Here is a 107,366-nt window from a genome sequence, read left to right on the forward strand (position 1 = left end):
GGCCCGCCACCCCCGGCCAGGGCGCGGTAACCCCCCGCCCCCACCCGCGCCCGGGGTGGTACCGCCCCCGACGCACCCCCCGGCCCCGCGGGGCGCGCGGCCGCTCAGCCGCGCACGGGCCCCGTCGTCCCGCGGACGACCAGCTCGGGCTCGTACAGCAGCTCGTCGGAGGCCACCTGCTTGCCCGCGATCTTCAGCGCGAGCAGCTCGACGGCGGTGCGGCCCATCGCCTCGATGGGCTGCCGCACCGTGGTCAGCGGCGGGTCGGTGCAGGTCATGAACGCCGAGTCGTCGTAACCGACCACGGAGACGTCCCCGGGCACGGACAGCCCCAGCCGGCGCGCCGCCCGCACCGCGCCGAGCGCCATCGGGTCGTTGGCGCAGATGATCCCGGTGACCCCGCGCTCCCAGAGCTTGGCGGCCGCGGCCTGGCCGCCCTCCAGCGTGAACATCGCCCGCCCGACGTGCTCGTCGGGCAGCGACCCGCCGCCCGCGGCGGCCGCGGCCCGCGCCGCGGTCAGCTTGCGCCGCGACGGCATGTGGTCGGTGGGCCCGAGCAGCAGGCCGATCCGCTCGTGGCCCAGCGAGGACAGGTGCCGCCAGGCCTGCTCCACGGCGACCGCGTCGTCGCACGACACCCTCGGGAAACCGAGGTCCTCTATCGCGGCGTTGATCAGCACCACCGGCAGGTTCCGCTCGGCCAGCAGGCGGTAGTGGTCGTGCGGCGCGTCCGCCTGCGCGTACAGGCCGCCGGCGAAGACCACGCCGGAGACGTGCTGCTGCAGCAGGAGCGAGACGTAGTCCGCCTCCGACACCCCGCCCGCGGTCTGCGTGCACAGCACCGGCGTCAGGCCCTGCTGGGCCAGGGCCGCCCCCACGATGTCTGCGAAGGCCGGGAAGATCGGGTTCTGCAGCTCCGGCAGCACCAGCCCGACCAGCCGGGCCCGGTTCCCCCGCAACTGCGTCGGCCGCTCGTACCCCAGCACGTCCAGCGCCGTGAGCACCGCCTGCCGGGTGCCCTCCGACACCCCCGGCTTCCCGTTCAGCACACGGCTGACGGTGGCCTCACTGACCCCGACCTTCTTCGCTACTTCGGCAAGCCGTCGCGTCATGAGCGCAAGCATACGACATGACATGCAAGTGGTTTGCGCTCTTGCGCAAGACCGTTGGGGCGCCCGGCACCCGGCGGTGCCGCCGTGGCGTCAGGGACCGAAGCGTCGCCTCACCCTCAACCTGGGCCAATACAGCGCCCACCTGTCCTGAATAGCGCGCTTCACGACCGTTCCCTGCGGGTAACACTCATTCGACGGCGGGTGCCGGACCCGTGCGTCCCTGCGTGCTTCTCACCTCTCCGAGGCAGTCGACCAGAGCCGCTCGCACCTGCCCGGAGCTTCGTTTCTTCGGGCTGCGGCCGCCATGACGGGCGGGCGTGCGCCGATCGGGGGGTCACATGGCGCGTTCCAGAGAGGTGGGCGGAATCGCCGCCCTGCTGGTCATCGGGGTCACCGCCGTCCTGCTGCTCACGGCCGCCGTCGCCGTGGCCCTGGGCAAGCTCATGGTGGCCCTCGCCTCCCCCTCGGGCCCCGGCCAGGACTCCGCCGCGTCCACCTTCATGGCCGCCAACGCCGCCTTCTCGGGGCTGGCACTGGCGGCGGTGCTCGTGACGTTCGGCGTGCAGCAGCGGAAGGCCCGCCATCACCGGCGGGAGTTATCGCTGCAGCGCCGCGAACTCGCGCGTACGCACGCCCAGTTGTACCGCAGCGCCGAGGCGCACGTCCGGGCGGTGCACGTCGAACTGCTCAAGATCGCCATCGAGAACCCGGAACTCATGGCCGTCTGGCCCGGTTTCGAATCCGTCCCGGTCGAGCGCGGCCGGGAGTTGCTCTACACGAACCTCGTCTTCGCCCAGCACCTGCTCGCCTTCCGGCTGGACAACGCGTCGCCTTCGGAGATGCGGGGGCACCTGCGGGTGCTCGTGCGGAGTGCCAAGTTCCGGGACTACTGGGAGTTCAGCCGCCCCCACCGGGCCCTCCTCGACCCCGACGGCGACGAAGTGCAGTTCGGGAGGCTCGTCGACGTGGCGATCACGGAGTACGAACAACGCAATTCCATACAACCGTAGCGACAGCATCGGCCGGGCAGGCCGACAACGGCGGCCATCTCCGGACAGCTCTGCGATTTGTTGCGCAGCAGTCACTCGAATGCCGTAACTTCACAGCTCCCCGGGCGCGTTCCCAGCGACCGGGCCAAAATGTGTGCCATTTTGACTGCTACAACTTTTGCCCCATTCATACATAAATCGCATCGCTGAACCGCGGGCGGTCCACGTGCGATCACTTCCTCCGGTGACCAGCCTCGGGGAGGCTGTAAGGAGTGTTCGCGTGATCGTACGGCGTCTCGGCGTGTCCCCTCGCTTGCGCGGAAGCATGAGCGGGTCGACATGCCCCGACATCTTCGAACTGAGCGACGGACGATTCGCCGTCATCGGGACTGACATGACAAGCGAGCTCGACGGCGCACTCCCTTCGGATGCCGGGCGCGCGGACGACGAGCGGATCGTCGTGATCACCCGCGAAACCCTGGTGCGGGCAAAGGCCGACATCCCGGACCTCTGACCTGCGCAGACGCCACTCGACGGCCTCCCCCGCAGCGCTGCTGCCGGGGAGGCCTCGTCGTATCACGGTGACCCCCGCACAGAGGACCGCTCCGAACGGGAGGGGCGGGAGAGCCGGGGGTGGTGCCGAAGGTTAGGCTTACCTTCATGAGCACCTGCACCTCCGCGTCCAGCTCACTGGCGGAGCCCGTCGCCGCGACGGCGGCCACCGCGCGGACCTGGCTGCTGCTGGAGCAGCCGGGGCCGTGGGGTCCCAAGGCGCTGACCGGGAGCCATCTGGATCCGCGGGTGGGCAGGGCGCTGGAGCGGGCCGCGGCCGGGACCGGGGTGCGGGTCGGGCTGATCCGGCGGCCCGGGCGGCACGCGGACCGGCATGACGTGCGGCGGCGCGCGGCGTACGTGGCGCACACCGTGCCGGGTGGCTCCTGGGTGCGGGACGCGGTCGTGGAGGACCCGGCCGCGCTGCTGGGCCTGGACTTCGAGGCGCTGGGCCGCGGCGACCACCGCGGCTTCGGGATGCCGTACGAGGGCGACCCGCTCGCCCTCGTCTGCACCAACGGCAAGCGCGACCGCTGCTGCGCCCTCAACGGCCGTCCGCTCGCCGCGGAGCTGGCCGCCTCGGGGCTCGGTGAGGTGTGGGAGGTGACCCACCTGGGCGGGCACCGGTTCTCCCCGACGATGCTGGTGCTGCCGTACGGCTACGCCTACGCCCGGGTCGACGCCGCGCTGGCCCGGCAGGTGCTGGCGGCCGCCCGCGAGGGCGGCATGGTGCTGGAGGGCTGCCGCGGACGTTCCGCGTGGGAGCGTCCGGGCCAGGCCGCCGAACTGGCCGTGCGGCGGCTGACCGGCGAGCTGACCGCCGAGGCACTGACCGTGGACGGTGAGCACGGCACCCGCGTGCGTCACCGCGACGGCCGGGCCTGGGACGTCGAGGTGACGCCGGTCGCGGCGGAGCCGCCCCGGCCCGAGAGCTGCGGGGCGGCCCTGGGGGCGCCGCTGCGGATGGAGATCAGCGGGATTCAGCCGGCGTTCTTGACGAACTGCGTGGTGTAGGTCTTGCCCAGGTCCACCTGGGCGTTCTGCAGGTTGGGGTTGAAGGCCTTCAGGACCCGCTCCACCGTCTCGGGTCCGCCCTCGGGCATCACGCCGTCCTTGGTGAACATCGGCAGCGTGCTCTCGATCGCCTTGACGTAGAGCTCCTGCCCGCCGCCCTGCGCGTAGTCGGCGGGCATCTTCGCGGCGATCTCCGCGGCGCTGTGCGCGGACATCCAGCGGAGCGTCTTCACGAAGGCGTTGGCGAGCTTCTGCACCGTCTCCTTGTGGCTGTCCACCCACTCCGTCTGCATGTAGAGGCTGGAGGACGGGTAGAGCCCGCCGAGCGCCTGCCGCGAGCCCTCCGGCGTGCGCATGTCGATGAGCACCTTGCCGAGCCCCTTGTCCAAGATCGTGGCCACGGTCGGGTCCGTGGTCATGCCGCCCTGGATCGAGCCCTGCTCCATCGCGGAGATGAAGGTCTGGCCGGCGCCGACCGCGACCGGGGTGAACTCGCTGGTCTTCACGCCGTTGCTGACGGCCAGGTACTTGGTGAGGAAGTCCGTGGACGAGCCGATGCCGGTCACGCCCAGCTTCCTGCCCTTGAAGTCCTCGGCGCCGGTGAGGTCGCCGGCCGCCGCGTTGGAGACGATCTCCACCTCGCCGGGCGCCTGCGAGAACTGCACCACGGACTCCACCTGCTTGCCCTTCACCTGCAGGTCGAGCGTGTGGTCGTAGAAGCCGACGGTGCCCTGCACGTCGCCGGAGACGAGCGCGGTCTCGGCCTGTACGCCGGCCGGCTCGGTGAGCAGTTCGACGTCCAGTCCCTCGGCCTTGAAGTAGCCGAGCCGCTCGGTGAGCATCGCGGGCAGGTAGATGACCTTGTCCAGGCCACCGACCATGATCTTGACCTTGTCGACCTTGCCGCCGGAGGCGGAGGCGGAGTCGCCGCCGCACGCGGTGAGCGTGGTGAGGGCGACGGCGGAGGCGGCGACGGCGGCCGCGGCCCTGAGGGTTGCGCGCATCTGGTTCACGTCCTTGTGAAGGGGGGTGGCGGGAGGCGGTGGAGGGGTCAGCGGGCGGAGCCTGCCTCGCCCGGCTTCCAGCGGAAGAGCCGCTTCTCCAGGAAGGTCAGCAGGCCCTCGGCGAGCAGCGCGACGACCGCCAGGATCGCCATCGCGGCGTACACGCCGGCCGAGTTGAAGGTGCCCTGGGAGGCGGCGACCAGCAGGCCCAGGCCCTTGGTGGCGCCGATGTACTCGCCGACGATGGCGCCGATGAGGGCGAAGCCGAAGCTCACGTGGAGGCTGGTGAAGATCCACGAGGTGGCCGAGGGGATGACGACCTGGAAGGTGACCTGACGGTCGCGGGCGCCCAGGATGCGGGAGTTGGCGACCAGGTTGCGGTCGACCTCGCGGGCGCCCTGGAAGGCGTTGAAGAAGACCGGGAAGAAGACCAGGACGACGGCGGAGGCCACCTTGGAGGCCGGGCCGAGTCCGAACCAGATCAGGAAGATCGGCGCGAGCACGATCCGCGGCAGCGCGTTGAGCACCTTGATGTACGGGCCGAGCACGTCGGCGAGGAAACGGATCCGCCCGAGGGCGATGCCGAGCACCACGCCCGCGACGACGCCGATGACCCAGCCGAGCAGGGCCTCGTAGAGCGTGTACCAGATCTGCTCCCACAGGGTGCCCTGCGCGGTGCCGTCCACGGCCCAGGTGCGGATCTGCTCCCAGATCCTGGAGGGCATCGAGAAGTGGAAGGGGTCGACGGCCCCGGCCCTGGCCAGCCACTCCCACAGCCCGAGGACGGCGACCAGGAGCAGCACGCGGCTGCCGTGGACGAGGTAACTCCGGTTGCGGGCGGCACGGGCGCGCGAGCGCGCGCGGTCGGTGCCCACGGGGTCCTTCGTGACGGCGGCCGAGGGGGCCGCCACGGTCTCAGGCGACATCGGCCGCACCCCTCTCGCGGGTGATGCGGACCTCTTCGCCGAGCGAGGCCCAGATCTCCCGGTAGATCTCGATGAACCGCGGCTCCAGCCGCACGGACTCGACCTGGCGCGGGCGCGGCAGGTCGATCTCGAAGACCTCCTTGACCGTGGCCGGTCCGGCGGTCATGACGACGACCTTGTCGGCGAGCGCGATGGACTCCTCCAGGTCGTGGGTGACGAAGACGACCGAGGCGCCCGTGCCGGACCACAGCTCCAGCAGCTCGTCGGACATCAGCGCGCGGGTCTGCACGTCGAGCGCGGAGAAGGGCTCGTCCATGAGCAGGATCTCGGGGTCGTTGACGAAGGTGGCGGCGAGCGCGACGCGCTTGCGCTGGCCGCCCGACAGCTGGTGCGGGTAGCGGTCCTCGAAGGCGGACAGGCCGACGCGGGCGAGCCACTCGCGGGCCCGCTCCCTGGCCTCGGCCTTGGACACGCCGCGGAAGCGGGGGCCGGCCATGACGTTGGACAGCACGGTCCGCCAGGGGAAGACGGCGTCCTGCTGGAAGACGTAGCCGACCTTGTCGCCGATGCCGCGCACGGGCTCGCCGGCGACCAGCACCTCGCCCTCGGTGGGCTCCTCCAGCCCGCTGACCAGGGTCAGGGTCGTGGACTTGCCGCAGCCGGTCGGGCCCACGACGGCCACGAACTCCCCGCGGCCGATGGTCAGGTCCAGGTCGCGGACGGCGGTGTGGAGGGCCCCGGACGGGGTCCGGAACGCCTTGCTCGCTCCCCGCAGTTCGATGGCGGGGCCGGTCTGTGTGCTCATGCGCCGGGACGCTAGGCGTGGCCCGGGCCACGGCGGCACCCTTGCGGTCACAACTCCGCCTTGTGCCCACAACCCCCTGTTCTGCTCGTTTTGCTCGCGCTACAACAACGAAAGGGCCACGAGGGCTGGGCAGCGGACCCCGGCCGCGTTTACGTTGCGTTCACAGCCGGGCAAACGGACGAGCGAATTCCGCAAGGGCGCGGAACACCGGGAAGGACAGGGGTGACGTAGATGCGCATCCGCTGGCCCCGCCGCGTCTTCGCCCAGGTGCTGCTCGTCCAGGTGGTCCTCACCACCGGCGTCATCACCCTGGCCACCGGGCTGTTCCTCGCCCCGCTCAGCTCCCAGCTGGACCAGCAGGCGATGCGGCAGGCGCTGTCGATCGCCCAGACCACCGCCGCGACCCCGGGTCTCGCCCACGACCTGGTCACCACGCGCCCGAGCGTCACCGGGCCGGTGCAGGAGGAGGCCGAGCGGATCCGCCGTGCCACCGGCGCCCTGTACATCGTCGTCATGGACACCCGCGGTGTGCGCTGGTCGCACACGGACGTCGCCCAGATCGGCCGGCACGTCTCCACCGACCCCAGCGTGGCCCTGTCGGGGCGCGAGATCATGCAGATCGACCGGGGCACCCTCGGGCGTTCCGCGCGCGCCAAGGTGCCGCTGCACGGGGCCGACGGGAGGATCGTGGGCGCCGTGTCGGTGGGCATCGCCTACGACAGCGTGCGGGAGCGGCTGCTCGCCACGGTGCCGGTGCTGCTGCTGTACGCGGGAGCGGCGCTCGCGGTCGGCGTCCTCGCGGCGCTGCTGGTGTCGCGGCGGCTGCAGCGCAGGACGCACGGGCTCGCCTTCGCCGACATCTCCGCGCTGCTCGACGAGCGCGAGGCGATGCTGCACGGCATCCGCGAGGGCGTCATCGCCCTGGACGCCCAGGGACGGGTGCGGCTGCTCAACGACGAGGCGCAACGGCTGCTCGGCCTCGGCCCGGACGCCGCGGGCCGCGCCCTGGACGAGGTGCTGCCCCCCGGGCGGACGACCGACGTGCTGACCGGCCGGGTCGCGGGCACCGACCTGCTCACCGTCAGCGGGGCACGGGTGCTGGTCGCCAACCGGATGCCGACCGGGGACGGCGGGGCGGTGGCCACCCTGCGGGACCGCACCGAACTGGAGCGGCTGGGGCGGGAGCTGGACAGCACGCACGGCCTGCTGGACGCGTTGCGCGCCCAGGACCACGAGCACGCCAACCGCCTGCACACCCTGCTCGGGCTGCTCGAACTCGGCCTGTACGACGAGGCGGTGGACTTCGTCGGCGAGGTCGCCGACGCCCAGCGGGCCTCCGCGGAGCAGGTCGCGGAACGGGTCAGGGACCCGCTGGTGTCCGCCCTGCTGGTCGGCAAGTCGGCGATCGCGGCGGAGCGGGGGGTGGCCCTGTCGGTCTCCCCCGTCACCCTGCTCCCGGACCGGGTCGTGGACCCGCGGGACCTGGTCACCGTGCTCGGCAACCTCATCGACAACGCCCTGGACGCGGCGGGTTCGCTCGTCGAGGTGGAGCTGCGTGCCGAGGGCACGACGGTCGTGCTGCGGGTGTCCGACGACGGTCCCGGCGTACCGCCCGAGGCCCGTGAGCAGATCTTCGCCGAGGGCTGGACGACGAAGCGGTCCCCGGCCCACCGCGGCCGCGGGCTCGGCCTCGCGCTCGTGCGGCGGCTCGCCGAACGGTACGGCGGCATGGCCCGGGTGACCGCCCGCGCGGGCGGCGGCGCGGTCTTCACCGTCGTCCTGCCCGAGGCACTGGCCGGCGCGGAACTCACCTCGGCCGCGTCCGCGGTGTCCGGGGCATCCGCGGGGGGAGCACGATGATCGACGTCATGGTCGTGGACGACGACTTCCGCGTCGCGGAGATCAACGCGGCGTACGTCGCCAGGGTCCCCGGGTTCCGGGTGACCGCCCGCGCCCACACCGCGGCCCAGGCGCTGGCGACGCTGGAGCGCATGCACGTCGACCTCGTCCTGCTCGACCACTACCTGCCGGACGAGACCGGCCTCACCCTGGTGCGGCGCATGCGGCAGCTCGGCCACAGCGCGGACGTGATCATGGTGACGGCCGCGCGCGACGTGGCGACCGTGCAGGCGGCGATGCGCTTCGGCGCGCTGCAGTACCTGGTCAAGCCGTTCAGCTTCGCCGGGTTGCGCGCCAAGCTGGACGCCTACGCGGCGCTGCGCCGCACGCTCGACGGCGTCGGCGGGCGCGGCGAGGCAGGCCAGGAGCAGGTGGACCGCATCTTCGGCGCGCTGCGCACGGCCGGCGCGGCGCCGGCGGACCTGCCCAAGGGGCACTCGGCACCCACCGCCGACCTGGTGCGCAAGGTCCTCACCGAGGCCGCGGAGCCGCTCTCCGCCCACGAGGTCGCCGCACGCGCGGGCATCAGCCGCTCCACCGCGCAGCGCTACCTGAAGTTCCTGGAGCGCGAGGGCCGGATCAGCCTCACCCTCAAGTACGGCGACACCGGCCGCCCCGAGCACCGGTACGCGTGGGCGCGGACCGGCTGACCCGGTTCACCGGCGGGCGAGTTCATGGCTCAGCGCCCGCGCCGCCGCGCACACCACGGGCGCGACGCGGTCCGGCCGCAGCCCCCGCGTGGCGCCGGTGACGGAGACGGCGGCGACGGGGAAGGCACGCGGGCCCAGCCGCGGCCCGTAGACGGGGGCGGCGACGGCGGAGACGCCGACCTCGGCCTCCTCCCAGTTCACGGCGTAGCCGCGGGCCCGGGTGCGGACGAGGTCCTGCTGGAGCAGCCGCGGCACGACGATGGTCCGCGGGGTGCGACGGCGCAGTCCGCCGCCGAGCACCGCGGCCAGCCCGGGCGGGGTCCCGTAGGCGAGCAGCGCCTTGCCGGTGGCGGTGCAGTAGGCGGGCAGGCGGCCGCCGACCCGGGAGATGATCTGCATGGAGCGGCGGCCGGTGAGCTTCTCCAGGAAGACGGTGTCGGCGCCGTCGACGACGGCGAGGTGCACGTTCTCGTGGGTGGCCTCGTACAGCTCCTCCATGAACGGCAGCGCCGCCTCGCGCAGCCGCCGGTGCGGCACCCGCTGGCCCAGTTCGAAGAGGGCGAGGCCGAGCCGGTAGCCGTCCGTCCCGCGCTCCACAAGGCCGACGGCGGTCAGTTCGGCGAGCAGCCGGTGCACGGTCGACTTGGGCAGGCCGGTGCGGGCGGCGAGTTCGCCGAGCGGGATCCCGTCCTCCCCCGCGGCGAAGGCGCCGAGCAGCGCGGCCCCGCGCGCCAGCATCGACCGGCTCTCCGTCACGGTCGCATCCTCGGCGCTCATGAGTGCCCCCGCAAGGGCACCTCGACCAGGAGCGGGCCGTCGAGCCCGCGCACCGCCGCGACGGTCCGCGCCAGTTCCTCCGTCCCGTCCGCACGGACCGCGGGGATGCCGAAGAAGCGTGCGGCCAGCCGCCAGTCGAGCTCGCCCAGGTCGAGGCCGGGGTGGGGGACGGAGGGGCTGCCGCCACGGGTGTCGAGGGTGTTCTTCAGGGTGCGGTACTCGCCGTTGGCCATCACCACGAACAGGACCGGCACCCGGTGGTGCGCCGCGCTCCACAGCCCCTGCAGCCCGAACATCGCGCAACCGTCCCCCAGCACGGCCACCACCGGGCGTCCGGGCGCGCCGAGACGGTGGCCGACGGCCGCGCCGATGCCCCAGCCCAGGCCCCCGCCGACCGTGTGGACGAAGCCGCCCGGCCGGTCCCGGCGCAGCACGCCACGCAGGTGCACCCCCACGGTGATCGACTCCTCGACGAGCACCGCCTCCTCCGGCAGCGCGGTGGCCAGGGCGTGCGCGGCGGCGAGCGGGTCGACCGGGGCACGGTGCCGCGCCGACCGGGCCCGCAGGTCGAGCCGGTCCCGCGCCTCGGCGTGGCGGGCGCCCGCCTCCCGTATCCGCTCGCGGGCGGTGTCCTGCGGGACCAGCCGGGCCAGGTGGCCGGCGAGCGCGGCCAGTGAGGAGTCCAGCGGCCCGGTGAGGCCCAGGGCGACGGGGAAGTTGCGGCCCGGTTCTGCCGGGTCGGCGTCGATCTGCACGACCGTCAGGTGCTCGGGGACGGGCGGGCCGGGACTGTAGTGGTGCGGGGTGAAGGCCCGGCAGCCGGCGATGAGCAGCGCGTCGTGGCCCTTCAACCGCTCGTGGATGCGGGCGTTGACGGGCGGCAGCGGTCCGGCGTACAGCGGGTGGGAGCCGGGGAAGTCCAGGTGGTCGTTCATCGGCTGGTGGTAGGTGACCGCGCCGAGCGCCTCGGCTACCCGTACCAACGCCGCGACCGCCCCGTCCCTGCCGACCCCGTCACCGGCGACGACCGCGGGCCGTCCGGCGGCGGCCAGCAGGGCCGCCGCCCGGTCGAGCCCGCCGGCCGGCCCGGGCGGCGCGAGGGGGGAGCGTGCGGGGACCTCCACGGAGGCGGCGTCCTCGAGGACGTCCATCGGCACGGAGACGAACACCGGGCCCTGCGGCGGCTGCCGGGCCAGCGCGAAGGCACGGCGCAGCACGAGCGGCAGGTCCTCGGGGCGGTGCACCTCCTCGGCCCTTTTGGCCGCTCCGGAGGCGAGGGCGACCAGGTCCCCGGCGAGCATGGGGTCCTGGAGCAGGTGGCGCCGGTCCTGCTGGCCCGCCATGACGACCAGCGGGGTGCGGGAGCGCCGGGCGTTGAGCATCCCGATCAGGCCGTTGGCGGTGCCGGCGGCGATGTGCAGGCTGGCGAAGGCCGGACGGCGGGTGGCCCGGGCGTAGCCGTCGGCCATGGCGACGACCGAGCCCTCCTGGACCCCGAGGACGTACTCGGGCGGGGCGCCGGGCCCGGACAGCGCCTCCAGGAAGGGGAGTTCGGTGGTGCCCGGGTTGCCGAAGACCCGGTCCACCCCTTCGTCGGCGAGGATCTCCAGCAGGGCCCGCAGGGCGGTCGTCATGGCGGGGACGCCTCTCATACGCTCATGCCGCCGTCGACCGCGACGGTGGCTCCGGTGGTGAAGCTCGCGTCGTCGCCCGCGAGGTGGAGCACGGTGCGGGCGATCTCCTCGGGTGCCGCGTGCCGGCCGAGGGGGATCATCGCGTCGAACGCCCTGGCCGCGTGCTCGGAAGGCTGCCCGGTGGCGGCGGTCTCGATGCGCCGCATGAACGGGGTGTCGGTGGGGCCCGGGTGGATGGTGTTGACGCGGATGCCGCGGGCGGCGCACTCGCGTGCCGCGACGCGCATCAGCCCGACCTGGGCGTGCTTGGCGGCCGCGTAGCCGCTGATGCCGGGGTCTGCGGTGAGTCCGGCGACGCTGGAGTTGATGATCACGGAGGCACCGGGCCCCAGGTGCGGGAGGGTGTGCTTGAGCAGGAGGAAGGCTCCGACGACGTGGACCTCGAGGACCCGCCGGAAGACCTCCTCCGGGTAGTCCTCGACGGCCGCGACCTCACCGGTGATCCCGGCGTTGCTGAAGACGACGTCGAGGCGGCCGAAGCGGGCGAGGCCCTCGGCGACGGCGGCGGCCACCGCCGTGGCGTCGGTGACGTCGACGACGCCGGTGGAGCAGCGGCCGGCGCCGAACTCGGCCGCGGCGGCGCGCAGTGCGGCGGCGTCGAGGCCGAGCAGGTGGACCTGCGCGCCCTCGGCGACGAAGAGCCGCGCGGTGGCCAGGCCGATGCCGCTCTCGCCGCCGCTGATCAGGGCGACCTTGCCGTCGAGGCGTCCTGGTGCCATGGGGTCCCCTTGTCAGTCGTCCGTGGTTCCGGGGCCGCCGCCCGGGGCGGGCTCCGGTCCGGTGGGGCCGGCGTTCATGGCGACGCCCAGTGCGTACTCGGTCAGGGCCGCGCCGGACAGCTCCCGCGCGATCCTGCCGCGGTGGAGGACCAGCACCCGGTCACAGATTTCGGCCAGTTCGGCGAGGTCGGTGGAGGCCACGAGGACGGTCGTGCCCGCGGCCCTGAGTTCGCCGACGATCGCGTGCATCTCGGCGCGGGCGCCGACGTCCACGCCCCGGGTCGGGTCGTCGAGGACGACGACGCGGGGCTCGATGTCGAGCCACTTGGCGAAGACGACCTTCTGCTGGTTGCCGCCCGAGAGCGCGCCGACCGGTGTGTGGGGCGTGCCCTGGAGCCGCAGGCGCCGTGCGTGGGCGAGGGCCCGTGCGAAGTGACGGGAGCGGCGCAGCCAGGGCGAGCCGTCGCCGCGGGCGAGCCAGGAGGCGGCGCAGGTGTTCTCCCAGACCGTGCGGTCGAGCATGAGCCCGTACCGTTTGCGGTCGCCGGGCACGAAGGCGACCCCGGCCGCGACGGCACGGCGCACGTCACGGGGCGGCGGTCCGCCGCCGGGGAGGGTGACCAGGCCCGCAGTGGGCCGGGCGCGGCCGCAGACGATGTCGAGGACGGTGAGGTGCCCCGCACCCTGCAGACCCGTGAAGCCCGTGACCTCGCCCGCGGCCGCCTCGAAGCTGACTTCGCGCAGGCTTCCCGCGGCACTGACCCGCGTGAAGCCGAGCCCGTCCGCCGACGGCGCGGCGGCCGACGGCCGGGGATCCGCCCTGGCCGGCGGTGGGGTGTCGCCGAGCATCGCGGCGACGAGGGAGTCCAGCGACACCTCGCCGACGGGGGCGCCGCGCATCACCGTACGGCCGTCGCGCAGGACGCTGATCCGGTCGGCCAGTCGCCGCACCTCCTCCAGGAAGTGCGAGATGTAGAGCACGGCGAGGCCCCCGCCGACGAGCCGGCGGATCACCGCGAAGAGCCGCTCGACGGCGTCGACGGGCAGGGCGGAGGTCGGCTCGTCGAGGACGAGGACGCGCGGGCACCCCAGCAGGGCCCGGCTGATCTCGACGAGCTGCCGGTCGGCGAGGTCGAGGCGGCCGAGCGGGGTGTCCCAGGGGACGTCGGCCAGCCCGAGGGCCGTGAGGACCTCGCGGGCCCCGTCCCGGGCGCGCGAGGGCGAGGTCAGTCCGGCCCGTCGCGGAGGCCCGTAGGGGTAGAGGTTCTCCAGCACGGTCAGGTCGGGGAAGAGGCTGAGCTCCTGCGCGACGACGGCGATCCCGGCGGCCGCGGCCTGCCGTGCGCCCGCGTACGGCGGCGGCGCGCCCTCCACCTCGACCGTGCCGGCGTCGGGGCGCTCGATCCCCAGCAGCAGTCGGACGAGGGTGGATTTCCCGGCGCCGTTCTCGCCGACGAGGGCGTGCACCTCGCCGGCGGACAGGGCGATGCCCGCCCCGTCGAGGGCGGTGACGCCCCCGTAGGACTTCACCAGGTCGGCGGCGGCGAGGACGGGGGTCACGGCGGCCATGTCAACGCTCGTCCCGCAGGGGCTTCATGTGCGCGTCCCGGTGGGCGAGCAGGTCGTCGATCTGCGGCTTGTACCAGCGGTAGGCGGCCTCGCTGCTCTTCTGGCGCGCGATGATCCCGTCGACGTTGGAGGAGTCGACGACGAGGCTGGGCATCCGGAACCAGCCCTCGGGCAGCTCGCCGCCCTTCCTGACCGTGTCGATGAGGACGGCGGTGGCGACGTAGCCCTTGAGGAAGTGCTCGGGGTCGACGGTGCAGAAGTTGGCCCCGCTCTTGACGTACTCGAGGGTCTTCACGTCCACGTCGGCGCCCGCGACCAGGTACGCGCCCTTCTCCTTGGTCTTGATCCGGCCGAGGTTGTAGCTGTCCGCGTCGCCGACGCCGAGGAAGGCCAGGGCCCCGGGGTTGGCGTGCACCTGGGCGAGCCAGGCACCGTGGTTCTGGGCCGGGTCGCTGTAGGTCTGGAAGGGGCCGAGCACCTTGATGCCGGGGGCCTTGGCGGCGAAGGTCTCCCGGATGCCCTCGGCCCGGCTGTCGAGGACGGGCGTGCCGGGGTTGGGGACACCGACGACGACCGTGCCGGCGGGGTCGGCGGGGAGGCGTTTGAGGGCCTCCTCGGCGAGTTTGGCGCCCATCTCGTAGTTGTCGTTGCCGACGTAGAACGTCACCTTGGAGCCGTCCAGCGGGGCGGTGTCGAGGGCGACGACCAGGACGCCCCGGTCGACGGCCTGAGCGGCGGGGCGGACGAAGATCGGCGGGTCCAGGTTCTCCAGGACGACGCCGTCCTTCGCGGTCGTGGTGAGGTTCTGGAACAGCTGGGCCTCGGCCGGGCCGTCGGTGTTGGGCGGGCCGACCGCCGTGAAGTCCACGCCCCCGGCCCGCGCGGCTGCCGCCTTGGCGCCGTTCACCATCTCCGCGGCGAAGTTGAGGCTGATGTTGGCGACGGCGATGCCCATGTGCAGGGTTCCGTCGCCCTTGCCGTCGCGGCCTCCCTCGTCGCCGCACCCGGGCAGGAGGGCCGCGGCGGGCACCACCGCCCCGGCCAGCAGGAGGGAACGCCGGGTGGGACGGTGGGCCTGCCGGGGGTGCGGGACGTACGCCATGGTGGCCTCCGGAGCGGTGACGGGGCATCAGGTGTGGCGGCCGCGGAAACGGCGCAGTGCGCTGTCGGCGGCGACGGCGGCGAGGATCACCGCTCCGGTCGCGAACGTCGTCCAGTTGATCGGTACGTCGAAGAACACCAGGGCGGACGCCACGACGGCCAGGATCAGCGCGCCGATCACCGCCCCCGGCACGGAGCCGCGGCCGCCCGCGAGCGGGGTGCCGCCGATGATCGCCGCGGCGATCGCGCTCAGCTCGTACCCCTGGCCGATGGTCGGGTCCCCGGAGATGAAGAAGGCCAGGGCCAGGACGGCCGCAAGACCGGCCGTCGACGCGGACAGCGCCATGGCCTTGATCCGCGTCCGTACGATCGGCAGCCCGGTGAACAGCGCCGCGTCCGGGTTGGAACCGACCGCCCTGACCTGTGCCCCGAAGCGGGTGCGGGTGAGCAGCACGGTGAGCGCCGCCGTCGTGGCGAGCAGCACCCACACCGCGGTCGGCAGGCCACCGACGTCACCGCCCACGACCTGGAAGAAGGCGTGGTCCTGCGGCATCCCGCTGATCTGCCTGCCGTCGGCCAGAGCGAGGCCGATGCCGCGGAAGAGCATGGCGGTGGCGAGGGTGACGATGAACGTCGGCAGCCCCACGTACGTCGCCACGATCGCGTTGCCCGCCCCGAGCAGCGCCGACAGCACCAGCACCGCAGCGGCCGCCGCCCAGGGGGACCAGCCGTCGCGGATGCAGACCGCGCCGACGGTCACGCCGAGCGCGTAGACCCCGCCGACTGACAGGTCGACCTCGCGCATGGCGAGGGCGAAGACCATGCCGGCCGCCATCAGCCCCACGTAGCAGGCGTTGTGGGCGGTCCCGGTCAGGTTGGACCGCGTCAGGAAGTCGGGCTCGGCGATGCCCACGACGAGCACCAGCAGGACCAGTACCGCTGCCACGCCCGTCTCGTCGCGCAGCAGCCAGCGCACACGGCTCGATGGCATGCCGCACAGCCTGGAGGCGCCGCGGGCCCGCGGCAATCGATGCGTTCCGCCAGGCGGAACGGGTGTCACACCGCTCCGGCCCCGGTGAGCGAACGGACCTCGACCTCGGCGAACTTGTCCTCGTCGGCGCGCTCGCGGGACAGGACCGTGCCCAGCCAGCCCGCCGCGAAGCCCAGCGGGATGGACACCAGGCCCGGGTTCTCCAGCGGGAAGTACTGGAAGTCCACGCCCGGGAACAGCGACTGCGGGCTGCCCGACACCACCGGGGACAGGACCACCAGCACGACCGCCGGGACGAGACCCCCGTAGATCGCCCAGACCGTGCCGCGGGTCGTGAACCTCCGCCAGAACAGCGTGTACAGCAGCGCGGGCAGGTTGGCGGACGCGGCCACCGCGAACGCGAGCCCCACCAGGAAGGCCACGTTCTGGCCCTGCGCGAACAGGCTCAGCGCGATGGCCACCCCGCCGATGCAGACGGCGGCCACCCGGGCCACCCGCACGTCCTGGTTCTCCCGGCGCCTGCCGCCCGGTGCGGTCCTTCGACGGCGCAGCGTGGCGTGGAGGTCGTGGGCGACCGAGGCGGACGAGGCGAGCGTGATACCGGCGACGACGGCCAGGATCGTGGCGAACGCGACCGCCCCGACGACCGCGAAGAGAACCGTTCCACCGGTGGAGCCCGCTCCCCCGCCCAGGTCGAGGGCGAGCAGCGGCACCGCCGTGTTCCCGGCGGCGTTGGACGCGCGCACGGTGTTCGAGCCGACCAGCGCCGCCGCGCCGAAGCCCAGCACGATCGTCATCAGGTAGAAGCCGCCGATGAGCCCGATCGCCCAGACCACGGAACGCCGCGCCGAGCGGGCCGTGGGCACGGTGTAGAAGCGCGACAGGATGTGCGGCAGCCCGGCGGTGCCCAGGACGAGGGCGAGGCCGAGGCTGATGAAGTCCAGCCGGTCGGTCCAGCTCTGCCCGTACAGCCTTCCGGGGGCGAGGAACTCCCGGCCCTGGCCGCTGCCGTCGGCGGCCGAGCGCAGCAGCGCTCCGAGGTCGCCGTGGAAGCGAAGGAGGACCAGGACGGTGAGGGTGATCGTGCCGCCCATGAGGAGCACGGTCTTGACGATCTGGATCCAGGTCGTGGCGCGCATGCCGCCGAAGGCGACGTAGAAGACCATGAGCGCGCCGACGCCGATGACGGTCCAGGTGCGGGCGGCCGACCCCTGACCGCCGAGCAGGAGGGAGACCAGGCTCCCGGCGCCGACCATCTGCGCGACCAGGTAGAGCACGGAGACGGTGACCGCGGAGGTGCCCGCGGCGATCCGGACCGGGCGCTGGCGCATACGGGCGGTGAGGACGTCGGCGAGGGTGTAGCGGCCGCAGTTGCGGACCAGCTCGGCGACGAGCAGCAGCACGAACAGCCAGGCGACGAGGAAGCCGACGGAATAGAGCATGCCGTCGTAGCCGAAGAGCGCGATGAGCCCCGAGATGCCGAGGAAGGAGGCGGCGGACATGTAGTCGCCGGCGATGGCGAATCCGTTCTCCAGCGGGGAGAAGAGACGGCCGCCGGCGAAGAACTCCACGGACGAGCTGCGCCGTCGGCCGGCCCAGGCCGTGATCGCCAGGGTGACGGAGACGAAGACGGTGAAGAGGACCAGCGCCAGGCCCTGGTGGTTGCCGGTCACCGCATCCGCTCCTGGGTGTCCCAGCGCAGGTCGAGGGCGGCCCGGTCCCGGCGCAGCCGGGCGTGCCGGGCGTAGGCCCAGGTCAGGAGGAAGGTCGTGGCGAACTGGGCGAGGCCCAGGACCATGGCCACGTTGAACTCGCCGGCCAGCGGCCGGGCCATCAGCCGCGGCGCGGCCGTCGCCAGGACGAGGTAGAGCAGGTACCAGGCGAGGAAGGCGGCGGCTGCCGGGAAGACGAACCGCCGGTACCGGGAACGCACCTCCTGGAAGGGGCCGCTGGCCTGCACCTCGCGGTACACCCGGGCGTGCGCGTCGGCCGGGCGGGCCTGCGACGGGAGGGAGACCGGCGGTGGCTCGGGGCCCTCCCACTCCCCCGCGGCCAGGACGTCGTACCAGGGGTCGTCCACCCACAGCCCTCCGGTTTCCGCCCGGTCGTGCTCTTTCACGAACTCTCCTCGCCTCACGGGCCGATCGGCCGTGCGCCCAAGCATGGACATTGCGGGAAGATCCGGGAGCCCCCAAGCAGAAACCTTCACCTCATCGGGTGATGGTGCCCCACCCCTGGGGGTGGGGAAGCTCCGGCGCCCTCCACGGGTGGGTGACCGTGGAGGGCGCCGGCACAAGGAACCGGTCCGTCAGGCGTCGATCCGCGAACGGTCGAGCGTGGCGGCGGAGTTGGCGATGAACTCGCGGCGCGGCGCGACCTCGTTGCCCATCAGCAGGTCGAAGGCGAGCTCCGCGCCTTCCAGGTCGCTGATGTTGATCCGGCGCAGGGTGCGGTGGCGCGGGTCCATCGTGGTCTCGGCCAGCTGGTCGGCGTCCATCTCGCCGAGACCCTTGTAGCGCTGGATGGAGTCCTTGTAGCGGATGCCCTTGCGCTCGAACTCCAGCAGCGTCTCGCGCAGCTCCCGGTCGGAGTACGTGTAGACGTACTTGTCCTGGCCCTTGCGGGGGTTGGTCAGCTCGACCCGGTGCAGGGGCGGCACGGCGGCGAAGACCCGGCCGGCCTCGACCATGGGCCGCATGTAGCGCTGGAAGAGCGTCAGCAGCAGACAGCGGATGTGGCTGCCGTCGACGTCGGCGTCCGTCATCATGATGATCTTGCCGTAGCGGGCCTGGTCGATGTCGAAGGTGCGGCCCGAGCCTGCTCCTATGACCTGGATGATGGCGCCGCACTCGGCGTTCTTCAGCATGTCCGTGACCGAGGACTTCTGGACGTTGAGGATCTTGCCCCGGATCGGGAGCAGCGCCTGGAACTCGGAGTTGCGCGCGAGCTTGGCCGTGCCCAGGGCCGAGTCACCCTCGACGATGAAGAGTTCGCTGCGGTCCACGTCGTCGCTGCGGCAGTCTGCCAGCTTGGCCGGCAGCGACGAGGACTCCAGCGCGGTCTTCCGGCGCTGCGCGTCCTTGTGCTGCCGGGCGGCGATCCGGGTGCGGGCCGCGGCGACGGCCTTCTCCAGGACGGCGCGGGCCTGCTGCTTGTCGTCCCGCTTGGTGGAGGTGAGGAACGCCTTGAGCTCGCGGGACACCACGTTGGCCACGATGCGGTTGGCCGCCGAGGTGCCCAGCACCTCCTTGGTCTGGCCCTCGAACTGCGGCTCGGCGAGCCGGACCGTGACGACCGCCGTCATGCCCTCCAGGGCGTCGTCCTTGACGATGTCGTCCTCGGCGACGCGCAGCAGCTTGGTGGCGCGCAGGACCTCGTTGAACGTCCTGGTGACGGCTCCCTCGAAGCCGCGCACATGGGTGCCGCCCTTGGGGGTGGCGATGATGTTCACGAAGGAGCGCAGCGTGCTGTCGTAGCCGGTGCCCCAGCGCAGGGCGACGTCGACGCCGAGCTCGCGGGTGACCTCGGTCGGGGTCATGTGGCCGAGGTCGTCGAGGACCGGGACGGTCTCCTTGAAGGTGCCGCTGCCGGTCAGCCGCAGCACGTCGCAGATCGGCTTGTCCGGGGTGAGGTACTCGGCGAACTCGCTGATGCCGCCGTCGAAGCGGAAGGTGTCCTCGACCGGCTTCCCGTCCTCCGAGCCGTTGTCGGGGCGCTCGTCGCGGACGACGATCGTGAGCCCGGGGACCAGGAACGCGGTCTGGCGGGCGCGCTGGTGGAGCGTGTCCAGGGAGAGCTTGGCGTCCTTGAGGAAGATCTGACGATCCGCCCAGTAGCGGACGCGGGTGCCGGTGCGGGCCCGCGGCACCTTCTTGACCTTGTCCAGCCCGTTGCCCGGCTCGAAGGCCGCCTCGGGGCCGACCTTGGCGAAACTGCCGGGGACGCCGCGGCGGAAGCTGATCGCGTGCGTGTGGCCGCCGCGGTCGACCTCGACGTCCAGCCGGGCGGAGAGCGCGTTGACGACGGAGGCGCCGACACCGTGCAGACCGCCGGAGGCGGCGTAGGAGCCGCCGCCGAACTTGCCGCCGGCGTGCAGCTTGGTCATGACGACCTCGACGCCGGACAGACCGGTCTTGGGCTCGACGTCGACGGGGATGCCGCGGCCGTTGTCCCGCACCTCGACGGAGGCGTCGCCGTGGAGGACGACCTCGATGTGGTCGCAGTGGCCGCCCAGGGCCTCGTCCACCGAGTTGTCGATGATCTCCCACAGGCAGTGCATGAGGCCGCGGCTGTCGGTGGAACCGATGTACATGCCGGGGCGCTTGCGGACCGCTTCGAGGCCCTCGAGCACGAGCAGGTGTCGCGCGGTGTAGTTGGAGCCGTCACGATCTGCACCGGTCAGCAACGCGGTGGACGGCACGGATGTTTCGGCGGTCACGCGAACGTCTCCTCATGAAGTTCTTCAGCCGTATCGGTGAGAGGGTACCGAGGTCACGCGCGGCCGTTTCGCCGCGACCCGGTACGGGCATCATGCTAGCCCTTTTTCGAAGGTACGTTCGATCCCTCGTTTGAGTGATACACATGTCACGTTCCCCTGGAGGCATGAACCATTTAGGCTCGGGGCACGTCCTCCTCAACAACCGGCTTCCGGGCCGGGGGGACACAACCGAACAATCTGACCAGATCTGCCAGAACGACCCGAAGCCGACAGATAAGACGCCAGAGGATCTTTCGCCGCCAATCGGTAGCATCCGGCCGCTACAACGACAGTTTCCAAGGAAAAGACCTGAGCGGGAACAGTTTGGGCCTGGTTGGATGTTGACCCTGGTACGACAGCTCGTCGAGCTAGAGAAGAGGCGACGTGACTACAGTTCTGACCCCCGCGAGCCCGCTGACGGCGGCGGACCGCTGCGACCGTTGCGGCGCCCAGGCCTACCTGCGCGTCGTACTCATCAGTGGCGGCGAGCTGCTCTTCTGCGCGCACCACGGGCGTAAGTTCGAGCCCGAATTGAAGAAGATCGCTACGGAGATACAGGACGAGACCGGTCGGCTCACCGCCACCCCGGCCGTCGCGGCCGAAGACGAACGCTGACGCGTAGCACTGCGACGAGCTCTCACGACGGGCGGCCCCCCTTGCGGGAGGCCGCCCGTCGGCTTGTCCGCCGCACGTCACAAAGAGTGCTGGCCGACCAGTCCCGCCACCGCCGAGACCCGGGTGTACACACCGGGATGCCCCGCCTGGGCGCATCCCGCGCCCCAGGACACCAGCCCTATCAGCCGGCCCTCCGCCACCAGCGGACCGCCGCTGTCCCCCTGGCACGAGTCGTGCCCGCCGGCCAGGTCGCCGGCGCAGACCATGCCGCTCTTCTGGTACTTGCCTTCGACACTGCCCGGATAGGCCTGCTCACAGACCGAGTCGGCGAGCACCGAGACGTTCGCCGCCATCAGGACGTTCGAGTACGTCCCCAGGCCCGCGGTGTCCCCCCAGCCGAAGACCTGCGCCGGCGTGCCCGCCTCGTAGGAGCTCACGTCCCCCGGTGCCGCCATGCGTATCGCGCTTCCCGCGGGGAACGGCTCCGTGGTCGTGACGACCGCCACGTCGCCGCTGTTGGTCGTGGGGTCGTACGCGGGGTTGACCCAGACATTACGGACCGCCACCTCCCGGCCGTCGGAACCGGCGAGGTCCGTCCGCCCCGCGATGATGCGCAGGTCGGGCACCTGGCCCCAGTCCCCGCCCAGTGCGGTAGGACTGAAGCAGTGCGCGGCGCTGACCACCGTGTTCGGCCCGACGAGCGCTCCGCCGCAGAACTGCCCCGAGCGACCCGTTCCGTAGCGGGACCGGCTCGACAGGACCACCGCCCACGGGTGCTGCTCCGTGGTGACCGGTGTGCCACCTATGACACCGTTGTCGGCGCCCGGGGCGCCGGGGGCGTACTCCACCGCCGCGGCGGTGGCGGAAGCCGGTAGCGACAGCGCGAGCGCGGACCCGGCTATGAGCCCGCCGATCAGCGTGCTGACCGAGGAACGCATGCATTCTCCTCACCCTCCGGAATGCCCAGAACACCCACAGTGACGTGACGGAACGGGAGCCGCATCCGGAGAACTGTCCGGAAAAGCCGACGGGCCCGCGGCCGCCGTGGCGGTCGCGGGCCCGTCCGGGCGTCCTGCCTGATCAGTCCAGGTAGTCGCGGACTATGACTGGCTGTCTTCTGTGCTTACCAGGGTTTTTGCAGGAGACCCATGGCCTCTGTGCTCTGCAATACCTTGGGGTGAGATTCACCCCCCGGGGTTGCACCGCCCCCGGGACCCACCGTAGTGGACCGGGGGCGGCTCAGAGCCCAGGCCCGTCATCTGGACGGAACGACGCCCCTCGCCAGAAGCGCCTACCCAGGCCCGCTCGATGCCGCCGACCGGGAAGGCCGGCGGTGCTGCGGCCGGAACTGCCGCATATTTGTGGCTGACAAGATGATCACTGTCCCACGATGTTCGTGGGGTGTCCCGTGAACCCGTACCCGAGTGGCTGCTCGCGCAGCGCCGCCGGGTGGGCGACAGGGTCAGGGAGTTGAGGAACGAGCGCGAGCTGTCACAGGAGCAGCTGGCGCACCTGGCGGACGTGGCCAGGCACTCGGTCTATCGGACCGAGCTGGGCACCCATGCGGCGTCGATCGACCTGCTGGGGCGGATCGCGCGGGCGCTGGGCGTCGAGGTCAGTTCATTCTTCAATTGATTCACTCGGCAAGTATTGCCCGTGTGCGTGTCACAGAAAACCGACAGGTCAGCTACAGGCCAGCTACGGCGTGTCAGCAGCTGACAGAACCGGGGGCCCCCACCGCCGACTTGGTGGGGGCCCCGGGCCTTACTCAGATCACAGCGCCGGCGCACCCCTGCCCGGACACATGGACCGATCGCCGTACGGCCTCTGATGCGGCGGGGTCGGCTGCCCCTTGGGGGCCCCGACGGTTGCGCCACAGGAGGGGCAGTTGCCTTCGAGGAGACCGGGATCGAACCTGTTCACGCGTACCTCCAGTACAGACGGGTGGTTCCCTCTGGTGGTGGTGCAGCCCGGCCTCCGGACTTAGACGGCGGCCGGGACGTTGAACTCTCCGCCATGCGGCCAGCTGTCGCGGCCTGCGGAGAGGGCATGGACCACGTACACGTGGATGCGGCTGGTGTCGTGGTAGGCGACGCGCAGGCCGTAGCGGACGGCGGTGTGGTCGTCGGGCTCGTCGGTGTACGGCGTGACGCTGGCGATCTCGCGGCTGCCACTGTTGATAAGGAGCGCCGCGAGGTGCTGGTCGACCTTGGCGAGCTGGAGCTTGCCGCCTTCGAAGACGTCCGGGACTGGCACCGGCTCGAGCGCGTTCTCGCCTTCGATGATCTGCTCGGGCCGGGCGTGCTTGTCGCCGTCGGCGAGGACTGAGATGACCTGCAGGAGGACCCGGGCGCCGCTGGCGTAGGTGACGGACAGGCCGTAGGGGTGCTTGTCGTATCCGGCCTCGCGTACGGTGACGACGTCCTTGACCTGGCCTCCTGCCTGCTTGAGCAGGCCCTGCAGGATCTCTTCGAAGCGCTGGGGTCGCATTTGTGATCATTCCTTCCGTCGCGGCCGGACCAGTCTAGGAGGGAGGGCTGACGGCAGACGCCGCACCCAGCGACTGCGGCGCTTCGTGGAGATGCCCGAACCTCACCGCCCGGTCACTCTCGCCCTGCGCCGTCTCCACCCAGCCGCCAGCCATCCGCACCCGACGCTGCAGCACCGGCCTCGACTCGGCCGACCCGAGTCGATCCCAGTCGTACACCAGGCAGACCACGGGCCTACTCGCGGAGTGAGCCCGCATGATGTGGAGCAGCGCGCCCAGTTGCGGCCGGTCGTCAGCAGTGAGGGCCTGGGGGCCGTGCTCGATCCACAGCCCCCTGAAGTCCCACTCGAATTCCGAGGCATACCGCTCGCATTCCCGCAGGCGCTCGGTGAGAAGGGTTGTGCCGGGCAGGGTGAGACGGTCGTAGATCAGGGCGATCGGCGTGCCTTGTCTTTGGGCCCTCGGCGCCTTGCTGTTGGTGGCCACGCTTTTCTCCCTGTTACTGCCCGTGATCTACCGTTGCTAGTAGCGTGAATGACAGGAGCAGGCGAACCTAGACATTCCGCGTCCGCTCCCGTCCGCTGCGCGGCGGACACGGCGGACACTCGGGGGCCTCCCATGAGCGAGACGTTCGGCCAGGCGTTACGGCGGATCCGCGGCAACCGGTCTCTGCGGGACGTTGCCAGCCTCGCGAGCTGCAGCAAGTCGTACGTCTGCGATCTGGAGCACGGCCGTAAGGCGCCCACACCCGAGATGGCTGCGGCCTTGGACCAGGCCCTCGGTGCGCGCGGACAGCTGACTGCTCTCGCTGCGCTGTCCGCCACGGTGCAGCCCCTCGAGCAAGCCGCGGCACTCCAGCGCCACCTGCGCGACGCCCTCGCCGCCGGGCCCGTCGGGGAGACCGGCCTCGAGGAGTGGGCCTACACCGTGGCCCGGCACGGCAGGGCGACCCGCTACCGACCGGAGAGGGAGTTACTCCCCGAGCTCCTGGCGGACTTCACCGACCTGCGCCTGCTGCTCACACACCGGCACCCCGACCGGACCCGCAAGCTCCTGCACGTCTACGTCGCGCAGATGTCTGGGCTGATGGCGCTCACCCTCCTCAAGCTCGGCGACCCCGCATCCCGAAGCTGGTGGCGCACCGGCCGGCAGGCAGCCGCAGCCGCCGACGACCGGGCCGTCCTGTCGTGGATGTACGCCCACGAGGCCTACCAGGCCTACTACTCCGGCGACGTCTACGGTGCCGTCGAACTCGCGGCCCGCGCACAGCAGCTGGCCGGCGGACTGCCCTGTGTCGGTCCCGCCTTGGCCGCACCTTTGGAGGCCCGTTCCCTCGCGATCCTCGGTCGGCGGGATGCGACGGGGGAAGCGCTGGCGCGGGCGGAGATCGCGCTGTCGCGGCTGCCTGAGCAGGAGCGGATCGGGTCGGCGTTCGGGTACAGCGAGAGCCAGCTGCGGTTCCACTCGGGGAACGCCTGGACTCACCTCGCCGAGACGGCCCGGGCGCGGGCCGAGCAGGAGCAGGCGCTGGCCCTGTACCCGGCGGAGGATCACACCGACCGGGCGCTGGTCCGCCTCGATCAGGCGATGTGCCTGGTGCATGAAGGTGACGTGGCCAGCGCTGCCGCGTTGACGACGGACACCATCGTTGGCCTGCCGCCTGAGCACCGCTCCACATTGATCATCTACCGGGCTGGTGACGTTGCAGCTAGGGTTCCCGAGGCAACGATCGGCGAGGTGCGGGTGTTGCGAGAGATCCTGGCGCTCCCGCCCAGCAAGGAGGCGGGGACCCATGGTTCAGGTGACGGCGGCGACGGAAGCTGACATAGAGGAGATCGCCCGGCTCATCGGTGAGATCGAGGTCTACTACGGCGGCGCCTACGCCCCCGGCGATGTCGACCAGATCAGGGCCGCGCTGTTCAGCGACTCCCCGGCCGCGACGGTCCTCCTGGCGCGTGATGGCGACGAGGTGCTCGGCATGGCCTCGGTGTCCCGTCTGTGGCCTGCGGCCGGCGCGGAGGCCTCTCTTTATATGAAGGAGCTGTTCGTCCGTGAGGCCGCGCGCGGGCAGGGCGTGGGCCGGGCCCTGATAGCCGCCGTGCAGGAGCACGCCCGTGGGCTCGGCTGTTCCCGGCTGGAGTGGACCGCGGACGCCGACAACCCCCAGGCGCTGGGCTTCTACGAGGCGCTGGGCGTGAAGGTCAACGACGGGAAGCGGTTCTACCGTCTCCCCGTACAGGGCGCTTGACGGTCACGTGGTTGTCACACCGACCGCATAGGCTTGATTCATGCACCCGGAGCCGACGCCGCCGGTGACGCCTGCGCGCAGTGCCGCCGCCGTGAACAGGGACATTCGCGCCCTGTCGGTGGGGCGGTCGGTGTGGACAGCTCGGGAGCTGGAGCAGCTGGCCGCGCTGCGGCAAGAGTGGCTGATTGCCCAGCGAACCGAGCTGGTGACAGCGGCGTAGCGCGTTCTGCCTACGCTGGGAGCATGCAAGACCCAGCACCACCAGCAGAGAAGGACGCCGAAGAGGTGCGGCCCTGGGATAAGGACCGCGACCCGCCAATCCGCACCAAGGCCTACACCGGAGCCGGCAGGCCGCGGATGCGCGTCCGCACCGGCGGCCAGTGGCGCGACGCACGAGTGCGCGCTCGGCACGACTGGCCGGACGGCGTGCGGCTGCTCTGCGACGTCTACCTGCCCGACGGGGACGGTAGCTGGGCTTGGTATGTGCGGTACTTCCGCTGGGACCCGACGGCCATGCGGACCAGGTAGCGGCCCCCGCCGCAGATGTCACAGCGGGGGCCCCAAGCCCTACCCGATCAGGCTGCCGCGCGCTTCTCCCACAGGTCCGCGATCAGGTCCAGCCCCTTCGCGGTGACATAGGCCGTAGGGTGCGACACCCCATTCGTCGTCTCCATGACGACCTTGAAGTAGCCCGCGTCCTGATACGCCGTACGCGGGAGATTACGAGCGCCGCCACGCTGCGAGACCTGCCGCCGGAAGATGTTGAGCTCGACCAGCCAGCCGGTAAGGCCCTTGACGTGGGTACCGAAGAGATCGGCGGTGTTCGTCATGCCGATCAGCCCCTCGGTGGAGAGGAACTTCTCCCACTTGCTGGCCTTGGGGGCGAGGACCTTGTTCGCCGCCTCCAGGGCCTCCTTCGCCTCCAGCGCGGACACGAGGTCCCGCGCCAGCTCCAGCTTGGTCGGCTCCCGTCGGAGGACCGCCCGGCGGGAGACGTACTCGGCCAGAGCCTCGGTCAGCTCGACCTGCGCCTCCTCGACCGAGGCGCGGACGATGTCGTCGTCGATGCGGCTGGCGGTGATGTTCGCCATCCACATCGGGACTATTCGCTCGTGGATGAGGACGTGCTGGCGGGCTTGGGTGTCGCCAGGGAGCTGGACCTGCACAACGCAGGTCCGGCCCCGCGACCAGGACTTCCGCGCGAGCGCCTGCCGCTGGCCCTCGGAATCGAGGGTCAGGATGCGGCAGAGCTGACCGAGCACGGCCCAGTTGCCGGTGTTGTTGGACAGGACCGTGACCGGCTTCGCGTGGAAGTCGAACGATCCGATCTCGAAGGGGCCCCCGTTGTTGCCATCAGGTGATGGCGACGTAGGGTTGAGGGGTGGCACGGACATGAAGCCTCCGGGTTACTAAGACGCCCTTGCGCGGGGATGCCGCCCCGCGTGAGGGCGCAACGGGTACCGGACGAATCGCGGTGCGAATCCGGCCCCTTGAGTTTACGGGTGGGTCCGACACAGGTCAGACCGCGACCGATGGGCCATCACTTCTTGCGCCTCATCCGCCCCTTGAGGTACACGGGAGCACTGCCAGCAGCGAGCCACTGCTGGCGCGCTAGAAGGCAAAGTCGTCTACATCGCCGTCCAACCTGCGGCTGCTCCAGGTGAACTTGGCGACCAGGGTGGGTGTTGAGGACAAAAAAGAACATCTCCCGCACGTAGCGCTCGGCGAAGAGAACGCGGATCTTGCCGCCCTCGTGCATGACGCGCATGACCTCGTCGACCTCCACGGAGCCGAACGCGGACAACAAGCCGCGCTTTATGTGACACGGCACGCCGTCGACGACTATGTGGTTGGACGCGTCAGGCCCAACGCCGCCCGTCCCACCGGTACGCCGCCCCCGTCAGCAACGCCCCCAACCCCAACAGCCCACCCGTCGGCGACGGATCCGGCGCAGCATCCCGCCGACACACCAGCGCATCCGGATCCCCCGCCGGCGCCTGCAGCGAATACCCGTCCGGGCAGGTCTGGCCATCGCGGCCGTCCTGCCCGTCCCTGCCGTCCGTCCCGGCCCTGCCCTCGGGGCCGGCCGGGCCCTGCGGACCGGGCGCACCCGTCGGGCCCGGTTCTCCAGCCGCGCCCGGGCTGCCGGCCGAACCGGCCGCCCCCGATTTCCCCACGGCGCCGGGCGACCCCGACGGACCTGCCGGCCCCGGGCTGCCCGCCGGGCCAGGGATCGGCACCGGCACTACCGTGCGACCCGGCAGGTCCTCGACCGCGCGCGACGGGTCCGGCGCCACCGGCGTCCGGCCGGCCGCCGTCACCTGCGCCCGCAGTGCGCGTACGTTCCCAGCAAGGGTCGTAACGGCGTCACCACGGCGGTCGGCCTCCGCCGCCAGCTGGGCTGCACGGCGGTCCGAGGCGTCGGCGCGATGCCACAGCACCAGACCACCTCCGAACAGCGCGACGATCGCGCACAACGTGGCGATGCCGCGCCAGTGCAGGACGATCGTGCGCCTTGTCCGGGTCACTGGTCTGGATCTCCTCCGAGATGGATGATTTTGATGCGGAGCCGGGTGATGGCTTCAAGGTCCTGGCGGCGTTGTTCTTCCAGGGTCTCGATCCGGGCTTCGCGGGTCGCGAGTCGCTCGCTGAGCTTCGCGTTCTCCTCTTGCACCTGGTCGGTCACCGAGTTGAAGCGCGTGGTGGCGTTCTCTCCGCGCTTCCCTATGAACGCCACCACCGCTGTGCCCAGCACGCCCACGCACGCGAGGACCGCGCCGATGGTGGTGGCGTCCAAGGCGGCCCCTTACGCGGTGAGGCGGAAGGCGTCCTGCGCCTTGCCGCTGATGCCGGTCGGCTTCCACAGGCCGAAGTGGGCCGCGACTCCCTGGATGAATGCGACGACGGTCAGCACGATGCCGGTGGTGACGCTGTACCCGGGGCCGGAGTTGGCCAGCTCGGTGACGAACCCGCTCACGGCGGAGAGCGCCAGGAGCAGGACGGCCTTGGTGCCGGCGCTTACGACTCTGGTGGTGACCAGGCCGACCAGGACGGGCAGGACGAAGTTGGCGATGAGGGCCAGGGCGTAGGCCGTGTCGAGGTGTACCTGCATGTCGGTGTCCGTTTCTCGGGGAAGGGGCCGCGGGGCGCGGGCGCGCCGGGCGGAGTCAGGCGGTGGCGTCGCCGACGGAGACGTCGACCTTGACGACGGCCCGGGCGATCGCGGCCTCGACGGCAGCGACGACCTGCGCGGTATCTACGTCGTCGCCGAGCTGCCCGGCGAGCGACGTCACCGCCGCGGACAGCCCCGTGACCTGCGTGCCGAGCGCCTTGATCTGAGCGGTGAGGGAGGTGTAATGGCCGTCCTCCGAAGTCTGGAGAGCCGACGCCGTGGTCTGGCCCGGCTTCCCGTCGACCGGGCGGTGCGGGTTGGTGAGCTTCTTCGCCCACACGGCCTGGGCAGTGGCCTGGGCAACCCTGCTGATCTCGTCGGCGGTCAGGGGCATGTCGTCCTCCTCGGGACTCCAGCTGGCGGGTTGGGTCAGCCGCTCCGCGACGTCGCCGCGGAGCTGGCTCATGGTGAGGTTGAAGCGGCCGCGCGAGCCGTAGCCCTCGACCGGGCCGAGGGGGTCGACCTTGCCTTCGACGGACGTCTCCCGGTGTCCGGCGACGGACTCGGCTGACCAGCCGAAGTGACGGCAGAGTGCCGCGTTCCAGCGGACCAGCGCGTCGTACTGGGTGCGGGTGTAGGTGTCGGCGCCGTTGCCGAGGTTCTCGACTTCGATGCCGTACGAAAGATCGTTTCCGTCGACCGTGCCGCTGCTCTTAGCCGGCGTCGGGTGGCTGGTCTTCTCGTCGGCGAAGGAGTTGTAGGCGTTGAGCGCCATCGTGCCCGCGTGGTTGGCGCGGCGTGCGCTGCACATGGTGGCCAGGCCAGACTTCGCCAGGTGGGTGTGCGCGAGGGGTGCGGGCAGGTCGGGGCGGCCGGTCTCGGCGACCAGCCTCAGCGAGTTGCTGCCGCCGGTGTGGTGGTTGAGGAGCAGGTGCACCGGGCCGAAGGCCTTGTTTGTCGCGGCGTCGCGGGAACGGGTGCGCCAGCCCGGGTACTCGGCGACCTTGACGCCCTCGGCGCGCAGGATCTCGATGAACTTGTCAGGGCTGAGCGGGGTTGCCATGAGCCCTCCCCGGGCTGGTGTGGTGGATTACTGGGGGGTGTCGGAGATCGGCCGCCACTGATCGGAGTACTGCTCCGGTGTCAGCACCCACGGATAGGCCGTGGTCGGCGCGTCCTGGACCAGCCACTGACCGGCGGTGACGGTCTTCTCGATCTCGTCGCCGTCGATGTACACCAGCGTCTGGCCGTCATCGGACACCAGACGGATCGTCGTGTTCCACGTGCCAGCGATGAACGCGCCGTTGGTGCCGGAGTACTGGATGGAGTCGTATCTACGGGTCACTGCGGCCATGGCGTGGGCTCTCCTGCGGGTCTTGGGGCGGCTTAGACGGAGCCGCCGAAGCTGATGGAGATGTAGGGGCGCGGGCTGCCCGTGGCGGTGAGGAGGGCGCTGCCGGTGTCCTGGCTGGGGGCGAGCTCGATGTAGTCGCCGACGGCCAGCGCCAGCGACAAGGTCCGTGCGTTGGCGGAGGACACGACGTTCGGCGGGGACGCGGCGAGCCGTGCCTGCCCGCCGTTGGGCATCGCGCCGTTCACGAACCAGCCGCAGCCGCGCACGTTGCCGGTGGTGGCGGTCCCGTTGAACGCGACCGCGCCGGCGAGCTTCCACCAGCCTGCGATGGGGCAAGTCCAACGGGTGGGGCTGCTGGCGGACCATCCGGCCAAGAGGTCCAGCTCGACGGTCTCCCAGGACAGGACGTTCGCGGCCTGGGGGGTGGCGTTGGAGCTGATGGATTGGTTGGTGTCGCGGGTGGCTTTGAACACGTCGCGCCCGATCAAGTCGCTGAGGTTGAGGCCGCCTGCGGTGATGGTCTGGCCTGCGGCCCACTGGGGGTACGCCATGAGGTTGCCTCCTTATAGGGCCGCGCGGGCGGGACGGGTCAGGCTGATGGGGGCGCCCACTCCGTGGGTTTTGACGACGCCGTTGACGGAGCGGGTGAGGGTCATGACCTGCGGGTTCAGGAGTTCGTAGCTGTCGTAGTCGACCAACACGGGCAGCGCGTTGGTGTTGGTGACGTCGAGGACGCTGCGCAGGCCGACGGATCCGGCGCTGCTGAGCGCGGAGTCGGTGGCGGTGAGGTGCCAGGAGCCAGGCTCGCCTGCCGAGGCCAACCAGACGCGGGCGCGGAGCGTGGACCCGACGACCTGGAAGCGGATGCCGTAGTCGGTGTTCGCGACGTGCGTGAGGCCGGGGATCGTCGCGGTGATGAGGTCGGTCTGGACGGCCGCGACACGCTTCTGCAGGACCAGCTGCACGGTGGCCGTCGCGGTGAACGCGACGCGGGCGTAGTAGTGGTTGTTGATGTCGATGTAGCGGGCGACGATGCCCGGGTACTGGGGTCCGCCGGTGGCCAGGGCTGAGGTGCGGACGAGGACGCGCTGGTCGACGTCGGTGAACGGTGCGGTCAGGACGCTGATGCGGCTTGCGTTGATGGTGCCGAGGGAGTGGCGGCCGCGGGTGCCGGTGGCGGAGAAGTCCGACGCGCTGCCGCCGGTGTTCGTCCAGGTGCCGCCGATGTCCGCCGAGCCCCAGGAGCTGGACGCGGACCGGGTGAAGGAGTCCAGTCGGCTCGAGGTGATGGCGGTGCAGGTCATGTCCTCGCCCTCGCTGGACACGCCGAACGGGAACTCGCCGGGCAGGAGCGCGGTGGTGACCCACAGCGGCCCGGCGCCGACGTATACCGTGGCCGCGGTCCCGGTCGTCGTGAGGGCGGCGGCGAGGGTGGTGCCGTCGGTGTCGGCCTTGGAGTAGGCGCTGGCGTCGGTGTAAGCAACGTTCCATGGCGAGCCCGGGCTGCAATTCGCCGTGACCGAGAATTCCTTGTTGCCGAGGGTCTCCGCGAAACCCTGGGCCAACTGCTCGATCTGCCCGGGCGGCAGCCACGGCGGCGGGTTGGAGATCGTCAGCCGGTCGCCGATGTCCATCTCCTGCACATCCGCCGACAGCGCCACGTTCGCCGCGATCCGCGGGTTGGACAGGTCCACCGTGACTTGCGGATACCGCTCCTCGTCGACGGTGCCCAGATGCACACCCCACGCGGCGATGTCCGCGAGGACGGTGTCGTCGTAGACGTTGACAGTGATGCTGTCCGGGTAGCGGCCCACCCCGTCCGGCGGGTCAGCCACCGACAGCCGACCAATGGTCTCCTCGTACCGCGCGAAAGACCCGTCCTTGCGGGCGACGGTGCGGTCGTTGCGGAGCAGTTGGTCGTCGTCTGTCGGGGACAGCTCGTTGAACAGCTGGTTCTGCGCGTAGTCCAGGGCCACGCACGCGTCCTGCGTGTACATGCTGGTGCGGGGCCGGTATGCCAAGCCCAGCACGTCAAGCGGCTCGTACAAACGGCCGCCGTCAGCGTCCTCGCATTCCTGCAGGAGCTGCACCAGCGTGGAGATCCCCTGCGGTCCCATCTGCTGCGAGTCGTCCAGATCGCCCCGCCACCGGAAGCTGATGCCCTCCTCGCGACACAAGCGCTGCACGCGCCGGCCAGCAGTCTCCTGCGTGTACGCCGACAGCTCCTCGGTCAGGTCGAGGATGTCCGTGATGATGTCGTGCACGCTGACGTGGCCGGCCACAGCGGCGGGGATCGTCGCATCCGGGGAGATCACCACCCGGGTCACACGGCCCGCGGTGCGGGACGTGGCGGTCTGGGACGGGCCGAGCCCATTGGGGGATCCGGCCTCGGTGGTGGCGAACTTGTAGTCGACGTCGGACCCGTTCTCCAGCAGCTCCATGCTGACCCGTAGACGCTGCCCGTTGTACGGGGCGGCGGCGCCGGTGCCGTTGATCAGCACGCCGTCGGAGTCGTAGACCTTCATCTCCAGGGATCCGCCTGATGCGGTGGTGTAGACGAGGTCCGAGCGGGCGAGTGTTCCGGTCGTGTACACCCGCGCGATCACGCTGTTGTTGGAGAGGCCGCCTGCGGGGATGACCAGCAGGAACCTCACCTGGGTCTCGCCGGTGGGGGTGTACACCGGGGGGCGGGCGGTCCAGATGCTGGAGCCGACGACGGGCAGCGGCTCGGACGACTTGAAGCTGGAGTCTGAGGCGAGGGTGGGTGCGCCCTTCCACGTCATGGGCTGGCCGCCCGTGAGCGCCGAGCCGAACGAGGTGGCGTTGGAGGCGTCCTCGCAGGGCCAGTAAGCGAGCGGCGGGGACGCCGAGGTGGGTGAGGTGATGCCGCGGTACATGGTGGAGTGCAGGGGGGATGCGCCTTGCTGGAGGCGGCGCAGGATCCCGGATGCCTCGATTGGCGTCCAGACGTCGTTGCCGCTCGTGTCCCAGCGCTGCGGCCATTCGGACACTTCGCCGTGGAAGCGGTATCGCCTGTCACAGACCTCAGCGGCGTTGTTGATCGACCAGGTCAGACCGTTGGAGTCCACGAACGAGCTGACTCCGGCGGTGGCCGCGCTGAAGTTCGGGTTCGCCACCACACTGCCCGCGATCCCGTTGCGGAGCTGGAAGGCGTGAACGCGCCCGATGATCGCGAAGCTTTCGAAGATGTCGTCGACGTTGTTGAACAGGCCGGGCAGGTCCCCCACGGTCAGGTCGTAGGAGCCGTTGAAGATGCTGGTGGTGCCTGCGGCGACGACCGGGTCGCCGAGCTGCGTCCAGGTCCCGTTGATGGTGTCGCTGGTGTAGAACACGACGGTGCAGCCGGACGCCCCGTTGTTCACGTCGATCGTGACCCGGAGAGCTTTCCGCTTGTCGCCCGGGTTGGGGACTGGGGCGGTGGAGGTGGCCCACCGGCGGGTCGCTGAGGTGCCGTCGGTGGACCAGCCGACGCTGAGCTTGCCTGCGGCGCTGATCTGCAGAGCCCAAGAGCGCTGGTCGGTGCCGCCCGCGTACTGCCCGGCAAGGTTCTGGTAGCTGCGCCAGGAGTCCAGCGACAGGTCGATGCGGGCGTCGAGGTCGCCGGTGACGCTGATCCCCGCAGAGTCCGGCGTTGAGGCCGTGGCGCCGTAGGAGCCGTCGACCCGAAGGTACGACGCCCCGTAGGGCACGCTGACCCGAAGCTGCGTGTTGCGGCCCAGCGCGCCGTAGTACGGGCCGACCGGGTTCCGGCTGGTGAACCTTCCATCCCTGTTGTTGAGGGACATGGAGCAGCGCGATGGGTTGATCGTGGACGCCTCGTCCGACCGGCCCCGCTGGATACCGATCAGGCCGTCCCGGCGCTGCACGTAGTTCGGGGACGTGATGTTCGTCCACACGTTGCTGAGCAGCAGCTCGACGCGGATCCCGAGTACGTCCTGCGGGAAGGCCATCAGACCCTCACCTTCCCCTGCCCGAGCGCGCCCTGGACGTCGCCCCCGTTGATGCTGCGGATGACATAGGCCATCGGGTCGATGAGCTGCCGGGCGACGACCTTCCCGTCGAGGACGAGGTTGACCTGGATGACCTGGCCGCCGCCCGCACCGCCGGCGCCGAGTATCTGCCGGGTCGCGCCGGCCGGGTACACCGTCGACCCATACGGGAGGCGGGCCAGCTCCGGGCCCTGCTCGCCCACCAGCGTCCATCCGGCGCGCGGGCCACCCGATGCGGCGCCGATGATGCCGCCGGCCGCCTTGCCCTTAACCCCAAGCGCCTTCTCCAGCGTGCGCTCCAGCGAGGCCGCCGCCTTCACCATGGCGGCCTCCAAGCGATCCTGCTGCTTCTGCAGGCCCTTCACCACGACGTCCGCCGCCTTGAGGCTCGCGCCGTAGAACGCGTCCGCTGTCGTCTTGCCCGCACTGGTCGCGGCGCTCTTGAGCTGCGCCTCGAGGCTGTTGATTTCCTTGATGTCCGCGGACGAGGCGCCGAGCAGGGTGCGGGCGGTAGCCAGTCCGCCGCCGCTGAGGCCCGCCTGGGCAATCTCCGAGATGCTCTGCCCATTCAGACCGCGGGACTTGAGGGTGTTGAGGGCGGCCGCGAACTCCCGGGCCTCGCTGACGTTGCCGGACAGCCCAGACTTGATGCCGCCGAGGGTGACCAGGCCGCCGCCACTGGCCATGCCGGTGATGTTGCCGGAGGCGAGGATCCCGGAGGCGACCTGCGAGTTGAGCTGGGCCGCGGCGTCCTTCAGGGACGACAGCTTGTCCTTGGCCTTGTCCAACTCGCTGTTGACCTTGGTCAGTGCCTTCTCGTTCTTGATCAGCCCGGCGGCCGCGGAGTTCAGCGCCTTCAGCAGACGGCTCTCCGTCGCCCCCGCAGTCGCCCCCTTGATCAAGCTCCGCCACTTGTTCAGCGACGACACCAGATCCCCAAGGGAGTCCGGGCTGCCAAGACTGTTCGCGATCTCAGAGTTCTTGTAGCCCGCGCGCTGCCCGAAGTAGGAGATCGTCAGCAGACCCGCGGCCTCCGACCGGGCCTGCTTCCCCGCGTCGCTCTTGACCAGGCCACCCGAGGCGTACTTCGGGACCCGGTCCTCGTTGATGGCCTCCAGCAGCGGCAGGTACTTCCGCGCCTGCTTCTTCTTGACCATGTACTCCCCGCCCATGGCCAAGATGGGCACGTCGTCCCGGGTGCCGGAGCCGCCGGTCACCTCGCCGCCGTCGGCGAACTTGGGCACGCCGCCGGGGCCTGCGTGACCGGCGTAGGAGTAGACGGTGTGGATTCCAACGTTCACGATCTTGCCGCGCAGACCGTTGATCTTGCGCTGCGCGGCCTCCAGCTTCCGCTGCAGGTCGGCGATGTCACCCCAGATCGCCGCCCGCTTCGACAGCGGAGCCCTCGCCAGGCGATCGCGGGCCTCGGCCAGCTTGGTCTTCAGATCGTTGATGTCCGCCTTCAGCAACGCGGTCTTGTTCGGCGTCGTCAGGATCTGGTCGGCGAGCTTCTTGGCTTCCCCGCGGCTGTAGCCCATGGCCCGCGCCGCCTCGATGATCTTCGCGCGGCCGCGGTCGTAGACCGCATTCACCGAAGACCAGGAGGCGCCCTCGTCGCGCTTCTTCGTCGCCAGTTCATCCGTCGCCGACGCCAGCTGGCTCAGGGCGTCGCGGTTCGCGCGGCCCTTCTCAGTTCCGACATCGAGGGTGCGGCCGTTGTCCTTCAGCGACTGGGTGACGTTGTCGATCGCGGCCTCGAACTTCGTCTGCGCGTCAAAGGCCCCACGGTTCGTCTCGTTCAACGCCACGATCGACTGGCGCAGGCCATCAGCGCTGCGCTTCTGTGCGTCGAGCTTGGCCTGCACGTCCAGGGCCTGCTGCCCGAAGACGCCCATACTCTGCGCCGCCAGCTCCTGCTCGAACGCCACGTCGGCGAGCGCCGACTTGTAGCCGTCGAGCTGCGACTTCACCTCATCCGCCGTGAAGCCCTGCTTCTTCAGCTTCGCGATCGCCATCTCCAGAGCGGACGCCGCCAGGTCGGCCTTGCCGCCCTTGACCAGGTTCAACAGGGCCTCGTCCAGGCCCTGGAACGCGGTCTTCGCGTCCGCGACCGGCGTGGAGTCCATGCCGATCAGCTGGGTGAGGAACTGCTGCGTCTTGTCCAAATTGGACGGGCGGGCCAGGGTGCGCAGCGCGTCGCCGAGCTTCCCGAAGTCCGTCCCGAACACGCGCGCGGCCTCGCCGGACACCTTGCCCGTCTGCGCCAGCTTGCCCAGCGAGGTGGTCAGCCGGTCGACGTTCGGCGGAGCTTCCTTCCCGATGTTCGACAGGCGCGTCAGGATCAGCGCCAGCGCCGCGATGCCGGCCACTACGACGGTCGCCCGGGCCACGGTGCCCAGCGAGAGGAACGCCGCCCGTAGACCGGCCAGGCCACCGCCGGCCGCAACCGATGCTGCGCGTAGCGCGGTGAGCCTGGTGCCGAGGGCGGTGACGCTGGTGGTGACGGCGCCGATCCCGAGGCCCGCGAGCTTGATCAGTCTGAAGGCGGTGTACACCTGGAGGAGGTTCGCCAGCAGCGAGGTCGGTACGGCGGAGACGAGCTTGGCGAGCGTGTTGACCAGGGTCAGCAGTCCGGGCCCGGCCTCGGCGGCCGCTTCAAGCAGGTGAGTGACCGCTTCGGAGATGCTGCTCAGCGTTTGGCGGACCTGGGGGCCGTTGGCGCGGGCGTAGTCCATGAACGCCGCGATGGGCCCGTCGGCGCGGCCCTCGGACAGGACCCGGGAGAAGTGGATGAGGTCGTCGGTCGCTTCCTTCAGCGTGCGCTGGGAGAAGCCCTCGAACCGCTTGACCAGGGCGTCGAAGCCGGGGCTGTTGACGCCGCCCGCGGCCGCTGTGACCAGCCGGTCCAGCTGCGTGCCGGTGTCGCGGACGAGGGGGTTGAGCTTGGGCAGCAGCGCCCCGAACGTCGCGAAGGTCTTGGTCAAGACGGGCATGGTGTCGCCCGCCAGGCCGTTCGACCACTGCTTGTAGGAGTCCTTCAGGACCAGGAACGCAGCTGCCGCGCGCTTGGTCGGCCCGGGCAGGGTGTTCAGCGACTCCGCGGCCACATTCTGCGCCTCCGCCGCCTGCTTGCTCGCCGCCCCGTACTTTCTCACCGCGTCGCCGGCCTTCTTCTGCGCGTCCGACGCGTCCTTGAAGGCCCCCAGCTGTGGGATGAGCGCTGCGGTGAACGCTGTCAGCGCGACCGCGCCGGCACCGAACCCGGCGGCGATGGGCCCTGCCTGCGCCGCAATCGGGATGAGTGCTGGCGCCAGGCTGATCGCGACCTTCTTCAGGTCCGACAGGGCACCCGACGATCGGCCGGCGGATGTGGAGACGCTGCCGAGGCTGCCGCGGAGCCCTCCGAGCGAGGACCCCGTACGGGTGGCGCTGGTGTGGAGATCATCGAGGTCGGTGCGCAGCGTGCGGGTGCGGGTTGCCAGGGTCTCCAGGCGGCCGTCGGCAGTCTGGGCGCGGGTGTTGAGGGAGCGCAGCCCGGTGTTGGCGCCATCCAGGCGGGAGCGGAGCTCCCCGAGGCTTCCGGCTGCCAGGTTGGTGCGGGAGTGCAGGCCGCGTAGTGAGTGTTCGGCGCGGTCTGCGGCGGCCTGCAGGACCAGCAGCGCGGCGGCGGCCGCTGAGGACTTGGTGGCCAAGGTGGTGAGTGCCTGGCCTGCGTCCTTCGCCGAGTCCTTGAGCCGGAGGAGGGAGGTGTTGACGGCGGCCAGGCCGCTGCCGGTGTCGTTGGAGACGCGGACGCTGATCTGGATGTCATTGCCCATAGCCGCCGTCGCCTCCCTCCAGGTCGGGTGTGCCGAGTCGTTCGATTTCGATCAGGTGGAGCAGCTCGGAGTCCTCTGCGAGCACCTCCGAGGGGAGCTTGTGGAAGCGGTCGCAGAGGCCGAGGATCAAGCGGGCACGCTGGAAGGCGGCAGGAGGCTGGACAGTGCTTCCATCGGGATGGACTCCACCTGGGACGGCTCGCCAGAGGGCGAGCTGCTCGGCAAAGGGCCGCTCTCGTCCACCTTTCCGCCGAGCACGTCGATCCACTGCGTGGCCAGCGCGAGCGCCAGGTCGTTGTCGATGGCGAACAGCGACTCCCGGGTCGCCGGCAGCGGGGTGCCGTCCTCGGCCTCGAGGTTCCAGGAGATGAGGGAGTCGCCGAACTCCTCCAGCTGGCGGACGATGGCGCTGCGGTCGTCGCCGTCGGCGTCGCTGTAGCCCATGAGCGTCAGGTACTCCTGGAGGGACTTCCCGCGCGCGTAGGCGACGGGGAACTCCTCGTCCTGGCCGAACTCCTTGTGCCCCTGGAGGCTGACCTCGAGGCGGCGGATGGTCTTGCGGTAGCCCACGATCAGGCTCCTTCCTGGTGAGGGCAGGTGCCCCCGTTGGACTGGCCTCCGAAGGTGATCATGTCCATGTGGGCACGGTGCCGTCCGCGAGGGACAGCGGCACGGAGAACGTGAGCTCGCCGGAGTCGGCACGGGTGAGCTGGTAGTCGGTGGGGAGCATCTCCATCGCCAGCGTCACGCCATTGACGGTCTGCGTGACGGTCCGCGCCACCGAGGTGGAGGACACCGTCTTGAACACGTCGTGGCTCTGGCCGGCGGAGGCGTTGAACACCCCGTTGAGGGTGACGGACCCGTCGGCCAGGAGCAGGACCCGCTCGTTCGCGCTGCGGTCGACGCCCGTGACGTCCTGCACCCCGCGGGGCGTGGACATCTGCCAGTTCGTGATGTCGTTCTTGATGGCGCGCGCGGTGCCGGCCGCGTCATCCACCGAGAGAGTTGTCTGCCCGAGGCCGCTGGCCTTTGCCATGGTCGGTCACCCCTTCTTGATCTCGTCAGCGAGGCGCTGCTGGTGCTCAGCGAAGTCGTCACGCCAGTTGTCCGGGTTGTGGTGCAGCCGGGCCGCGGTGCCGCGAGGGTTCCCGCGATGGTCGCCGTCCCGGACGATGTACAGCGGCGGCCGGCCGATCTGGATGCGGTGCGTCTTGGAGCGGAAGCACGGCTGCCCCGGTTCGAACAGCAGCCAGGTCTCGCCCTCGGCAACGCGCCATTCGCGGTAGCGGCGGCCGCTGTTCTTCGCTTCGTGCAGGAGGTCAGGGGTGAGGTTCTCGACGCGGACGCCCCAGCCCTCCTCGTAGTGCGGGCACTGGACCTCGGCACACGTCGCCGGCCGCCAGTGCGTGGAGAGGGGCTGCAGGACCTGGTAGCTCTTGTAGGCAGCCGCGTGCATGAGCGGTTCGGGCCGGGAGACCTGCATCAGAACGTCACCCCGGCAATCTGGTTCTTGATCACGTTGACGGCAAACTGGACGTTGGAGAAGCCGCCCGTGGTGACCGTGGACACTCGCAGGTAGCGGCGCAGTGTCGACACGTTGGAGATCGCGATGCGCTCCGCGGTCGGGGTGGTCGTCGTGATCTGGGTGAAGGCGAATCCGGCGACGTCGGCGAAGGTGGTGTTGTCCGCCGAGTCCTGGATCTTGATGGTGACGTCGGTGCCGGTGAACGCGAACAGTTGCAAGTAGGCCTGCCCGCCGAAGGAGGCCGAGGCGAGGGTGTCGATGCTCGTGCCGAGCGTTGCCGCGGTGTCGGTGCGGATCCCGGCGGTGAGCTGCTGCCCCCACTCGATGCCGAACCCGTTGGACTGCGCCTCGACGCCGAAGGTCAGCGAGCCGTCGTCGCCCCTGGTCGGGTCGTAGCCGATTTGCTTCGACACCATCGACGCGGCTGGGTCGCCGAGGGTGGTGCCGCGGCAGTACGTGATGTGGACGTCGGTGCGCGGCAGCGCGGACAGCTTCTCGTGCGTGGCAGGCGTGACCGAGTCGTGGTTGAAGAAGCTGGTGAACTCGATCCGCCCAGACAGCAGACCGCCCTTGCGTTCGTACGCGGCCTTGTCGATGCCGGTGAACGGCAGGACGGCCGGGCCGCCGCCGATGCCGCCGAGCGCCATGATGTCGCCCGACGCGTTGAAGCCGTGGACGTAGCCGTTGTCGCCGAGGCCTCCGGTCTTGGGCATTACTCCTCCTCGTCCCACAGGTCGTTGACGATCAGCGGCAGCGTGATCGTCATGACGCGGGACACGGCCCCGCTCAAGTTGAGGTAGCCCGCGCGCGCCTGCAGCCCGGGCCCGTAGATGCCACGCACGTCGACCTGGCGGACCAGGCCGTCGAGAGTGAAGTCGCCGACGTACGCCCGGATCAGGTCATCGGTCGCCGACACCATGTGCGGGTCGATCACGTCACGCGGCAGCTGGTCGTTGCTGGTGTAAATCCGCACGTACAGGGCCAGACGCACCGACGTGGAGTCCAGGCCCGAACCGCGGATCGGCGCGATGTCGTCGACCCACACCGCAGCGGTGAGGTCGTGACCGGGTGCGTTTTCCAGCTGCTCGTAGCTGTTGACCGTGTCGAACCAGCCGCCCGAGGCAGCGTGGCTGACGGCCTTGTCGAGGATTTCGGTGATGGCGAGCGTCATCGGTCACCCCCTCATCTCGGGGAGGTGGCGCTGCACGGCGCGCTCGGCGATCTCCGGGCCGCGCGTGGCGACCAGGTCCTTGGTCTTGCGCCAGTGGCCGTAGCCGGGGAATCCGGGGCGGGGCCGGTTGCGGGTGCCGACGCCCTCCAGCCATGGGCCGTAGACCACTCCGTCGTCGTGGACGAGGGCGGTGTCGGAGGAGACCAGTTCGGTCTTCACGTGCTCCTCGTAGTAGCCAGTCGGGTTCTTGAAGGTGGCGCCCATGAGGGACAGGGCGTAGTCCTCGGCGAACTCCGCGATGCTGTCGCGGGCGTCGTCGCAGGCGCGCTGCATCGCGCGCTCGGCCGAGCCGTCGAACAGCGGGCCGGTCATGCGGACCTCAATGTTGCTCATACGACCCTCACCCGCCCCTTGCGGCCGTGCGAGGTGTACACCTGCTCGCGCAGGTCGATCAGGGCGTCGAGCGTCGCGGCCTTCCCACCACCGGTGCCGCTGGTGATCGTGCGCGCCCATCCGGCGCGGGACTGCAGCAGGGCGCTCTCGGCCTCGGCGATGCACAGCTCGTTCACGGGGCCGGGGAAGTCGAAGCGCTGCACCGTGGCCCCGTTGGAGTGGACCGCCGCGGTGGTGCCGAGAACACCGCGTGCGATGGTCAGCAGCCGCGGGGCGTAGACCGTGGCGCCCGCAGTGTGGGCCGCCAGTGGCAGGCCGTCGTACTGCCGCTCCACGATCAGCCCGTTGCCGACGACGTCGGTGACGTGCATCTTCTCCGAGTCGATCAGAACGGTCTCACCTGCCGCGACCCCGGAGCCGCTGAGCGGGATCAGGACCGTCTTCATGCTGGCGTCGATGTTGGCGGCCAGCGTCAGACTGGTGTCGGCCTGCGCCCGCTCGGTGACGATGACCCGCTCGGCGTCGATACGGAGGAGGGAACCGACCCCGACCGCAGCCGAGGCCGGCCCGTCGACCGTGATCGTGGTCGCGATCGGGGTGCCGATCCCGGCCGCGAGAGTGCCGGCCGTGGTCTCGTCGTTCCGGTACCCGTACAGGCCGAGCACCGCAATGTCGCGCTGGGTGGACGGGCCGCCGCCGAACGCTGCGTTGCTGTCGAGGTTGAGCTCCAGCATCGTGTACGGCGGCTCTTCGCGGTTGTCGGCGCGGCGCAGGAAGTAGTTGCCGGGGTCGATGACCTGGCCGCCGGTGAGGAGCTGGTCGACGGAGATGAGCTCGTTGCTGTCGAGCCGCAGCCGCCAGGGCGCGCCGCCCTGCCCGTTGGGCCAGTCCCAGGAGCGGGTCGCCAGCTCGGGGTAGAACCGTCGGTGCAGCAGGCCCTCGATGGAGCGAGTGGAGGCGCCCAGCACACGGTCGATCGCGGCGTTCGCGCCGGCCGTCTCCTTCACTCCGAGGGAGCGCTTGAGGTCTTCTCGGGTTGCGTACCAGGGCTGCACGGGGCTACCTCCTTTCTCAGTTGCGGGTGCTGACGTGGCCGGTGCGGCGGCCGCCGGCTGCCCAGGTCGAGCCGTCGAACGGGCAGTACAGTTCGCCGTGCGGCCCGGAGCGGAGGGGTTCTCCGCAGTCGCCGCAGGCCACGGGGTCGCGTTGGAGTTCCTCGCGGTGCTGCTGCTCTGCCTCACGGAGGATGTCGAGCAGCCCGTACCACGACCCTTGTTCGGGGGCGCCTGGGACGCGGCCGTGTGCCGTTCCAGAAAGCGCGCCAAAGCTGGCGGTAGCGGACCCGATCACGACCGACGGTGAAGACACAGTTCCGACAAGCCCCCCAAGGTGGGCGGCCGCGGAGCCGATGACGGTGCGCCGTCCGGTGGCGCTACTGGTCAGCGAGCCGCCCGCAAGTGCGGCTGTTCCGGTGACCTTCCGCGTGCCGCTTGCTGTACCGCTCATGGCGCTGAACAGGCTGGTGGCCATGCCGGTCACCCGGCGGGTGCCGGCCGCGGTGCCAGTGAGGCCGCCGAAGGTGCCTGCGGCCGTGCCGCTGACAGACCCGGCCAGCGGCGGGTCCGCTTCGGTGGACACCGCGGTGGATCCGGCGGTGAGGTGGCGACCGTTGCCGGAGTGGTCGGTCAGGTCGGCCGCGTTGGTGAGCGGCCAGTCCGCCCACAGGTTCGAGGTGCGAACCGGCGCGGTGCTGGCCCACTCGGCCTCGATCTGCGTCTGGTTCAGCTCGGCCGTCCAGACGCGCACGTAGGCCAGGCGCCCGTTGAACCACTCGCCCGAGTCGACAGCGGATCGGCCGCCCAGCGTGATGCCGTCTGCAGTGCCAACCCCGACCGTGCCGGAGTCGACCTCGGTCGTGCCCCCGATGGTGTTGACGTAGCTCCGGCCCGTCGTGCCGGAGCACGTGAGGGCGATCTTGCGCCAGGCTCCAACGGCCATGCCCGTCGAATTGGTGACAGAACCGCCGCCCGTAAAATAGGCCGGGCCGGTAAGTCCGTCGCTGTCGGTCGACCAGGTGACGATAGTGCTGGCGCCCGACGAGGTGTGCAACCTGCCGAACGTGGCGTAGTTGTCGGTGTCGACCGACACGTACGCCCAGGCGGTGATGGTGAACCCGCTGCCGACAGCGAACATCGTTCCGCTGTAGGAGACGCGGTCGCTGGCGGCGTCGAACCTGGTGGACATTCGGGTTCACCTCCTCTCTGGGCTGGGCTGGCGGGTTAGGACGCGACCGGCAGGGTCAGGACGAGGCTTCCGGACGGGATCGTGAACGTGTCACCGCTGGTCACAGCGTTGGCGGTGATCGTGCCGGAGCCGCCGAACGTGCCACCCGACGACGCGGACCACTGGGACCAGTGGGTGTAGTCCTCGCTGCCCGCCACCGATGTCCACACGGCGTCCGCGTTCGTGGTCTTCGAGGCGCCGCTCGCTGCGGCGAACGTGGGGCTCTTGCGGGTCGTCTCGGTCGCCGCGTTCGCAGTGCCTGCTGCGCCGGGCGCGCCGACGTGCAACTTGAACCACGGGTACGCGACGACCTGGGCATCGAGGACGCTGTTCGCGGCGGCGGTGGAGAAGCCTTCAGCCACGACTTACTCCCCTTGTGTTGGTGCGGCGTCGTCCTCGCGGAGGCGCTGCACGAGGTCGTCCCGCTTCCCGCCCTTGGGCAAGCCGCGCTCAGCGAGCTGCTCCTTGAGCTGCTCCACGGTCCAGTCCTCGTAGGCCGGCTCCGCGGGCGGCTGCTCGCTCACCTCGTCCTGGACGTCCTCCGGGTCGTGGAAACCGTCCGGGGCGTCGCTGTCGGACCAGGCGCCGCCGACGACCAAGGCCCCGGCGATACTGGGCCCGCCATGGCGGGTGATTTTCGGCATGGGTTGTCCTTCCTCGACGTGATCCGTGGCGCTGCACTGGGGGCAGCACGGAGCGCCCACCGCGTAGGCGGCGGTGCACTCCGTGCAGACCCAGGTCGCCATGTCAGGCCGCCGTCACCGTGGCGCCGTTGTCGAGCGCCACGTAGGTCAGCTCCCACTGGATCGCGCCGGTGGCGTCCGCCGCGGAGCAGTTCACGCCGATCGTTCCGACCGCGACGATGACTGGCGCGGTCTGCCCGGTGACGCCACCGGAGCCGGAGCCGGAGATGTTCAGCGCGGACCCGATCGGGCCGGGCAGCGAGTACAGGGTGCCGACCTCGTCGCCGGTGATCGTGCCCGTGGTGCACAGGTCGTTGGCGGTGCCCACGGTCGGGGTGGCCACGACCTTCAGCGCGGGGGTAGTACCGCCGATGACGGTGGTCACCTTGCCCACGAGGCTGGTCACGAGGACCCTGCCACCGGTGACGGTGAAGATCGTGCTGGTGGCGTTCGCCGGGACGGTCTTGCCCGCCGCATTCGCGGCCTGCGTGCCGAGAGCCAGCGTCCGCAGCTGGTCGGCCTGGATGAGAACGCTCATGCCGTCACCGACCGCAGGTTCTCCGGGGCACGCATGGTGGTGAGGTCGCGCGGCAGGATCACGAAGCTGCCGGAAGCGTGCGACGCGGTGATGTGCGTGTAGCCGTCGGACAGCTGCGCCGCGTCGACCTCCACCACCAGCAGACCGCCGGTGCCTGCGGTAACGGTCGCGGCCGCAGCCTGCGTCACCTTGGTCCAGGTGCCGCTGTTCTGCCGGTAGTACCGCGTGAAGACGGCCAGATTCTGGGCGCCGGTGCCGGCGGAGTCCTGGGCCTCCTGGATGGTGGCGTTCCCGGACGTCGCGCCGATGAGGACGATCGTGGCGCCCCCCGCGTCCTTGAGACCGAACGGGGTCGCCGTGGTGGTGGCAGAGGTGGCTGCGTTGAACAGCCTGCCGAGGGCTTCCATGGGTTGCCTTCCTTACGGGGGTTGATTGCCGTTTCGGAGCAAGCCCGGCCAGGGGTGTCACTGCCCGGCCGGGCCGGCAGCGTCAGCGGGTCTGGACCTTCACGAACGGGGACAGGGTGTTGGCGCCCTTGCGGGGGGTGATCGCCGACTTGATCCACGGCTGGCCGTCGACGCGCTCGATGACACGCATGGCGGTCTTGTCGTTGCCGAACTTGAACTCGGTCGACGTGGCCGACTGCATGGCCTGCCGGTCACCGATGAGGTAGTAGCCGAAGTCGACGAAGTTGATGTCGCCCGCAGTACCGACGGAGGAGACCTTCTCGGTCCACACGACCGGACGGCCGAGGATCGTGACGGGCGGGGCGCCGGCGCCGTCGCCGTTGCCGATCCACACCGCGGACCCGCCGGTGCCCACAGACAGGGCCATGGTGGCCAGCTCGGGGAAGGTGTCGATGTGCGCCACCCACACCGCGCGCCCGATGGAGGCCGGCAGCATGCGGCTGTAGCACTTGACGATGTTCTCCCACAGCAGCGTGGACGCGGCCTGGCCAGACTCCTTGTTGACGGTGATCGCAGCCTCGGCGTTGAGGTAGCCCTTGGGCATGCCGACGCCGTTGCCGTCGGTGAACGCCACGTCCTCGAACCAGGCCAGCGCCTCGGGGTAGGACTCGGACATGAACTGCTCGAGCGAGATGATGCTGTCCTGGAACAGCTCGTTGGGGATCTCGCTGTAGAGGGTGAGCTTTTTCGCGATCAGCTCGATGCGGCCGAACTTCGGGGAGCTGTCGGTGAGCGCACCGCCCTCTTCGGTCCAGTAGCCGACGATGCCGCCATGCACGCTGGACGCGTTGCTGGTGGAGTCGATCATCGGGTAGGGGACGGTGAGGGACTCCATCGGCACCACGCGGGCGCGGGAGCGGACGACGGACTGCTCCAGCGAGACGCGCAGCAGCTCCGAGCGCAGGAACTCGGGGATCAAGAATCCGCCGTCGGACGGGACGGTCGACCCGAACGCGTTCTGCAGCTTCTTGATGTCCGAGCGCGCGGCGAGGGACTCCTGGGTGTTGTTGCCCTGCCAGGTCAGCGACAGGTAGTCACCCCAGTTGGCGTACGACTGGTCGAGGACCGCGCCCGGCGCCTTCGGGTTGTAGTGCTTCGTTCGCGCTACCGGCTGCGCGTTGGGGTCGAGGTTGAGCCGGTTGATGCGGTCCAGGGTCTTGTCGTTGCGGAGGATGTCCGCCCACTGGCGCTGGGTCTCCTCGCGGATCTGCGCCTCGATCGTCGGGTCGCTCTTGGCCTGCGCCTGGGCGTAGCCGGTGATGAAGTCCTTGAGCGTGTCCTTGTCCTTGACGATGTGCCGCAGCGTCGCGGTGTCGCCGAGCGCCTCAGCCAGCTCGTCGGCGTCGCGCGGGATGGTGGGTGTTGCCACAGGTGCCTCCTTCAGGCGTCCGTCGCCGCGCTGGACGACGCTGTGCTGTCGGTCAGATGGGCTACGAGCTCGGACCAGTGGCCGTGCTCGGGTTCGGTGAGGTGCGCGACCATGGCGTCCCAGGTGAGGTCGTCGTCGGCAACGCCCTGAAGGGCCGGGGGCTGAATGGCCTGTCCTTCAGGCAGGTCGACCAGCTCGGGGCCGTGCTCTCCACGCACCTCGACTTCGCCTTCGGCGGCAGCCTCGGCAGGCTTCTGGCGGATCAGGTTTCGCAGGGGGTCGATCAGCTGCTCGGCAACGGCCTTGCCGTCGATGTGCACCTGAACGTTGATGGCCGGCTGCTGCGCGTCGCCCTTCGGGTCCGGCTGCTGCGGGCCACCGGTGTAGCCGTACGCCTTGAGGTCGAAGGACTTCCGCATCTCCGGGGCGTCGGCGCCCTTGGTGGACTGTGCGACCTCGTCCGCGAGCCCCGCGTCGACGGCCTCCTGCGCCAGGTACCAGGACTCGGCGCGCATCGCGGCCCGCCACTCGTCCCGGGTGCCCCCAGCCTGCGAGGCGTAGACGTCGGCGATGTTGTCGCTGAGCTTGTCCAGGAGGTCGGCCATCTCCTGCATCTCGGCGGCGTTGCCCATGCACAGCCCGGACGCGTCGTGGATCATCAGCGTCGACTGGGGCATCATCACCAGCCGGTCACCGGCCATCGCAATGACGGAAGCGATCGACGCGGCGATGCCGTCGACCTGGACGGTGACGTTCGCCGGGTGGTTGCGGATCGCGTTAGCGATCGCGATGCCCTCAAAGACGCTGCCGCCAGGGCTGTTGATGCGGAGCTTCAGGTTCGGGGCGGTGATGCCGCGCAGGTCCGCGATGAAATCGTCCGCTGTCGACCCGTACCAGCCGCCGATCTCGTCGTAGATCAGCATCTCGGGTTCGTCGTCACCGGACGCCGCGTTCACGATGCGGTACCAGGACCGGTTGGGTCCATCGCCCCCGGACGCTTCGGTGGCAGGTGGGGGCCCGGCGGTGACGCCCGCGGCGAGGAGCCGGGACGCGGTCGAACTGGCGGCGGCCATGTGCTGGGCGGCGGCGAGGAAGTCCCGCCGCGTGTGACGGGCGCTCACTCGTCGTCCTCCTTCGTCTTGCGCCGCTTGACGACTTTGCAGCGGCAGTCGTTGCCGTACTCCGCGCCAACGCAGTGCACGTAGCCGGACCCGCCGGGGTAGTCCTTGTAGGCGTCCCGCCGGTTCCGGTAGACCTTGCCGTCGTTGTCGGCGCAGGGCTCGCAGGTGTTGTCGTCGATCTCAGCGACGGCTTCCCACCGCATGGCGTCCTCGACGTCGGGCAGTTCGGCATCGTCGCCGACCAGGCCGGAGATGACGTCACCCCACTCGACGTCCACGTCGGTAGACGTAGACGTGACGGGCAGAGAAAGTCGTGCCTGCGGCCGCTGAGCCTGCGCCAGGGAGGCCGCAGCACCGTCGGGCAGCTCGAACCCGAGCATCGGCAGGATCATTGGCGCTAGCAGCGGAGCACGGGTCACTAGTTTGATGAGGAGTTCCCGGTCAGGGTCGGCGTCCGGCTGGCCGAAGGGGATCTCGGGCAGGCCCACGGCTTCCAGTGCAGCCGGGCCGTAGGCGCCGGCCTCGACCAGGTCCCGCAGCGCGGCCGAGCGGGAGGCGAGGAGCTTGCCCTCCAGCTCAGCGTCCTCGGGCACGGGGTTGTCGAAGTCGAACTCCAGGCCCTCGCCGGCGCGCCCGTACATGGGCAGCAGCCGGGTGTTGAGGGCCTCGCGGGTGCGGATGAGGCGGGTCTTGACGAGCCAGCGCGCGAACACGGCGTCGGCCGCGTCGGCGTTCGCGCGGTTGACGTCGTCGACGGCGCCGAGCAGCGGCTTGGGGAACCCGAACGCTTCGCGCACCATCTCGCGGGAGGCGATGCGCAGCTCGGCGAACTGCATGTCGCGCATCGTGTACTTGCGGTCGACCCACTTCAGGCCGTTCTCCAGGACGCCGACACGGTGGGCGTTGTTCACGCCGCGGTGCTGCTCTGCCCAGCGGGTGCGGAACTCCTCGAACTCGCCGTCGTCCAGGCGGCGGTCGACCTCGACGATGCCGCCCGGCTCGGCGCTGTTGCGGAAGAACGCGGCGTTCCACTCGGCGGAGGCCCGGTTAGCGTCGAGGTCGATGAGGATCGTCTGCACCGCGCCCATGCCCCGGTACGGGTCCAGCGGGTTGGGGCGGCGCCGGAAGATGACCTGCTCTCGGCCCAAGGGCACGCGCTCCCCGGACGGCCCGCGGTAGACGTACCCGGACAGGAAGTCCTCAGGGTGCGGCACAGGCTCCATGCGGTCAGGGCGAGCGAACCACAGCTCAAGCGGGATATCGGCTCGCTCGTGCATGGCGACGACCCACCACTGCTCGCCGGTGAGCTCCTCATGCTGCTGCGTGGCCTCGCGGAACTCCGGGCCCGTCATGAAGGGGTTCGGTTTGTTCCACAGGTCCAGGGCTGCGTGGGAGGTTACCTCGACGCGGTCCTCGTCCTTGCCCGATTTGGCGCTGCGGTACAGGTGCCAGTCGACTTGGGAGTAGGCGGTGATGAGCCGGTCGACGATGGCGTACAGCGTGCTGTTACCGCCGAGGGCGCGCATCTGCGCTTCCTGCCCGGCGGGGTGGGCGAGGGGGAAGGCTCCGCCGGCGCGGGAGCTGGCGGCCGCGTAGGGGACGGGGGTGCGGTTGAGGACGGTGGCGATGCTCTGGCCGAGGGAGCCGAGGAGGGACCTGCCCACTTCCCCGCCTCCCTCCGGTCAGTCGCCCTTGGCGAGGTGCCAGTCGAGGACGACGGCGAGGACGCCGGCCACAACCAGACCGAGCCATAGGCCAACGCGCATGCCCAGCCCAATCGAGATCAGTGTAAATCCTGCTGTCAAGACGAGTCCCGACCGAAAAGTTTTCAGCCTGGGGAGGGTAATACGGCGCATCGTTGTAAATCCTTCCGTTCGGTCAGACCCAGCGCAGCCGCGGCCGGCCGCCCAGATCCCGCTCCGCCACCACATAGCGCATGCAGTCACAGCCGTGGTCGTTCTCCTTCAGCGGCTGCTCTTTCGGCGGCTTCTCGTCCGCCTGGGCCTTCGCCGTGCCCTTGTCCCACACATAGCCGACGATCTCCTCCACCGTGCACGTCGGCCGCTTCGAGGCCTCCAGCGCCTTGTCCTTCTCCACCAGCGAGTCCCGCAGGATGTACAGGCGGGGCTTGCCATCGTCGGCCAGCTTGAGGCGGGTCTGCCCGGCCTGCAGCCCATCGGACACGCTCTTCTTTGCGGGCACGGTCGACATGCCCAAGTGCTTCTGCAAGGTCGCCCGGTCCTCCGCGTCGTGGTCGCAGATGATCGCGCGAGGCTTCGGCTCGGTCCACTCCAGGCGGCAGGCCTCACACGTGTGGCAGTCGTGGCCGCGGGCCTTGGACTTGCAGCAGTCGGCGCAGCGCCTCACCTCGCGCAGGATGGCCTTGGCGTGGTCCTCGACCAGGCGCTTGGTGCAGTAGATCTCCCGGTACAGGTACAGGCGGCCGTCGGGGTCTTCGGCCCAGCACTGCAACACGAAGGGATTGGTGTAGCCGAAGTCGACGGACCACCAGCGGGTCCAGGAGTCGGGGATGTCGAACCGGTCGAGGAGGTGCTTGGCTTCGTCCCAGCCCTCGTAGATCAGGCCCTCCGCAGCGACCCACTGGCCGTGTCGCAGCCGCTGCTTGCGAACCCCGGTGAGCCGGTCGAGGGTGCCGATGTACGCCTGGCCCTCCAAGGTGAGGGCGCCGTCCGGGCGGAAGAGCCTTGGGTTGTCCTCGTGCCGGCAGTGCAGCATCCTCGTGGCGCCCTTGTCGCAGCGCTGCTTCAGCCAGTGGGTGGGGATGTCGGGGTTGCAGTCGGCCATGAGCTGCTGGAAGCTCACCTTGCCGTTTCGGAGGCGGGTGGTGATGTTCTCCCAGTCGGTGGTGGTGAGTTCGATGGCTTCCTGGACGTAGGCCACGTCGTACTCCGAGGACATGATCTTTGTGGGCTTGTCCATCCCGCCGATCATGATCCGGCTGCCGTTGGTGTACCGGTACTGCGGCGGCTCCTCAGCCGAACCCCCGTAGAACTGCACCAGTCCTGTCGCCAGCGCCTCCTTCGCGACGTGCTCCCGCCACGTCACCAGCGCCGTCGACCCCAGTGACTCGCGGGTCTTCCGCACGATCAGACCGCGCATCCCCCCGTTGACGAGCGCCATGGTGTGCAGCTTCTCCAGGCACGCCCGGGACTTGCCCGTGCCGGCCGGACCAGACAGCAGCACCTCAGGCTCACGGCAGTCGAACAACGCCCGCGCCGCACCGCGCGGCTCGTAGACGTGCTCGACCACCGCTGTCACTTCAGCTGCTCCACGTCCACGCCGACCACGTTGTACTTGACCTCGCCGCCAAGGTGGACCTGCTGCGGGGCGTTGAGGCCGTCGAGCGCGGCGAGGCGTTCGGTGATGCGGACCATGCGGTCGATGGCCTGGAGCTTCGGCGCGTCGTCCAGGAGCGGCTCGTCCTTGCCGGTGTCCGGGTCCTTGACCGTGATGACCTTGCCGTGGGAGACGGTGACGTGGTCTCGGTCGGCGACCTCGGCGGCCCGCTCGTAGAGGTACTCCAGGCGTGAGCGGAGCTTGTCGCGGGCCTCTTTGGCGGGTTCTTCGATGATCGCCCGCATGGCGTTCTGGACGTCGTCGTACGCGGTGCGCAGGTCGCACTTGAGCTCTTTGGCGATGCGGCGGTAGCTGTAGCCGCGATTGAAGAGGTCGCAGGCTTTGGCTTCGCGTTCGGCGGTCTCGGTGGTGCGCCGGAACTTGCCGCTGCCGTCGCGGACCTGGCCGCTGTCGCTGGCTTCGTTACCGGTAGTCATGGTGTGATGGTAATGGCGATGGCAAGGTGGAGGGCCCGTCCCGGGCGGTCGGGGCGGGCCCTTAGTCGTGCGGCGGCGCGGGTCAGACGGGGTCTTCCCAGCTCTTGGCGACGTCGCAGGCGCGACGCATCGCGGACGCCAAAGGCAAGCGCTGCTCCGGCGGTAGCACGATGGCCGTCCTCACCTCGCGGCGCGGCTCGTAGTGGACTTCGCTCACCTCGATGTACAGACCGCCGCCCTCGGTGGGCGTGATCACGATCTCGTCCCACAAGCCGTTGATGTACTCGTAGCCGGTGCTGGTGTCGATCGCGTGGAGCACGCTGGCCATGTAGGTGGTGGTGACGCCGACCTCGGCAGCGCGGGTCTTGTCGGCGGTGACGCGGACGTAGACCTCGCCGTAGCCGGGGGCTTCACGAAGGCCAGCGGGGATGACAGTGAGGGTGGCTCCGTCGGCGGCCGTGTACTGCCAGGGCTGGGGAGTGAGGTCGCCGATGACGGCGTTGATGGCGTCGCGGAAGTCCATGGTGCTCCTTGCTCGGGTCGGTCGGTCAGGCGGCGAGCAGTAGGCGCGCGGCCAGCTGGTGGTAGCAGCGGGAGCCCTTCAGGCCGGCGGGGCAGGTGCAGCCGGTGGGGGCGGTGCGGTAGGTCTCGGTGCCGTCGGTGGAGACGGCGATGAAGACCACCGAGCGGAGGGGGATGATCGCGCCGTCGGCGATGAGCTCTCGGGCGGAGGCGACCTGGTGGGGCTTGAAGTCGGCGGTGTCGGCTGCGGCGTGGCGGATCTTGGCGGCGCAGGTGGGGCCGTAGCCGGCGGCGCAGGACTTGGCGCTGGTGAGGGTGCGGCCGCAGCGGAGGCAGTTGGTGTGCTGTGTGGTGGCTGCGGCGTTCATCGGACCCCCTCTGCGGTGCCATCCGACCTGTTCGCGGGTGGCTTGCCACCTCCAATATGGCACACCCTTTGACGGGTGGCAAGCCACCTGGGAGCATTGCCTCATGGCCAGTCAGCACAAGCACAAGCAGCGCGTCATCCGCGGGGCAGACGACCAACTCTGGGAAGAGCTCGACGCCGTCACACAGGCCGCCGGCACCGACCGATCAGCCGTCACCCGCCAGTTCTGGGAGTGGTACGTCGGCCGCCCCGACGCCACGCTGCCCGAGCGCCCGACCAGCCCCTGGGACCAGCCCAACGCCGGCAGCCCAAGATGAGCGGCATCCCCGAGGAGCACACGTTCTTCTGGGTGATCGTCAGCGTTGGAGTGCCCGCCTACATGTTCTACGTCGGCGGCGCATGGGCCGACGCAGGCATCTGGGTCCTGGGTGCTGTCGTGGTCGGCTGGATCGCCTACTTCTCCCGGCCGACCTGATGCCGAACCTGGACCGCTCCGTCCCCTGCGACTGCGGCCACCCGCACCCCGAACAGGACGTCGGCCACCGGCTCGTCTGCGCCATGCTGGACGGCCGTCTCGCACACCTCAGCCACGAGGACCGCGCCCACATCGACGCCGTCATGGACGGGCTGGAGGGTCTTGCGCGCGACGACCACACCGGAGTAGTGAAGATCCCGCTACGCAGCACGTGGGAAGGACAGGACCAGTGACCGACGAAGAACGGCCGCGCCGCGCCACCTTCGAAGAGTGCCCCGACTGTCACGCCGGCCCGAGCGACGGCGACGCCCGCGTCATCATGGCCGGGCGCAGCGGCGTTACCGAGACCTGGCACACGGCCGAGTGCCCAGGACATCTCGTCCAGCGCATCCTCATAGAAGACGGCGTCCAGCGGATGAAGGAGCGTGAGGCGCGGGCGACGCTCGAGTTCCCGGCTGCACACGAGCGGCTGAAGACAGCGGCCCACCGCGCAAAGAACGCCCCCCCGACAGCGGCCGGGTTCGTCGCCGCGTTCAGCGAGCTCGTGCAGAACCACGCCAACGGCCGGGGCGGGTGCTACAGCGTGGCTGACTGGGTGGACCTGATCAACAAGCACATCGCGCCACCAGCCGAGGGACCGCCTCCCGGCTCCTGACTCCGGCAGCACTGCGGCCCCGGATCCGGAACGTCCGGACCGGGGCCGCGCCGTATCCGCTACTCCCCCAGCACCTGCCGGCGCGCCGCGTCGGCCTTCCGGTTCAAAGCCCGCGTCATCTTGATGGTGATGTAAGTGGAGGCGATGCCGAGCACCACCAGCAGGACCTGGGTGATGACACTGACCACAGCGACGTTGCGCGTCGCGTTGGTGATGATCAGCCAGATGACACCGCCGGACAGCCACGCCGCCCAGATCTGGCGCTTCTCGCGGCTGACGGCGCGCTGTATGTCGCTGTAGGTGGGCTCGGGCATCGCGGGTCCCCCGGTTCGTTGGTGCGGTGAGGGCCATAATGCGCCGCTGTGTGGGAGTTGTGCAGGGCCGTGACGCAACGGTGACCCGCCCGGGCAGCACGACGACGGCGAACGTCACCGGGAGATCCGTGCACAGGGGTGGCCAGGGCGACGGATAGCGATCTACGTGCTGGTGGGCGGGCCGGCGAGTCCCCTCCCCGTCGGTCGGCGTCCAGGCCCTCGGGGGCGAGGTGCCGGCGGCCGACCCAGGAGCGGATGGTGCGCTCTGTGACGGCTGCGACGCGGTCGGCTCGGGGGTGGCCCTCGGTGAGCATGCGGCGGACCTGGTTGGCTTAGGCGGCGGCCTGTTGGGCGGTGTACCAGGTGTCGATGGTGCACCTCCCTGGACATACGAAAGCCCCCGGCGGGCGGGGGCTCGATCTGGATTCGGGCACACGTGTAGCGACTTATGCGCTACCGCGCGCGATCTTGTCCAGTGGCCTGCTGTCAGCCGACGAGATGACCGATGTCCCCGCTACCGATGGGAAGCGGGGACATCGTGGTTCCCTGGCGCGTCTTGCGGCGTGGCCCGGTGTCGTTGCGGATCAGGGCCGTTGCTGCGTGCGCAGCTCCCTGAGCCGGTCGTACATCTGCTTACGCACGGTGCTGCGCTGCTGCGGGTCCGCTAGGAGCTCGCGCCGCCGACGGTCGCCGACCTTTTCGCCGAGCCAGGCGGCGCACTCGGCGACTGCTTCGTCCGCCTTGACGTCTTGGTCTTCGCGTTCCAGGCACCAGTCCTCAATGAGGTCGGCCTCTTCGTAGACGCCGAGGTTGGCTTCATGGAACTTGTGTGTCTCGACGGTGACGCGACTGAAGTGCTTGACCCGGCGCTGCAGCAGCAGGTTGATGCCGTAGGGGTGGAGGCAGGCTATGCGGGTGCCGGCGGACAGTTGTTCGGGCGAGACGTGGTAGCAGGCGTCGAAGAAGGCCGCACACGGGTTGGCCTTGCCGTCGGCGCCGGGGAAGGGGGCGGGCAGCCACATGCGGTTGTAGCAGCCGCTCCAGGTGTCCTTGGGCGTACGCCGTACCTCGGCGACCAGAAGCCGTGAGGTGAGGGTCACACCATCCGTGCGGAGCGAGCAGGGGTGGTCGAGGATCATGACGGTCCGGCGGGTGGCCGTGCCGTCGGTGTCGAGCACGGCCACATTCTCGAACACGTCGCCGGTCAGGTACAGCCGGTCCGGGTTCACTTCTTCGCCGAGGGCTCGGTAGAGCTCCTCCGGGTCCTCAGGCTTTTCCATGTTGTGCGGCACTTCACCTGTCCTTGGGGCGGATGGACATCTCGCCGTCGCTGTCGAGATACACCTCGAAGTCAGAACGGAAGCGCTCGCGCCAGTCCGGGTCGTAGTCGTTCAGGATCTGCTCGGTGTCGCTGTGACCGTTGGCATGCTCCAGGACCAGGTCACGGCGGCCGGCGGCCCACAGGTCAATCGGAGTGACCGGCACGTCGGTGTAGATCGGCATCTCGAACCAGGACGCGACTTCCTGGATGAGGTACTTCTCGGTGATCAGATCGCACATGGCCAGCAGACTGGCGAGCCCGCGGCGGTTGCCACCGGTCACGCCTCCAGCCCGGCGCCACTTCTGCACTGCGGGCACGCTCACTCCTATGAGGCGAGCGACGTCACGCCAGGCGAACCCAAGGCCTGCGATCTCCTCCAGCAAGGCCTTCGGGGCCAGCTTGCCACGCTCGTTCGTGCGGTGCTGCCAGTCGATGAACAGGGCCTGCTGGTGCAGCTCCGTGGTGGACTTCGCCACCTCTTTGCCGGAAGAACGCAGCGAACCGGTCGCGTTGGTCAGCTCACCGAGCTGATAGGCGACAGTCGTCTGGGGCTCGGCCAGCTGCTTCAGGACGGCGGTAGGCGCAGTCGAGGCGGCAGGGCGCTGTGGGTCATTGGTCATGACGAATGAGCTCCCGGTACTCGGCGGTGATGAGTTGCTCGAAAAGCTGCTGTGCGCTGAGGGCAGCGGCGTCGTACCGATCCGCAGTGTCGCTCCAGACTAGAGGCGGCGTCTCTCCGCTGGGAGTCCAGTAGCTGTCCAGGTCCAGCAGATAGAAGGGCCCAGGGTCCGGGGTGGTGCTGCGCCTGAGGTCACCGGTCGGATCGACTGCGTAACCTCCCTCAAGGTTGCCGTGCCGCAGGGCCACCCCGGTCTCAGGGCTCCCAAAGATGGCCAGTCCTTGCCAAGACAGGGCTTGTGCGTCGGCGCCGGCCTGCATCGATGCGACACTGGTCAGGGCCGGGGCGATCCACCTTGACCAGTCGGCGGGGCCGTCAATATCGCCGCGGATCTCGTTGATGTAGCGGACCCCGAGACGGGTGACGCCATCTACGGGCGCCACGGCCTGGCGTGCTTCGACTGCAAGGTGCAGGAGCTCGCGCAGGACGCTTCGCCTCTCATATCGGGTGGTCTCCACCACGATGGCGTCGCGGCGGTAGGTCACGGACGCGGTGTTGTCGCGCGTGACGAACCGGGGATCAACGCTCTGCTCCTGCGCTGCGCCGGCGGGCGTGATGGTGACGTTCATTCTCTGGTGGGGCCGGAACAGCGGAAAACGGCTGACCAGCTTGGCTTTCAACGACGCTTGATCGGACTCGCTGAGTGCGCTGGTGGCAGTGTGGCTTAGTTGGACGACGGTAAGGGCCAAAGGCGGGTTTGGGTAGATTTCACGGTTCCCCATACCGTCCAACCTACCCACTAGAAACCGAAACAACAACCTGGATGATAACCGGTGTGGTGTGCTGACTGCCGCCGCGCGCGGCGGCTGCCAGGGCACAACGAGACCCCGCCGCATGAGGTCGGCGGGGCCCTCGTCTGAGTGTGACACCTAGGTCTGTCAGCGCCTGGCGGCGACCTTGTAGCGGCGGGTATCGCCGGGGTGCCGGGTGATCACGCCCCCCTCTCCGACCTTCTCCCGCACCACGTTGTTGCCGTTGTTGTTGCCGCCCTCACCTGCGGCAACAACGCTCTCAGGGACACCCTCCCGCTCGGGGGGAGTGGCCGGTGGGACGTCGGCCCGGTGCACACCCTCACGGACACCCCCACCGGGCACCCTCACGCCATCCCTCACGCGGATGCCCACGCGGGTGACGAGGGCGCGCGCGTCACGGGTCTCCCAGCGGCGGCCGCCGGAGGCCTTTGTGAGGGCCCGGGCGAGGGTGGCGAGGTGGACTCCCCCCTCGGGGCCCAGGAGCTGCCGGAGGTACTCGGCCGTCTCGTCGCGCGTGAGGTCGGGGAGCGGCTCCGGCTCGGCCGGTGTCGCATCCTCCGCCTCCTCGTCGCCCTCCTCCTGGTCGCCGCTGTCGCTGTCCTCGTCGCCGTCCGTCTCGGTGTCGCGCGACGGCTTGGCCAACCCGAGTGCGACAGCTGCGACGACCCATGCGACAGCGAGACAACCGAGGATGAGCCACGTGTGCGACAGGCCCTTGATGAACAGGGCAGCGAGCACTACTCCCCCGAGACGGGTGAGCCACCCGTGCGACACCCAGTCCCAGAAGGCGGCGGTGAGACGGCCAGAGCCCTTCGCGACAGCAATCCAGACGCGCATGGTCAGCTCCCCAGCATCATCAGGACGCCGGCGGCCATCTCCGTGGGCGCGGCCCAGATCGTGCCGTCCCCCGCGGTCGGCCAGACGCAGGCAGCGATGATCCCGAGGATCGCCCCGTACGCGGGGGTGAGCTTGGCCATGAGCATGAGGATCAGCAGGATCAGGCAGACGGCGCCGACGCCAACGTTGCCGAAGATGCCGTCTCCCCCGGTGCCGACCCCGAGCCCGGTGAGGCCCTGCGCGGTGAACTGCTGGGGCTTGGCGAACAGGTTCCCGGCGGCAATGAAGGCGGTCCCGGCGAGGAAGCCGACGATGACGGCGGGGTTCTCCTTGAGCTTGACGCGGCCCTTGCCGCGGACGCCGAGGACGAGGGCGAAGGTGGAGGCGAGGGCGATACCGCCGGCACCGAGGGCTCCGAAGGCTGCGCCGTTGGCGGATGCGGCGAGGGTGTGCACGGTGGTCAGGACCTTCCGGTGGTGTGGAGGGCGAGAGCAAGCGCGGCGGATGCCACGGGGATGCGCGCGACCCAGACGGCGACGGGGCGCAGCGCGTCATTGACGCGGAGGCCGCGGACGTAGACGGCGGGGATCGCGGTGACGATGACCAGGCCAACGCCGAAGGCGAGCCCGCCGCGCAGGCCTGCGCCGTTTATGGCCGCGGCCATGGCCGGCTCCAAGCCGAGAGTCCACCCGGCGAAGGCGGCGCCGCCGTTGTAGACCAGCCACATGGGGTGGACGCGTCGGCGGACGCGCGCCCGGGCGGGTGGGGTCTTGGGCTGGGCGATGGTGATCAGGATGCCGCCCTGGTCGATGGTGACGGGGGCCTGCTCCGGCTGCTCGGGGTCACTCCCCCGGCGCTTGAGCCGGTACCAGGGCTCGGCAGCGGGCTGGTCGTCCTGCTCCTGGTCGTCGTCGGCGTACAGCCGGTCCCACCAGTCGTCGCGGGTGTCAGGCACAGGGCTGCTCCTTGATGGACTGGCGGGCTCTGTCGGGCGCGGGCGCGTCGTCGGCGCCGGCATAGCTGACGCCGAGGATGTGGGGCGCGGTGCCGTCGGGTACGGCGTCGTAGTCCCATGCGTGGCGGTAGGCGTTGGCGAGCAGTCGCACGGCGAGCGCGACAGCGTCGGCGGTGGTGTGGCCGGCAGCGTGGAGGACGGCGAGGTGCTGGGTCGTCTCGTCGTCGAGGGCGAGCCACTCCCCTGGTGTCGCGCGGGGTGTCTCGTCAACTGCGACGGTGGCGCGCGCCGGCGTCGCGTGTGTCGCGGTTGTCGCGGCGGGCTGTCGCGCGACGCCGAGATCGCGTCGCACGGTGTCCTTGCTGACGTTGAGACGCTCGGCGATCTGTCGCAGCGACAGGCCCTCGTCGCGCGACAGGCGGCGCACCTCGGCGCGACGGGTGTCGACGTCCACGGGGGGTGTCTCCTGACGTGTTGCGGCCGGGCCCGCGGCGTGGGGGTGGAACCGCGGACCCGGCCTGTCTCGGGGGGTGGGGGGTCAGTAGCCGCCGAGGCGGCGCCACTCGCCGTCCTCCCACGCCTGGCCCTTGCGGGCTGAGGTGCGGGCGGAGTCGCGGCCAGCGCGCTCGATGTCCTTGCGGGTCTTGCGGTCGCTGGCGGACTCGCGGCCCTGGTACTTCTTCGCGAGCTCGCGGTCGTTGCCGCCTCGCAGCCAGTCGAACATCAGCGGTGCCCGTGGATCTGGTTGTCCAGGACCTCGCGGACGTGGCCGGCGGCGGCGTAGTCGCGGGCGCAGTCGGCGACGGTGTAGTGGCCGATGACGCTGCTGGGCTGCGGTGGCGCGGGCGGCGGCGGGTTCTTCACGACGTCCGGGATCGCGGGGGCGTCGTTGCCCTTCTGGGGCGCGGTGCTGGGCTGCGCCAGGGCGCGGTCGGTACGCTCTTGCATTGGATCTCCGGTCGCTTCACGGGTGTACGGAGGTCTGGCCCTCGTCCCGATTGCTGCCAGGCGCCGGGACGAGGGCCGCTTGCGTTAGGAGCGCGCGGGCTCCCTTCCAAGACTGTAGGGGAACCCCCTACAGTTTGGGAAGCGGCCCGCCCACAGAGAGGGGCTGCGGAGTGAGCGAGGAGGCACAACGGGTGTTCGACGCCATCGACGCGCTGGAACAGATCAACGACCCGGCGGAGAGGGCGCGGGCGCTCAGCGAGGTGTTGAAGGCGCTCCCCGGACAGAACAAGCGGCTGAAGGAGCAGCGGCAGGCTGCGGTGCAGGAGTTGCTTACGCGCCCGGGGGCTTCGTTGCGGTCTGTGGGTGCGGAGCTGGGGCTGAACTTCTCGACGGTGCAGGACATCGCGAAGGGCTACAGCGGGTCCGGCAGGAGTCGGCCGAAGAAGTCATCCCCCGTGGAGGAGTAGCCGTCGAGGCCGTCGAATCATCCTGTGCGAGAGCCCACCCGGCCGGGGCCCGGGCCTCGTGGGGAACTCACACGGCCGGCCGGGCGGACGCTTGGGCGGCCCCGCCGCTGAACTCATGGGGAGGACGTTCGGCGGGACCGCGCCTCAGGGCCCGTCCGGCCAGCCGTGTGGACCACTCGCAAGGCCGGGCGGGCAGATGTGCGGCCCTGCCCTGGGGGCAGCTTTGGCAAGCGGTGGACAGGGCCACATCTCCAGCATGCGCCTGTAGCCAGAGCATGGCGAGGCCCCCGCCGCTCGCACGACGGGGGCCCTGCGCATGCCCGAGGGGCGTCGGTGGGATGGACGATCCCTCATGCACTGCGACCAGCCTCACCTCGTCAGGACACTGCTGCCAGGTGGGCGGTGCGTACGGGTGGTGAGCGGCCCCGCCGTGTGTGTGCGGCACAGGTCGGCGGGGCCGCGTCCGAGCGGCCCCGGCTCGGACAGAGCCGAGAGAACCTGCCGGGGACCGCGTTCCCGGGCGGCCCCACCTGGAACGTTTCTGTGGAGGTACGCCGGGCGAGGCCGCACTTCCACACTGCACCCCAACGGACCGCGGGGCATCCCGGCGGGATGGAGTACCGCGCACGTCATCACCCGCGAGGCATAGCGCCGCCGCTGCAGGCAGTGATCACCGCGCCGGAGTAGCACGCCAGGCGCTGGACTGCCCCCCAATGCACGCTGTCCCTATGCGCGCGATCTGGACTGGCTACATCAGCTTCGGCCTGGTCACGATCCCCGTGCAGCTCTACGCGGCGACCGAGGAGCACGGCGCCGGCTTCCACCAGGTCCACGCGAGCGACGGCGCCCGCATCCGGCACCGGCGGGTCTGTGAGCGCGAGGACGTCGAGGTCCCACAGTCGGAGATCGCGCGCGGCTGGGAGCGCCCGGACGGCCGGACGGTCGTCCTCCTCGAGGAAGACCTAGCCGCGCTGCCGCTGCCGACACGGAAGACTGTCGACGTCCTCGGCTTCGTCGACGACTGCGATGTCGACCCGGTCCTGTACGCGAAGCCGTACTGGGTTGGCGCCGCGTCCGAGCAGGGGCAGCGGCCATACGCGCTGCTCGTTGAGGCCCTGGCGCGGCATGGCACGGTGGCGGTGGCGAAGGTGACGCTGCGGACCCGGGAGCGGCTGGCGGTGTTGCGGCCGCGGCACGGGATGCTTGTGCTGCACACGCTGCTGTGGCCGGAGGAGATCCGCGAACCGGACGACCTGTCGAGCGCGGCCCCGGTGACCGAGCGGGAGTTGGAGCTCGCTGAGCTGCTGATGGACCAGCTGGCCGGGGTGGAGATCAGCGAGCTGCACGACGAGTACGCAGCGGCGCTAGAGCAGCTGGTGGTGGCGAAGATGAGCGGGGCCGAGGTTGAGGAGCCTGCAGAGCCGGTGCCGGCGGCGGATCTGATGGCGGCCTTGGAGGCGAGCATCCGGGCGGCTGGGCGCGACTGATCTCCAGTAGGGCATCATGCCGGGATGGATGAGGGGTTGGCCGCGCTGGTCGCGGGCCTTGCGGGTGCTCTGGGCGCCGCGGCGGGAGCGTACTTCACGGGGCGGGCCATGATCGCGCAGACGCGCAATCAGGCGAGCATCGAGCATGGCCACTGGGTTCGGGAGCAGCGCCGGGTTGCGTACTCGACGTTCTTGTCCGCATGGGACGGGTGCGACGAAGCCCTGCTGGCCTTGCGGGCACGTCCTCGGGCGCCCAGCGACTCTGCAGCACGAGAGCGGGATGTTGCGATCCTGGAAGCCACGCTGAACGTGGAGGACGGGGTGCTCAACGCACTGGCAACGACGGTGCGCGCCATGGAAGATATTTCGCTCCTTGGGCCGCCGTCCGTGGATGCCGCGGCAACGCATATGTGTCACGTCCTGGCTGGCAGGATCGAGCAGGTCAGGATCAGACTGAATCTCACCGAAGGCCCGCCAACGGAAGCTGAGTTCGCTGCAATCACAACGTCCGCAGCCAGACTGCCGTTCTTGACTGCGGCACGCCAGGCGCTGGGTAGGCCGCCAAGGTACGACGAAGGCTCCGGCCTGGGCTAGGCCGGAGCCTTCTTGCTGTCCTGCATCGCATCCGGCGGTGCACCCGGAGCCTGCCTGGGGCTCGCGCACGCCGAACGATCCTCAGACTGACACGTTTACCCCGCTCGATCTTGTGCGATCGGCGGTGCATGCCATCGCCAGCCGTCGGGGGCGGGCCTGAAGTGGATGAGCCAAGCACGCCCGCGGATACGCGTGTCCCAGATCGCACCGCTCTATGGCTATTTTAGCCACTGACAGGCCATCATCACGGCATGCAGCAAATACCCCCTGCGCCGGATCAGGATGCGCCGCAGCAGCAAAGGACGCGAATCCCCACTAGGTCGACTTCTCAGGAGCAGGCAGAGCGCCGGCGCAGTCTCATCTTCACACTGTGCGTGACCTGCGCATCCATAGAAGTGTTGGCGTCGTACACGCCCATCGTTATCGCTGCGTGGTCTAAAGATCCATGGATCATGAAAATCTTCGAAGACCACTTCGCTGCCGTCATAGGTCTGCCCTTGATCGCCCTACTTGCCTTCATCCTGGTGGTCCTCCTGGAGGCCCGCTTCGACAAGATCGAAATGGAGTTCTTCGGGGTCGTCAGATTCAAAGGCGCGTCCGGCCCAATCATTCTGTGGGGTTTCTGCTTCCTGCTGATGGCCACTGCCGTCAAGCTCCTATGGTGAGCGCCGAACGGCACCCGACCTCGGGGCCAGCTGGCATCGCCAGAGTTGGCACAACGACGAGCTGATACTCGTGAGGCGGGCCACACGGAGCCGGGCGAGCCGGTGGGTGCCGGCCATGGACTTGATGGCGGTGCCCGAAGCCAGCATCCGAGACGCTCAGGAGCACCGGGGCTGTTGTTGGCATGAGGGGCTAGGGTCCCCGCATGGACTGGGGAGACATACCGGCTTGGGCGGCCTTCGTTCTGGCGGCCGTGGCCACGGTGATCAGTGTGAAGGCGCGCAGCGACGGGAAGCGTGCGGCGGATGCCGCTGAAGGCGCCCTGGCGCTCCAGCGGGCGGAAGCGGAGGAGCGCCGCGAGGCAGCCCGTCCGAGGGCGGAGTTCACGCTGGAGCGCCGAAGCGTCAACGCCTTCACATTGCGCAACGTTGGGAGTGCCACTGCGGAGGGGGTGTCCGTCCTAGCGGACGGTCTCCCGCCGATCGTGCGTGAAGTCCCTCGGCAAGTGTCGCTGCAGCCAGGAGTGGGCCATGACTTCACCATGGCCGGGTCGTCCGACGGCCGTGTGCCCACGCACATCAGGGTCGTTTGGGACGGCCAGGAGGAGCCGGTCGCGTTGCCAGTCCAGACCTATCCGTAGGGAGTGGCCCCGCGAACCATCGGACAATGGCCCCGCCGGTCGCAGACTGACGGGGCCTCTGCACGTCTGTGGTCAGTCGCTGCTGCCGTGCACGACCAGGGCATAGACCTCAGCGAGGCTCTTCAGGCGAGCGATCTCGTGGTCGACGCCACGGCCCTCCTTCTTGACGGCCGTGACGTCCAGTCACCAGCCGTCGGGAGTCCCTACTCGTATCCGCAGTCCTTGATGGCGTGTATTTGCGGATCTTCGCCGATCAGGCCGTAGGCAGAGATGGCAGCAGAAGCCGGCCAGCCGTCATTAGTGCCTCTGGCCAGAGGTGCAAACGGCCTGCGAAGCCATGCAACGCCATCACGGTCCCTGAATCCGAGAGCTCCCTTGTCAGCGTCCAACCCAAGTCGGGACGTAGCCTTGAAATCCGGGTGCCGGCCTGTGGGGTCTGGACCCCGCCAGGTTGACTCATCCCCGGCTTGCGCCTTCCTGTAGCGCAATGACTTGGATTCGATCACCGTCTCAGAGCAGGGCGGGAGGCTTGACATGAGTACCTGGAAGGCAACCACCCTGCCGTTGGAGGACCCAGCGATGAAGCTGAGGTCCACATCTGTGACAGGGTCAGGAGACCTGTTCATCAGGTGAAGCCGGCGCGTGAAGTACCCGTTTCCATCGACCCAGTACGAAACTAGCGACGCCTGAGCGCGCCGCTGGTCCTCATCAACTCGCTTCCGCTCGTCGGCTTGCTCCCGCGACTGTTGCAACTGGTCCGCCGAAACCCGAGCGCTGTAGATGGTGCCGACACCCGTCGCCACCAGGCCAACCACGCTCGCCACGATGGTGACAACTGCACCGAGGGTGAGGAGGTTCAGGCCGCCAAGACGGCTCGCTTCGGACCCTTCGGCACGCCCCCTGGCTCGGACTCGGACTCGGTCAGGGCCAGGATGATGTCTGGCCAGGCGCCGTCTGTTTCGTCTTGACGTTTCACTTCCTGCCACGCGTCCCCCTCGGGTGTCTTACTGCATGAAGAGACGCACCACAGGCGCGGGAGGCTCCCACATAGGGGGTGGGTCGCAAGTCCTTTGCGTTGCTGGACAGGCCAGCGAGTCTCGCCGTCAGCCCCGAGCACACGAGAGCGGCCCCAGTGGGGCCGCTCTCGTGGCGTGGGGTGAGGCTGTCAGTGCTCCGCGGCAGTGAACCAGACGTCCCAGGGGTAGACCAGGCCGCGGGAGTGGAGGAAGGCCTTCCCGATCTCGCACAGTACAAGGAGCACCAGGCCGAACACCGCGGCCCATCCGATCTCTCCGCCGTGGCGGCGAAACCAGCCCGGGCGCTTGCCTTGGAGGGATTGAGCACCTTCTTGATCGCGACCCTCAAGCATCAAGTTTGGATCGGTGCCGTTGAGCCACTCACTCCAGTCCCTGAGGAGGTTGGAGGGCCATGTGGCAACAAAACTGGTCACGATGCGCCAAAATGACAGGTCCTCCTCCCGTCGGTAGGCAAACGACTCCAAGATGCCCGCTAGCCACGGCCGTCTGAACCTCGGGGGAAAAACCAAGGCTGGGACCAGGAACAGCGCCGTTCCACCCAGAGTGATCAGGGGCTCTGCCCAACGTTCCAACCGCCGTTCGAACCGTCCCATACGGAGCGCCGTGGAGATCAGCGTGACGGCGTAGGTGGGGTTACGCAACCAAACCACTTGCAGGGCCGACTGGGTAGCAGCTCCGGCGAGAGCAATCATGGCGGGAACCACTACGGGCAGACTCGGGAGGAGATAACTCAGACTTAAACAATTGATGACCGACAATGGCCCCCAGAACTTGAACGCCCTCACGAACTGATCGAGCGGCCTCCGAGATCCCATGACTGCAATGCGGCGGAGGGTTGCCTCATCCTCCCGACCCTCCACCAGATTCTTTCCAACCACGACTTTAAAGCTCTCAAGACGCCCCGTCGCAACGTTGGCAACCTGCGGCTCCGTGGAGTCTCCCATCACGGCCTCCCCTGATCGGGCTGGATGGGCGCCGAACCAGAAGCTGTGCCAAGAGCCCCAGAGAGACCGGACATCTTGCGGCGTCGAGCATCAATCTCCGCCAGTCGCTGCCGGACGGCAGGAAGCGACTCCGGATCGATGCGGTAGTAGACGCGGGGCGGGCGGGCGATCTTGCGAGGCTCCTCGCCCTCTTCTCGGGCGACTAGCCACCCGGCCTCGCACATGCGGCGGACGATCGGGTAGGTGGTACCCGGACCATAGCCCGTCGCCTTGGCGACCTCCAAGCCGAAGAACTCGGCTCCGGGGTCCTCTTGGTGACGCTGAACGACCCATCGGGCGATGTCTTCCATCGCTCGGGTCCATCGCTGAAAGCCAGTCATGTTCCCACCTTAGCCAATATAGCGGCGAAGGAATACTGTTCGCGAGCCGTGGTACGCCACAGCTAGCTCAGTCGATGAAGGCGGCAGCCGTCAGCAGCACGGCAATGACGGCGGCGATCAGCAGCCACGCGCCGACGGTGCGCCAGTGGCGGACCAGCTCGCAGACGGCGATCCAGGCCGCGAAGGTGAGGCAGCCGGCGAGGGGGATGCCGACGCAGATGAGGGCCATGAGGACGCCGGTGTCCTGGCTCATGTGGTCGACTCCGCCCAGGCGAACGGGCCCTCGGGGCCGTCCTGCTCGCACTCGATCGTGAGGAGCGGCAGGGGGATCGACGGCCGGGCGGCGGGCCGGAAGTGGATCACGCCTGCGGGCAGCTGGTCGTCGGGGACGAGGGGGAAGCCGCCGTACTCGCCGATCTCGCCGGTGGTGACGGGTTCGCCGAACCGTGCGCTGAGGGCGACGCGGAGGCTGGCGGTGAGCTCGTCGAGGGTGGCCGGGGTGGCGGCGATCTCTTCGGCCGGCGGGGTGTGGATCACGGTGCGGGTCATCGGGCGCGTCCTTTCCGGCGGAGCGCGCGGGCGATGGCGCGGCGCTGTCGACGGTTGAGGCGTGGCGGGCTGACGGGATGGAAGCCGAGCCAGGAGCTGTCCGGAACGACGACTTCGCCGCTCGAAACGACCTCGGTCTCCCAACTGGTGCCCGGGCGCGGGGTGCGCTCACCGCGGGGCATGGAACTGGGACCGGTCACGAGACGCCCCCAGCCGCGCCCTGAGCGCCTCCCAGACCCCCGGACACGTCTACGGACATCGACACGCCGCCCAACGTCTCAGACGGGCGCACAGCACCTCCACCCTCCCGGCCGCACATCGGACACCCACCCAGCACCAGACCCAGCTGCCGGCCGACCCGCACCGCATCGATCCGCCGCTCCACGTGCAGCTTCCGGAAGATCCGCCGCGCGTGGCTCTTGACCGTGTCGACGGTGACGCAGTGCTCACGGGCGATCTGCCCGTTGGACTTCCCTTCGGCCAGGCCGCGGAGGACACGGAGTTCGGAGGGGCTGAGGACGGGGCGGGTCATGGGGTTCTCCTTGCTGGTGGGGCGTCTCGTTGGCACGGGCATGGCGTTGGGGGGGCTGGATCAGCTGCAATCGGGGACGGCGAGCCAGCCGGGCGCGGAGGTGCTGGTGTAGCCGAGGGCGATGGCGGCGGCGAGCAGCTGGCGGTCCCAGTTGGCGATCTGGAAGGGGGTGGCGGTCTGCGGGGTGATGTGTTCGAACGTGCCGAGCTTGACCTCGTGCGACTTGGTGACGAGGAAGAAGAAGTCGCGGTCGTAGTCACCTGCGGAGAGCGTGCGGACGTCGGGGCAGTGGTCCTTGATCTTCGGCAGTTCCTCGTCTGCGTGCTCGCTCTCCTCCCACGGGTACCGGTCGGTGGTGACGTGGATGCCGTAGGCGAAGTAGGTGGCGTGGGACATGCCCATGGGTGGCTCCTTAAGTCAGGCGCTGGCCTTGTGGTCGTCGCGGGCTCGGTCGCAGGTGCGGCAGGGCTGGCCGGTGTCGATGTCGGTGCCGTCGTCGCAGCGGGGGCTGGTGCAGTCGTTGCGGAGGAGGGCGTGGGCGACGCCGAGGGGGCGGCGGATGCGACCGTCGGTTTGGGCGTCGTCGTAGCCGCGGAGGTGCCAGCGGTCGGTGGCGCGTGCGATTAGGCGGTCGGGGGTGAGGCCGCGTCCGAGTTCGCTGCGGATGGTGGCGTCGATCATGAGGGGGGTGTGGCGGGAGGTGTGGGCGAGTCCGGCGCGGACGGGGGCGGGGAGGCCGGCGACGACGCGGGCGATGTCGGCGGCGGGGATCTTTTCGTAGGGCTGGTCTGTTGGCGCGGCGGAGCCGCTGTCGGGGTCGCTGGTACTACCGGTGGTTGGCCTGCGGCCGTCAGGGGGTGAGGTTGCTGGTGGTTCTAGTGGTGGTTCATTGGTGGTTAGGGCGGCACTGAGTGCGTGACGTCCAGACGCAGAGTCCGTGACGTCACGTACTTGAGATGCGTGACGGCCGTACTCAGAGTCCGTGACATCGGCTTGTGTCACAGACTCTGCGTCCGTGACCGTCACGGGCTCTGCGTGCGTGACATCCCGCGCGCGGGACCTTCGCTTCCGCTCCGCGGCCGACGCCCTGTGAGCCTCCTCGTCGGCCTCCAGCTGAGCCCAGTCAAACTCCGGCCGCTTCAGCCGCATCATCAGCCGCCACCGGGTACGGCCCTGCACCTGCCCCTCCGGCTGGATGAGACCGCCCTTCTCCAGTCGGCGGAGGGCACGCTGCACCGTGGTGCGGTCGTAGCCGGTGCGGTACTGGAGCCTGAGCACCGAGGGATGGGCGCCGCTGCCGTCCTTGTGGGCGTGCTCGGCCAGCGCCTGGAGGACGTGCCGCGCCGTGGTGTCGGGCCTGCCCTTGTCGGTGAGGAGCATGGGGGCGTCGTCCATGGCCCACTTGACTGCCTCAGTGCTCACGGGGTCTCTTCTCTCGTGCGGGGGATCCGGCCGGAGGCGGCCCGGGGCGCCACGACCCGGGCCGCCAGGGCGCGTGTCAGCGGACGAACTCGGCGCGGCGCTTGGCTTCCTTCTCGGCCTCCTGCGCGCGGTACTCGGCCTCGGTGGGGTAGCCGGCGAACGCGGCGTCGAGGACCTTGCCGCCGTCGCGCATGCCGTTGCCGATCTCGTCGAGGGTTCCGTCCATGCGGCGGCGCCTCCACATGGCGCGCTTGGCCTCGAGGAGGGCGGCTGCTTCGTCGTCGTCGATGGCGACTTCGCAGCCGGTGACGCGGAGCTTGACCTGGGGCTTCTTGTCTTCGCCGTCGGCGTGGCCGGTGTAGGTGACGGAGGACAGTTCGACGATGGCGACGACGACGGTGCCGGGGTTCTCGAAGAGGCCGCGGCGCTGGTCGCGGGTGAGGGCCGCCTCGACGAAGGCGGCGCCAGCGTCGAGCTTGACCTCGGGGTTGACGTGATTGGGGAGCTGGATGCCCATGGTGTGGTGCCTTTCTGAGTTGGTTGTCAGGCGGTTGGTGGTCAGATGCCTTGGATGCGTTCGCTCGCGTAGGCCTCGGTGGCTTCGGCGGCCTGGCGGACGAGGGCTTCCTCGGCGCAGACCTTGTGGGATGGGGACCGCTTGGAGTCCCGAAGGTTCGTGGGCTTCCCGCAGTACCGGCACGGCCGCTGCGTCTCGGACCAGTGGCGGGAGTCCCGCCAGTCCAGGCAGATCCGCCGTTGCTGCGGCTGGCCGGTCACCGCTTGGCCGCCGTGCGATCCCGGGACGCCCGGCGCCGCATCGACCGCCGCTCGTCCTCCGACAAGCCACCCCACACGCCGGCCTCCTGCTTGGTCTCCAGCGCCCACGCCAGGCACCGCTCCATCACGGGGCAGCGGCGGCAGACGGCCTTGGCCTCCTCGATCTGCAGCAGGAACACCCCGGTGGTGCCGTCGGGGAAGAACAGGTCGGGGTTCTCCCGGCGGCACGCGGCGTGGCTGCGCCAGTCCTTCGCCTGCGCCTGGTCCGGCCGGGCACCGGTCGTTCGCGGGCTGTAGGCGTGGTGCTTGATGGGGCCGCCTGCCTCGGGGTCGCCGAAGGTCTGCCACCGCTTGTAGTGGGTGGGGCAGAGCTTGCGGGCCTTGCTGGTGCTGGGGCAGCCGTCGATGCGGCAGGGAAGGCGGGTCATCGGACTGCTCCCGTCGGGGTCTTGGTGCGCCGACGGCGTTGGTGGGCGTTCCAGCAGGTGGGGTCGATGGCTTCGCCGCGCTGCTCGTGGCGGCGGTAGGCCTCAGGGGTGCCGCAGTCGGGGGTCTTCGGTGTGGGTGTCTCGGATGCCGCGGTGACGGCGGCGGGGGTGCGGCCGATCGGCGGCAGCTCCTTCTCGCGCGGCGCCCGCTTGGGCGTACGCGGCCGGCCCGCGAACGGGCTGACGACCTGCCGGGCCTCGGTCCGCGGTCCGCGGGGCTCGATGCGGGCGGGCTGGATTGCGGACCAGGTCAGGTCCAGCTCGGTCTCGATCGCGGTGTGGGCCACGGTGCAGGGCCCGCAGGGGGTTTCGCCGAGTTCGAGGTGGCGGCGGTAGCCGGTTCGGGTGCCGCATTCGGAGTTCGGGTCCAGGTGCACGGTGGCCTCCTTCGTTTGCGGCTCGGGGTTCAGTGCCAGGGCGCTGGAGTCCAGGCCGACACGCTCACGGGGGGTCATGCCTCCGCGGATGCCGTGGCGGTGCCAGACGGCCTGGCTGCCGCCTTCGTTCTCCAGGGCATCGATGAGGCACTCAGTCCGGACGGGGCAGCCGCGGCAGATGTTCTTGGCGTAGTGGTCGTGGCCGCGGCCGGCTGCCTCGGGGAAGAACACCTCGATGTCCTCGCCGATGCAGGCTGCGCGCCTCTCCCACTCCGCGCGGGAGGAGAGGAGTTGCGCTGAGCGCTTGTGGTGGGCGCCCATCACGCCACCTCCGCCTCGTGGTGCTGCGCCGCCTTGCACGCGCCGCAGTAGGCCCGGGAGTCGGGCGTGTAGCGGACGTGCTCGCTCAGGTCGTGGCCGTTGATGCACTCGTCCTTCGGGGGGCGGCCGCCGCGGAGGTAGCGGAACTGCTCCCGGGTGCGCTGGCGGCCGGGTTCGTCATCGACGTGGGCGGGGGCGACGCAGTGCTGCAGGCCGCAGTCGGCGTAGACGTATCCCTCGGGTTCGCGGCCGGTGTGGATGCGGAAGGCGATGGCTGCGGGGCTGTAGGACTGCTCGCGGTAGCGCATGACAGGGGTGCGGCTGGTGGCCTGTCGTTCGCCGGTCCATTCGATGTGGCCGTCGTCGAGGGGCTGGGTGTTCGCGGTCCACTTCTCCTCGAGGGACAGGGCTTGCTGGACGACGTTGGGCAGACCGAGTTGCTGCCGGCGTGCGGCGACGCGCTTCTTGTCGCAGTGGAGTCGGGCGGCGATGGCGGTGTTGGAGAGGCCTTCGCGGAGGAGTTCGGTGATCTGGGCGCGGGTGGCATTCACAGGGCGGCTCCGGGTTCGAGCTGCCAGATGTGGATGACGGCGCCCGGGCTGCCGAGGACGTCGAGGCCGCCGGTCGCGTCATTGGCGTAGTGCTTGGCCAGGCGCCGGTACTCCACGACGCGGGCGTCGTCCTTCCAGACGATGCCGGTGAGGGCGTCCTCGGTGGAGCGCAGGAGCTTGGACAGGTCGGGGGTGGAGGCAGGGCGCCACATGAGGGTCTTGGACCACGGGGTCCCGGCCGGCCACCAGCTGGGCTTGCTGGCGGGGCGGTCACGGACGGTGAAGATCATCCATGCGGCGAGGGGGCCGTCGAGGGGGCGCCAGCCGGGGATGGCCTGGGTGGCGTCGAGGGCTGCCTGCTTGACGTCCTGGCGCCAGGGCTTGACCTTCTTGGACGATTCGATCATGACGCCGCCGCCGACGTGGCGCTTCGATCCCTGGGGGGCGGGGGCGCCGTGGACGGTGATGGTGACGTCGGGGTCGCCGGGCAGCCATCCGGGCACGGTGCGGCCGGGCATCGTCTCGGTGTCGAAGAGGCTCACTGCGCAGCCCCCTTGCGCACCGCGGACCGGACCGCGTTGTAGTCACGAACCGCGGCCAGGCACGCACGGCAGGCCTGCTCCCGCCGGTACCGGTGGGCCTTGTACCCGGCGAGGGTGCCGTGGGCGATCGGCTTCAGTCGGTCCGGGCGCGCGATGGGGGCCTTGGTCTGGGCCTTCCTGTACCGGGTGTTCGCGGCGCGGAAGGAGTCGCACGGCTGCTCCCGCAGGCGGGCGTGCCGCTGGTACCCGGCGGGCGTGCCGCACGCCGCGCGGGCTCCGGGTCCCCTGCGGGGGCGCAGCCCGAGGTCGGTGATGAGCTGCTCGAGCTGGTCGTCGCTGAGGTCAGGCATCGGGTCCTCCTGCCGGGATGTCGGCTCCGCAGTCGCAGCGGCCGGTGCCGTCGCGGTGCATCACGACGGCGCGGGTGCGCAGTTCGGCGGGGCAGTAGCGGAATGCGGTGGTCACCACGGCCCGGGGTGCGAACGCGGCGTGGCGGGCGCGCCGACGGGCGGGCCAGGTGCGGGCGACGTAGACCAGGGCGGCGACACTGGCCATGACGGCGGCGGCGCCGTACTGGCCGGGCTCGGTGGCGAGGGCGGCGATCACAGCTCACCTCTGGCGGCTGCCGCGTTGGCGCGGCGGGTCTTCTCGCGGTCGCCGGCGGCATCCAGGTCGCCCTCAGGGACACGGCCGGCGCCGATGGCGTCGTCGAGCTGCTGCGTGAGCCGCTTGATCGCCGTGTCCTTCGTGATGACCTGGCGTTCGAGGGTGAGGATGCGGTCGGCCATGTCGATCTCGCGGCGCTTGGCGACGGCCGGGTTGCGCTCGAGATCGGCGCACCGCTCCTTCAGCTCGTCGATCCGGGCGATGAGGCGCTCCTTGTCCTCGCGGAGCTTGGTGTTCTCGCGCTTCTCGCGGCGTCCGAGGAGGCTCATGCCTGTGCCTCCTCGGCGGGCAGCAGCGGCCACGAGCCGTCGATGACCTTGTTCGGGTCGCCGCCCTGCTCCGGGGTGGCCTTGGTGCGGAACCACTTCTGCAGCGAGGCCTGCTGCTCGGCGCGCCACTTCGCCTGTGACGCGTACAGTGCGCCCGGGCTGAGGGTGTCGAGCCGCGGGTACTTCGCGAACTGGGCCTCGGCGATCTCCAGGGCGGCGAGGGCGTCGGCCTTGGCCTCGTGCCAGTCGGTGATGGTGACGCCGTACCTCTCGCAGGTGGGCTTCAACTTCCGTGCGCCCGTGCCCTTGACGTACTTGTCCATCTGCTTGTCGATGACGATCGGGTCGACCAGCGTCACCGGGTCCTTGCCGAGCCGCTCGGCGATGGTGGGCAGGCCGTTGCGGAGCAGCTCGTAGTGGAGGATCGACCAGTCGAAGGACTGGTTGAACGCGACCAGCGGCATGCCGTGGGAGACGGCCGTGGTGATGTGGCTGGCCAGTTCCTCGAGGGCGGCCTTCGGCTGGACGCCTTCGGCCTGGGCCTTGGCGTCGTCGATGCCGTGGACCTCGGTGGTCTCCGGCGGGATGGGCACGCCTGGGTTGATGAGCCAGGAGAACGTGCGGTCCTCGCGGCCGGGGGCGCGGACGATGAACGCGGCGGTGACGATGCGGTCCTGGTAGACGCTGGTGCCGGTGGTCTCGGTGTCCCAGGCGGCCCGCCAGATGTTGGCGAAGGTGGTCACTGGCCACCGCCAGTGCGCTCCATGTACATCCGGCCACCGATCGAGTCCAGCGTCTCCTGGTCGCCGTTCTCGTTCTGCACCCGAGCGTTGAGCATGCGCAGCCCGTCCAGCTCCACGCGGATCTGCGACAGCCGGTCGGGGCTGGTCTTCGGGTCCAGGATCTCGTCGCGGTACGACTCCGCGCTGCGGGTCTGCGCCTCGCCCCGGTCGATGTACACCGAGTCGGGGTCCGGGTCGCCGGTCGGAACCATGCCGGCGGTCAGCAGCAGCACGCGCAGCGCCACCGACTGGGCCTTGGCCGTGCCCTTGTCCGCCGAGTCCAATGCCTCACCAGCGGACTTGGCGGTGAAGTTGTCGCCCTTCGGGCCGTAGATCGTCCAGGTGACGACGACGGTGCACTCGCGCTGGATCTTCTTGTTGCTGTTGGTGAAGTCCCGGTACGAAGCCTGCACGTCAGTCGGGATGACGAGGACGCCGTGGCGGCGCAGCACCGGAGCGAACGCGTTGACCGTGCGGTCGACGCCGCGGAAGTTGTAGCGGGTGCCGGCCGCGTTGTAGAGCTCGTTCTTGCCGATGGTCCGGATGTCGTCCATGACGCGGGACCAGGCGACGACGACGGGCACCTGCTCAGGTCCATCTGGGCCGGGGCCGTCGATGTCGATGTCGGGCAGCGGCTCAGCGGTAACAGCCGCGGGGGGCGGGGTGTAGGTGGGCGCGGGCTCGCCGCTGGCGGCGGCTTCGGCGCGCTCGGTGAGAGACGTCACGAGGTGAGCTCCTTCCGCACAGCGGACGGGATGGACAGGCGGTCGTGGGTCTTGTCGGTGACGCAGGCGGCGTAGGCCTCGGGGAACTCCTCGCGGAGCCGGGCCACATCGGTGGTCTCGCGGCTGGCCTGGTCGATGGAGTAGAAGACCTTGTCGTGGACGAGGGCGGCCTGAGAGTTGCCGAGGTGGGCGAGCATCCGCGCGTACGCGGCCTTCCGCTTCTTCTCGGCTTCGGCCTTCTCGGCGACGGCTTCGAGGTACTCGCGGACGTCGGCCTGGGCCTCGAAGTCGCGGTCGATCTCGACGTAGCCGTCCCGGTCGGGGTGCATCCGCTGGTACAGCTCGACGAGGGCGTCCGGTGGTTCCTCGCCGGTGATGGCTGGCGGGCGCCCCGTGAGGATGTGCTCGTGCCACAGCCGGGAGGCCTCGGCGTTGATGTAGGCGACGAGCTTGGTGTGGTCCTCGCGGCGGACGGTGAACAGGCGGGGGTCGTTGCCGCCGATCAGGCACATGATGTGGATGTGGTCCAGGCCGGTGACGAGGATCTGCCAGAGCACCTGGGCCAGGACGTCGTCGGGGGGTCCGTTGCGCCAGAACTTCGCGACGAATGCGTTGCGGCACTTCACTTCGACTGCGCACAGCGACCGTGTGTTGCGGTCGAAGGGGCACTCGGAGCAGAGCCGGTCCAGGCTGCACATCTGCCACGGGTCGTCGACGTTGGCGATGATGCCGACGCGCTGGACGACGGTGCGCTTGCGTCGGGCCCAGTCGAGGGCGAGGGGCTCCTCGAAGATCGTGCCGTAGTGCGCGGGCTCGGACCACGTGTCGTCGTGGGGGACCTCGCCGCGCTTGTCGTGGTAGATCCACTGCGGGGTGCGGAAGTTGGTCAGGTTGAGGACGGCGGGGATGTCGCTGGAGCCGATGCCTGCGCGGCGGGCCTCGAGCCACTGGTCGCGGGGTGCGGTGTGATCCAGGACGAGACGGCCGGTCGGGGTGACCCGGCCGCCGGCCGGAGCCGCGGGGGCTCCGGCCAGCGTGCTGATGGTCATCAGGCATCGACCTCCGGCCTGGTGTAGGCGCGGTTCCCGACCGCGGTGGCGGGCACGAGGACGCCGGCGCGGACCATGGCGCGCAGGTCCTTGCGGGCCGTGTTGCGGTGGCCGCTGAACCCGGCGGCGGCGTTGATGCCCATGGCGCGGGTGCTCGTCCAGGGGCCGGCCTGGCTCCTTATGGCGTCGGCGAGGACGGTGCGGCGGGTGGTGGGCTCAGGCACGGTGGGTTCCCCCTTCGGCGGTGGCGAGGGTGTAGTAACGGCCGCGGGGGCCGTCGTTGCGGGTGAGGTGGCCCTTGCGGTGGAGAAGGGCGAGGTCGCTGCGGAGGGCGGAGCGGTAGATGTGGCCGGGGTAGAGGCGCTTGTAGAGGGCGCGTACGCGGCCGGTGGTCCATTGGCCTCCGCGTTGGCGGATGGTGGTGAGGAGCGCCTGGCGTCGGTCGTCGGTGCGGGGCCGGAGCGGGGTCATAGGTTCGGGCTGCTCGGCGTACGCGGCCTGTTCGTCGGCTCGGTGTTCGGCGAGGACGCGGCGGAGTTCGTGGATGTTGCTGTGCTCGGCGATGACCCGGACGAGGCGGAGGAGGCCGCGGAGCATGGCGAGTTCGCCGTTATATGCCTCGACGACAAGGGGCTGGGTGGACTCGTCGGTCTGGGTGCCGGTGTCCTTCCCTCGCTCGTCGGCCATGCGGCGGAGCGTTTCGATGGCCTCGGTCCACGCTTCCGGCGCAGAGACCAGAGAGTCCTCCGGTCCCAGGGCGGCGAACGCGTTGGCGACTTCACGAAGCACCTCGGCGCGGTACCGGTTTGCCAGGCGGTGCGCCTTGGTTGCGTCCAGCCGCATCGACAGGGCCACGTGCAGGGCCATTCGGGCGGTCATGCGTTCACCGCCGACCTGGCCGGACGACGCGCAAACCCGTCCTCCAACGCCGTCTCCCACACAATGTCCTCAGCCACCACCGGGATCTCCCGAGCCGAACAACCCGGCTCGTGCTGCCCGGCCGGCATCTGGTCGCAGTCGTAGCCGTCACACGACGGCAGGCGGCGGCTCACTGGTCACTCCCGTGGTTGTCGTCGGCCCAGCGGCAGCGGTCGGAGCAGTACCCGACACGGCCAGTAGGGACAGGGCGGCCGCAGTCGCACATCGCGGCCAGATGGCAGGTGCCTTCGAACTCGGTGGCCGGTCCGGGGCGGCGGTGCGTTCCGGTGGGGAAGGGTTGCGGCCGGGTGAGGGCGCGGTGGGCTTCGGCGCCGGGGTCGGTCACGAGGGGCATGGCGGCGGTGTCGCGGTGGTTCATCGCGGCGCAGACCACGAGCCAGGCGAGGGGTACGGAGGTGGTGGCGGCGAGCCAGGTCAGGTCGCTCATGACGCGCCGCCCATCGGCGGGCCGGGGCAGGCGAGCGGCGGCTCGGCGGGGTCCTCCAGTTGGTGCCGCTGCGCCAGGAGTTCGGCCGCCGCATTGGGGTGCAACGCGTCCTCCAGCAGGTACGTGTCGACGCTGCTGTAGCCCTTGTCGATGGCCCGCTCCACCAGCGAGTGGACGTCCGCCCACTGGCCACGCTCCGCGTCACGCCACGCGATCCCGGCCTCCAACTCGACGATGCGCTCGTTCAGCCGCTGGATTTCCGGGCCCGCCGAAGCCATCACCGCGGCGATCTCCGGGTCCATCAGCAGGCCGCGCTCGGACAGCGCGGACACGATCGCGTCCGGGATGCCGTAGGCAGTGTCGGCGGACTGCAACGCGACGCGGGCCACCTGAAGCGCGGTCCGCTCGGCGGACGTCTGCTGGGCCGGCGCGCTCACAGCGCACCGTCCGGCGTGAAGCCGAGGCCGGCGGCGAACGCCTCCACCTTCGGCGTTCCGTAGGGCGCGTACTCCGCCGCGTCCATCGCAGCGACCACGTCGTCGAGGCCCATCAGCCACGCGTACTCACGCAGCTTGATCACCGAGCGCTCGGCGGAGATCCCCCGCTCGTCCTCGATCTTCCCGAGGGCGAAGACGTAGTAGGCGTGCGCCGCGTCATGTACCTTCGCCGGGTCCTCTGCGTACTCGGTCCACTGCTCGGCGGTGAAGTTGTCGTGCAGGAAGGGCCGGGCGTGGTCGTAGTCGACGTACGCGAGGAGGACTTCCTGCGACCAGCCGAACATGTCGTCGGCGGACTGGGCACGGGCGATGATGTCGTCCTGGCTGCGGGCCACGGTCTGCTGAGCGCTCACGCCGCACCACCCAGCACCGCACCAAACCGGAACGCCAGCTCACCCAGACCCGCGAACATCGAAGCCGGGGCGTCGTGTACACCCGCCACCACGTACTGCGGCTCGCCCTCCGCCGGAATCGACGACAGCTCCCACTCCGTGCCATCCGACGTGACCAGGTGCACCGGCACCACCGCGGCGTGCACGGCCTCCACGGCCTGCGCCGCGAGCAGCAGCTGCTCAACGACCTCCTCGACCTCGCGGCCAACGACGTCACCCCACGCGGCGACGTGGCACTCCAGGCTCATCTCGTCGCGCCAGTACGGGGGCTCGTCGTTCACCGGCAGCCGGTCGGCGAGGAACTCGATCGCGGCCGTCGACTTGGGGCCAAACCGCTGCGGGTGGCCCTGCTCGGCGCAACGCAGCGCCGCCACCATCGACATGGGGCGCTCGTGCGGCAGCGCGTGGAGGACCCGGTTGAACGGGTCGGGGATGTAGTCGCCCTGGTGGTGCCCGTTCGCGGCGATGAGGTCAGCCGCACTTCGGAACAACGGGGCGAGGTCGGTAACCTGTGGGCTCACGGTGAGCCTCCGTCTCTTAGGTGCTGAGGTGATCCGTGTGGGGTCGCATCCGGACTGCCTTCCGGGGCGGCCCCTCCTGCTGTGGGGGGAGGCCGGCTACTTACGCCGGCTGCTTGCGGTGCGCCGCCTTCTTGCGGCGGGCCGTCGCCGCGGCGAGCCGCATGCGGGCCATCGCCGCTTCCTTGAGCTGCTCCGCGACCTGGGCGATCTGCTGCTCGGTTGCGTCGGGGTGCATCTCGCGGGCCTGGGCGAAGTACTTCGCTTCCTTCGCGCGGCGGGCTGCTTCGGTGCGGGCGGTCCGGTCGATCGTGTTGGCCCAGCTGACTCGGGCTCCGAGCTCGGCCCTTGCCTGGCGCTCCTCGGGGCTCATGTGGGGGGATCTCCTTTGGTGTCGATGTCCGTAGACGTAGACATAGATGGCGTGAAAATCGCCTTGCGTCGTACGCCGACAGCCTCCGCGGTTGCGGTGGCCTGGGGTTCGGTCACTCGCTTCGAGTGGCCGTTGGTCATGCGGTTCACCTTGCTTTTGCTGAGGCCTGCCGCGGCAGCCAGGCTGCGCGCCGTGTGGCGGGTCCCTCCCTTGTCGGGGCATCTCATCAGCCGTCTTAGGAGATCGCCGTCGATCAGGTCGTAGTTCATGTACATCCCCGCGCTGTCCGCGTCTGTAGACGTAGACAGCTAAGCACAGAAGACGCGCGGGAGTCCAGCCCTCCGCGCGTAAACCTCACTTGTCCCAGCTACTAGTCAGTTTCCGGACGCTTTTCCCAGGTCGCATAGTCGAACGTGGATACGTTCGTGGACAATGACTGCGTGCCAGAGGGGTAACCTGCCACCGGGCGACGCCGACACGCCCGGACCCCTCAGCCGGTTATGGAGCCCTCGATGACGCAGCCAGCGGAAACGCAGCCAGAGACGCTAACTCAGCTCGTATCCGAACGCGTCGCAGCAACGGGCATGACATGGCGCCAGGTCGGCGAACGCGCGGTTGACCCGGTCACGGGTTACCGGCCGGCAAAGGACACCGTCTGGAAGATCGCTCGAGGGGTCGACGTCAAGATCAGCCCGGAGCTTGTCCGTGCCGTAGCGGCCGGCGTCGGCGTCCCCCAGGAGCGGGCTGCGCGGGCAGCTGCCCTCCAGTACACGGGCTACGTCGCGACCGAGCTCGGCGGCGGCGTTGTCCTGCACGATCCCGAGGCTGAAGCCGACTCGCTCGCATCTCGGTCTTACCTGGACAGGTGGGACGAAGAGCAAAGTTGACGGGCAGAGTGCAACCCTTGCGGGGTGTAACGAGTCTTCTGAGGGACAAGAATCGGTCAAGCGGATTCTCCGGTTTCACTATGTGATAGCGGTGTGAAGACGTAGAGTCATGCGTACCTCGCCACGACCGAACGTGTGTGCGATTAAGCTTGCCTTGAATCGCACAGCGTGGACAAGGGGGTCTCGCGTGACCAGTGTGATCGTCGAAGAGGGGGACATCCTTGACCCGGGCCAGCTGATGGTCTTCAAGGACTTCGGGTCCACGATCCGCATGGCGTACAACCCCCGCAGGCTCACCGAGGGCCAGGCCCTCACCCTCCTGCGGGCCAGCATCCCCAGGCTGAGCGGGATGCACCAGGTGACCCACCCCGCTGGAGCCTGAGCAGGCGCACTCGGACAGGGCCGGCACCCACACACTGGCCGGCCCGTCCGTGCCTGCGACTACAGATCCCCCAGCTGCAGCCGCCGCGCTTCATCTGCGGCGCGCTTCTCCGAGCTAGCCTTCGTGTACCGGTCGATCATGTCGCGGCGTGACCACCCCGCCATCGCCATGAGCCCACCCTCCGATCCACCGGCCGCGAGCCACCGGCCGGCCGCCGTGTGCCGCAGCACGTGCGGGTGGAAGTCCTCGATCCTGGCCACCTCTCCGCGCCACACGAGGGTGTCGTACAGGGCGTAGTAGGAGAAGCCCTTGCCTCGGTCCCCCAGCCACAGAACCGCCGTGCTGGCGAGGCGGTGGGCGCGACGGGTGCGGAGGTAGCGGTCGATGGCCCGGCAGGTCTGCGGCCCGATCGGCACCGTGCGGCCCTTGCCGCCCTTGCCCCGGCGGACCACTGCGGTGCCCTCCTTGAGGCTGATGTCGTCGGTCTCCATTGCGACGACCTCCCCGGCCCGGGCACCGGTCTCGATCATCAGGCGGACGATCGCCTCGTCCCTCCTGTCTCTCAAGTCGTTGCCCTTGCAGGCCGCGATCAGAGCCTTGAGCTGATCCTCGGATAGCTCAGGGACAACTTTGCTATCGAGTCTCGGTGGCTTGAGGCCGGCCAAGTCGTCGTGCGGGATCTCGCCCTCGGCGGCCAGCCAGGCGGAGAACCGGCGGAGGGACAGCTGCCGGGACCGGGCGGTGGCGTCGGATGCCTTGCGGTCCAGGAGGGCGACGACGAACGCGTTGACCGTGTGCTTCTGCAGCTCCGGCTCGAGGTCCTCTTCCTCGCACCAGCGGAGGAAGGCCCGCACGCCGTCACCGTACGTCTTCACGGTCTGGGCCGACTTCCGTTCGGCTCGCAGGTTCAGGAGCCAGGAGTCGAGCAGGGCCAACAGGTCTTCCGGTGTCACGGTCCCCCCAAGCACGGCTGCGAAGCGCGATATCTGGGTTAGCGCTTCTGTGCTTAGACATGAAACCGCCCCTGACCGACGAAAGCAATGGTCAGGGGCGGTTCTAGCAGGTGCGATCAGTCAAGATAGTCGCGGAGCACCTGGGAACGCGAGGGATGACGCAGCTTGGACATGGTCTTGGACTCGATCTGGCGGATGCGCTCACGGGTGACCCCGTACACCTTGCCGATCTCGTCCAGCGTCTTCGGCTGGCCGTCGGTGAGGCCGAAGCGCATGGAGACCACGCCCGCCTCGCGCTCACTGAGCGTGTCGAGCACCGAGTGCAGCTGCTCCTGCAGCAGCGTGAAGCTGACCGCGTCGGCCGGCACGACGGCCTCGGAGTCCTCGATGAGGTCACCGAACTCGCTGTCGCCGTCCTCGCCGAGCGGGGTGTGCAGCGAGATGGGCTCGCGGCCGTACTTCTGGACCTCGATGACCTTCTCCGGGGTCATGTCGAGTTCCTTGGCCAGCTCCTCCGGGGTGGGCTCGCGGCCCAGGTCCTGGAGCATCTGGCGCTGGACGCGGGCCAGCTTGTTGATGACCTCGACCATGTGCACCGGGATGCGGATGGTGCGGGCCTGGTCGGCCATCGCGCGGGTGATCGCCTGACGGATCCACCACGTCGCGTACGTCGAGAACTTGAAGCCCTTGGTGTAGTCGAACTTCTCGACCGCACGGATCAGACCGAGGTTGCCCTCCTGGATCAGGTCCAGGAAGAGCATGCCGCGGCCGGTGTAACGCTTGGCCAGCGAGACCACCAGACGGAGGTTGGCCTCCAGGAGGTGGTTCTTGGCCCAGCGGCCGTCCTCGGCGATGATCTCCAGCTCGCGCTTGAGCTTGGGGGCGAGCTTGTCGGCCTGGGCCAGCTTGTCCTCGGCGAACAGACCGGCCTCGATGCGCTTGGCGAGCTCCACCTCCTGCTCGGCGTTGAGCAGCGGGACCTTGCCGATCTGCTTGAGGTAGTCCTTCACCGGGTCGGCGGTGGCGCCGGCCGCGGCGACCTGCTGCGCGGGCGCGTCGTCCTCGTCCTCGTCGGACAGCACGAAGCTCTCCGCCTCGGCCTCGGCGGGGACGTCCTCGTCCTTGCCGGGGGCGGCGTCCTCGATGAGCTCCTCGCCCTCGACGAGCTCGTCGTCCTTCTTGGTCTTGGTCGCGGTGGTCTTCTTCGCCGCGGTCTTCTTGGCGGTCGCGGTGGTCTTCTTCGCCGCAGTCTTCTTGGCGACGGCCTTCTTCGCGGATGCCACGGCATCGTCCTCCGGCTCCGCCACGGGCTCCGCCGCCATGGTGGGGGCGGAGGCCGCGGTGGTCTTGGCAGCGACGGTCTTCTTGACCGGGGCGGCCTTGGTGGCGACGGTCTTGGTGGCAGTACGCTTCGCCGGGCTCTTGGCTGCGACGCTCTTACGGGTGCGCTTGGGCGCCTCGGCGGCACTCACCATCAGCGTCACACCCTCCTCGTCGAGGACCTGGTTGAGGCTGCGCAGAACGTTCTTCCACTGGGTTGCCGGGATCTGGTCCGCTTCGAAGGCTCGGCGCACGTCGTCGCCGGCGATCTGACCCTGAGCCTTACCCCGCTCGATGAGCGCCATCAGAGACTCGGACTCGGCGATCTCCGGCGGGAGCGTACGGGATGTGCTGGCCGACACGAACAACCTCTCGGAACGATGGAAAACGACTACGGTGGGAACCGCTCAGCAACTCAGCGTCATGTTCGTCGCGGATATTCCTCGCACGGCCGCCACCTCTATGCTCATCGCGCTGCCGCCGAGAGCGTTACGCCCGGCCGTACGTGGGCCGGGTCACACCCCGGATCGGCACCAAACCGTCGATAGCGGGACACTCCCCGTGCACGCCACGACCATGCCCGGTCGGATGCGGGCGTCAAACATGACGGACGGCTCCGCCGCCGGGCCCGGAGGGCGTGGGCCGGCGGCGGAAGTCAGTGCCGTCTCGTGCTGCGCGGGAGCGGTCAGTGCTCCCGGGGGGCGGGGACGACGTGGTCCGTCGAGCCGCCGGCACCCGGGTCGGGGTGGGCGGCGAGCAGCTGGCGCATGGCGGTCTCCGCCTCGGCACCGTCGGAGGCGGCCAGCGCCTCGACGACCCGCGTGTGCAGGGCCACCGAGTGTTCACCGGGGCGCTCGCAGCCGGTGACGGGGCCGCCGGAGACCTGCAGGGCGGAGGAGACGATGCCGGAGAGGTGCTCCAGCATCCGGTTGCCCGCGACCTGCAGCAGCAGGGCGTGGAACTCGGCGTCCGCCCGGGAGAAGGTGAGGCCGTCACCCTGTCCCACGGCGTGGGACATGATGTCGGTCATGTCGACGAGGCGCTGCTGGACGTCCTCCCGGCCGTGACCCGCCGCGAGGCGCGCGGCGAGGGGCTCGATCGTCCAGCGCAGTTCGAACAGCTCCCGACGCTGGTCGTCGCGCTGCGGGCCGAAGGCCCGCCATTCGATGATGTCGGGGTCGAGCAGGTTCCAGTCGCTGACCGGGCGGACCCGGGTGCCGACGTTGGGCCGGGCGCTGACGAGGCCCTTGGCCTCCAGCACCCGCAGCGACTCGCGGACGACGGTACGGGAGACCTCGAAACGCTGGCCGATCTCCTCGGGGACGAGCGGGCGGTCGGCCCCGAGATCGCCGGAGACGATCATCTGGCCGAGTTGCTGGACGAGTTGGCCGTGCAGCCCGCGGCCACGGCTCCCGGCGGCGCGGCGGCCGACCCGGCCCATGTCGGTGTCGCCACCGTCCCAGGAGGGTGCGGGACCGGGGCGGTCGAGGCCGACGGGGGCGTCGGCGTACGGATAGCGGTCGATGTCCCCGCCGCCGAGACTCGGGTCGGCGGGGCGGGCCGCGGTCATCATGGTGTGCGCAAGGGTACTCACGCATCATTTGTCGGCGATGGCGCGGGAGGCCTTGAGGGCTTTCCTGAAAAGCACACGAAAGGGTGAGCACTCATCACCTGATAATTGACGCTTTATCGGAAGGAAATGGGGTTTCTCCGGCGCAAGACCGTTGCCGCATAGGCACACAAGAGAGCGAGGAGCGACAAAGCGAAGGAATAGCGCACCGGTTGGGTCGCCATGCGGACCACGTCGATCGCCGGGGCGGACGCCGCCCGCCTCACCACCGGCGCCACCAGCAGCGGAACCGCGAGGACACCGGCCAGCCCGAGCGCGGTGGTGCGGAACACCCCGGCCGCCAGCACCCCGGCCCAGCAGCAGACGAGCGCGAGGGCGACCGAGGCCGCCGTGGTGGAGGCCAGCGCGAACGGCGCGGGCAGTCCGCCCGCCCCGGACTCGAGGCGCATCGCGACCAGGCCGAGCCCCGCCCCCAGGAGGGCGATCAGCACCGCCGCCGACCCGTTGACGGCGAGTTTGGCGAGCAGCAGACGGAGTTGACGGGGCACGGGCGCGTGCGCGGGCGCCAGCGCGGGATAGCGGAACTCCTGGCCGTAGGCGAGCGCGCCGAGGAGCCCGCCGCCCAATGCGGCGGGCGGCAGGGGCAGGGAGTGCGACCAGCCGGTCAGCAGGCGCAGGGAGAAGGCGTCGTGCCCGGTGCGCAGCAGCGCCATGGTGGCCAGTCCCGAGGCCAGGACGGAGACCAGCGCGACGAGCCAGGGGCCGCGGACGCCGGTGAGGCGGCGCAGTTCGTAGCGGACGGGCCGGGCGGGACCGGCGGGCGGCACCGCGGCGCGCGCGGCCGCCAGGGGTACGGCGGGCCGGTCGCGGTCGACGTGAGGACCCTCCGGAACACCGGTGTCGGCGACCTCGTCCGCGAGGCGGTGCAGCAGGATGCCGTTGCGGAAGGCGGTTTCGCCGACCTGGGCGGTGGTCGCGCCGTGCACGCGGATGCGGCTGCCGCTCTCGTGGGTGATCTCGGTCCCGTCGTCGGTCAGCAGCAGGCCCAGGCGTTCGGCCTGGGGCGAGTGGACGGCCACGTACGGACGCAGCCGGCGGCGGCCGAACTCGTGGGCGGACTGGTCGGCGACGAGCCGGCCCTTGTCGAGGGTGACGACGCGGTCGCCGAGCCGGCCCGCCGCCTTGGGGTCGGCGCAGGTGACCACGACGGCGCCGCCGCGCGCCGCGTACGCCTTGAGCAGGCCGTACAACCAGGCGGTGTCGTGCGGGGAGAGCCCTTGGGCGGGATCGTCCAGGAGCAGCGCGGGAGGGTCTCCGAGGAGCGCCGCGGCCACGCCCAGGCGGCGGTCCATCCCGAGGGAGAAGGTCGACAGGCGTCGTCCGGCCGTTTCGCGCAGGCCCACGATCTCCAGGACCTGGTCGGCGCGTTCGGCGGGGGCCCCGGCCGCGGCTGCGAGCATGCGCAGGTGGCCGCGCGCGGTCCGGGAGGGGTGGCCGGGGACCTCACCGAGCAGCACGCCCACCGCGTTGGCCGGATGGGTGTGGCGGTGCAGGGGGCGCCCGCCGAACAGCGTGATGCCGCGGCCCGGTTCGAGTTCGAGCATCAGCCGCAGGACGGTGGACTTGCCGGCGCCGCCGTCGCCGAGCAGGACGGTGATCTCGCCGGGACGGGCGTCGAAGCTGAGGTCGTCGACGGCGGGGGGCTCTTCGCCCCGGGACGCGCTGGTCAATCCGATGGCCTGGATCACCATTGCACCATAACGCGCAAATGGCCCGGAATTTACACCTCTGGTCGCAACATAGGCGGATTGAGGATGGTCGCACCACCCGCGCGGAACAACTGCGCGGGGCGGCCGCCCTGACGGGTCGTGGTGCCGCCGCTGGGGACGAGGAAGCCGACCGTCCCCGTCACCTTGCGGTGGAAGTTGCGCGGGTCCAGGGCGACGCCCCACACCGCCTCGTAGACCCGGCGCAGCTCGCCGACGGTGAACTCGGGCGGGCAGAAGGCGGTGGCCAGAGCCGAGTACTCCAGCTTGGAGCGGGCGCGCTCCACGCCGTCGGCCAGGATGCGCGCGTGGTCGAAGGCGAGGGCACCCTCGTCGCCGTTGCGCAGCAGTTCCTCGACCGGGGCCCACCGGGCGCTGCGGGCGTCGCCCCCGGCGCGGGGCGCGGGCAGGTCCGGGGCGAGCACGAGGTGGGCGACGCTCACCACGCGCATGCGAGGGTCGCGCTTGGGATCGCCGTAGGTGGCCAGCTGCTCGAGGTGGACCCCGCTGCCCGCGCGCAGTCCGGTCTCCTCCTCCAGTTCGCGGGCGGCCGCCCCGGACAGGTCCTCGTCGCCGCGTACGAAGCCGCCGGGCAGCGCCCACCGGCCCTGGTAGGGCGGTTCACCGCGGCGGACCGCGAGGGCGCACAGGGCGTGGCTGCGCACTGTGAGCACGACGAGATCGACAGTGACGGCGAAGGGCGGGAAAGCTGACGGGTCGTAGGGCGCCATGCCCGCGATCATAGTCGTCTGCCTGACGATAAACAGCAGGTTGGCGGGATGACGCGACCCGCTTTCGGCCTGTTGTTCGACGTCACGGCGCCGGTCCGGCGTCCGGTGCCGCCGGCGGGTTCAGGCACCGAGCTGGAGTCCGGGAGCCGCCTCCTCGATCACGGCCGTACCGGACGCGCCGATCCGCAGCGCGAAGGGCTCCTCGGCCACCCGCAGCCCGGCGAGGCCGAGGTCGCCGAGCGGGGCGGTGACCAGAGGGCGTAGGGCCACCATGCGTTCGGGGGCGTCGGGGCGGATCCCGGCGAGGGCCATCAGCATGTGGACGGCCCCGGCCGCGGCAACCGCCGCGGGCCGCGAGGCCGTCGGGTGCGGGGCGGGACGGCGGGAGTCGTCACGCTGCTCCCCCGCGTACATCTCGGGCAGCCGGTGGCCGAACGCACCGGCGGCGTCCAGCACGCCCAGGAGGAGCGCCGAGGCCTCTCGCTCGTGGCCGGCGGCCGCCAGCCCGGCGACCGCGACGGCCGTCTCGTGGACGCGCACCGCTCCGCCGCGGTGGCCGAAGGGGTTGTAGCCGGGGGCCTTGGCGGACAGGGTGCGCAGCCCCCATCCCGAGTCGAGCTCCGGAGCCGCCAGGAGGCGGGCGAGCTGTTCCGTCTGCACCTTGTCCAGCAGACCGGGGGCGAGTTCGCAGCCGCCCAGCAGACCGGTGTCGAGCAGATGGGCGGCTGCCGAGCCCAGGTGGGGCACGGGTCTGCGGTCAGGGGTGAGCGCGGCGGCCGGGCTCCCGCCGGCCGGGTCGTCAAGCCAGAAGTCCTCCCGGAACCTCCGGCGCAGCGCCTCGGCACGCTCCCGCCACTCCTCAGCGCCAGGGCGTCCGTGGGCCTGGAGCAGATCGGCGCCGTGCAGCATGGCCCGGTGGGCGTGTGCCTGCACATCGCAGCGCAGCGGACCGCCCGGCGCGGGGTCGGGGACGTATCCGCCGTCACCCGCGACGGACCGAAGCCACCACAGACTGCGCTCGGCGGCCGGCAGCAGCTGTTCGGTGTCCCGCTCCGGAAGTCCCCACCGGCGTGCCTCGGCCAGCAGCGTGACGAAGAGCAGCCCCGCCTCCACTCCGGAACAGGTGGGCGGCAGATGCGGGCCGGCATGGCGCAACGGCCCCGGCAGGCCGCCGGTCTCCGGGTCCTGGCGGCGGGCGAACGCCCGCAAGGTGCCGGCCGCCAGGCGGGTGCCGAGCGGCAGCAGCATGCGGGCCGCCCACAGGGCGTCGGCCGGGGCGGGACCGAGCCGCCACGGGGCGCCCGCCGCCACATGGACGTCCAGCGGGTGCCCCGGGTCGCGCAGCAGCAGCGCCCGCAGGTCGTCGAGGGCGGCGCGCAGCAGCGTCTCCGCCCGGCCGTCGGCGCCGCGGATCTCCGCGGCCGACCAGGGCACGGGGACCGCCGGAGCGGATCCGCCGTTCACGCCGGCCGCCGCGGGCTCCAGCGTCACGCGCAGCTCGATCGTGCGGGACGCCCCCGCGGGCAGCGCCAGCTCCCAGCACAGCAGCCCGGCGGAGGCCATGGCGCTCTCGGGTGCCGGCACGGCGGTCACCCGGGCCCGCAGCCCCTCCGCCGACCACAGCAGCCCCGCGTCGCAGACGCTGGGCTGCAGCTCAGGCCCGGAGGATCCGGCCGCGATCGCCGCCAGCTCGGCGAGGTCGGTCGCCAGGGCCACCTCGAACGGGATGCGCAGGGCGCGGGAACCGGTGTTGTGGACCGTGATGCGCTCGGTGCCCCCGGCCGTGCGGAGCCTCTCGACGGTGAGGGCCGGGTCGGGTGCGGTGTCGCCGGGAACGCGGGCGACGGAGGTGAACCGCGCCCGCCCCGCCGTGACGAGCCCGCCCTGCACGGGGACCGGTGGCGCCCCCGCGATGCGCAGCTCGCAGCGGGCCAGGACCCGGCGGCCGCCCTGGTAGAAGCCGGCGAGGCCGCTTCCGTCCAGTTGTCCGTGCTCCGGCGAGACCGCGAGGGCCGGGGCCGCGACGCACATCACGGCGTCGTGCACGGGCTGCGGCCCCCGGTCCTGCCGGGGCGGCCGGTTGACCGGCTGCGGGCTCATGCCACCTCCTCGTCGAATCGGTCGCTCGGGCGCTGCCGCCACTACCCACGAGAACGGCCGTGTGGGCACTCGGGTCACGCGCCGTCTACCGTTCCTGATCGGGAAGCCGTCCGTATCACCGGAAAGAGAGCCATGGCCGTCTACCGTCAGCCGGGAACCGTCATCACCGACCACACCTTCCAGGTGCCGCTCGACCACGCGGACCCCGGCGGTGAACGGATCGAGGTGTACGCACGGGAGGTCGTGGCCGCCGGGAAGGAACGAGATCCGCTGCCCTGGCTGCTGTTCCTGCAGGGCGGGCCCGGCGGCCGGTCGCCGCGGCCGCTGGGCCGCGACGGCTGGCTCACCCGGGCGCTGGACGACTACCGGGTGCTGCTGCTCGACCAGCGGGGCACCGGCCGTTCCGCCCCTGCGAACCGGCAGACCCTGCCGCTGCGCGGGGACGCCTCGGCCCAGGCTCGTTATCTGGAGCACTTCCGGGCCGACTCGATCGTCCGCGACTGCGAGCTGATCCGCCGTGAGCTGCTCGGCGAGGCCGGCCAGTGGAGCCTGCTCGGCCAGAGTTACGGCGGCTTCTGCACGCTCACCTACCTGTCCTTCGCCCCCGAGGGCGTCCGCGAGGCCTTCGTGACCGGCGGGCTGGCCGGCCTGCGCAGCACGGCCGAGGACGTCTACCGGGCCGCCTACCCCCGTGTGGAGCGGAAGGCCGCGGCGCACTACGCGCGTTACCCGGAGGACGTCGAGACGGTCCGCGCGATCGTGCGGCACCTGCGCGAGCGCGAGGTCAGGCTCCCGGGCGGCGGACTGCTGACCGCGGAGGCCTTCCAGACCACCGGGATGCTGCTCGGCACGGGCACCGGCTCGCACACGCTGCACTACCTGCTCGAGGACGCCTTCGTGACCGCAGGATCCGGCCTCCAGCTCTCCGACTCCTTCCTCGCCGAGGTCCAGGGCCACCTGTCGTTCGCGGGCAATCCGCTCTACGCGGTGCTGCACGAGTCGATCTACGGCCAGCGTTCGGTCTCGCCGCGGGCCACCGGCTGGGCCGCCGAGTCGGTCCGGGCCGAGTTCCCGCAGTTCGACGTCGACAAGCCGCTGGCGGACGACGCGCCGGTGCTGCTGACCGGCGAGATGATCTACCCCTGGATGTTCGCCACGGACCCGGCCCTGGCACCGCTGCGCGAGACGGCGCACCACCTCGCGCAGCACGAGGAGTGGCCCGACCTGTACGACCCGGACCAGCTGGCGCGGAACGAGGTGCCGGTGGCGGCGGCCGTCTACCACGACGACATGTACGTGGACACGGCCGACTCGCTGGCCACCGCACGCTCGGTCCGCGGCCTGCGCACCTGGGTCACCGACGAGTACGAGCACGACGGGCTCCGGGTGAGCGGCGGCCGGGTCCTCGACCGGCTGATCCGGCTGGCCCACGGCGAGCTGTGAGGAGCGCTGCCCGGCGGGCCCGTGCGATGCTCTGCCGCCGCAGGTAGCGGCGGAGCGGCTCCGGTGAGAGGCCGTTGTTGACGGCGGCGTGGAGCAGCCGGGCGAAGGTGTAGTCGGGGGCGAGGTGCAGGGCGCGGCCGAAGGCCACGCGCGCCGCCGCCTCGTCCCCGGCGGACCAGGCCACCCAGCCGGCGAGGGTCAGGGGTGCGGCGGCGTGCTCGTGGTACGGCTCGACGCAGCGCCGGGCGAGCGCCCGCCACAGGCGCACCGCAGGGTCGGTGTGCGGCGGGTCCATCCACTCGGCGGCCTCGTCGCGGGTGGTGCGGTCCTGCAGGCCGAGGATCATCGTGGCGGCCTCGTCGTCGTCCAGCAGCGCGTCGTCGCCGCGGTCGGCCTCCGCTCCGTCCCCCACCGGGGTGGCGGCCCGGAAGCGCTCGAGCGCCTCCCGCAGCAGCCGCAGGGTGCTGCGCCGCACCTCTTCGGAGTCGTCGCGCTCCAGCATGCGGGGTACGAGTGCGGCGGCCGCCGCGTCCAAGGCGTCCCCGCGGGCCGCGGAGGCCGGTGCGCCGGGCGGCGGCGGGGTCAGGCGCTCCTCCATCTCCTTGAGGGAGCCGCTGATCCGCAGGCCCGCGTAGGCGGCCGCCGCGGCCATCACGGAATCGCCGGACCGCGTGATCCCGATGCCCTCACGCGGGAACCGCTCCGTGTCCGGGCAGCAGTACGACCACCAGCGGCCGGCGGAGACGCACAGCGCCTCGACGACGGGGATGTCGAGCGTGCCGCAGGCGATCCGCAGCCGCTGGGCCAGCGGACGCAGCCGTTCCATGACCTGGTGGGGGTCCTCGCCGGGAGCGGGCTCCTGGACGAGGAAGAGCACGATCGCGTCCGGCCGCGCGCCGCGCTGCTCGCTGCCGTTCACGAGGCACTCCGCCAACTGCTGGGCGGCACCGGGCCACTCGGCGGCGTCCCGCGGGATGCCGAGCCGGGCCCGGCCGCCGAAACGGCCGTGCTCGCCGTGCAGGGCGATCATCAGAATGCTGTCGTCGGGGTGGAAGCCGCACAGGTAGGGGAGCGCGGCGGCGAGTTCGGCCGGGCTGCGCAGCGTGACCTTCGGGTCGTCCGAGGGACGGGGGGATTCGGTGTGCTGAGTCATGATCCGAAGGTCCCGTACGCCGTGGATCTCCGCCAGACCCCTCCAAAACCTGTGGATAACTCGCGCATATCATCGCAATTATCCGGGGCGGGTTGTCCACAGGCCGCCTCCCCACGGTTGGCGCGGTGTCGGTGCCATCGGGTTGCATGGGGGCATGACCACCGCACTGCGCACCGCCGCCGACACGATCCTCAGCCGGCTCGTCGGGGACCCGACGGGCACCGCCCGCCTGCGCGAGGACCAGTGGCGTGCCGTCGAGGCGCTGGTCGCGCACGGCCGCCGCGCCCTGGTGGTCCAGCGCACGGGCTGGGGCAAGTCGGCCGTGTACTTCGTGGCCACCGCGCTGCTCCGCGAGCGGGGCAGCGGTCCCACGGTGATCGTCTCCCCGCTGCTGGCGCTGATGCGGAACCAGATCGAGGCCGCCGACCGGGCCGGGATCCGCGCCCGCACGATCAACTCGGCCAACCCCGAGGAATGGGACACGGTGCAGGCCGAGGTCGCCTCGGGGGAGATCGACGTCCTGCTGGTGAGCCCTGAGCGGCTCAACAACCCCGATTTCCGGGACCAGGTGCTGCCCAAGCTGGCCTCCACCACCGGCCTGCTCGTGGTCGACGAGGCCCACTGCATCTCCGACTGGGGCCATGACTTCCGGCCCGACTACCGCCGGCTGCGGACGATGCTCGCCGATCTCACTCCGGGCGTTCCGGTGCTGGCCACGACGGCCACCGCCAACGCACGCGTGACGGCCGACGTCGCCGAGCAGTTGGGTACCGGCGACCACGAGGGTGCCCTCGTGCTGCGCGGGCCGCTGGACCGCGAGAGCCTGTCGCTCGGGGTGCTGCGCATGCCCGACGCCGCCCACCGGCTCGCCTGGCTCGCCGACCACATCGGCGACCTCCCGGGCTCGGGCATCGTGTACACCCTGACCGTGGCGGCCGCGGAGGAGGTCACCGCCTTCCTCCGGCAGCGCGGTCACCGGGTCGCCGCCTACTCGGGGCGCACCGAGGACGCCGACCGCCGGGCCGCCGAGTCCGCGCTGCTGAACAACGAGGTCAAGGCGCTGATCGCCACCTCGGCGCTCGGCATGGGCTTCGACAAGCCGGACCTGGGCTTCGTGGTTCACCTGGGCTCGCCCTCCTCCCCCATCGCCTACTACCAGCAGGTCGGACGCGCCGGACGCGGTGTGGACCACGCGGAGGTGCTGCTGCTCCCCGGGCCGGAGGACGAGGCGATCTGGCGCTACTTCGCCTCGCTCGCCTTCCCCCGTGAGGAACAGGTGCGGCGCACCCTGGAGACGCTGGCCGACTCCGGGGGCCCGATGTCGGTGCCCGCGCTCGAGACCCGGGTGGACCTGCGCCGCAACCGGCTGGAGACCATGCTCAAGGTCCTCGACGTGGACGGCGCGGTGCACCGGGTGCGCGGCGGCTGGACGGCCACGGGCCTGCCCTGGACGTACGACACCGAGCGGTACGCGTGGGTCGACCGGCAGCGCAAGACCGAGCAGCAGGCGATGCGCGAGTACGCCACGGCCTCGGTGTGCCGCATGGAGTACCTGCGCCGTCAGCTCGACGACGAGGAGGCCGCCCCCTGCGGCCGCTGCGACAACTGCGCCGGGCCCCGGTTCACCGCGGAGGTCTCCCGCGAGGCCCTGGAGGCGGCACGGGCCGCCCTCGGGCGCCCGGGGGTCGAGGTCGAGCCCCGCCGGATGTGGCCGACGGGTCTGCCCGCGATCGGCATCGAGCTCAAGGGGAAGATCCCGCCGGGCGAACAGGCCGCGACCGGAAGGGCACTGGGACGGCTCTCCGACATCGGCTGGGGCAACCGGCTCCGCCCGCTGTTCGCCGAGAACGCGACGGACGGCCCCGTTCCGGACGACGTGGCGCAGGCCGTGGTGCAGGTGCTCGCGGACTGGGCGAAGGGCCCGGGCGGCTGGGCGAGCGGCGAGCCCGACGCCCCGCAGCGGCCGGTCGGCGTCGTCACCATCGCCTCGCACACCCGGCCGCAACTCATCGCGTCGCTCGGTGCGCGCATCGCCGAGATCGGCCGCATGCCGCTGCTCGGGGAAGTGGCGCACAGCGGTGACCTGGAACCCTCGCGGGTGCCGCGCAGCAACAGCGCACAGCGACTGCGGGCGCTGCACGGGGCGTTCACCGTTCCACCCGCCCTCTCCGACGCCGTCGCCGCGGCCGCGGGACCGGTTCTCCTGGTCGACGACTTCACCGATACGGGGTGGACCGTGGCCGTCGCCGCGCGCCTGCTGCGCCGATCCGGTGTTACGGCGGTGTTTCCGCTGGTCCTGGCCTTGCAGGGCTGACCGGTAGTCACCATGTGAGACGGAGACGGGATCTAAGCGGCGGAGGGTCAGATAACAGACAGGTCGACAAAATGACCGTTGCCGCCTGCGTGTGCGACAGGAACAATTGAGTCTGGATCCCCGCATCGGCTCTTGGAGCCCCACGACCGGCATGCCCGCGCACGCCCGGTCGCGGACGCATACCCGAAGGGAGGACCGTGGCCATCGGCTTCGCTCCGGAAACCGCTTCCGTGAATTCCTCCCGCCGTGCCGGACGCCATCGCACCCTCGAGCCGGCCGAATGGACGGCCGCGGGCATCCCCCTGCTGATCAACCCGCGCGAAGTGGTCACGGACCTCCACACACGCCACCTCCCGGCCCCGGGAACCGCCGTGGTCGCGGTCTACTCCCCGGACGAACGGCTGACGGCCAGCGCGTCCTTCGCGCAGCGCCCCGGCGTCACCGACGGCTGGGAACGGCGCAACGCGATCCTCGTCCACCTGCGCCGGATCACCGCGGACGACCTGCGGCGGCGCAGGCCCGTGCGCACCGCGGTCCTGCTCGTCTGCCGCGATGGCGGAGCGGGGTGGACCGAGGTGGACGGTGCGTGGATGTGGGGACTGCGCGACGCCTGCTCGCTGTACGGGCTGCGCCCCGGTTCGTACATCACCCTGACCGACGACGGCTGGCGGGTGCAGGGCGAGGACCGTTCGGGACGTTCCCCGAACGCCACCTCCTGGTCGGCCACGAGCCGCGGCGCAGCGAGCCTGCGTCCCAGTGGGACGCCGTCCCTGCGCCGCGCGGCGGCGCGTTGATCAGGCGTTGACGCCGAGCAGCGCGTTGATCCGCTGCGGGTCGCCGCAGACGACCAGCAGGGTTCCGGCCCGCGCCATCGCGGAGGGCAGGAGACGTGCCACGGTCTCGTCGGAACCGCCGTTGACGGCCACGACCACCACGGGCCGGCCCTTGGCGCGGTCCGCGTCGTGAGCGGCGTAGAACACGTCGTCGCCGACGTCGTGCTGGGCCCAGTAGGACGTTTCGCCGAAGCTCAGCTCGTGGGCGGCCCAGGGGTGCTGCTCGCCGGTGGTGAGCACCAGGACCTCACCCGGAGCGCGCCCGCTGTCCAGCAGCAGGTCGACGGCCTCGTCGGCGGCGTCGAGGGCGCCGTCCACCGGGGCGGGGATGAGCTGGATCTGCGCCGACGGGCCGGCGGAGACGGAGGCCACGACCTCGGGGTCCCGCGGCGAACGCTGCTGCGGGGGTACGACGGGTCCGCGGGCCGGACCGGGACGGCCGGGCCGGGCGTTGGCCGCCGGGGCGCCACGCGGCGGCGCGGGGCGAGGGCCGGGGCCCGGTACGGGGCGGGGGGTCGGCGCGGGCCGGCCGGCGGCCGGGGCTACGCGGGGACCCGGGACACTCTCGTGAATCTGAGGCTCCTCGGGGGTGAGAGGCATGTGCTGATGTCTATCAAATGCACCGGAACAACGCAGCGGCGGGTAGGTCACAACTCGGCTCAGAAGTCGAACCCGAGTTGCTCACCCGTCTCCCCCGCCTCCACGGTCTCCCGGACCTTCTTCAAGTGCTGCCAACGCGGCAGCGTATCGAGATATGCCCAGGACAGCCGATGGAGGGGGGTGGGCCCCAGCTCCTCCAGTGCCGCCCGGTGCACCGGCGAAGGGTACCCGGCATTGTCCTCGAAGCCGAACGGAGCATAGTCGACGCCCAGTTCCGCCATCATCGCGTCCCGCCGCACCTTGGCGATCACGGACGCGGCCGCCACGGCCACGCACGAGCGGTCGCCCTTGATGACCGTGCGCACACGCCAGGGACCCCCGAGGTAGTCGTGCTTGCCGTCGAGTATCACCGCGTCCGGACGCACGGGCAGGGCGTCCAGGGCGCGCGTGGCGGCGAGCCGCAGCGCGGCGGTCATCCCCAGTGCGTCGATCTCCTCCGGGGAGGCGTCGCCGAGCGCGAAGGAGTTCACCCATCCGGTGAGCGCACCGGCGAGCGCGGTACGGCGCTTGACGGTGAGCAGCTTGGAGTCGGTGAGGCCGTCGGGGGGCCGTCGCAGCCCGGTGACGGCCGCGCACACGGTGACGGGCCCGGCCCAGGCGCCCCGTCCGACCTCGTCGACGCCCGCGATGACCTTGGCGCCGAGGGTCGCGCGCAGCGAGCGCTCGACGGTGTGGGTGGGGGGTTCGTGGACCATGGCAAGGCTTAGCCTACGCTCCCGCGTTGGACCGGCCGGGAGCAGGTCGGGGGAGCACCTCCGGAGGCCGCGGGCGGGCCGGCCCGGTGAGCGCGTCAGGGGCGCAGCAGGGGCAGCATCACCTGGTCGACGACCTCGATCAGGTCCTCCTCGGTGATCTCCCGGCCGCCGATCTTCGACCGGTACATCATCAGCGCGGGCACCACGTCGGCGACGATGTCACCGGTGGCGTCGGGCCGCACCTCCCCGCGCTCGATGCCGCGCCGGACCACGTCCAGGATGCGGTGCTTGGTGGGTTCGACGACCCCGTCCATGATCAGCCGCACGAAGCAGTGGGCGGCTTCCTGGTCGCACTCGTCGATCACCGAGCGCAGGGCGAGCCCGCCGCGGGAGTACATCGCCTCGCGCATCCGCAGCACGAGGAAGACCAGGTCCTCCCGCAGACCGCCCAGGTCCGGGACGTCGGGGACCTCGGGGAAGGCCGTCTGCAGGGCGTCGGCGACGAGGGCCTGTTTGGACGGCCAGCGGCGGTAGACGGCCGCCTTGCCGGTCTGGGCGCCGGCTGCGACGCCCTCCATGGTCAGCCCTCGCCAGCCCACGGTGCTGAGCTGGTCCAGAGCGGCTCCGAGGATCGCCCGCTCCAGAACGGGCCCGCGGCGGCGGGTTCCCGCTCCCTGCGACATGGTCATGCCACCTTCTCATTCACTCTCTAGTGAACGCTTGCGTTCACTACCACCATCACCCTAGTGTCGTACACAGTGAACGCGACCGTTCACTAAGTCACCGACTGGGGGACCTCGTGACGACTGGGCAACTCACCTCACCACGAAAGCCCGGAGCCGCGCGACGCGACGGCAGGCCGGGCATCGCACTCGCGGTGATCGCGGCCTGCCAGCTCATGGTCGTGCTGGACGCCACCATTGTGAACATCGCGCTCCCGCACATCCAGGACGCGCTCTCCTTCTCCACCACCGATCTGTCCTGGGTGCTCAACGCCTACACGCTCACCTTCGGCGGTCTGCTGCTGCTCGGCGGGCGCGCGGGCGACATCCTCGGACGGCGCAGGGTGTTCGTCTTCGGCATCCTGCTGTTCTCCCTCGCCTCCCTCCTCGGAGGCTTCGCCCAGGAGCCGTGGCAGCTGCTCGCCGCGCGCTCCCTGCAGGGCGTCGGCGGCGCGATAGCATCGCCGACCTCGCTCGCCCTCATCACCACCAACTTCCCCGAGGGCCCGGAGCGCAACCGGGCCTTCGGCGTGTTCGCCGCGGTCTCCGCGGGCGGCGGCGCCGTGGGCCTGCTGGCCGGCGGCATGCTCACCGACTGGCTCGACTGGCGCTGGGTCTTCTTCGTCAACGTGCCGATCGGCCTGCTGATCGCCTTCCTGGCACCGCGCTTCATCAGCGAGTCGCAGCGGCACCCGGGGCGGTTCGACGTCGCCGGAGCCGTCACCTCGACGCTTGGCATGGCCTCGCTCGTCTACGGCTTCATCCGCGCCGCCCACTCGGGCTGGCGGGACACCCTGACCGTGTCCTCGTTCGCGGCCGCCGTCGTGCTGCTCGGCGCCTTCGTCGTCATCGAGCGGCGGGCCCGGGAGCCGATCACCCCGCTGCGGATGTTCGCCGACCGCAACCGCTCGGGCACCTACCTGATGATGCTGAGCCTGGCCGCGGCCATGTTCGGGATGTTCTTCTTCATCGTCATCTTCGTGCAGAACGTGCTCGGCTACAGCCCCATCGCGGCCGGCTTCGCCTTCCTCCCGGTCACCGCGGCGATCGTGACCGGGGCAGGGCTGTCCACCCGCTTCCTGCCGGTGCTCGGGCCGAAGCCGTTCCTCGTGGCCGGCTCGGCGCTGACCGGTTCCGGGATGGCGTGGCTGACCCTGATCGACCCCGGCAGCAGCTACGTGGGCGGGGTGCTCGGTCCCATGCTGCTCTTCGGCTTCGGCATGGGCCTGAACTTCGTCACGCTGACCCTGACGGCCGTCTCCGGTGTCGCCCAGCACGAGGCGGGGGCCGCCTCCGGGCTCCTCAACGCGATGCAGCAGGTGGGCGGTTCGCTCGGGCTGTCCATCCTGGTGACGGTGTTCGGCACCGCGAGCCGCGACAAGGCCACCGGTCTCGTCCCGGACTTCCTGGCGCACGCCACCCGGGAGCAGCAGGCCGCCTTCCAGCGGACGCACGAGCTGCCGCCGCCGTGGGGCCACGAGGTCCTCGCGCACGGCATCTCGACCGCGTTCTACGCGGCCGTGGGGCTCGTCGCGCTCGCCCTGGTCACGGCGTTGTTCGTGATCCGGGTCCGCAAGAGCGACCTGGAGGCGCTCAGCGGCAGCGCGGGCGTGCCCGCGGCCTGATGCCGGCGCCGCCGCCCGGCCCGGGGGGAGGCCGGGGCGGCGGCACACGGCGTTCCGCCTCACGGGAAGACCGGATCGCCCCACTCGTCGTAGAGGCCCGGCAGCCCCGCCGCGTCGCACGGCCGGCCGCCGGTCTGCGGCGGGCGCCCGTCGAGCAGCGACCGCGCCCGGACCTCACCCAGACTGGTGGTGAACCAGGCCTCGGTGCCGTCCTCGTAGAGGTGCTCGACGATCTTCTCCAGGGCGCAGGAGCGCTGCGGCTCCGGCAGCTGGTCCAGCTCCGGGACGGCGTCCGCGGACAGGTGCCGCAGGTACTCCAGGTCGATCTTGCCGGTGCTCTCGTAGCGGCTCACCTGCTGGTCGGCGATGAGTGCGTCCGGCGACACCAGCCCGAAGGCGAGGACGGACGCCGCGGCGCTCACCGCCACGGCGCGCGGCAGCCAGCGCGCGCCGAACACCCCGGCCGCCATGACCAGGACGATCAGCAGCCCCAGCCACAGCTCCACACCCGCCACCGAGATCCGCAGCCGGGTCAGCCCGTACGCGTCGACGTACAGGTCCATGCGACGCAGCGCGGAGGCGACCACGACCAGGGTCAGCACGCAGATCGTGCCGAGGACGGAGCGCACGAGCATGCGGTCGCGGTCGGTGCCGCGCGGCGCCCAGCGCTGGGCGAGGGCGATGACCACCACGGTGAGCAGGGTGACGACGAGCAGCTGCCAGAAGCCCTGCCGGGCGTACTGCGCGTAGGTCAGGCCGGTCTTGGCGAGCACCTTCTCGTAGCCGCCGAACAGCACCGCCAGCTGGACGGCGTTGAAGGCCGCGAACAGCGCCGCGAGGACGACCAACGGCAGTGCCCACTCGGCGCGCCGGCGCGCGCGTCCCGGTTTCACCTCGATCCGGTCCCAGCGGCGCGGCGCCGCGGCGGTCCACGCCGCGCAGAGGGCGAACAGCGTCCCGACGAGGAGGAGCAGGACGCGCAGGGGGGCGTCGGTGACGGTCACATCGGGCATGAGGTCGCCCAAGAGGTCGGCGAACGCCGCGTCGGCCCCCGCGAAGAGCGCGCCGAAGACGACGAGGAGCACGACGGTCACGCCGACGGTCTTCAGCATCGGCAGCAGTCGGCTGCGGTCGCGGGCGGACCGCTCGCGCAGCCCGCGCAGCGCCCAGCCGATCGCGGACGCCGGAGCGGACCACAGCCCGACGCCGCCGAGCAGGACGCCCGGCCAGCGGCGGCCGCCGTGCAGGGCCAGCGAGCCCAGGAAGGCGGCGGCGGCGACGGCCAGGAACGACGGCCACCAGGCGTCCCGCAGCGCCGGAATGAGCAGCAGCGTCAGGCCCGCCACCGCCCAGAGGGCCGACCAGGGCCGCAGCCGCCGTCCGTGGTCGAGGGCGGCGACCGCGGCCGCGGCCGCGGCGGGCACGCTGACCAGCAACAGGTTGATCCCCAGGCCGCCGCGCAGCAGAACCGCGGCCAGCACACCGGTGAGCAGCGCCGTCCACAGCACGGCGGGCCGTGCGGCGCGTGGGGTCCGCGAGCGGCTCGCGATCACCCACGCCGGCGGCGGGGGCGGTGGCGGGGGCGTCCAGGGACGCGGGTACGGCGGCGCCGGATGGACGGGTGGACCGTGCTTCCGCAGCGGTGCCTGCGGATGTGCCTGCGGATGTGCCTGCGCGGGCGCCTGCGCCGTCGGCGCGGCGTCGGACGGTGTGTCGGACATGAGAACCCCTCCCCGCCGGTCGTACGGCGCCCGGGGGCTGCGCGCGGGACCGGTGCTCGACTGCGCGTCCGGCGAAGATCGGCCGGACGGCGTGGCCGACAGGCTAGGCGCGCCGACGAGCTGCGCAAACGCGGTACGGGCCCGAGGGCGCAGTCTGTGACAGGGCCGTGACAATGCAGAGGGTTGGGAGGCCCGGGGGCGGGGCCGGCGGGCGCGGCTCAGCCGGCGGGCAGCCATTCCGGCAGGGGCTCGCACCGCTCCTGCCACTCCCGCGGGGGCTCGCCACCGGCGCCGGCGGCGATGATCCCGCCGACGATGGCGCAGGTGGTGTCCACGTCGCCGCCCGCGCGGGCCGTGGTCCAGAAGGCGCCCTCGTAGTCGCCCAGGCCCCGCGCGGCGGACCACAGGGCGAAGGGGACGGTGTCGTGCGCACTGGTGCGGCGGCCGTTGCCGAGCACCGCCGCGACGGTGGCCACGTCGTCGTAGTCGAGCATGTCGACGGCGCGGCGCAGCCCGGCGTGCACGGCGCTGCGCGGCAGCAGCGCCACGACGCGGGTGATCAGGTCCGCGGGGTCGCCGGGGCCGGCCGGGTCCGCGGCGAGCGAGGCGGCGGCCGCGACGGCCATCGCGCCGACGACGGCCTCGCGGTGCTGGTGGGTGGTGTACGCCGACAGTTCGGCCTGCTCGGCGGCCTTCTCCGGCTCGCCCGCGTACCAGGCGCCCAGGGGCGCCACGCGCATGGCGGCGCCGTTGCCCCAGGAACCCTGGCCGTTGAACATCTCGGCCGCGAGCGTGCGCCAGTCGGCGCCTTCCTGCCGGATCAGCCGCAGCATCCGGTTCACGCCGGGGCCGTAGCCGCGGTCGAAGTCGTGGTGCGCCGCGAAGGAGGCGGCCAGGGTGTCCTGGTCGACGGCGCCGTGCGAGTCCAGGACCGCGACGACCGAGCACGCCATCTCGGTGTCGTCCGTCCACTGCCAGGTTCCCGGCGGCAGCGTGCGGCCCTGCAGTGCCGGGTAGTGCGCCGGCACGAAGAACTGGGAGCCGAGGGCGTCGCCCAGGGCGAGACCGCGCAGGCTGGACAGCGCGCGGCGGCGTGGGAGGTCATGGGGGTCAGCGGTCATGGCGGGAGAACTCTGACATCCGGTGCCACCCGGGTCAATCGTCCTGTGCGCAATCTCACCCGTGATATCGCGCCAGGTCGGAGTCGGTGGTCCGCCAGCGGGCGAAGGGCCGGTCGAGCCGGTACCGGCCGTCGGGTTCGGCCAGCAGCATCCGCGTCTCGCCGTTGTCGGGATTCGACAGGCACTCGAACTCGTCGACGGTCCAGTGGAACCACCGCATGCAGAACAGCCGCATGGTGAGCCCGTGCGTGACGAGCAGGACGTTCGGCGGGAACTCGGGCTTGTCGAAGGCGCGGTAGAGCGTCTCCAGGAAGGACCCGACGCGGTCGTAGACGTCCGCCCCGGACTCGCCCTGGGCGAAGCGGTAGAAGAAGTGACCGTAGGCGTCCCTGGCCTTGCGCTGCCGCTGCACGTCCTCGGCGTCCTGGTAGTTCCCCCAGTCCTGCTCGCGCAGTCGGGGCTCCTCCTTGGCGCGGGTACGGCACGGCTCGAGACCGAGCAGGTGGAAGGTCTGATGCGTCCGGCGATATGGCGAGACGAAGGCCTGCACCCGCTCCTCGCCGAACAGCTCCCGAAGCTCCCTGCCCGCCGCGCGGGCCTGCTCCTCCCCTCTCGCGGTGAGGGTCAGCGCGTGGTCGGGCACCCGCTCGTAGATCGTGTCGTCGGCATTGCCCTGGGACTCTCCGTGCCTGATGAGCACTATGCGACGCGGTCGGGCCATGGCCTCACTGTAATTCGTACGCGCGAGCAAGGTCGCGGCGGTCCCCGGCGCAGGCCGTGGGCGGACCCCGCCGCAGGCCTGCCGCGGGCCTGCCACGGGCCCCGGCGGACGGTCGCCGGCTCCGTCCACAGGCCGGGCGTCCCGCCCCCGATTGTCAGTGGCGTACCTCAGACTCAGCATGAAGAGGGGGGCGCGTTCGCGCGCGCCACGGTTGGAGGCCGCCATGAAGACCACGTCGTTCGTTCCCGGCACACCCTGCTGGACCGATCTGAGCAGTCCCGACATCGAGGCCTCCCGTGCGTTCTACGGCGGCCTGTTCGGCTGGGACTCCCAGGCGGGCCCCCCGGAGGCCGGGGGATACACCTTCTTCAGCCTGCGCGGCGAGCACGTGGCGGCCGTCGGGCCCGTGATGGCCGAGGGCGACCGGCCGCGGTGGATCACCTACATGGCCACGGGCGACGTGACCGACACGGCCAAGGCGGTCGAGGCGGCGGGCGGCTCGGTGTGCGTACCGCCGATGGCGGTCTTCGACCAGGGCAGCTTCGCGCAGTTCACGGACCCGCACGGGGCGGAGTTCGCCGCGTGGCAGCCGGGCCGGTTCAGCGGCGCGGGCCTGCTCGACGAGCCGGGCGCGCTGTGCTGGATCGAGCTCAACACCCGGGACGTGGACGGCTCCCGCGCCTTCTACCGCAACGTCTTCGGCTGGACGGGCGAGACCCACCCGTTCGCCGGGGACAGCTCGTACACCGAGCTCCAAGTGGAGGGAACGGACCGGAAGTTCGGCGGCATCCTGCTCATGAACGACGCCTGGCCGCAGGAGATACCCCAGCACTGGATGCACTACTTCTCCGTCGCCGACACCGACGCGGCCGCCGCGCGGGCCACCGAGCTCGGGGGCAGCGTCTCCGTGCCGCCGTTCGACCTCGAGCACGTCGGGCGGGTCGCCGTGCTCGACGATCCGCACGGCGCGTACTTCTCGGTGATCACCCGCCCCGCGCAGGGCGGGAAGGGCTGATCGCGGCGGCTCCCGGGGTGCTCCCCGGTCGCCGTGCCGTCATATCGACCAGGCTTGTTCCAGGTCGACGACGTCACCGGCGACGGTGAGCACGTCGGCGTCGAGATCGGCACGTTCGGACAGTCGCAGGATGGAGCCGTCCCGGTACTTGGCGTGCTCGGACGCCGAGTCCCACATGGACAGCACCAGGAAGTCGGACTCGGGTCCCTGCGCGAAGACCCCGCGCAGCATCCCCGGGGATCCGGCCATGGCGGGGTTCCAGACCTTCTCCTGCATCAGCACGAAGTGCTCGACACGGTCCGGCCGCACCTTGCAGTGCGCCAGCCGCAGCAGGTCGCTGTCGGCGAAGCGGGGGCGGAAGCCGACCTTGACGTCCAGGCGGTGCTCGAAGAGCTTGACGCCGAGGCTCTCATAGGTGCCGGCCTGGGCGGCCGCAAGGCGGTCGTGCGCGCCGGCCATGAAGGCGTCGTGGTACTCGCGGTCCTCCCAGAACGCGAAGAGGTGGGCGACGCCCGGCTGGCTGCGGCTCCAGCCGCCGCCCTGCCCCCGGAACCCCGGCTCCCCCATGAGCCCGTTGGCCCATTTCCGCTGCCCGCGCTCGAATCCGGCACGATCGACGATTCCGCAGCGAATCCACTTCACCAGCACCGCGCCATCCTATGGCCCGTCGGAGGCCCTTCCGCCCCATCAAGGGACCAACTCCCCTGAACGGGAGCGGAATACGATCACGACATGGACGACCTGTACCCGCGCCTCCTCGTCGAGGACTTCGACACCGCCGCCCGCTTCTGGACCGCAGCCCTGCGCGACCTGCTCGGCATAGAGCCCGTCAAGGTGATCCCGCAGGCCGGATACGCCAACTGGGACCTGGGCGGCGAGGCCGCCCTCACCCTCTTCTCCCGCGCCGCGCTCGCCCGCGCGATCGGCACCGAGGCCCTGCCCGCGCACGCCCCCGCACAGGACGCGGCCATGCTCGTCCTGCGGGTGGACGACGTCGAGGCGGCCGCGGGGAAGCTGACCGCGCACGGTGCGAGCGTCGTGACCGAACCCCGGGACCGGCCCGAGTGGAGCCCCGGGCTGCGGACCGCGCATCTGCGCACACCGGACGGCAGCCTCGTGGAGCTCCAGTCGTACTGACCGGGCCTCAGAAGGCCCGAAACAAATAGTCTTCAACAAAACCATCTGCTAGCGTCTTAGCTGGGTCCTCGACAACCAGGAGACGACGCCATGCCTTTACGCGCACAGCTCTCGCCCGCGGCGGCGACCACGGGAGCCGCCCCCGACCACCGATCCCGCGGACTGGCCCTCGCGGTTCTGTGCGCCGGGATGCTGATGATCATCCTGGACGGCAGCATCGTCACCGTGGCACTGCCCGCCATCCAGCATGACCTGCACTTCTCCCCCGCCGACCTGACCTGGACCGTCAACGGCTACATGATCGCCTTCGGCGGGCTGCTCCTGCTGTCCGGACGGCTCGGCGACCTCCTCGGGCGCAAGCGGATGTTCATCGCCGGGCTGGCCGTCTTCACCGGGGCCTCCCTCCTGTGCGGCCTCGCCACCGGGCAGGCCGTGCTCATCGGCGCCCGCTTCCTCCAGGGCATCGGCGGCGCGATGACCTCAGCCGTCAGCCTCGGCCTGCTCGTCACGCTCTTCCCCGAACCCCGTGAACGCGGCCGGGCCATCGGCGCGTTCAGCTTCGTCGGCGCCGCCGGGGCGTCGATCGGCCAGGTGCTCGGCGGTGTGCTCACCCAGGCCGCCGGCTGGCACTGGATCTTCTTCATCAACCTGCCCATCGGGCTGGCGGCGGCGCTGTTGGCGGCGCGCGTGCTGGAACCCGACCCGGCACGTCCCCCCGCCCGGGGCGCCGACGCCCTCGGCGCACTCCTGGTCACGGCGGGCCTGATGACCGGCGTCTACACGATCGTCCAGACCGGCGGTCACGGCTGGGCCTCCGCACGCACCCTCGGCCTCGCCGCCCTGGCCGCGGCGCTCCTGGGATCCTTCGTGGTCCGCCAGGCGACGGCGGCGTCCCCGCTGCTGCCGCTGCGCATGTTCCGCTCACGCGAGGTCTCCGGAGCCAACCTCGTCCAAGTGCTGATGATCTCCGCCCTCTTCGGCTTCCAGATCCTCATGGCGCTCTACCTGCAGAACGTCCGGGGGTACGGTGCCGCTGCCACGGGGCTGGCCATGCTGCCCGCCGCGCTGTCCATCGGCACCGTCTCGCTGCTGCTCTCCGCCCGGCTGAGCGCGCGCTTCGGCGAACGCCGCGTCCTGCTCACCGGGCTCGCCCTGCTGGTGGTGGCACTCGGTCTGCTCACCCGGCTGCCCGTCCACGCCGGTTACGCCGCCGACCTGCTGCCCACGATGCTGCTGGCGGCCGGCTTCGGCCTCGCCGTCTCCGCGCTGACGGTGCTCGGCATGTCCGGCGCGGGCCCCGAGGACGCGGGGGTCGCCTCGGGCCTGTTCAACACCACCCAGCAGGTGGGCGGTGCCCTCGGCGTCGCCGTCCTGTCCACCCTCGCCGGCTCCCGGACGCACGCCCTCGTCGCCGACGGGCACGACGCGGCGTCCGCCCTCACCGCGGGCTTCCGCCTCGCCTTCGGCACCGGCGCGGCCCTGCTCGCCGCGGCCTTCGTGCTCGCGCTGGTGATACTGCGGCCGCGGCGCGAACGGGGCGTCCCTCCGCCGGCCTGACGGCGGGCGGCCGACGGGGACGGACCGCCCGCGGCCGGTCCTGCCCACGGTGGCGGTCGCCGTTGCCCCTGCCGCGTGACCCGCGGGCCGGGGGATCAGCCGGCGCTCCACTTCTGGTTGTCCGCGCCCGTACAGGTCCACAGCCGCAGCGTCGTGCCGGCCTCCGTGCGCGTCCATGGCCTCCACGCACTTGTGGGCCTGGAGGTTGACCAGGTCGTGGGCAGGGTTGAGCCGGAACCTCTGGGATGCGGCGCCGTTGCAGTCGGCCAGCTGGACGGCCCACCGTCGGCCGTGGATCCGCCCGCGACGTCCATGCACGTACCCGCGATCCGGATGCTCCTGTCCTCCGGAACGATCCGCCACGACTGTCCGGCGCCGACCGTGCAGTCCCGGAGCCTCAGCGGCACGCCCTCCGCGGAGCCCGCGTCGATGCACCTTCGGGAAGCGTGACTCCGTATCGCCACACCGGGAACCACCTCGGAGGAGGAGGGTCCCACGGAGGCGGGAACCTCGCCGCTCTCCGCTTTGGGGGCGGCCTCGCCCACCTCGGGATCCCGAGGGGACGGCGGGGCGTCGCTCGCGGCAACGCCCGCGGACGGCTGCCCCGGAGTCCGTCCCGGGGACGGTCGTGTCACGTCGAGCGGGCTCGCCGGGACGGTTCCGGCCGGGGAGGACCCGATGCCCGGCGCCGAGCCGGGGCGGGGGGCGGCCGTCGAACCGCCCTCGCCGGAGTCCGAACCCGGTACCAGGAAGGGAACGCACACCAGCAGGCCGGCCGCCAGACAGGCACCCGCCGGCAGCAGCCGGCGGGGCCTGCGGCCGGGGGAGGCCGGGGCGCGGTCCCCTCCCGGCCGGCGTTCCCATGCGGTTCGGCCCCGGGCGTCGGACCGCCCTCGGCAGCGGGCGCCTCGGGGTACGAGGCGAAGGCGAGCCCGGCCGCGAATCCGTCCGCGTAGCCGGAGGGCGACCCCCCGGACGTGTCCTCGGGTTCGACCGGAAGGGCGGCGGCCTGGCCGGCGCGCATCGTCACGGTCCTGTGCGTGGACCGGTCAGGGGGGTTCCGGCTCCTGGTGGCGTCGGCCTCGGCAATCGCGTTCGTCCTCCGCGTCCTCCGCGTCCGCCGGGGCAGCGGTGCGGGGCCGGGACGGCGCACGGCCCCCGCCTCGTCGTCCGCAGCCGCCGGCTCGTCAGGAGGGGCTGCCATCGGATCCTTCCGGCGTCAGGGGGCGAGGGGACTTCACCGCGCGGTCCGCAGACGGACGTCGCGGCCGGCCGCTCCCCGCCGGGCTCGTCCGGGCCCCGGCATGCGGCCCGGGCGGACGGCAGCACCGAACCCCGGGCGAGGCAGGGCAGGGCCGGTCCGCAGACGCATCGGCCGGCGGCCACCGCTCCCACTATCCCCGGGCACACCGCCGCCCCCATAGAACCCGCGTGCCGTCCTGGCGTCACCGTGGATCGATGGCCGGCTCATCGGCGAAACCGCCGTCCGGCCCCGCCTCGGAGATCCGGGGGCGATTCCACGGTGTCCGGCCTCCGGGCGAAGGGGAGGGGACACGCCCCTCGGGGCAGCGACCTCCCCGTGGACGGGTGCCACCATGCCCCTGGGTGGCCGGTGTGCGTGCCATCCACGCCGCGGACGACGGGAGCACCGAGCCGATGAACGACACCCCCGAGGCAACGTGGCCGCTGACCGACGCCCAGCCGGGCCAGGTCGTCGTGATCGCCCGGTGGAGCCCCGGGCCCGGCAGCCGCGACACCGTCCTCGCCACGCTCACGGCACTGGTACGGGCCTCCCGGGACGAACCGGGCTGCCTGGGCTACCAGGTCTTCCACCCGGACGGGACCGACGACGGGGACATCGTGCTGGTCGAGCGCTACGAGGACCGGGCCGCCCTCCAGGCCCACCGCGACAGCCCCCACTTCCGCGGCCTCGCCCTGGAGCGCATCATCCCGCTCCTGAGGGACCGTCACGCGGTCGTCACCACCGTCGTGTGAGGCGGCCGGGGAGCTCCCCGCGCCAAGCGGCCGACGGGGAAACACATTTGGCACGTCCGTTCTATTAATCGCCGTGACGGCCGGGAAAACTGGGGCCGGAAGACTTCGCCCAGGTCGCGGAAACCCCGGGCGGCCCCGCGCATCGCGGGGCGGTCCGGGCGGGCGCGGGGGCGGCACGGGGGCGAGTGGCGCATCACGGGGGTTCCATGAAGATTCCGAGCGGCATCCTTCCCCTCCTGGAGTCGGCGGAGGCGGAGGAGATGTTCGAGTTCGAGGGTCTGGTGGCCGGACAGGACCGCGTCGACCTGGCCATGGCGGCGGCACGGCTCCACGGAGGCGTCTGCCTGTCGGTCGGTGACGACCCCGACAGCTTCTGGAGCAGGGCGCTCGGGTTCGGCTTCGGGACACCGGTCACGGCGGGCCTCGTCGCCGACGTGCTCGACTTCTACACGGCTCACCGGCCCGGCCTGGCCGTTCTGCAGTTCGCGCCCTCCGTGCTGCCCGCGGACTGGGACCGGATCGCCGAGAAGTTCGCGCTGCGGGGCAGCGCGGGGGTGGTCAAGTTCGCGGCTCCGGTGGAGGACGTCATCGCCGCCGGTCGCTCCCTCCGACCGGGTGACGGCCTGTCCGTGGAGGTCGTACGACCGCGGCACGCCGCGGAGTGGGCGCGTACGGTCGCCACCGCGACGGGGATCGGCGGACGGTGCTTCCCGCCCGCCGCCGTCGCCACGGCGGGGCATCCCTCATGGCGTCCCTTCGGTGTGTGGGACGGCGAGGGGAACATCGTCGCGGGAGGCAACCTCCGGATCCACGGCCGGGTGGCCTCCCTCTTCGCGGGAGGGACCCTGCCGCAGGCGCGCGACCTCGGGGCGCAGGGGGCCCTCATCCACGCCCGCGCCCTGGCGGCCCGGGAGGCGGGCTGCGAGTGGCTCGTCGTGGAGACCGGGCCCTCGACCCCGGAAGACCCGAACCCCTCCTACCGGAACATGCTGCGGTACGGCTTCGGGATCGCCTATCGGCGGCCGAGCTGGATCTGGCGACCGACCGGCGCGTAAGGCGGTTCCCGCGGGCCGGCCTCGGCGCGGGCGGCCCGCCGCACACGGCGTGGCATCAGGGATGCCCAGAAGGAAGACCATTGAAGGACCAGTTGCGTTATGCCGTCCTGGGGCCGGTCAGGGCATGGCGGGGTGCGGACGAGGTCGACCTGGGACCGCCCCAGCAGCGAGCGGTGCTGGCCGCGCTCCTGCTGGCCGACGGTGCCCAGGTGTCGGCCGGCGAACTGATCGACGCGGTGTGGGGTACGCGGACGCCCGCCTCCGCGCTGGGCACGTTGCGCACCTACGTGCACCGGCTGCGCAGGGCGCTGGCCCCCGCCGGGGAGGGCGCGTCCTCCACGATCCAGTCCGTGGGGCGCGGTTACCAGCTCCGTATGCCACCGGACGGA

130 protein-coding genes and 1 pseudogene (1 of these 131 only partly in view) are annotated in these 107,366 nt (G+C 70.8%); 32 read left to right on the forward strand and 99 right to left on the reverse strand.

Features of this window, described 5'->3' with window-relative positions; all coding sequences use genetic code 11:
• Positions 1-104 precede the first annotated feature (104 nt).
• The gene (locus ACFV3E_RS24340; RefSeq protein ID WP_354796787.1) at positions 105-1,112 is read right to left on the reverse strand and encodes a LacI family DNA-binding transcriptional regulator; all 1,008 of its coding nucleotides are present in this window, start codon (positions 1,110-1,112) and stop codon (positions 105-107) included.
• 338 nt (positions 1,113-1,450) lie between these two features.
• Between ACFV3E_RS24340 and ACFV3E_RS24345 the strand changes: the two genes are divergently transcribed.
• From ACFV3E_RS24345 to ACFV3E_RS24355, 3 genes are all read left to right on the forward strand, one after another.
• Positions 1,451-2,122: a DUF6082 family protein gene (locus ACFV3E_RS24345; protein ID WP_500536544.1), complete on the forward strand. Its 672-nt coding sequence runs from the start codon at positions 1,451-1,453 to the stop codon at positions 2,120-2,122.
• A gap of 304 nt (positions 2,123-2,426) precedes the next feature.
• Entirely contained in the window at positions 2,427-2,615 is a 189-nt protein-coding gene (locus ACFV3E_RS24350) for a hypothetical protein (protein ID WP_500536673.1), read from the forward strand.
• Between the two features lie 146 nt (positions 2,616-2,761).
• Positions 2,762-3,667, forward strand: coding sequence for a ferredoxin family protein (locus ACFV3E_RS24355; RefSeq protein WP_500536545.1), 906 nt, complete (start codon positions 2,762-2,764; stop codon positions 3,665-3,667).
• Here the strand turns inward: ACFV3E_RS24355 and ACFV3E_RS24360 are convergent.
• From ACFV3E_RS24360 to ACFV3E_RS24370, 3 genes are read right to left on the reverse strand one after another with little or no spacing between them, the layout of a single operon-like run.
• Positions 3,634-4,671 (reverse strand): ABC transporter substrate-binding protein, encoded by a 1,038-nt coding sequence (locus ACFV3E_RS24360; RefSeq protein ID WP_500536546.1) that lies wholly within the window; start codon positions 4,669-4,671, stop codon positions 3,634-3,636. The genes ACFV3E_RS24355 and ACFV3E_RS24360 overlap by 34 nt on opposite strands.
• 47 nt (positions 4,672-4,718) lie before the next feature.
• Positions 4,719-5,597 (reverse strand): ABC transporter permease, encoded by an 879-nt coding sequence (locus ACFV3E_RS24365; protein WP_500365647.1) that lies wholly within the window; start codon positions 5,595-5,597, stop codon positions 4,719-4,721.
• A complete protein-coding gene (locus ACFV3E_RS24370) occupies positions 5,587-6,402 on the reverse strand; it encodes an ABC transporter ATP-binding protein (protein WP_500536547.1) in 816 nt (271 codons plus the stop codon). The genes ACFV3E_RS24365 and ACFV3E_RS24370 overlap by 11 nt, the downstream gene beginning before the upstream one ends.
• A 231-nt stretch (positions 6,403-6,633) precedes the next feature.
• Between ACFV3E_RS24370 and ACFV3E_RS24375 the strand changes: the two genes are divergently transcribed.
• A complete protein-coding gene (locus tag ACFV3E_RS24375; RefSeq protein ID WP_500536548.1) occupies positions 6,634-8,262 on the forward strand; it encodes an ATP-binding protein in 1,629 nt (542 codons plus the stop codon).
• A complete protein-coding gene (locus ACFV3E_RS24380) occupies positions 8,259-8,951 on the forward strand; it encodes a response regulator (protein ID WP_500365653.1) in 693 nt (230 codons plus the stop codon). Before ACFV3E_RS24375 ends, ACFV3E_RS24380 begins: the two co-directional genes overlap by 4 nt.
• Positions 8,952-8,957: 6 nt before the next feature.
• On the opposite strand, the gene ACFV3E_RS24385 is transcribed toward ACFV3E_RS24380, so the two are convergent.
• The 9 genes from ACFV3E_RS24385 to ACFV3E_RS24425 all read right to left on the reverse strand — a co-directional run bounded on the left by ACFV3E_RS24385 (position 8,958) and on the right by ACFV3E_RS24425 (position 20,240).
• A complete protein-coding gene (locus tag ACFV3E_RS24385; protein WP_500365655.1) occupies positions 8,958-9,707 on the reverse strand; it encodes an IclR family transcriptional regulator in 750 nt (249 codons plus the stop codon).
• Positions 9,708-9,724: 17 nt separating this feature from the next.
• On the reverse strand, positions 9,725-11,362 hold the full coding sequence (locus ACFV3E_RS24390; RefSeq protein ID WP_500536549.1) for a thiamine pyrophosphate-binding protein: 1,638 nt from the start codon (positions 11,360-11,362) through the stop codon (positions 9,725-9,727).
• Between the two features lie 14 nt (positions 11,363-11,376).
• A complete protein-coding gene (locus ACFV3E_RS24395; protein ID WP_500536550.1) occupies positions 11,377-12,141 on the reverse strand; it encodes an SDR family NAD(P)-dependent oxidoreductase in 765 nt (254 codons plus the stop codon).
• Positions 12,142-12,153: 12 nt separating this feature from the next.
• Positions 12,154-13,710: a sugar ABC transporter ATP-binding protein gene (locus ACFV3E_RS24400; RefSeq protein WP_500536551.1), complete on the reverse strand. Its 1,557-nt coding sequence runs from the start codon at positions 13,708-13,710 to the stop codon at positions 12,154-12,156.
• A 1-nt stretch (position 13,711) separates the two neighbouring features.
• A complete protein-coding gene (locus ACFV3E_RS24405; RefSeq protein WP_500536552.1) occupies positions 13,712-14,812 on the reverse strand; it encodes a sugar ABC transporter substrate-binding protein in 1,101 nt (366 codons plus the stop codon).
• A 27-nt stretch (positions 14,813-14,839) separates the two neighbouring features.
• Positions 14,840-15,802 (reverse strand): ABC transporter permease, encoded by a 963-nt coding sequence (locus tag ACFV3E_RS24410; RefSeq protein ID WP_500536553.1) that lies wholly within the window; start codon positions 15,800-15,802, stop codon positions 14,840-14,842.
• A gap of 65 nt (positions 15,803-15,867) precedes the next feature.
• Positions 15,868-17,475, reverse strand: coding sequence for a monocarboxylic acid transporter (locus ACFV3E_RS24415; protein ID WP_500365668.1), 1,608 nt, complete (start codon positions 17,473-17,475; stop codon positions 15,868-15,870).
• Positions 17,472-17,921 (reverse strand): DUF485 domain-containing protein, encoded by a 450-nt coding sequence (locus ACFV3E_RS24420; RefSeq protein WP_500536554.1) that lies wholly within the window; start codon positions 17,919-17,921, stop codon positions 17,472-17,474. The genes ACFV3E_RS24415 and ACFV3E_RS24420 overlap by 4 nt, the downstream gene beginning before the upstream one ends.
• Before the next feature lie 189 nt (positions 17,922-18,110).
• Positions 18,111-20,240: a DNA gyrase/topoisomerase IV subunit B gene (locus ACFV3E_RS24425; RefSeq protein WP_500536555.1), complete on the reverse strand. Its 2,130-nt coding sequence runs from the start codon at positions 20,238-20,240 to the stop codon at positions 18,111-18,113.
• A 423-nt stretch (positions 20,241-20,663) separates the two neighbouring features.
• Here ACFV3E_RS24425 and ACFV3E_RS24430 point away from each other — a divergent pair, with 423 nt between their 5' ends.
• Positions 20,664-20,894, forward strand: a complete 231-nt coding sequence (locus tag ACFV3E_RS24430; protein WP_499514468.1) for a DUF7455 domain-containing protein — start codon at positions 20,664-20,666, stop codon at positions 20,892-20,894.
• 77 nt (positions 20,895-20,971) lie between these two features.
• Here ACFV3E_RS24430 and ACFV3E_RS24435 read toward each other — a convergent pair whose 3' ends face one another.
• A complete protein-coding gene (locus tag ACFV3E_RS24435) occupies positions 20,972-21,832 on the reverse strand; it encodes a S1 family serine peptidase (RefSeq protein WP_500536556.1) in 861 nt (286 codons plus the stop codon).
• 463 nt (positions 21,833-22,295) lie between these two features.
• On the opposite strand from ACFV3E_RS24435, the gene ACFV3E_RS24440 reads away from it, so the two are divergent.
• A complete protein-coding gene (locus ACFV3E_RS24440) occupies positions 22,296-22,529 on the forward strand; it encodes a helix-turn-helix transcriptional regulator (RefSeq protein WP_500536557.1) in 234 nt (77 codons plus the stop codon).
• A 348-nt stretch (positions 22,530-22,877) separates the two neighbouring features.
• Here the strand turns inward: ACFV3E_RS24440 and ACFV3E_RS24445 are convergent, their stop codons facing one another.
• Together ACFV3E_RS24445 and ACFV3E_RS24450 are read right to left on the reverse strand one after the other, a co-directional pair.
• Positions 22,878-23,384 (reverse strand): hypothetical protein, encoded by a 507-nt coding sequence (locus ACFV3E_RS24445; protein ID WP_500536558.1) that lies wholly within the window; start codon positions 23,382-23,384, stop codon positions 22,878-22,880.
• Between the two features lie 34 nt (positions 23,385-23,418).
• Positions 23,419-23,868, reverse strand: coding sequence for a recombinase family protein (locus tag ACFV3E_RS24450; protein ID WP_500536559.1), 450 nt, complete (start codon positions 23,866-23,868; stop codon positions 23,419-23,421).
• Positions 23,869-24,000: 132 nt separating this feature from the next.
• Here ACFV3E_RS24450 and ACFV3E_RS24455 point away from each other — a divergent pair, with 132 nt between their 5' ends.
• The 4 genes from ACFV3E_RS24455 to ACFV3E_RS24470 are packed head-to-tail and all read left to right on the forward strand — an operon-like array spanning position 24,001 to position 26,158.
• Positions 24,001-25,206: a helix-turn-helix domain-containing protein gene (locus tag ACFV3E_RS24455; RefSeq protein ID WP_500536560.1), complete on the forward strand. Its 1,206-nt coding sequence runs from the start codon at positions 24,001-24,003 to the stop codon at positions 25,204-25,206.
• Positions 25,175-25,630, forward strand: coding sequence for a GNAT family N-acetyltransferase (locus ACFV3E_RS24460; protein ID WP_500536561.1), 456 nt, complete (start codon positions 25,175-25,177; stop codon positions 25,628-25,630). The genes ACFV3E_RS24455 and ACFV3E_RS24460 overlap by 32 nt, the downstream gene beginning before the upstream one ends.
• A gap of 40 nt (positions 25,631-25,670) precedes the next feature.
• The gene (locus ACFV3E_RS24465) at positions 25,671-25,850 is read left to right on the forward strand and encodes a hypothetical protein (protein WP_500536562.1); all 180 of its coding nucleotides are present in this window, start codon (positions 25,671-25,673) and stop codon (positions 25,848-25,850) included.
• 23 nt (positions 25,851-25,873) lie between these two features.
• The gene (locus ACFV3E_RS24470) at positions 25,874-26,158 is read left to right on the forward strand and encodes a hypothetical protein (RefSeq protein ID WP_500536563.1); all 285 of its coding nucleotides are present in this window, start codon (positions 25,874-25,876) and stop codon (positions 26,156-26,158) included.
• Between the two features lie 47 nt (positions 26,159-26,205).
• Here the strand turns inward: ACFV3E_RS24470 and ACFV3E_RS24475 are convergent, their stop codons facing one another.
• The 31 genes from ACFV3E_RS24475 to ACFV3E_RS24625 form a co-directional block, all read right to left on the reverse strand.
• Positions 26,206-27,024 carry a phage antirepressor KilAC domain-containing protein gene (locus ACFV3E_RS24475; RefSeq protein WP_500536564.1) on the reverse strand — a complete coding sequence of 273 codons (819 nt, stop codon included), beginning with the start codon at positions 27,022-27,024 and terminating at the stop codon, positions 26,206-26,208.
• A 146-nt stretch (positions 27,025-27,170) separates the two neighbouring features.
• Positions 27,171-27,416: a hypothetical protein gene (locus ACFV3E_RS24480; RefSeq protein ID WP_500536565.1), complete on the reverse strand. Its 246-nt coding sequence runs from the start codon at positions 27,414-27,416 to the stop codon at positions 27,171-27,173.
• A 73-nt stretch (positions 27,417-27,489) separates the two neighbouring features.
• Positions 27,490-28,158: a collagen-like domain-containing protein gene (locus tag ACFV3E_RS24485; RefSeq protein WP_500536566.1), complete on the reverse strand. Its 669-nt coding sequence runs from the start codon at positions 28,156-28,158 to the stop codon at positions 27,490-27,492.
• The gene (locus ACFV3E_RS24490) at positions 28,155-28,427 is read right to left on the reverse strand and encodes a hypothetical protein (protein ID WP_500536567.1); all 273 of its coding nucleotides are present in this window, start codon (positions 28,425-28,427) and stop codon (positions 28,155-28,157) included. Before ACFV3E_RS24490 ends, ACFV3E_RS24485 begins: the two co-directional genes overlap by 4 nt.
• A 9-nt stretch (positions 28,428-28,436) precedes the next feature.
• The gene (locus tag ACFV3E_RS24495; protein WP_500536568.1) at positions 28,437-28,742 is read right to left on the reverse strand and encodes a hypothetical protein; all 306 of its coding nucleotides are present in this window, start codon (positions 28,740-28,742) and stop codon (positions 28,437-28,439) included.
• 55 nt (positions 28,743-28,797) lie between these two features.
• The gene (locus ACFV3E_RS24500; RefSeq protein ID WP_500536569.1) at positions 28,798-29,805 is read right to left on the reverse strand and encodes an N-acetylmuramoyl-L-alanine amidase; all 1,008 of its coding nucleotides are present in this window, start codon (positions 29,803-29,805) and stop codon (positions 28,798-28,800) included.
• A 27-nt stretch (positions 29,806-29,832) separates the two neighbouring features.
• Positions 29,833-30,096, reverse strand: a complete 264-nt coding sequence (locus ACFV3E_RS24505) for a hypothetical protein (RefSeq protein WP_500536570.1) — start codon at positions 30,094-30,096, stop codon at positions 29,833-29,835.
• 32 nt (positions 30,097-30,128) lie between these two features.
• Complete coding sequence (locus ACFV3E_RS24510) at positions 30,129-30,647, reverse strand: hypothetical protein (RefSeq protein ID WP_500536571.1); 519 nt, start codon at positions 30,645-30,647, stop codon at positions 30,129-30,131.
• A gap of 12 nt (positions 30,648-30,659) precedes the next feature.
• Positions 30,660-34,067: a hypothetical protein gene (locus ACFV3E_RS24515; RefSeq protein ID WP_500536572.1), complete on the reverse strand. Its 3,408-nt coding sequence runs from the start codon at positions 34,065-34,067 to the stop codon at positions 30,660-30,662.
• Positions 34,067-37,924: a coiled-coil domain-containing protein gene (locus tag ACFV3E_RS24520; protein ID WP_500536573.1), complete on the reverse strand. Its 3,858-nt coding sequence runs from the start codon at positions 37,922-37,924 to the stop codon at positions 34,067-34,069. The genes ACFV3E_RS24515 and ACFV3E_RS24520 overlap by 1 nt, the downstream gene beginning before the upstream one ends.
• Entirely contained in the window at positions 37,914-38,054 is a 141-nt protein-coding gene (locus ACFV3E_RS24525) for a hypothetical protein (RefSeq protein WP_500536574.1), read from the reverse strand. Before ACFV3E_RS24525 ends, ACFV3E_RS24520 begins: the two co-directional genes overlap by 11 nt.
• Positions 38,051-38,494, reverse strand: a complete 444-nt coding sequence (locus ACFV3E_RS24530; protein WP_500536575.1) for a hypothetical protein — start codon at positions 38,492-38,494, stop codon at positions 38,051-38,053. The genes ACFV3E_RS24525 and ACFV3E_RS24530 overlap by 4 nt, the downstream gene beginning before the upstream one ends.
• 58 nt (positions 38,495-38,552) lie before the next feature.
• Positions 38,553-38,960, reverse strand: coding sequence for a hypothetical protein (locus ACFV3E_RS24535; RefSeq protein ID WP_500536576.1), 408 nt, complete (start codon positions 38,958-38,960; stop codon positions 38,553-38,555).
• 6 nt (positions 38,961-38,966) lie between these two features.
• A complete protein-coding gene (locus tag ACFV3E_RS24540) occupies positions 38,967-39,407 on the reverse strand; it encodes a hypothetical protein (protein ID WP_500536577.1) in 441 nt (146 codons plus the stop codon).
• A complete protein-coding gene (locus ACFV3E_RS24545) occupies positions 39,407-40,162 on the reverse strand; it encodes a hypothetical protein (RefSeq protein WP_500536578.1) in 756 nt (251 codons plus the stop codon). The genes ACFV3E_RS24540 and ACFV3E_RS24545 overlap by 1 nt, the downstream gene beginning before the upstream one ends.
• A complete protein-coding gene (locus ACFV3E_RS24550; protein ID WP_500536579.1) occupies positions 40,162-40,620 on the reverse strand; it encodes a hypothetical protein in 459 nt (152 codons plus the stop codon). The genes ACFV3E_RS24545 and ACFV3E_RS24550 overlap by 1 nt, the downstream gene beginning before the upstream one ends.
• A gap of 3 nt (positions 40,621-40,623) precedes the next feature.
• Positions 40,624-41,013 (reverse strand): hypothetical protein, encoded by a 390-nt coding sequence (locus tag ACFV3E_RS24555; protein ID WP_500536580.1) that lies wholly within the window; start codon positions 41,011-41,013, stop codon positions 40,624-40,626.
• The gene (locus ACFV3E_RS24560) at positions 41,010-42,068 is read right to left on the reverse strand and encodes a hypothetical protein (protein WP_500536581.1); all 1,059 of its coding nucleotides are present in this window, start codon (positions 42,066-42,068) and stop codon (positions 41,010-41,012) included. Before ACFV3E_RS24560 ends, ACFV3E_RS24555 begins: the two co-directional genes overlap by 4 nt.
• A gap of 16 nt (positions 42,069-42,084) precedes the next feature.
• Positions 42,085-43,257 carry a LamG-like jellyroll fold domain-containing protein gene (locus ACFV3E_RS24565; protein ID WP_500536582.1) on the reverse strand — a complete coding sequence of 391 codons (1,173 nt, stop codon included), beginning with the start codon at positions 43,255-43,257 and terminating at the stop codon, positions 42,085-42,087.
• 35 nt (positions 43,258-43,292) lie between these two features.
• A complete protein-coding gene (locus ACFV3E_RS24570; protein ID WP_500536583.1) occupies positions 43,293-43,658 on the reverse strand; it encodes a phage tail fiber protein in 366 nt (121 codons plus the stop codon).
• 3 nt (positions 43,659-43,661) lie between these two features.
• Positions 43,662-43,940 (reverse strand): SAP domain-containing protein, encoded by a 279-nt coding sequence (locus ACFV3E_RS24575; RefSeq protein ID WP_500536584.1) that lies wholly within the window; start codon positions 43,938-43,940, stop codon positions 43,662-43,664.
• A 103-nt stretch (positions 43,941-44,043) separates the two neighbouring features.
• Positions 44,044-44,517, reverse strand: coding sequence for a hypothetical protein (locus ACFV3E_RS24580; protein ID WP_500536585.1), 474 nt, complete (start codon positions 44,515-44,517; stop codon positions 44,044-44,046).
• Positions 44,514-44,924 (reverse strand): hypothetical protein, encoded by a 411-nt coding sequence (locus ACFV3E_RS24585; protein ID WP_500536586.1) that lies wholly within the window; start codon positions 44,922-44,924, stop codon positions 44,514-44,516. Before ACFV3E_RS24585 ends, ACFV3E_RS24580 begins: the two co-directional genes overlap by 4 nt.
• Before the next feature lie 82 nt (positions 44,925-45,006).
• The gene (locus ACFV3E_RS24590) at positions 45,007-46,353 is read right to left on the reverse strand and encodes a phage major capsid protein (RefSeq protein WP_500536587.1); all 1,347 of its coding nucleotides are present in this window, start codon (positions 46,351-46,353) and stop codon (positions 45,007-45,009) included.
• A gap of 11 nt (positions 46,354-46,364) precedes the next feature.
• Positions 46,365-47,474, reverse strand: coding sequence for a head maturation protease, ClpP-related (locus ACFV3E_RS24595; RefSeq protein WP_500536588.1), 1,110 nt, complete (start codon positions 47,472-47,474; stop codon positions 46,365-46,367).
• A complete protein-coding gene (locus ACFV3E_RS24600; RefSeq protein ID WP_500536589.1) occupies positions 47,471-49,138 on the reverse strand; it encodes a phage portal protein in 1,668 nt (555 codons plus the stop codon). The genes ACFV3E_RS24595 and ACFV3E_RS24600 overlap by 4 nt, the downstream gene beginning before the upstream one ends.
• Positions 49,139-49,156: 18 nt before the next feature.
• Positions 49,157-49,279, reverse strand: coding sequence for a hypothetical protein (locus ACFV3E_RS24605; protein WP_500536590.1), 123 nt, complete (start codon positions 49,277-49,279; stop codon positions 49,157-49,159).
• A gap of 73 nt (positions 49,280-49,352) precedes the next feature.
• The gene (locus tag ACFV3E_RS24610) at positions 49,353-50,753 is read right to left on the reverse strand and encodes a phage terminase large subunit (RefSeq protein ID WP_500536591.1); all 1,401 of its coding nucleotides are present in this window, start codon (positions 50,751-50,753) and stop codon (positions 49,353-49,355) included.
• Positions 50,750-51,268, reverse strand: coding sequence for a hypothetical protein (locus ACFV3E_RS24615; protein ID WP_500536592.1), 519 nt, complete (start codon positions 51,266-51,268; stop codon positions 50,750-50,752). Before ACFV3E_RS24615 ends, ACFV3E_RS24610 begins: the two co-directional genes overlap by 4 nt.
• 82 nt (positions 51,269-51,350) lie before the next feature.
• Positions 51,351-51,791, reverse strand: coding sequence for a hypothetical protein (locus tag ACFV3E_RS24620; RefSeq protein ID WP_500536593.1), 441 nt, complete (start codon positions 51,789-51,791; stop codon positions 51,351-51,353).
• Positions 51,792-51,816: 25 nt separating this feature from the next.
• Positions 51,817-52,158, reverse strand: a complete 342-nt coding sequence (locus ACFV3E_RS24625; RefSeq protein WP_500536594.1) for a DUF6011 domain-containing protein — start codon at positions 52,156-52,158, stop codon at positions 51,817-51,819.
• 103 nt (positions 52,159-52,261) lie between these two features.
• Here ACFV3E_RS24625 and ACFV3E_RS24630 point away from each other — a divergent pair, with 103 nt between their 5' ends.
• From ACFV3E_RS24630 to ACFV3E_RS24645, 4 genes are read left to right on the forward strand one after another with little or no spacing between them, the layout of a single operon-like run.
• Entirely contained in the window at positions 52,262-52,474 is a 213-nt protein-coding gene (locus tag ACFV3E_RS24630) for a hypothetical protein (RefSeq protein ID WP_500536595.1), read from the forward strand.
• Positions 52,471-52,632, forward strand: a complete 162-nt coding sequence (locus tag ACFV3E_RS24635) for a hypothetical protein (protein WP_500536596.1) — start codon at positions 52,471-52,473, stop codon at positions 52,630-52,632. Before ACFV3E_RS24630 ends, ACFV3E_RS24635 begins: the two co-directional genes overlap by 4 nt.
• Positions 52,632-52,865 (forward strand): hypothetical protein, encoded by a 234-nt coding sequence (locus tag ACFV3E_RS24640; protein WP_500536597.1) that lies wholly within the window; start codon positions 52,632-52,634, stop codon positions 52,863-52,865. Before ACFV3E_RS24635 ends, ACFV3E_RS24640 begins: the two co-directional genes overlap by 1 nt.
• Positions 52,862-53,287, forward strand: coding sequence for a hypothetical protein (locus tag ACFV3E_RS24645; RefSeq protein WP_500536598.1), 426 nt, complete (start codon positions 52,862-52,864; stop codon positions 53,285-53,287). The genes ACFV3E_RS24640 and ACFV3E_RS24645 overlap by 4 nt, the downstream gene beginning before the upstream one ends.
• A 59-nt stretch (positions 53,288-53,346) precedes the next feature.
• Here the strand turns inward: ACFV3E_RS24645 and ACFV3E_RS24650 are convergent, their stop codons facing one another.
• The 10 genes from ACFV3E_RS24650 to ACFV3E_RS24695 all read right to left on the reverse strand — a co-directional run bounded on the left by ACFV3E_RS24650 (position 53,347) and on the right by ACFV3E_RS24695 (position 59,093).
• Positions 53,347-53,601: a hypothetical protein gene (locus ACFV3E_RS24650; protein ID WP_500536599.1), complete on the reverse strand. Its 255-nt coding sequence runs from the start codon at positions 53,599-53,601 to the stop codon at positions 53,347-53,349.
• A gap of 584 nt (positions 53,602-54,185) precedes the next feature.
• A complete protein-coding gene (locus ACFV3E_RS24655) occupies positions 54,186-54,881 on the reverse strand; it encodes a hypothetical protein (RefSeq protein WP_500536600.1) in 696 nt (231 codons plus the stop codon).
• Between the two features lie 13 nt (positions 54,882-54,894).
• A complete protein-coding gene (locus ACFV3E_RS24660; protein WP_500536601.1) occupies positions 54,895-55,542 on the reverse strand; it encodes a hypothetical protein in 648 nt (215 codons plus the stop codon).
• The gene (locus tag ACFV3E_RS24665; protein WP_500536602.1) at positions 55,532-56,323 is read right to left on the reverse strand and encodes a TIGR04255 family protein; all 792 of its coding nucleotides are present in this window, start codon (positions 56,321-56,323) and stop codon (positions 55,532-55,534) included. The genes ACFV3E_RS24660 and ACFV3E_RS24665 overlap by 11 nt, the downstream gene beginning before the upstream one ends.
• A gap of 156 nt (positions 56,324-56,479) precedes the next feature.
• The gene (locus ACFV3E_RS24670) at positions 56,480-57,190 is read right to left on the reverse strand and encodes a hypothetical protein (protein WP_500536603.1); all 711 of its coding nucleotides are present in this window, start codon (positions 57,188-57,190) and stop codon (positions 56,480-56,482) included.
• Positions 57,191-57,192: 2 nt separating this feature from the next.
• Positions 57,193-57,645: a hypothetical protein gene (locus ACFV3E_RS24675; protein WP_500536604.1), complete on the reverse strand. Its 453-nt coding sequence runs from the start codon at positions 57,643-57,645 to the stop codon at positions 57,193-57,195.
• Positions 57,646-57,650: 5 nt separating this feature from the next.
• Complete coding sequence (locus ACFV3E_RS24680) at positions 57,651-58,145, reverse strand: hypothetical protein (protein WP_500536605.1); 495 nt, start codon at positions 58,143-58,145, stop codon at positions 57,651-57,653.
• Positions 58,138-58,599 carry a helix-turn-helix domain-containing protein gene (locus ACFV3E_RS24685; RefSeq protein ID WP_500536606.1) on the reverse strand — a complete coding sequence of 154 codons (462 nt, stop codon included), beginning with the start codon at positions 58,597-58,599 and terminating at the stop codon, positions 58,138-58,140. Before ACFV3E_RS24685 ends, ACFV3E_RS24680 begins: the two co-directional genes overlap by 8 nt.
• A gap of 84 nt (positions 58,600-58,683) precedes the next feature.
• Positions 58,684-58,869, reverse strand: coding sequence for a hypothetical protein (locus tag ACFV3E_RS24690; RefSeq protein ID WP_500536607.1), 186 nt, complete (start codon positions 58,867-58,869; stop codon positions 58,684-58,686).
• Positions 58,869-59,093, reverse strand: a complete 225-nt coding sequence (locus ACFV3E_RS24695) for a hypothetical protein (protein ID WP_500536608.1) — start codon at positions 59,091-59,093, stop codon at positions 58,869-58,871. The genes ACFV3E_RS24690 and ACFV3E_RS24695 overlap by 1 nt, the downstream gene beginning before the upstream one ends.
• Positions 59,094-59,284: 191 nt before the next feature.
• On the opposite strand from ACFV3E_RS24695, the gene ACFV3E_RS24700 reads away from it, so the two are divergent.
• The 5 genes from ACFV3E_RS24700 (at position 59,285) to ACFV3E_RS24720 (ending at position 62,944) form a co-directional block, all read left to right on the forward strand.
• Positions 59,285-59,560, forward strand: a complete 276-nt coding sequence (locus ACFV3E_RS24700; protein WP_500536609.1) for a hypothetical protein — start codon at positions 59,285-59,287, stop codon at positions 59,558-59,560.
• 728 nt (positions 59,561-60,288) lie between these two features.
• Complete coding sequence (ku, locus tag ACFV3E_RS24705) at positions 60,289-61,047, forward strand: non-homologous end joining protein Ku (RefSeq protein ID WP_500536610.1); 759 nt, start codon at positions 60,289-60,291, stop codon at positions 61,045-61,047.
• A 24-nt stretch (positions 61,048-61,071) separates the two neighbouring features.
• Positions 61,072-61,641 (forward strand): hypothetical protein, encoded by a 570-nt coding sequence (locus ACFV3E_RS24710; protein ID WP_500536611.1) that lies wholly within the window; start codon positions 61,072-61,074, stop codon positions 61,639-61,641.
• Between the two features lie 251 nt (positions 61,642-61,892).
• Positions 61,893-62,306: a hypothetical protein gene (locus ACFV3E_RS24715; protein ID WP_500536612.1), complete on the forward strand. Its 414-nt coding sequence runs from the start codon at positions 61,893-61,895 to the stop codon at positions 62,304-62,306.
• Positions 62,307-62,509: 203 nt separating this feature from the next.
• Positions 62,510-62,944: a DUF8453 domain-containing protein gene (locus ACFV3E_RS24720; RefSeq protein ID WP_500536613.1), complete on the forward strand. Its 435-nt coding sequence runs from the start codon at positions 62,510-62,512 to the stop codon at positions 62,942-62,944.
• Between the two features lie 1,165 nt (positions 62,945-64,109).
• Here ACFV3E_RS24720 and ACFV3E_RS24725 read toward each other — a convergent pair.
• From ACFV3E_RS24725 to ACFV3E_RS24855, 27 genes and pseudogenes are all read right to left on the reverse strand, one after another.
• Positions 64,110-64,925: a hypothetical protein gene (locus tag ACFV3E_RS24725; protein WP_500536614.1), complete on the reverse strand. Its 816-nt coding sequence runs from the start codon at positions 64,923-64,925 to the stop codon at positions 64,110-64,112.
• The gene (locus ACFV3E_RS24730) at positions 64,925-65,275 is read right to left on the reverse strand and encodes a hypothetical protein (protein WP_500536615.1); all 351 of its coding nucleotides are present in this window, start codon (positions 65,273-65,275) and stop codon (positions 64,925-64,927) included. The genes ACFV3E_RS24725 and ACFV3E_RS24730 overlap by 1 nt, the downstream gene beginning before the upstream one ends.
• Positions 65,276-65,372: 97 nt before the next feature.
• A complete protein-coding gene (locus ACFV3E_RS24735) occupies positions 65,373-65,558 on the reverse strand; it encodes a hypothetical protein (protein WP_500536616.1) in 186 nt (61 codons plus the stop codon).
• Positions 65,555-65,854, reverse strand: a complete 300-nt coding sequence (locus ACFV3E_RS24740; protein WP_500536617.1) for a hypothetical protein — start codon at positions 65,852-65,854, stop codon at positions 65,555-65,557. Before ACFV3E_RS24740 ends, ACFV3E_RS24735 begins: the two co-directional genes overlap by 4 nt.
• Positions 65,855-66,050: 196 nt before the next feature.
• A complete protein-coding gene (locus tag ACFV3E_RS24745; RefSeq protein WP_500536618.1) occupies positions 66,051-66,386 on the reverse strand; it encodes a response regulator transcription factor in 336 nt (111 codons plus the stop codon).
• A gap of 60 nt (positions 66,387-66,446) precedes the next feature.
• Positions 66,447-66,788, reverse strand: coding sequence for a hypothetical protein (locus ACFV3E_RS24750; RefSeq protein ID WP_500536619.1), 342 nt, complete (start codon positions 66,786-66,788; stop codon positions 66,447-66,449).
• 15 nt (positions 66,789-66,803) lie between these two features.
• On the reverse strand, positions 66,804-67,808 hold the full coding sequence (locus ACFV3E_RS24755; protein ID WP_500536620.1) for a helix-turn-helix domain-containing protein: 1,005 nt from the start codon (positions 67,806-67,808) through the stop codon (positions 66,804-66,806).
• A gap of 76 nt (positions 67,809-67,884) precedes the next feature.
• The gene (locus ACFV3E_RS24760) at positions 67,885-68,325 is read right to left on the reverse strand and encodes a hypothetical protein (RefSeq protein WP_500536621.1); all 441 of its coding nucleotides are present in this window, start codon (positions 68,323-68,325) and stop codon (positions 67,885-67,887) included.
• Positions 68,326-68,366: 41 nt separating this feature from the next.
• Positions 68,367-68,585 (reverse strand): hypothetical protein, encoded by a 219-nt coding sequence (locus ACFV3E_RS24765; protein ID WP_500536622.1) that lies wholly within the window; start codon positions 68,583-68,585, stop codon positions 68,367-68,369.
• Positions 68,582-68,833 (reverse strand): annotated as a pseudogene (locus tag ACFV3E_RS24770) (WhiB family transcriptional regulator); the annotation flags it as partial. The gene ACFV3E_RS24765 and the pseudogene ACFV3E_RS24770, both read right to left, overlap by 4 nt.
• A gap of 176 nt (positions 68,834-69,009) precedes the next feature.
• Positions 69,010-69,771, reverse strand: coding sequence for a WhiB family transcriptional regulator (locus tag ACFV3E_RS24775; RefSeq protein ID WP_500536623.1), 762 nt, complete (start codon positions 69,769-69,771; stop codon positions 69,010-69,012).
• A complete protein-coding gene (locus tag ACFV3E_RS24780) occupies positions 69,771-70,322 on the reverse strand; it encodes a hypothetical protein (protein ID WP_500536624.1) in 552 nt (183 codons plus the stop codon). Before ACFV3E_RS24780 ends, ACFV3E_RS24775 begins: the two co-directional genes overlap by 1 nt.
• Positions 70,319-70,864 (reverse strand): RusA family crossover junction endodeoxyribonuclease, encoded by a 546-nt coding sequence (locus ACFV3E_RS24785; protein WP_500536625.1) that lies wholly within the window; start codon positions 70,862-70,864, stop codon positions 70,319-70,321. The genes ACFV3E_RS24780 and ACFV3E_RS24785 overlap by 4 nt, the downstream gene beginning before the upstream one ends.
• Positions 70,861-71,214, reverse strand: coding sequence for a hypothetical protein (locus ACFV3E_RS24790; protein ID WP_500536626.1), 354 nt, complete (start codon positions 71,212-71,214; stop codon positions 70,861-70,863). Before ACFV3E_RS24790 ends, ACFV3E_RS24785 begins: the two co-directional genes overlap by 4 nt.
• On the reverse strand, positions 71,207-71,470 hold the full coding sequence (locus ACFV3E_RS24795) for a hypothetical protein (protein ID WP_500536627.1): 264 nt from the start codon (positions 71,468-71,470) through the stop codon (positions 71,207-71,209). The genes ACFV3E_RS24790 and ACFV3E_RS24795 overlap by 8 nt, the downstream gene beginning before the upstream one ends.
• A complete protein-coding gene (locus ACFV3E_RS24800) occupies positions 71,467-71,799 on the reverse strand; it encodes a hypothetical protein (RefSeq protein ID WP_500536628.1) in 333 nt (110 codons plus the stop codon). Before ACFV3E_RS24800 ends, ACFV3E_RS24795 begins: the two co-directional genes overlap by 4 nt.
• Positions 71,796-72,542, reverse strand: coding sequence for an exonuclease domain-containing protein (locus tag ACFV3E_RS24805; RefSeq protein ID WP_500536629.1), 747 nt, complete (start codon positions 72,540-72,542; stop codon positions 71,796-71,798). Before ACFV3E_RS24805 ends, ACFV3E_RS24800 begins: the two co-directional genes overlap by 4 nt.
• Positions 72,539-73,306, reverse strand: coding sequence for an ERF family protein (locus ACFV3E_RS24810; RefSeq protein ID WP_500536630.1), 768 nt, complete (start codon positions 73,304-73,306; stop codon positions 72,539-72,541). The genes ACFV3E_RS24805 and ACFV3E_RS24810 overlap by 4 nt, the downstream gene beginning before the upstream one ends.
• Complete coding sequence (locus ACFV3E_RS24815) at positions 73,303-74,355, reverse strand: YqaJ viral recombinase family nuclease (RefSeq protein ID WP_500536631.1); 1,053 nt, start codon at positions 74,353-74,355, stop codon at positions 73,303-73,305. The genes ACFV3E_RS24810 and ACFV3E_RS24815 overlap by 4 nt, the downstream gene beginning before the upstream one ends.
• The gene (locus ACFV3E_RS24820) at positions 74,355-74,579 is read right to left on the reverse strand and encodes a hypothetical protein (protein ID WP_500536632.1); all 225 of its coding nucleotides are present in this window, start codon (positions 74,577-74,579) and stop codon (positions 74,355-74,357) included. The genes ACFV3E_RS24815 and ACFV3E_RS24820 overlap by 1 nt, the downstream gene beginning before the upstream one ends.
• A complete protein-coding gene (locus ACFV3E_RS24825; RefSeq protein ID WP_500536633.1) occupies positions 74,572-75,234 on the reverse strand; it encodes a hypothetical protein in 663 nt (220 codons plus the stop codon). Before ACFV3E_RS24825 ends, ACFV3E_RS24820 begins: the two co-directional genes overlap by 8 nt.
• A 169-nt stretch (positions 75,235-75,403) precedes the next feature.
• Positions 75,404-75,721 carry a hypothetical protein gene (locus tag ACFV3E_RS24830; RefSeq protein ID WP_500536634.1) on the reverse strand — a complete coding sequence of 106 codons (318 nt, stop codon included), beginning with the start codon at positions 75,719-75,721 and terminating at the stop codon, positions 75,404-75,406.
• Complete coding sequence (locus tag ACFV3E_RS24835) at positions 75,718-76,158, reverse strand: hypothetical protein (RefSeq protein ID WP_500536635.1); 441 nt, start codon at positions 76,156-76,158, stop codon at positions 75,718-75,720. The genes ACFV3E_RS24830 and ACFV3E_RS24835 overlap by 4 nt, the downstream gene beginning before the upstream one ends.
• Positions 76,155-76,571 carry a hypothetical protein gene (locus tag ACFV3E_RS24840; RefSeq protein ID WP_500536636.1) on the reverse strand — a complete coding sequence of 139 codons (417 nt, stop codon included), beginning with the start codon at positions 76,569-76,571 and terminating at the stop codon, positions 76,155-76,157. Before ACFV3E_RS24840 ends, ACFV3E_RS24835 begins: the two co-directional genes overlap by 4 nt.
• Positions 76,568-77,131, reverse strand: coding sequence for a DUF6197 family protein (locus tag ACFV3E_RS24845; RefSeq protein ID WP_500536637.1), 564 nt, complete (start codon positions 77,129-77,131; stop codon positions 76,568-76,570). The genes ACFV3E_RS24840 and ACFV3E_RS24845 overlap by 4 nt, the downstream gene beginning before the upstream one ends.
• 100 nt (positions 77,132-77,231) lie before the next feature.
• Complete coding sequence (locus tag ACFV3E_RS24850; RefSeq protein WP_500536638.1) at positions 77,232-77,501, reverse strand: hypothetical protein; 270 nt, start codon at positions 77,499-77,501, stop codon at positions 77,232-77,234.
• Entirely contained in the window at positions 77,498-77,770 is a 273-nt protein-coding gene (locus ACFV3E_RS24855) for a hypothetical protein (RefSeq protein WP_500536639.1), read from the reverse strand. The genes ACFV3E_RS24850 and ACFV3E_RS24855 overlap by 4 nt, the downstream gene beginning before the upstream one ends.
• A gap of 243 nt (positions 77,771-78,013) precedes the next feature.
• On the opposite strand from ACFV3E_RS24855, the gene ACFV3E_RS24860 reads away from it, so the two are divergent.
• The gene (locus ACFV3E_RS24860) at positions 78,014-78,388 is read left to right on the forward strand and encodes a hypothetical protein (protein WP_500536640.1); all 375 of its coding nucleotides are present in this window, start codon (positions 78,014-78,016) and stop codon (positions 78,386-78,388) included.
• Positions 78,389-78,575: 187 nt separating this feature from the next.
• Positions 78,576-78,770 (forward strand): hypothetical protein, encoded by a 195-nt coding sequence (locus ACFV3E_RS24865; RefSeq protein WP_500536641.1) that lies wholly within the window; start codon positions 78,576-78,578, stop codon positions 78,768-78,770.
• A 59-nt stretch (positions 78,771-78,829) separates the two neighbouring features.
• Here ACFV3E_RS24865 and ACFV3E_RS24870 read toward each other — a convergent pair whose 3' ends face one another.
• The 6 genes from ACFV3E_RS24870 to ACFV3E_RS24895 all read right to left on the reverse strand — a co-directional run bounded on the left by ACFV3E_RS24870 (position 78,830) and on the right by ACFV3E_RS24895 (position 87,210).
• Positions 78,830-79,723 carry a tyrosine-type recombinase/integrase gene (locus ACFV3E_RS24870; RefSeq protein ID WP_500536642.1) on the reverse strand — a complete coding sequence of 298 codons (894 nt, stop codon included), beginning with the start codon at positions 79,721-79,723 and terminating at the stop codon, positions 78,830-78,832.
• A 116-nt stretch (positions 79,724-79,839) separates the two neighbouring features.
• Positions 79,840-81,405, reverse strand: a complete 1,566-nt coding sequence (locus tag ACFV3E_RS24875; RefSeq protein WP_500536643.1) for an RNA polymerase sigma factor — start codon at positions 81,403-81,405, stop codon at positions 79,840-79,842.
• 323 nt (positions 81,406-81,728) lie between these two features.
• Entirely contained in the window at positions 81,729-82,637 is a 909-nt protein-coding gene (locus ACFV3E_RS24880) for a FadR/GntR family transcriptional regulator (RefSeq protein ID WP_499514465.1), read from the reverse strand.
• A gap of 92 nt (positions 82,638-82,729) precedes the next feature.
• Positions 82,730-84,364 carry an ATP-binding cassette domain-containing protein gene (locus ACFV3E_RS24885; protein WP_500536644.1) on the reverse strand — a complete coding sequence of 545 codons (1,635 nt, stop codon included), beginning with the start codon at positions 84,362-84,364 and terminating at the stop codon, positions 82,730-82,732.
• Positions 84,365-84,393: 29 nt separating this feature from the next.
• On the reverse strand, positions 84,394-85,110 hold the full coding sequence (locus ACFV3E_RS24890) for an NUDIX hydrolase (protein WP_500536645.1): 717 nt from the start codon (positions 85,108-85,110) through the stop codon (positions 84,394-84,396).
• A 120-nt stretch (positions 85,111-85,230) separates the two neighbouring features.
• Positions 85,231-87,210, reverse strand: a complete 1,980-nt coding sequence (locus ACFV3E_RS24895) for a glycogen debranching N-terminal domain-containing protein (protein WP_500536646.1) — start codon at positions 87,208-87,210, stop codon at positions 85,231-85,233.
• Between the two features lie 132 nt (positions 87,211-87,342).
• Between ACFV3E_RS24895 and ACFV3E_RS24900 the strand changes: the two genes are divergently transcribed.
• Positions 87,343-88,653 (forward strand): alpha/beta fold hydrolase, encoded by a 1,311-nt coding sequence (locus ACFV3E_RS24900; RefSeq protein WP_500536647.1) that lies wholly within the window; start codon positions 87,343-87,345, stop codon positions 88,651-88,653.
• Here the strand turns inward: ACFV3E_RS24900 and ACFV3E_RS24905 are convergent.
• Positions 88,565-89,806, reverse strand: coding sequence for a DUF4192 domain-containing protein (locus ACFV3E_RS24905; RefSeq protein ID WP_500536648.1), 1,242 nt, complete (start codon positions 89,804-89,806; stop codon positions 88,565-88,567). The two genes, ACFV3E_RS24900 and ACFV3E_RS24905, sit on opposite strands and share 89 nt — an antisense overlap.
• 154 nt (positions 89,807-89,960) lie before the next feature.
• Between ACFV3E_RS24905 and ACFV3E_RS24910 the strand changes: the two genes are divergently transcribed.
• Together ACFV3E_RS24910 and ACFV3E_RS24915 are read left to right on the forward strand one after the other, a co-directional pair.
• A complete protein-coding gene (locus tag ACFV3E_RS24910) occupies positions 89,961-92,120 on the forward strand; it encodes a RecQ family ATP-dependent DNA helicase (protein WP_500536649.1) in 2,160 nt (719 codons plus the stop codon).
• Between the two features lie 197 nt (positions 92,121-92,317).
• Complete coding sequence (locus tag ACFV3E_RS24915) at positions 92,318-92,914, forward strand: hypothetical protein (protein ID WP_500536650.1); 597 nt, start codon at positions 92,318-92,320, stop codon at positions 92,912-92,914.
• Here ACFV3E_RS24915 and ACFV3E_RS24920 read toward each other — a convergent pair whose 3' ends face one another.
• The 3 genes from ACFV3E_RS24920 to ACFV3E_RS24930 all read right to left on the reverse strand — a co-directional run bounded on the left by ACFV3E_RS24920 (position 92,915) and on the right by ACFV3E_RS24930 (position 94,997).
• Complete coding sequence (locus ACFV3E_RS24920; RefSeq protein ID WP_500536651.1) at positions 92,915-93,553, reverse strand: hypothetical protein; 639 nt, start codon at positions 93,551-93,553, stop codon at positions 92,915-92,917.
• A gap of 59 nt (positions 93,554-93,612) precedes the next feature.
• Positions 93,613-94,308 carry a ribonuclease HII gene (gene rnhB, locus ACFV3E_RS24925; protein WP_499514456.1) on the reverse strand — a complete coding sequence of 232 codons (696 nt, stop codon included), beginning with the start codon at positions 94,306-94,308 and terminating at the stop codon, positions 93,613-93,615.
• 95 nt (positions 94,309-94,403) lie between these two features.
• Positions 94,404-94,997, reverse strand: a complete 594-nt coding sequence (locus ACFV3E_RS24930) for a TetR/AcrR family transcriptional regulator (RefSeq protein WP_500536652.1) — start codon at positions 94,995-94,997, stop codon at positions 94,404-94,406.
• Between the two features lie 110 nt (positions 94,998-95,107).
• Here ACFV3E_RS24930 and ACFV3E_RS24935 point away from each other — a divergent pair, with 110 nt between their 5' ends.
• Positions 95,108-96,655 (forward strand): MFS transporter, encoded by a 1,548-nt coding sequence (locus ACFV3E_RS24935; protein WP_500536653.1) that lies wholly within the window; start codon positions 95,108-95,110, stop codon positions 96,653-96,655.
• Positions 96,656-96,714: 59 nt separating this feature from the next.
• Here ACFV3E_RS24935 and ACFV3E_RS24940 read toward each other — a convergent pair whose 3' ends face one another.
• From ACFV3E_RS24940 to ACFV3E_RS24950, 3 genes are all read right to left on the reverse strand, one after another.
• On the reverse strand, positions 96,715-98,376 hold the full coding sequence (locus ACFV3E_RS24940) for a DUF4153 domain-containing protein (RefSeq protein WP_500536654.1): 1,662 nt from the start codon (positions 98,374-98,376) through the stop codon (positions 96,715-96,717).
• A gap of 218 nt (positions 98,377-98,594) precedes the next feature.
• Complete coding sequence (locus ACFV3E_RS24945) at positions 98,595-99,497, reverse strand: ADP-ribosylglycohydrolase family protein (RefSeq protein ID WP_499514452.1); 903 nt, start codon at positions 99,495-99,497, stop codon at positions 98,595-98,597.
• Positions 99,498-99,552: 55 nt separating this feature from the next.
• The gene (locus tag ACFV3E_RS24950) at positions 99,553-100,218 is read right to left on the reverse strand and encodes a phosphoglycerate mutase family protein (RefSeq protein ID WP_500536655.1); all 666 of its coding nucleotides are present in this window, start codon (positions 100,216-100,218) and stop codon (positions 99,553-99,555) included.
• A gap of 223 nt (positions 100,219-100,441) precedes the next feature.
• Here ACFV3E_RS24950 and ACFV3E_RS24955 point away from each other — a divergent pair, with 223 nt between their 5' ends.
• The gene (locus ACFV3E_RS24955) at positions 100,442-101,233 is read left to right on the forward strand and encodes a VOC family protein (RefSeq protein WP_500536656.1); all 792 of its coding nucleotides are present in this window, start codon (positions 100,442-100,444) and stop codon (positions 101,231-101,233) included.
• A gap of 39 nt (positions 101,234-101,272) precedes the next feature.
• On the opposite strand, the gene ACFV3E_RS24960 is transcribed toward ACFV3E_RS24955, so the two are convergent.
• Positions 101,273-101,881, reverse strand: coding sequence for a YdbC family protein (locus ACFV3E_RS24960; RefSeq protein WP_500536657.1), 609 nt, complete (start codon positions 101,879-101,881; stop codon positions 101,273-101,275).
• Between the two features lie 84 nt (positions 101,882-101,965).
• Between ACFV3E_RS24960 and ACFV3E_RS24965 the strand changes: the two genes are divergently transcribed.
• Both ACFV3E_RS24965 and ACFV3E_RS24970 read left to right on the forward strand, forming a co-directional pair.
• Positions 101,966-102,370, forward strand: coding sequence for a VOC family protein (locus ACFV3E_RS24965; RefSeq protein ID WP_500536658.1), 405 nt, complete (start codon positions 101,966-101,968; stop codon positions 102,368-102,370).
• A 90-nt stretch (positions 102,371-102,460) separates the two neighbouring features.
• Positions 102,461-103,927 carry an MFS transporter gene (locus tag ACFV3E_RS24970; RefSeq protein WP_500536659.1) on the forward strand — a complete coding sequence of 489 codons (1,467 nt, stop codon included), beginning with the start codon at positions 102,461-102,463 and terminating at the stop codon, positions 103,925-103,927.
• Positions 103,928-104,022: 95 nt separating this feature from the next.
• On the opposite strand, the gene ACFV3E_RS24975 is transcribed toward ACFV3E_RS24970, so the two are convergent.
• Entirely contained in the window at positions 104,023-104,691 is a 669-nt protein-coding gene (locus ACFV3E_RS24975; protein ID WP_500536660.1) for a ricin-type beta-trefoil lectin domain protein, read from the reverse strand.
• A gap of 841 nt (positions 104,692-105,532) precedes the next feature.
• Here ACFV3E_RS24975 and ACFV3E_RS24980 point away from each other — a divergent pair.
• From ACFV3E_RS24980 to ACFV3E_RS24990, 3 genes are all read left to right on the forward strand, one after another.
• Positions 105,533-105,922, forward strand: a complete 390-nt coding sequence (locus tag ACFV3E_RS24980; protein ID WP_500536661.1) for a putative quinol monooxygenase — start codon at positions 105,533-105,535, stop codon at positions 105,920-105,922.
• A gap of 206 nt (positions 105,923-106,128) precedes the next feature.
• Positions 106,129-106,977 (forward strand): GNAT family N-acetyltransferase, encoded by an 849-nt coding sequence (locus ACFV3E_RS24985; RefSeq protein WP_500536662.1) that lies wholly within the window; start codon positions 106,129-106,131, stop codon positions 106,975-106,977.
• 80 nt (positions 106,978-107,057) lie between these two features.
• Positions 107,058-107,366 carry the start of an AfsR/SARP family transcriptional regulator gene (locus ACFV3E_RS24990; RefSeq protein ID WP_500536663.1) on the forward strand. It continues 2,568 nt past the right edge of the window, so the window shows 309 of its 2,877 coding nt (coding positions 1-309); it begins with the start codon at positions 107,058-107,060; its stop codon lies off the right edge, out of view.

Origin of the sequence: Streptomyces sp. NPDC059718 (assembly GCF_042733315.1) — a bacterium.
Classification (GTDB): Bacteria; Actinomycetota; Actinomycetes; order Streptomycetales; family Streptomycetaceae; genus Actinacidiphila.

Bases quoted from the DNA above. Each gene is read 5' to 3' on its own strand.
- ACFV3E_RS24815 (WP_500536631.1), bottom strand. From the start codon at position 74,355: ATGACCATCAGCACGCTGGCCGGAGCCCCCGCGGCTCCGGCCGGCGGC.
- ACFV3E_RS24725 (WP_500536614.1), bottom strand. From the start codon at position 64,925: ATGGGAGACTCCACGGAGCCGCAGGTTGCCAACGTTGCGACGGGGCGT.
- ACFV3E_RS24775 (WP_500536623.1), bottom strand. From the start codon at position 69,771: ATGGGCGCCCACCACAAGCGCTCAGCGCAACTCCTCTCCTCCCGCGCG.
- ACFV3E_RS24535 (WP_500536576.1), bottom strand. From the start codon at position 38,960: ATGGCAAAGGCCAGCGGCCTCGGGCAGACAACTCTCTCGGTGGATGAC.
- ACFV3E_RS24955 (WP_500536656.1), top strand. From the start codon at position 100,442: ATGAAGACCACGTCGTTCGTTCCCGGCACACCCTGCTGGACCGATCTG.
- ACFV3E_RS24825 (WP_500536633.1), bottom strand. From the start codon at position 75,234: ATGACCGCCCGAATGGCCCTGCACGTGGCCCTGTCGATGCGGCTGGAC.
- ACFV3E_RS24640 (WP_500536597.1), top strand. From the start codon at position 52,632: ATGCCGAACCTGGACCGCTCCGTCCCCTGCGACTGCGGCCACCCGCAC.
- ACFV3E_RS24585 (WP_500536586.1), bottom strand. From the start codon at position 44,924: ATGGAAGCCCTCGGCAGGCTGTTCAACGCAGCCACCTCTGCCACCACC.
- ACFV3E_RS24970 (WP_500536659.1), top strand. From the start codon at position 102,461: ATGCCTTTACGCGCACAGCTCTCGCCCGCGGCGGCGACCACGGGAGCC.
- ACFV3E_RS24790 (WP_500536626.1), bottom strand. From the start codon at position 71,214: ATGCCTGACCTCAGCGACGACCAGCTCGAGCAGCTCATCACCGACCTC.
- ACFV3E_RS24580 (WP_500536585.1), bottom strand. From the start codon at position 44,517: ATGAGCGTTCTCATCCAGGCCGACCAGCTGCGGACGCTGGCTCTCGGC.
- ACFV3E_RS24400 (WP_500536551.1), bottom strand. From the start codon at position 13,710: ATGGCCGCCGTGACCCCCGTCCTCGCCGCCGCCGACCTGGTGAAGTCC.
- ACFV3E_RS24730 (WP_500536615.1), bottom strand. From the start codon at position 65,275: ATGGAAGACATCGCCCGATGGGTCGTTCAGCGTCACCAAGAGGACCCC.
- ACFV3E_RS24940 (WP_500536654.1), bottom strand. From the start codon at position 98,376: ATGTCCGACACACCGTCCGACGCCGCGCCGACGGCGCAGGCGCCCGCG.
- ACFV3E_RS24650 (WP_500536599.1), bottom strand. From the start codon at position 53,601: ATGCCCGAGCCCACCTACAGCGACATACAGCGCGCCGTCAGCCGCGAG.
- ACFV3E_RS24895 (WP_500536646.1), bottom strand. From the start codon at position 87,210: ATGAGCCCGCAGCCGGTCAACCGGCCGCCCCGGCAGGACCGGGGGCCG.
- ACFV3E_RS24855 (WP_500536639.1), bottom strand. From the start codon at position 77,770: ATGAACTACGACCTGATCGACGGCGATCTCCTAAGACGGCTGATGAGA.
- ACFV3E_RS24390 (WP_500536549.1), bottom strand. From the start codon at position 11,362: ATGACGACCGCCCTGCGGGCCCTGCTGGAGATCCTCGCCGACGAAGGG.
- ACFV3E_RS24715 (WP_500536612.1), top strand. From the start codon at position 61,893: ATGCAGCAAATACCCCCTGCGCCGGATCAGGATGCGCCGCAGCAGCAA.
- ACFV3E_RS24555 (WP_500536580.1), bottom strand. From the start codon at position 41,013: ATGAGCAACATTGAGGTCCGCATGACCGGCCCGCTGTTCGACGGCTCG.
- ACFV3E_RS24565 (WP_500536582.1), bottom strand. From the start codon at position 43,257: ATGTCCACCAGGTTCGACGCCGCCAGCGACCGCGTCTCCTACAGCGGA.
- ACFV3E_RS24620 (WP_500536593.1), bottom strand. From the start codon at position 51,791: ATGGACTTCCGCGACGCCATCAACGCCGTCATCGGCGACCTCACTCCC.
- ACFV3E_RS24410 (WP_500536553.1), bottom strand. From the start codon at position 15,802: ATGCCATCGAGCCGTGTGCGCTGGCTGCTGCGCGACGAGACGGGCGTG.
- ACFV3E_RS24355 (WP_500536545.1), top strand. From the start codon at position 2,762: ATGAGCACCTGCACCTCCGCGTCCAGCTCACTGGCGGAGCCCGTCGCC.
- ACFV3E_RS24550 (WP_500536579.1), bottom strand. From the start codon at position 40,620: ATGACGCTCGCCATCACCGAAATCCTCGACAAGGCCGTCAGCCACGCT.
- ACFV3E_RS24435 (WP_500536556.1), bottom strand. From the start codon at position 21,832: ATGCGTTCCTCGGTCAGCACGCTGATCGGCGGGCTCATAGCCGGGTCC.
- ACFV3E_RS24520 (WP_500536573.1), bottom strand. From the start codon at position 37,924: ATGGGCAATGACATCCAGATCAGCGTCCGCGTCTCCAACGACACCGGC.
- ACFV3E_RS24575 (WP_500536584.1), bottom strand. From the start codon at position 43,940: ATGCCGAAAATCACCCGCCATGGCGGGCCCAGTATCGCCGGGGCCTTG.
- ACFV3E_RS24850 (WP_500536638.1), bottom strand. From the start codon at position 77,501: ATGAGCCCCGAGGAGCGCCAGGCAAGGGCCGAGCTCGGAGCCCGAGTC.
- ACFV3E_RS24720 (WP_500536613.1), top strand. From the start codon at position 62,510: ATGGACTGGGGAGACATACCGGCTTGGGCGGCCTTCGTTCTGGCGGCC.
- ACFV3E_RS24830 (WP_500536634.1), bottom strand. From the start codon at position 75,721: ATGAGCGACCTGACCTGGCTCGCCGCCACCACCTCCGTACCCCTCGCC.
- ACFV3E_RS24395 (WP_500536550.1), bottom strand. From the start codon at position 12,141: ATGGCACCAGGACGCCTCGACGGCAAGGTCGCCCTGATCAGCGGCGGC.
- ACFV3E_RS24350 (WP_500536673.1), top strand. From the start codon at position 2,427: ATGAGCGGGTCGACATGCCCCGACATCTTCGAACTGAGCGACGGACGA.
- ACFV3E_RS24500 (WP_500536569.1), bottom strand. From the start codon at position 29,805: ATGGCAACCCCGCTCAGCCCTGACAAGTTCATCGAGATCCTGCGCGCC.
- ACFV3E_RS24615 (WP_500536592.1), bottom strand. From the start codon at position 51,268: ATGACTACCGGTAACGAAGCCAGCGACAGCGGCCAGGTCCGCGACGGC.
- ACFV3E_RS24750 (WP_500536619.1), bottom strand. From the start codon at position 66,788: ATGGGCATGTCCCACGCCACCTACTTCGCCTACGGCATCCACGTCACC.
- ACFV3E_RS24900 (WP_500536647.1), top strand. From the start codon at position 87,343: ATGGCCGTCTACCGTCAGCCGGGAACCGTCATCACCGACCACACCTTC.
- ACFV3E_RS24515 (WP_500536572.1), bottom strand. From the start codon at position 34,067: ATGGCCTTCCCGCAGGACGTACTCGGGATCCGCGTCGAGCTGCTGCTC.
- ACFV3E_RS24965 (WP_500536658.1), top strand. From the start codon at position 101,966: ATGGACGACCTGTACCCGCGCCTCCTCGTCGAGGACTTCGACACCGCC.
- ACFV3E_RS24460 (WP_500536561.1), top strand. From the start codon at position 25,175: ATGGTTCAGGTGACGGCGGCGACGGAAGCTGACATAGAGGAGATCGCC.
- ku (WP_500536610.1), top strand. From the start codon at position 60,289: ATGCGCGCGATCTGGACTGGCTACATCAGCTTCGGCCTGGTCACGATC.
- ACFV3E_RS24665 (WP_500536602.1), bottom strand. From the start codon at position 56,323: ATGGGGAACCGTGAAATCTACCCAAACCCGCCTTTGGCCCTTACCGTC.
- ACFV3E_RS24470 (WP_500536563.1), top strand. From the start codon at position 25,874: ATGCAAGACCCAGCACCACCAGCAGAGAAGGACGCCGAAGAGGTGCGG.
- ACFV3E_RS24860 (WP_500536640.1), top strand. From the start codon at position 78,014: ATGACGCAGCCAGCGGAAACGCAGCCAGAGACGCTAACTCAGCTCGTA.
- ACFV3E_RS24625 (WP_500536594.1), bottom strand. From the start codon at position 52,158: ATGAACGCCGCAGCCACCACACAGCACACCAACTGCCTCCGCTGCGGC.
- ACFV3E_RS24345 (WP_500536544.1), top strand. From the start codon at position 1,451: ATGGCGCGTTCCAGAGAGGTGGGCGGAATCGCCGCCCTGCTGGTCATC.
- ACFV3E_RS24745 (WP_500536618.1), bottom strand. From the start codon at position 66,386: ATGACCCGCCCCGTCCTCAGCCCCTCCGAACTCCGTGTCCTCCGCGGC.
- ACFV3E_RS24950 (WP_500536655.1), bottom strand. From the start codon at position 100,218: ATGGCCCGACCGCGTCGCATAGTGCTCATCAGGCACGGAGAGTCCCAG.
- ACFV3E_RS24455 (WP_500536560.1), top strand. From the start codon at position 24,001: ATGAGCGAGACGTTCGGCCAGGCGTTACGGCGGATCCGCGGCAACCGG.
- ACFV3E_RS24920 (WP_500536651.1), bottom strand. From the start codon at position 93,553: ATGCCTCTCACCCCCGAGGAGCCTCAGATTCACGAGAGTGTCCCGGGT.
- ACFV3E_RS24660 (WP_500536601.1), bottom strand. From the start codon at position 55,542: ATGACCAATGACCCACAGCGCCCTGCCGCCTCGACTGCGCCTACCGCC.
- ACFV3E_RS24740 (WP_500536617.1), bottom strand. From the start codon at position 65,854: ATGACCCGCACCGTGATCCACACCCCGCCGGCCGAAGAGATCGCCGCC.
- ACFV3E_RS24405 (WP_500536552.1), bottom strand. From the start codon at position 14,812: ATGGCGTACGTCCCGCACCCCCGGCAGGCCCACCGTCCCACCCGGCGT.
- ACFV3E_RS24695 (WP_500536608.1), bottom strand. From the start codon at position 59,093: ATGCAAGAGCGTACCGACCGCGCCCTGGCGCAGCCCAGCACCGCGCCC.
- ACFV3E_RS24635 (WP_500536596.1), top strand. From the start codon at position 52,471: ATGAGCGGCATCCCCGAGGAGCACACGTTCTTCTGGGTGATCGTCAGC.
- ACFV3E_RS24710 (WP_500536611.1), top strand. From the start codon at position 61,072: ATGGATGAGGGGTTGGCCGCGCTGGTCGCGGGCCTTGCGGGTGCTCTG.
- ACFV3E_RS24930 (WP_500536652.1), bottom strand. From the start codon at position 94,997: ATGACCATGTCGCAGGGAGCGGGAACCCGCCGCCGCGGGCCCGTTCTG.
- ACFV3E_RS24540 (WP_500536577.1), bottom strand. From the start codon at position 39,407: ATGCAGGTCTCCCGGCCCGAACCGCTCATGCACGCGGCTGCCTACAAG.
- ACFV3E_RS24380 (WP_500365653.1), top strand. From the start codon at position 8,259: ATGATCGACGTCATGGTCGTGGACGACGACTTCCGCGTCGCGGAGATC.
- rnhB (WP_499514456.1), bottom strand. From the start codon at position 94,308: ATGGTCCACGAACCCCCCACCCACACCGTCGAGCGCTCGCTGCGCGCG.
- ACFV3E_RS24495 (WP_500536568.1), bottom strand. From the start codon at position 28,742: ATGCAGGTACACCTCGACACGGCCTACGCCCTGGCCCTCATCGCCAAC.
- ACFV3E_RS24505 (WP_500536570.1), bottom strand. From the start codon at position 30,096: ATGGCCGCAGTGACCCGTAGATACGACTCCATCCAGTACTCCGGCACC.
- ACFV3E_RS24545 (WP_500536578.1), bottom strand. From the start codon at position 40,162: ATGCCCAAGACCGGAGGCCTCGGCGACAACGGCTACGTCCACGGCTTC.
- ACFV3E_RS24340 (WP_354796787.1), bottom strand. From the start codon at position 1,112: ATGACGCGACGGCTTGCCGAAGTAGCGAAGAAGGTCGGGGTCAGTGAG.
- ACFV3E_RS24670 (WP_500536603.1), bottom strand. From the start codon at position 57,190: ATGCGCGTCTGGATTGCTGTCGCGAAGGGCTCTGGCCGTCTCACCGCC.
- ACFV3E_RS24690 (WP_500536607.1), bottom strand. From the start codon at position 58,869: ATGTTCGACTGGCTGCGAGGCGGCAACGACCGCGAGCTCGCGAAGAAG.
- ACFV3E_RS24445 (WP_500536558.1), bottom strand. From the start codon at position 23,384: ATGCGACCCCAGCGCTTCGAAGAGATCCTGCAGGGCCTGCTCAAGCAG.
- ACFV3E_RS24800 (WP_500536628.1), bottom strand. From the start codon at position 71,799: ATGAGCCTCCTCGGACGCCGCGAGAAGCGCGAGAACACCAAGCTCCGC.
- ACFV3E_RS24365 (WP_500365647.1), bottom strand. From the start codon at position 5,597: ATGTCGCCTGAGACCGTGGCGGCCCCCTCGGCCGCCGTCACGAAGGAC.
- ACFV3E_RS24985 (WP_500536662.1), top strand. From the start codon at position 106,129: ATGAAGATTCCGAGCGGCATCCTTCCCCTCCTGGAGTCGGCGGAGGCG.
- ACFV3E_RS24945 (WP_499514452.1), bottom strand. From the start codon at position 99,497: ATGACCGCTGACCCCCATGACCTCCCACGCCGCCGCGCGCTGTCCAGC.
- ACFV3E_RS24475 (WP_500536564.1), bottom strand. From the start codon at position 27,024: ATGTCCGTGCCACCCCTCAACCCTACGTCGCCATCACCTGATGGCAAC.
- ACFV3E_RS24655 (WP_500536600.1), bottom strand. From the start codon at position 54,881: ATGGAAAAGCCTGAGGACCCGGAGGAGCTCTACCGAGCCCTCGGCGAA.
- ACFV3E_RS24885 (WP_500536644.1), bottom strand. From the start codon at position 84,364: ATGGTGATCCAGGCCATCGGATTGACCAGCGCGTCCCGGGGCGAAGAG.
- ACFV3E_RS24510 (WP_500536571.1), bottom strand. From the start codon at position 30,647: ATGGCGTACCCCCAGTGGGCCGCAGGCCAGACCATCACCGCAGGCGGC.
- ACFV3E_RS24760 (WP_500536621.1), bottom strand. From the start codon at position 68,325: ATGGGCATCCAGCTCCCCAATCACGTCAACCCCGAGGTCAAGCTCGAC.
- ACFV3E_RS24370 (WP_500536547.1), bottom strand. From the start codon at position 6,402: ATGAGCACACAGACCGGCCCCGCCATCGAACTGCGGGGAGCGAGCAAG.
- ACFV3E_RS24905 (WP_500536648.1), bottom strand. From the start codon at position 89,806: ATGACTCAGCACACCGAATCCCCCCGTCCCTCGGACGACCCGAAGGTC.
- ACFV3E_RS24360 (WP_500536546.1), bottom strand. From the start codon at position 4,671: ATGCGCGCAACCCTCAGGGCCGCGGCCGCCGTCGCCGCCTCCGCCGTC.
- ACFV3E_RS24465 (WP_500536562.1), top strand. From the start codon at position 25,671: ATGCACCCGGAGCCGACGCCGCCGGTGACGCCTGCGCGCAGTGCCGCC.
- ACFV3E_RS24890 (WP_500536645.1), bottom strand. From the start codon at position 85,110: ATGGCGCCCTACGACCCGTCAGCTTTCCCGCCCTTCGCCGTCACTGTC.
- ACFV3E_RS24375 (WP_500536548.1), top strand. From the start codon at position 6,634: ATGCGCATCCGCTGGCCCCGCCGCGTCTTCGCCCAGGTGCTGCTCGTC.
- ACFV3E_RS24910 (WP_500536649.1), top strand. From the start codon at position 89,961: ATGACCACCGCACTGCGCACCGCCGCCGACACGATCCTCAGCCGGCTC.
- ACFV3E_RS24735 (WP_500536616.1), bottom strand. From the start codon at position 65,558: ATGAGCCAGGACACCGGCGTCCTCATGGCCCTCATCTGCGTCGGCATC.
- ACFV3E_RS24630 (WP_500536595.1), top strand. From the start codon at position 52,262: ATGGCCAGTCAGCACAAGCACAAGCAGCGCGTCATCCGCGGGGCAGAC.